A 112481-nucleotide genomic window follows, 5' to 3' on the forward strand; every position below is an offset into this window, starting at 1 on the left:
GCTGTCGGGCAACCAGATGCCGCGCTGCGGCGGCATCACGACGATGATGCGTCTGCCGTATGTGGAGTCCGCGGCGGGACTGGACGCGTGTTTTGTCGGCGTGCCGTTCGATCTGGGCACGTCGAACCGCACGGGCGCGCGCTTCGGGCCGCGCCAGGTGCGCAGCGAGTCCGTGCTGCTGCGTCCGTACAACATGGCGACGCGCGCCGCGCCGTTCGATTCGCTGCGCGTCGCGGATATCGGCGACGTGGCGATCAACCCGTATAACCTGCTGGATTCCATCGACCGGATCGAGCGCGCGTACCGCGAGATTCTCGAGCACGGCTGCAAGCCGATCACGCTCGGCGGCGATCACACCATCGCGCTGCCCATCTTGCGGGCGATGCACGCGAAGCACGGCAAGGTCGGGCTCATCCATGTCGATGCCCACGCGGACGTCAATGACACGATGTTCGGCGAGAAGATCGCGCACGGCACGCCGTTTCGCCGCGCGGTGGAAGAGGGCCTGCTCGATTGCGAGCGCGTCGTACAGATCGGCTTGCGCGGCACGGGCTACGAAGCGGGCGACTTCGACTGGTGCCGCGAGCAGGGCTTTCGCGTCGTGCAGACGGAGGCGTGCTGGCATCGCTCGCTCGTCCCGCTGATGGACGAAGTGCGCGCGCAGATGGGCGACGGCCCGGTGTACATCACGTTCGATATCGACGGCATCGACCCGGCCTTCGCGCCCGGCACCGGCACGCCCGAGATCGCGGGGCTGACGGTGCCGCAGGCGCTGGAGATCGTGCGCGGCGCGTGGGGGCTGAATATCGTCGGAGCGGATCTGGTCGAAGTCGCGCCGCCGTACGATCCGTTCGGGACGACCGCGCTGCTCGGGGCGAATCTGGCGTTCGAGCTGCTGTGCGTGTTGCCAGGGGTGCAGAGGCGAGCGTGAGGCGTGAGGCCCGCGACGTAAGCGGTTGTCCACAACTTCTGTGCAACGCCCTGTGGAAAATCGCCTGACAAGTCGCTTAGGCCGCTGATTCGCAAGCCGAATCGCCGCTCGCTGCGATTGCGCTCACGAAGGCACCGCCGCCCGCCGCGTCGATACCAGCAGCAGATAGCACAGCGCGCCGAGCGCGAGCGCCGGCAGCGTCGCGCCCAGATTCGGCAGCCATTCGTTGATCGCGTGATAGGCCGCGATGCCGACCGCCCACGCGATGAACGCGCTCACGTGCCAGCCGCCCGAGTATCCGTAGCGTCCGTCGAGTCGGCCTACCTCGGCGGCGTCCACACGGCGCTTTCTCACGATGAAGTGGTCCGCCAGCACCACGCCGAAAAGCGGCGCGAAGACCGAGCCGATCAGCAGCAGGAAGTTTTGATACTTGCCCATCGCCACGACGAGCGCGACGAGCGTGCAGAGCGCCCCGTACGCCGCCGACAGCATCGGCACGCTTGCGCGCGCCCAGAGCGTGCCGGTGGAGACGGCCGCCGAGTGGATGTCGGCGAAGGCGTTGTCGATTTCGTCGATGAGAATCAGAAGCAGCGCAACGCCGCCGCCCGCCTGCGCGAGCGCGACGGTGAGCAGCGTGTCGCCGCCGCCCGCCGCGAGTCCGTAGACCGCGCCGAGCGCATAGAACCACAGGTTCGCGATGCCGTAGCCGAGCAGCGTGCCACGAAACGTGCCGCCCGCGCTGCGGCCGAAGCGCGTGTAGTCGGCGATCAGCGGCAGCCACGACAGCGGCATCGCCACCACGAGGTCGATGCCCGCGCCGAACGCCATCTCGCCGGTGCCGGGGCGCGCCATCAGCGCGGCGAGATCGTGCTTCGACAGCAGATTCCACGTCAGCCAGCCGGCCCCGCCGAGCAGCAGCCAGATGCCCCATGTGCGCAAAAAGCGCCGCACGAACGAAAGCGGTCCGCTCACCGCGAGCAGCGTCGCGAGCGCGCCGAAGAGGAGCGTCCAGACGAGCGGCATCGACAGATGGAAGGATTGATTGGCGAGCGCGTCGGCGGAATCGCGCATGACGATGATCTCGAACGAGCCCCAGCCGACCAGTTGCACCGCGTTCAGCACGGCGGGCACCGACACGCCGCGCACGCCGAGCGTCGGGCGCAGCGAGGACATGGCCGCGAGCCCCGTATCCGTGCCGACCACGCCCGCGAGCGCCAGCAGCACGACACCGATCGCCGTGCCGATGGCGATGGCGGCGAACGCGTGCGGCAGCGAAAGCCCCGGCACCAGCAGCGCCCCCGCCTGCGCGACCAGCAAGCCGATGCCGAGCGAGAACCAGAGCGCGAAGGCGTCCCTCGTGCCGAAGGCGCGCCGCTCGGAGGGCACCGGCACGAGCGGCGCGTAAGTGGAGGTGTTCTCTTCTTGCATCGAGGCATTCCTGTAAGGTCGGTTGGAGCGGCGCCATTCGCGCCCGGCGCGTGGCTGTCATAATCACCCGAATCGTGCGCGATTGTGCCTGCCGCCGTGCGGCTTGAGAACCTGGCCGAATGGCCGATGCCGCGCGCACCCCGAAAAGCGCAAGATTATCGCCGCGTGCGCGGCTTGCGCGACAGCCCGCATCCATTTGCTTTATCGCTTCAAATTGCGTCCACAGCACATGTTCGAAGAAAACCGTGGCACCGTTCCGCTCGCGGAGCGCCTGCGCCCCCGCACCATCGACGAAGTCATCGGCCAGAAGCACTTGCTCGGGCCGAGCAAGCCGCTGCGCGTCGCATTCGAGTCGGGCGAAGCGCACTCGATGATTCTGTGGGGCCCGCCCGGCGTCGGCAAGACCACGCTCGCGCGCCTCATGGCGGCGGCCTTCGACGCCGAATTCATCTCGCTGTCGGCGGTGCTCTCGGGCGTGAAGGATATCCGCGAGGCGGTCGAGACCGCGCAGATTCATCGCGCGAACGGGCGGCAGACGCTCGTGTTCGTCGACGAAGTGCATCGCTTCAACAAGAGCCAGCAGGATGCGTTCTTGCCGCACGTCGAGTCGGGACTTTTCGTGTTCGTCGGCGCGACGACCGAGAATCCGTCGTTCGAAGTGAATAGCGCGTTGTTGTCGCGTGCGGCCGTGTATGTGCTGAAAAGTCTCGACGCCGACGAGCTCAAGGAATTGCTCGAACGGGCCACCGCCGAACTCGGCGGGCTCACGTTCACGGACGAAGCGCGGGATGCGCTCGTCGGGTCCGCCGACGGCGATGGCCGCAAGCTGCTGAACAATCTTGAAATCGTCGCGCGGGCGGCGGCGCAGCAAAAGAAGACCGAGGTGGACGGTGCGCTTCTCGGCAGCGCGCTCGCGGAGAATCTGCGCCGTTTCGACAAGGGGGGCGACGCGTTCTACGACCAGATCAGCGCGCTGCACAAGTCGGTGCGCGGCAGCAATCCGGACGCCGCGCTGTACTGGTTCTGCCGCATGCTCGACGGCGGCGCGGACCCGCGTTACCTCGTCCGGCGCATCGTGCGCATGGCGTGGGAGGACATCGGGCTTGCCGATCCGCGCGCCGCGCGCATCGCGCTCGATGCGGCGGAAACGTACGAGCGCCTCGGCACGCCGGAGGGCGAACTGGCGATCGCGCAGGCGCTCATTTATCTCGCCGTCGCGCCGAAGTCGAACGCGGGCTACAACGCGTACAACGAAGCGCGGCGCTTCGTCGGCCGGGACCAGTCGCGCGGCGTGCCGGTGCATCTGCGCAACGCGCGGACCAAGCTGATGAAGGAACTCGGCTACGGTCACGAATATCGCTACGCGCACGACGAGCCGGACGCGTACGCCGCCGGCGAAACCTATCTGCCCGAGGGCATGCGCGATCCGCACTGGTATCAGCCGACGCCGCGCGGACTTGAAGGCAAGATCGGCGAAAAGCTCGCGCGGCTCTCCGAACTGGACGAGGCGTGGCGCCGGGAGCATCGAGAGCCGAAGAAGCGTTGAGCGTCGTTTCGCTGCGGCACTTGGCGCATTTCGCGAAGCGATGACCCGGTGCCCGCGAACGCCGATGCCCGTGCGCTAGAATCGGCGTTTCCGAATACTTAACAAACGCAGCCCCGCCATGCTCGACATTCAACTTCTCCGCAAAGACCTGGACGGCGTCGCGAAGCGCCTCGCCGATCGGGGCTATACGCTCGACGTCGCCGCCTTCGCCGCGCTCGAAGCCGAGCGCCGCGAGATCCAGACCCGCACCGAAGAAATGCAGGCGCGCCGCAACAGCCTGTCGAAGCAGATCGGCGCGATGAAGGGCCGCGGCGAGGACACCTCGGCGGTGATGGCGGAAGTCGGCGGCATCGGCGACACGATGAAGGAGTCGGCGGCGAAGCTCGACGACATCCAGAAGCGCCTGTCGGACCTCATGCTGACCGTGCCGAACCTGCCGCATGAAAGCGTGCCCGTCGGCCAGGACGAGACGCAGAACGTCGAAGTGCGGCGCTGGGGCGCGCCGCGCACGTTCGACTTCGAGGTCAAGGATCACGTGGACGTCGGCGCGCCGCTCGGCCTCGACTTCGAGACCGGCGCGAAGCTCTCGGGCGCACGCTTCACGCTGCTGCGCGGGCCGATTGCGCGGCTGCATCGCGCGCTCGCGCAGTTCATGATCGACACGCACACGGAACAGCACGGTTACACCGAGGCGTACACGCCGTACATCGTGAATCCGGAGATTCTGTACGGCACGGGCCAGTTGCCGAAGTTCGCGGACGACATGTTCCGCGTGGAGAAGGGCGGCGATGAGCACACGGTCACGCAGTACCTCATCTCGACGTCCGAGATTTCGCTGACGAACACGGTCCGCGACAGTATTCTCGAGGCGAGCGCGCTGCCCGTGAAGCTGACCGCGCATTCGCCGTGCTTCCGGTCGGAGGCCGGCTCCTATGGCCGCGATACGCGCGGCCTGATTCGCCAGCATCAGTTCGACAAGGTGGAGATGGTGCAGGTCGTCGCGCCCGAACATTCGTACGCGGCGCTCGACGAGATGGTCGGCCAGGCCGAAGCCATCTTGCAGAAGCTGGAACTGCCGTATCGCGTGATCACGCTCTGCACGGGCGACATGGGTTTCTCCGCCGCGAAGACGTTCGATCTGGAAGTCTGGCTGCCGGCGCAGAACACCTATCGCGAGATTTCGAGCTGCTCGAACACCGAGGCTTTTCAGGCGCGGCGCATGCAGGCGCGCTTTCGCAACGCGCAGAACAAGCCGGAGTTCGTGCACACGCTCAACGGCTCGGGGCTCGCGGTTGGGCGTACGCTCGTCGCGGTGCTGGAGAACTTCCAGAACGCGGACGGCTCGGTGACGATTCCGGCCGCCTTGCGTCCCTATATGCGCGGTGCGGAGCGGATTGAAGCGCCCGCTGCTTGACGTTTATTTGCAAAAAGGTGCTTGGAAACGTTCTTAGAGTTCGGTATACTTCGAGTCTTCGTTGAGCAACGACCCGTTCAGCGAAGGCCGGCAGCAGCACGCTGGTAGACGGAAAGGTGGCAGAGTGGTCGAATGTACCTGACTCGAAATCAGGCGTACGGTTTCCCCGTACCGTGGGTTCGAATCCCACCCTTTCCGCCAAGACATCAAAACCCCGCAAGTCGTCAGGCTTGCGGGGTTTTTCGTTTTGGGACGCGTTCGAGCGCCCTTAAACTGCGCAGCGCGCTACATCGAAGCGCAATTCAGGCTCCGGTACGCCGCCATCGTCCGACGCAGCGTGCTGCACTTTCACGATCGATCCGTAGCCCGACGGCGTCAGGGTGACGAGCCACGCATTCGATCCGACGAGAAGCTCCGTCGAGCCCTGATCGCGCGTCATCTGGGCGGACGGCAGCATGCGCTGCAAGCAGCTCGATATATCCGACGCCGAGCGCGCCGACGAGACATAGATTACGGGCTTCGACGCCCGCAATTCGGGGCCGCTCGTCGATCCGCACGCGGCCAGCGCCGCCGCAGCCGACGCGAAAACACAAGCCAGGGTCAAGCGATACAAGCTCATAACGCTCCGTACAAAAAGTCGATTCGCCGCACTTGAACACACCCGAAGACACATCGCAAGGGCAGCGATCCGGCGCCATACACAGCCCCAAAGCAGCCGGCGACGAAACCGGGAATGCTATCATCGGCCTCATTGTCCTCGTGCGCGGTGCGCGTCGAACGTTCGCGAACGGCGGCTCAGCGCCCGCATGCAGGCCGCACGAATCCATCCGCATCGCTCAATGTCCATCACGCTCAAGACACCCGCCGACATCGAAAAGTTGCGCATCTCAGGCCGCATGGCCGCCGAAGTCCTCGCGATGATCGCCGAACACGTCCGCCCCGGCGTCACCACGGACGAACTCGACGCCCTGTGCAACCGGTTCATCGTCGAGGAGCTCAAGGCCGTGCCGGCGAACGTCGGCTACATGGGCTTTCCGAAGACGGTCTGCACGTCCGTGAATCACGTCGTCTGCCACGGCATTCCCGGGCCGAAAGAGCTGAAGGACGGCGACATCATCAATATCGACGTCGCGATCATCAAGGACGGTTACTTCGGCGACACGAGCCGCATGTACTACGCGGGCACGCCCGGCAAGGAAGCGCGCCGCCTCACCGAAACGACTTACGAAGCCATGCTCGCGGGCATCCGCGAGGTGCGTCCGGGCGCGACGCTCGGCGACATTGGCTTTGCGATTCAGTCGGTCGCGCATCGCGAAGGCTTCTCGGTCGTACGCGAGTATTGCGGTCACGGCATCGGGCGCGTGTATCACGAAGACCCGCAAGTGCTGCACTACGGTCAGAAGGGCGCGGGTCTGCGTCTGAAGCCCGGCCTCGTCTTCACCATCGAGCCGATGATCAACGCGGGCCGCGCGGCCACGCAGCAATCCCGCGACGGCTGGACCGTGACCACCAAGGACCGATCGCTCTCGGCGCAGTGGGAGCACATGATCGCCGTCACCGAAGACGGCTACGAGGTGCTCACGCCGTGGCCGGATGGCACGGGCGCTTATCCAGCGCCTTGAGCCGCGATCCGAGCCGGCCACGCACGGAGCGAGACGTTGCCCTGCGGACGATGTGCGCTGTAAGGCACTTTCCGACGATTTAGGAATTGACGGGTTCGCCCGTTCGGTTGAAGCTACGCGAATGGGCGATGTGCCCGAGTTGCTGCAAAGCGATCGGATCACAGCCAGGAAGCCAGAGAGATAATTGCCCGCATGAGTCCCTCACTGACCGTCAGCCGCATTGCCGCCCAACAGGGTTCGGTTCTGCGCGAGCTTCGCACCGCGTCGCTGCGCGAAGCGCCGTACGCTTTCGGCGAGACGCTCGAAGACGCGCTGCTCGTCGATCCCTCGTGGTTCGATCAGACCGCCGCGCTGCATGCCGGCTCGCCCCGGCTCGCGACGTTTCTGCTTTACACCGAAGGTCATCCCGCAGGGCTCGTGCATGCGTACATCGAAGAGAGCGGCGACAAGCGCGCTTTCGTCAGCGCGCTGTGGGTGGCGCCGGCAGTGCGTCATCTGCGTGGCGGCGAATTGCTCGTGAACGTCGCGTCGCAATGGCTCGCCGAGCAGGGCGCAGCGGAAGTGCACGCGTGGATCGCCGACGAGAACCGCACCGCGATGCGCTTCTATGAACGCCTCGGCTTCGGTCCCACGGGCGATCGCCGCGCCATGCCGCCGAGCGAGCAGGAAGCCGAATCGCTCTATGTGCGTCACATGAATTCCGGGCACGACGCCTGAAGCCTTTCCGGCCCATCTCCTCGCGTGCGCAGGGCACGCGCTCATCGTTTCCGCTGGCTGAAATTCGGTCTTAAAAACTATGGCCGTGAGCGTGTACGCCTGTAAAATACGCAAAATTTTTGGCCGTTCCTATGTCGCTCAACAAAACGCCCTTCTTCGAACTGCGCAGCGGCTCCGTCGACACGCTTCTCTTCGTCGTCAAAACTCCCGACCTCGACGCCCTGCGCACCGAACTCACGCGGCGCTTTGAGGCGACCCCCGAATTCTTCGCTAACGACGTCGTCGCCATCGACGTGCGGCGTCTCGCCGGTTCGGGCAATGGCGGCGAGGGCGAACGCATCTCGCTCGCGGAACTCGAGACGCTGTTGAAGAGCGTGCGGATGCGGCCGGTGGGCGTCGTCGCGCTGCCCGCGCAGACATGGGCCGTGCAATGGGCGAACGCGGGCGGCCTGCCGATTCTCGAAGCACGCGACCGACGCGGCGCGCCCAAGCCTTCGGTGGACGAAGCGAAGCCCAACACCGAAGCCGCCGCCGTCATCGAAGCGGCTGTCGCCAAGGAACCGCCGCCCGCGGCGCCGCAACCGGCGACCATCATCGACCGGCCGCTGCGCTCCGGGCAGCAGGTCTACGCGAAGGGCGATCTCATCGTGCTCGGGCTCGTGTCGTACGGGGCCGAGGTCATCGCGGAAGGCAACATCCACGTCTATGCGCCGCTGCGGGGCCGCGCGCTCGCCGGCGTGCACGGCAATCTCGACGCGCGCATCTTCTGCACGTGTCTCGAACCGGAACTGATCTCCATCGCGGGAATCTACCGGACGACCGAGAACCCGCTGCCCGCCGACGTGGCGAGCAAGCCCGTGCAGATCTGGCTTGACGAAGAAAAACTCATGATCGAACCGCTGCGGCTGACCTGAGGCCGCGCGCCCCGTGCGTTTGGCGCGCGCTCGAGCAGGAAGCGCAGGCGGACCCATTTGACGAACACAAGGTACTTGTATGGCAAAAATCATTGTGGTGACTTCGGGGAAGGGCGGCGTCGGCAAGACGACCACGAGCGCGAGTTTTGCATCGGCGCTCGCGGTTCGCGGCCACAAGACCGCCGTGATCGACTTCGACGTCGGTCTGCGCAACCTCGACCTCATCATGGGCTGCGAACGCCGTGTGGTGTACGACCTCATCAACGTGATCCAGGGCGAGGCGAATCTGCATCAGGCGCTCATCAAGGACAAGAAGTGCGAGAACCTCTTCATCCTTCCGGCGTCTCAGACTCGTGACAAGGACGCGCTCACGCTCGAAGGCGTCGAGAAGGTCATCAACGAACTGATCAAGATGGATTTCGAGTACATCGTGTGCGATTCGCCGGCCGGTATCGAATCGGGCGCGCTGATGGCCATGCACTTCGCCGACGAGGCGCTCATCGTGACGAATCCGGAAGTGTCGTCCGTGCGCGACTCGGACCGCATTCTCGGCATCCTCGCTTCCAAGACGAAGCGCGCGATGGAAGGCAAGGAGCCCGTGAAAGAGCATCTGCTCATCACGCGCTATAACCCGAAGCGGGTGTCCGAGGGCGAGATGCTGTCGCTCAGCGATATTCAGGAGATTCTGCGAATCGAGCTGATCGGCGTGATCCCGGAATCGGAAGCGGTGCTGCATGCATCGAATCAGGGTTTGCCGGCCGTGCATCTGGACGGCACGGATGTCGCGGAAGCCTACAAGGACGTGGTGTCGCGTTTCCTCGGCGAGGACAAGGCGCTGCGTTTCACCGACTATCAGAAGCCTGGTTTGCTGCAACGCATCTTCGGCACCAAGTAAGGGGACGCAATGTCGATTCTTTCGTTTTTGCTGGGCGAGAAGAAAAAGTCCGCTACGGTCGCGAAGGAACGCTTGCAGTTGATCATTGCGCACGAGCGCGCGGGTGGCAAAGCCGCCGCCGATTATCTGCCGGCGTTGCAACGGGAACTGGTTGCCGTGATTTCGAAATACGTGAAGATTTCCGATGACGATATTCGGGTGAGCCTCGAACGTCAGGACGATCTCGAAGTGCTCGAAGTAAAGATCGAGATTCCACAGGCTTAGCGCCGCCATCGGTCCGCGCGGCGCATGTCGCGCGGACATCGAAATAAAAAGCCAAGATCGGGCGATCCTGGCTTTTTGCTTTGGCGCGCTATCGTTTGCGCGCGCTATTTCTGCGGCGCGGCGGCTTCTGTCTCGGTCTCAGTGCCCGTGTCCGGCACTTCGGGCGACGGCGCGGCGGGACTCGGCAGCGGCGTCATGTAGCGTTCGGACAGCGCCTCGTACAGCGGCGGCGCGAACACGCGCGAAACGCGGCTCGAAATGACCGCGGTGGCCATCAGCGAGATAACGAGCGCGTGGCCGTTGATCATCTCCATCACGATGACGAACGCGGTGATCGGCGACTGCGTCACGGCGGCGAGATAGCCGACCATCGCGAGCGCGATCAGCATGGGCAACTGCATGTCGCCGAAGACCATGTGCAGCACGTTGCCGAAGCCCGCGCCGATGGACAGCGACGGCGCGAAGATGCCGCCCGGAATGCCGGGCAGATACGAACCGATCATCGAGATCATCTTTAGGAGCGGATAGAACGCCGACAGATGCTCGCGTCCTTCGAGCAGGCCGCGCGCTTCCGCGTAGCCGCTGCCGAAGGTGTTGCCGCCCGACACGATCCCCACCACCGCGATCACGAGCCCGCACAGCGCCGCGAACGCGACCGGCTGCGACGCGTGCAGCTTGCGCAGCGGCGCGGGAATCCACTTGCTCGTGTTGAGCAGCAGCCAGCAGAACACGCCGCCCGCGATGCCGGTGACGATCGCGGTCACGACGACGGCGACGGCCAGTTCCTTCGGAAAATGCGCGCCGATTTCGATGGTGCCGAAGTAGGTGTAATTGCCGTTGAGCCCGAGCGCGACGATACCCGCGATGATGATGCCCGTGATCAGCACGCCGCTCGCGCGCACTTCGAAGCTGCGCGTGAGTTCCTCGATCGCGAAGACGATACCGGCGAGCGGCGTGTTGAACGCCGCCGACAGGCCGGCAGCCGCGCCGGCCAGCACGAGCTGGCGTTCGATCAGCGAGTTCGAGCGCGGATAGAAGCGCCGCATGTTGAACATCAGCGCCGCGCCGACCTGCACGGTCGGCCCTTCGCGACCGATGGTGAAGCCGCCAAGAATCGCGAGGAACGAAACGGCGATCTTGCTGGCGAGAATCCGGAGCGTGAGCAGACGGCCGCCCGCCGCCGTTGTCGGGCTGTGCAGCACGGCGATTACCTGCGGAATGCCGCTGCCCTCCGACCCGCGAAAGAACGTGCGCGTGACGAGCACGCAGAGCGCCGCGACCGCCGGCGTCACGATGAGCGGCAGCCACGTGTGCTCCGCGCGAAAACCCATGAAGAGACCGTATCCCCAGTCGATGAGCCGCGCGTAATACACCGCGACGAGACCAACGAGAATGGCGCCTAGCCAGAAGATCCCATAGCGGCGCCAGAGACTGCGCGTTCGGCGCGTGGTGATGGTCGAGAGAGAACGAAGCGCGCGGATCATGCGAAGGCCATCGGCAAAGCGCCGATTATAACGACGATCTCAGAAAGGCAATTCGCGCCGCAAGCGTTCGAACGAAAGCCCCAGCAGAAAAAAGAACAGGCGCGAGGCTTTCGCCAGGCGCCCATGAAACGCTCCCGTCCATCAGGAGCGGAGAGGAGAAGGGAGCCGGGCGCGCCGCAATCGACGGCACGCTCGGCATTACAGCTTCGGACCGCGCCGGCTCGCCGGAGTTCAAACGAATCGAAAGTGGTCCGCAAAAAAGTGTCAGGCGGTCAGCATTTCGAAAGCGACGACCGCCGCGATCGCGCCGAGATTGGCGATGAGCGCCTCGCAGACCACGCCGCGCCACGTCGCGGGCCGAAACCTAATCGCGAGCAGCAACGCGACCGAGAGCGCGATGGCGATCATCGCGACAAGATGGGAACTGGCCAGATGAATACGCATGATGGTCTCGATGCAACGGAGTTTTATTGTCCACAATTGGTCGAACCGCTCGCGGCGAATCGGACGGAAAAGCCATTTCGCCGCCAGCTTGCCGACTGTCAGCCGGTGTTACCTTGAATGCGCGTACCTGATTACGTTGCCACGGGAATTTTGTTTCGACGCTAGGTACAAACCCCGCATGCGCGCGATCGCTTCCGACAGGCGCGCCGACCGCAGTCCGAGGAGCATTCGCCAATGACTTCCCCGCCGACACGTTCGCTCGAAGTCGATTTCTTTCGAGGGATCGTGCTGTTGATCATCGCGGTGGACCACATATCGGGAAGCGTGCTCTCGCGTTTCACGCTGCATCAATACGCGTTTTGCGATTCCGCTGAAGTTTTCGTGTTTCTTGGTGGTTACGCGTCGGCGGCGGCTTACACGGCGCTTGCGACTCGCCGGAGTGATTCGGCCGCTCGCCGTCGCTTTTTCCGGCGCAGCTGGGAGATCTACCGCGCGTATCTGTTGACGGCCACGCTCATGCTGGTCGGCGGCGCGCTGCTGATGCTGCTGCGAATCGACTCGCCGATGCTGCCGTACACCGCGTGGCCGGCGCTGCTCGCGCATCCGTTCAGTCTGCTCTTCGATGTCGCGCTGTGGCGTCAGCAGCCGTATCTGTCGTCGGTCCTGCCGATGTATTCGCTCTTCGCGCTCGCTGTGCCGGTCGCGGTGCCGCTCGCCGAGCGCAGGCCGGTCGTCGCGATATTCGGCAGCCTGCTCGTGTGGCTCGCCGCGACGCCGCTTGCGAACGCGCTTCCGCCTTCCTATGCGCAGGCGTGGTCGTTCAATCCGTTCGCGTGGCAACTCATGTTCATGACCGGCGTGCTCTCACGGGTGCAGCCGATCAGCGACGGCTTTCACGCGGGCCGGACCGCTCGCGTGCTGACGTGTTTGGCTGTCGCGCTCGCGCTGACGTTCGCGTTCGCGAAGCTCTTTCTGGAAACGCAGCCGCCGCCGGGGTATATGAAGCAGAACCTGGCGACGCTGCGCATCGTGAGCTTCGGCGCGGTCGCGTGGATCATCGCGCGTGCAGTCTATGCGGGCTGGATCGGCAAGCTCGCACGCAGGCTGCCGGGCATCGTGACGGTCGGGCAGCAGGGACTCGTGTGCTTCATCGCGGGCGCGGCGGTTTCGCTCGTGCTGGATTCGGCGCTGCGCGCGATGGGCGTCGAAAACCTCGGGCGCTATCCGTCGCACTGGTTGGCGGGACTGGTCGCGGATGCGATCGCGGTCGGTTTTCTGCTCTGGCTCGCGCGGTTCTGGGCGGAGCGCAAGGCGGCGCGTGTCTGCCGCGCGAAGGGGCAGCGGCGTGCCGTGATCGATCGACGGCCCGTGCCTGTGCATGCGGGCAGTCAGCGGGATCGGTGAAGGCCGCTACCGCCTTCATTTGAGTGCGACTTCGCGTGAAACAGTGCGTGGGGCAGAAGCGGCCACGCTCGCTGACCCAGCCAACCGCCTCCCTTCGAGCGCCACGCTGAGCGGCTTAGCTCGCCAGCCACGGCCAGCGACGGCCTGCGCATGCCGTCGAGGGCAATCGCTGAATGGTTCCGCCGGTTCGCCGCCGCTTCTTTTCAGCGGGATGTGCGCGGATCAGCGCGCCCGGCACGAGACGGCGACAGCCTATGCATGCCGGCAACCGTGCATCGCTGATCGGTTAGCCGCTGTGCTACGAGCGCCCCGTTGTGCGAATTAGCGCGCCGGTCGCGACACGTCGACGGCCTGCGCATGCCGTCGACGCGCTATGACGGACCGGCCTATTTCATCTCAGCGACGTTGCGCGGCTTGGCGCACCGCCCACAACCCGCGACGGCGTATCCAAAAACCGTCATCCGCCGCGCGGCCGCCTTCATTCCAGCACGATGTCCCGCGTTTCGCGCATGGCAAGCACCGCGAGCAGACTAACCGCCGCCGCCGCCGATACATAGCCGCCGACCCATGCCAGCCCGCCGCGATTCGCAAGCAGTTGCGCGATATACGGCGCGACCGATGCGCCCAGAATCCCGCCGAGGTTGTACGCGACGCCCGCGCCGGTGTAGCGCACGTTCGTCGGAAAGAGTTCGGGCAGGAGCGCGCCCATGGGGGCGAACGTCGCGCCCATCAGGAACAGCTCGATCGTGAGGAAGAGCGCCACGTAAGCCGTGTTGCCGCTGCCGAGCAGCGGCAACATCGCGAAACCGGACAGGATCGCGGCGATGCAGCTCACGGCGAGGACCGGCTTGCGGCCGAAACGGTCGCTCGCGATGGCCGAAATCGGCGTGGCGATCGCCATGAAGAGCACCGCGAAGCAGAGCAGCCCGAGGAACTTTTCGCGCGAGAAATGCAGCGTCGAGACGCCGTACGACAAAGAAAACACCGTCGAGATGTAAAAGAGCGTGTAGCAGACGACCATCGCGAGCGCGCCGAGCAGCGTCGGCGCGAGGTAGCGGCTGAAGAGCGTCGCGATCGGCACCTTCACGCGCTCGTGGCGTTCGAGCGCCGCACGGAACGCGGGCGTCTCGGCAATCTTCAGGCGCACGTAGAGCCCGAGCGCCACCAGCACCGCGCTGACGATGAACGGCACGCGCCAGCCCCAGCTGCGAAACTGCTCGTCCGACAACGACAGCGCGAGACTGAAGAAGAGGCCATTCGACGCCAGAAAGCCGACCGACGGCCCGAGCTGCGGGAACATGCCGAACAGGCCGCGCTTGCCTTGCGGCGCGTATTCCGTGGCGAGCAGCGCCGCGCCGCCCCATTCGCCGCCGAGCCCGATGCCCTGCCCGAAGCGCAGGATGCACAGCAGCACGGGCGCGAGGCCGCCGATCGAGTCGTAGCCGGGAACGAAGCCGATCAGCGTCGTCGAGAGGCCCATGACCAGCAAGGACGCGACGAGCGTCGATTTACGGCCGACGCGATCGCCAAAGTGCCCGAACAGGAACGAGCCGATCGGCCGCGCGAGAAACGCGATGCCGAACGTCACGAACGCCGAAAGCGCCTGCGCGGCGGGCGAGCCGTGCGGGAAGAACACCGGCCCGATGACCAGCGCGGCGGCGGTCGCGTAGACGTAGAAGTCGTAGAACTCGATCGCGGTGCCGATGAAACTCGCGAAAATCACGCGCGAAGTGCTTTGGGCGCCGTCGCCGGGCTTGGCGGCGGAAAGCGAGGGTGATGACATGGTGTCTCCGTGTGGCGTTGTAGTGTGTCGTGCTGTTCGCGCGCATCGGCCGGGCGCGCGAAAAGGGCGCGACGTTGAGCGACTGGGAAAACGGGCGCGATGGCTCGCGCTGCGCGGGACGTGGTGCTTGGGCGCTTCGCACGGCGCGCGGGGTGAGCACGCGGCGAAGGCCAGGCCGGACGGAACCGGCAGGGGGTGCCAAAAATTATAACGATCGTGCCCGACGAGCGCCAATCCGCACTAGTCGATGCTCGTCGCTTGCGGCGAATGCGACGTCTGAAGCTGGAACTGACCGTTGTCGTTGAACATCCATCCCTCGAACAATTCGACTTGACCTTTGCCGTTCAAGAGCCGTGCGGGCGGCGGAGGCAGCGGCGCGGCGCGTCGGAGAGACGCGAGCGCGGTGGCTTCGGCTTCGTCGTCACCATTGGTCCGATACACAGACGACTGCACGAGCCGCCCGCTGCGATCCACCGTGAACGCGACGAGCACGAAAGAGCGCAGCATCGCCTGCGGCGTGCCGTGCAGCACGAGCGAAGAATTGCGCTCGAAGATCCTCTCGGCGATGCGCGTCTTGTATTGATCGAGCGTCAGTCCGGGCGCCGGCGACGGCGCGGCGGCGCGCGCCTGAACGACGCTCGGCGGCGGCGTGAACGTGCAGGCGGCCGTCGCGAGCGCCAGGACGGCGGCGAGCCAGGCGGCGGTGAGCCGAACGGGCGATGCGGGCGTCGCGATCATGATTCGTATGGACGAGGGATGCGCAGGGCGATATCTAAATGGTAGTCGCTGATGGGGCGGCCCGCTGAGAAACGCTTTCCGGGTGCGGGTTTTGCTCACTTGAGCCAGATACTTCGAACGTAAAAGGAGGGAGCCATGACCGGTGAAACGAATCGTCCCGATGACGCGCAGCCTGCCGAGCACAGCGATAACGAGAAAAGCAAGCTGCCGGAGCGTAATGACGAAGGGCGCAAACAGGCGCCGCACGATCATCCGGGCAAGCAGCCCGGTGAGGGCGAGGCGCCCGTGGGTTGAGCACTCGATTGCGGCGTTTTGCGCTGTTTTGCGTCGGCTACTCGGAGTAGGGCTTGACGAGTTCGGCGCAATGCAGCGGTGAGGTCGAGCGCGTCGCGGCCGTTTCGGCGGCGCGCGTCTCGACGCATCGATATACGCTGTTCGTCTTTTGCAGGATGTACGTGTCTTCGGGCAATCCCGAACTGCGCGCCGCGACACTCGTCACCGCGACGATGGCGTAGCCATTCTGGATTAGATCGAAGAGCGTGGTGTCGGTGCGGCGCCATTGGGCGTTGGATACGGTGTCCGCCTGAGCCGACGCTCCGCTGCAGCAGGCGGCGAGCGCCAGAAGAAGTGTCACGCTGCGAATGTGCTTCATCGGCGGGCTCCGCGTTCAGTCATGAGCGCGGTTAGAGGGCGCAGAGGACGCGGCGTTCACTCAATTGCAGCAAAGAGAGACGGCGGCAGCGAAAAAAAGCCTCGCGCGCGGCGAGGCCAAAGCCAACCTACCATTGAAGACTCCCATCACGCGGATACGGGGGAACGCGTGAAGGAGCTTTTCGACGATACGTTGCAGGCGATTGTGTCGCAATGCGGTTTTTCTGAATGTGCGGGGTATTTCTTGGTTCATCGAGCTTTTATGGCGAACGCGGCGGGGGTTTTGACGAAGATGTATTCTTCGTCGCGATACCCGTTGGCGTGTCGTTTATCAAGAGTTCTCTCCTCGTCGCGTCCAGGAAAAGAGCGATACGCGGACGCGTCGCTACGACGCACGGTTTTCGCAGTAGCTTTGGCGATCGAAAGCTCACAGGGTTACGCGCGCGGCCCTTTCGGAGCGAGCGGCGGCCTGAATCGCGGTGGTTAAATTAAGGCTGGGTATCGCCGCACTGACTTCCCAAAAGCGGCGCCGCCGATTGCGCGAACGTAGGCGCTGGCATCTCGTCGGAAGTTGGCAGCCGCGCCGTTCATCGCCTTAATATTGAGACACTCTTAACAACTTAGGAAAACCGCCCGCTAGGATAAGCACTCCTGTTCAAATAGCGGAGGTGACATGTCGTTTCCCGAATGGGGATGCTCCTATAATGCGCTCTACGTGCCTTTGAGCGGCGGATGGCATTGCGCGCTCATGCCGGCCCACGAAGTGCGGGAGATTGAGAGCATGGCGACTTCCCGTCGAAGAACGCGAGCAGAAGCAAAAAGAGCAGAAGAAGCAAATAGAGCAGGATCGGCAAGACTTCGACCGCCTGTTTCGAGTAGACATTCATCGACGCGGCGCGGGCGCATCCTCGGAGTTTCGCGAGTACGCCGAATTCATCAACAAGCGCCTGCGCGTCTCGAACTGGGATAAGCCTATTGACGGGCACGGAATCACGGGCATTCTCCGCCATGCGGTTCGCCACGGTCGACTTGTTCCGGTGATCGCCCGAAATTGGCACGGCGGTCACCGCGTGTTCAGGCACTATGCACCTCAGCATTGGGTGAGCCGATACGGCAGTAGTCATGGCGGCGCGAATGCGCCAGCAGGTCGATTCACAGGCCCATTTGCTGCCTCTATGCACGTGGCGGACACAGTAATGAACAGCCGACTCGCGAGCAGTAGTCGCGCGTTCAGCAGCGCGGAAGTCAGCGGCGGCGGTAGCGGCTTCGATTGGCTTGGCGCTACGGAATCACTCGCCGGGGCCGCATCCGGGGGCGCGACGCCCAACGATGACGGCGATGATTCGATGTTGAAAAGCTTCGGTGATACTGACGATAGCGGCGGCGATAGCCTGGTCAGTGACGCGCAGTCGTTTGATTATCTGCCGAATGCATTGGGCGGCGACGTGGCCGAATTGGCGGCGCGTAGAGTCAGTGAGGCGGAAGAAGCCGATTTGCTTCGGGCAGTACGAAACCGACATGGAAATGTGTTCAGCAGGTGCTGCTGTGTATCAAAGTCCGGCGTACTTCATCGAATGCAAGGCGCGTGCATTTCAACGTTATCAACAATGCAGAGGGTATTAGCATGAACAAGCCACCGAGAGCAGCGATTGTCTTCTACGACGAGGACACGGGCGAATTCAAATCTGTAACGTGCAACGCTCGAAAGTTGAAGCGCAGATTCAGCAAGCGTTGGTCATGCCTGTCCCACTTGAATCAAGCGCCCCTCACTCGGCGATTACGGACGGGGACGCAAGAAGACTCGGCGGTATGGTCATGCTCATGCAAGGTCATACCAACCCAGAACTGCGGCAACGTTTCCAATTCACGATCGCAAACCCGATCAGTTGGGACTCTGCCGATAACGCGGGCCAAAAGTAGACGGCTGGAGAGACTTGAGCAATCTATCGGGGTCGACAGATTGACGACTTCGTAGAATCGCGTTGGCGGGATTCCGTCGTATTGTGTGAAGTCTGGCGTGGGGTCTCGCAGTTGCCGCAACCAGATTCTCAAAATAGCGCGGTCGTCTTCCCATACCTTGCCGATGCGCTCTCCTCCGCAAAGACGTTTTTTCAAGAATCGGGCAACGCTGAACGGTGCTAGCGGAATGGGTGTTGTCTTATAGGTACAGAGGAGAGGCGAAGCGTTGCAGTGAGGTATAGAGGCAGCCCGCCGTTGCATCAACACAGTCACCGGTAGTTGAGCCGAAGCGGAATTGGCTCAGGCCACCGCCTTATGCAAAGTAATCGAAGACCGAAAAAGACAAAGCCTCGCAAGTCTTTAAACTTGCGAGGCTTTCTATACGGGCTGGCGGAGGCGGTGAGATTCTCGCTTAGTATAAAGCCGGGCCTATGAAATCAACAACTTAGCTGCTTCGGTTAGCGTAATACTGGCACACATTCTCGGCACACACAAGTGACCCATAAATTCAAACCAATAAGCATTACGGCGCTTGGTCAGCCCAGCCGTAGAGTTCGAAAAAGCTATCGCGTAGAGTCAAAAAACGTTGAGCCCGGCAACCTGCCAGTCCAGCGTTCGTGCGCCGACGATGGTGTCGAGCGGGGTCGCCTGAAGTTTCGTTTTCAGAAGGCTATCGCAACTGGATTGCTTGTTATCTGCAGCGACCACGGCTCAAGCTCGGTTACACCTTCAGCGGCGAGAGCCAAGTCCTCATAGCGAGCTTGAGCGTCATGTCGCGGGGGGGGGGAAGNACGGAGAGCTTCTTCAACAGCCTGAAGAACGAACGGGTGCATGCTACGCGATACCGCACCCATCAGGAAGCGATGGCGGACCTGTTCGAATACATTGAAGTGTTTTATAACCGCAGTCGTCGTCATTCGTCGCTCGACTTCGTATCACCGGTTCAGTTCCTGCAAGACTGGATGAAGGCTCAGCAGACCAAGGACGCGGCCGCATAACCAGAGGCCTCTGGAAGGCGAAAAACCGAGGGAACCTCACTTCGATATTCAAATCAGGAACGGCGCGCGGAGCGCCACGTTTGTGCGAGACGATGCCCTGATATGTTACTCGTCGATTTCTATCGACACCAGCGATGACGCGGTGGAATTTGTTTGCGAGCTGTTCGCAGGCGGGACTGCCACAAGGAAGAAGCGAGAAGAGACTGACGTGAGCGACATCAAAACCCGAGTCTACGAAGGCATCTGGTTGGATGGAACACCAATGTCGCTGTTGTGCATCCTCGACGCAGGTATTGAAGTGCACGACGCTGCCGCTCTGATGCTTCTCGAAGCATCGCGCATTTGCGCTTTCAATGAGCGTAAAACACTGGCGCCATCCGGCGAGAACGTCATTGTTCAATCAATTCCCGATTACGACACGCCGCCGACACGGCTTGATACCGAAATCACTGAGGGCGCTCGCACCGCTTTTGCTCACATGACTGAGGTTGACGTCGCCCGTTGGGGTATTCCGCGCCACTTGAGCCCGCCGCTGCGCAAATCCTCAAGGCCGTGCTTGATGCGTATGCGGAAGCGAAGCGCCGCGGCTGAGACCGACTTCTTTGCCGCCTTCACAGAACGCGATGGCGCGGTGCGCGTGCGCGTGTACTCTGGCAACTGGTATGCATGAACCGCTCGTCCATGTTTTTGAGCGGGTCGACGTCGCCCGTATAAACGGTGTCTCGGACCTCACGCTGTGGGAGCAGGCGGAGATGCTCTTATCGCGGATGAAAGATTCGAGTGGACCGATTTCGACGACGAATTTGTTTACTGTGTTGCTCGACTATCCGACTGCAACACAACGTGACCGGCGCACTGTTCGAATTGAAGTCGCGCACAACGAATGCGAGGCGTTCGCAAATTTTTTGGGGTCTCACACTATCACCGGCATATTCGTCGTTGTGCCCCACGATTTCAACATGTATCAACAGGAGCGCTCGCACGATAACTAGCCGCTGCCTCCTGCGTGTTTTGTGTCAAGAAACCGTTTTCCGCGTCGTTGACGTACGTGCCGGCTTATTACAACAATTGGACCTGGCTCATGGATGAAAAGTATTTGCAGCGGCGTTGAAAACGCTGCAGGACGAGCCACTCCTCGGACTACCGCGCGACTCCGATTTAGCAGCGCTGGTGGACATGTTTTACCCGGACTACGAAATCGACGCGTCCGGGAAAACGGTTTTTGGACCTGCAGACGCGCAGACCTAAATCGTCTGGTTGAGTGATGCGGGTTGCGACTTCGTGTGGAAGAAAGTGTTGAACCTGTCATCAACGAGGCTTATCAGTTTTGTTCGGTGTATCTCGGGAAATACCTTAATATGGCGATGCGCCGCCCGAGCGACTTTGAGTACATGACTCGCAATTGGCCGGATGACTGAAAACAGTACACGGCCGCGGTCGTGCGCGATGATAAAGATGCGGCAAGGGCCTACGCAACCAAACTGATGCCGCTCGCACCGGACTGCCCCTATCCGCCGCTGCTTCGGCCCTATCGATACGACAACAGGCCCACGCCGCTTGTGACCAAGTCGGCGCTCGATGATGGCACTGAGTGAGCCTCCTTCAGGTAACCATGTGAGCCAAGGCCGTCCTACAGGGCGGCCGTGTTGTTTGCGCGTACCGTACACTCCTGCCGACAACAGGCGGAGGCGGTACGGAAGACGGATGTTTTGATAGTCGCGGCAACAGTTGTGGCTCGCATGAAGTATAAAAGCGCGAAGTCAGCTTTGAGTTCAAGAAAGTGGTCGCGTGCGTCGTGGGAAACGAGCTTGCATGTAGTCTTCGCTCATGAAAGCCGCTCGACCTGTTGTGTGGTCGATGCCTGTTACGACGTTCGACCGAGAATACCAACGAAGCCAAAGGCAATTCAGAAGGGTAGCTATATGTGGTGTGCTGGTTCTGAGCGCAATTTGACTCTGAGCTTACGCATTCCAAGGACACCTTACTCGAGGCTCAAACATGGCTGCTTTACTCGACCAATTTACGACGATAGACCCAGTGGAACGACTCAATCTGCCGTTGAAGCTGTCGACGCGCATTTCACTTGAACAATACGTGCTCTTCTACATCGATGAGTACAAGACTCCGGTCCAACGCAACGCGCTAATAGAAGAGATGCTGGTCAAGTTCCGCAGTCTTGACCCCGGATTTGACAAGTTCGTTAAGAAAATGACGTTAGAGCAAAAAGCGCTCGTCGAGCAAGCTCTCAGGTCACAAAAAGGCTCTCGTCAAACTGATGCGGCCAGCGACGCGCCCGCCCACGGCGACTGACCTACTCTGTTTTATTCGACAAATCCCGCCGTTCGCGGGATTTGGTTCTGGCTAGCGTCCTATGCGCAATCGACGCAAAGCATCTGCCCACCCGAAACCCACTCAGAGCATGCAAAACCAGAGTGCCGCATCAACGCTCCCTCACGCGTGCACAAATGCGTGATGGGCCCTGGCGCCCGGCAAAAAGGCCACCTCGTGACGTGGCCCTCCAATTCACGACGGGTTATCGTCTGGTGAGTAACTCAGCATGATTCAGCGAATCAACCAGCCTGCTTCAACCACTCCTGATATCGCACAGGGAGCTTGAGTTTATCAAACCGCACCTTACCGATGACTTGAAGGAGGTGCTGTGGCGTAAAACCGTTCCCGTAGAGAATGGCGCTGCTGTGCTCGCGGAAGAGCTTCCTATCCGCGTCCCGCGGCAGCTTTCGACCAGAGTAAAATTCGCCCAATCCCGCTGGCCAAACGCCGTCATAGACTTGTACGTCCCGAATGCGGTCTTCAAGCAAGTGCCGAAAGCTGTGATTGCCAAACCCCTTGCCGAATTTAAGCCGGTCTCGGACGTGCCGAAGAAAAGCCTGTTCGTATGAACGTCCCCATATCGGCGTCTTGCTTTCAGGATTCGGAATCGACGACGGGAAGACAGGCGTACCCGGTTGTTGTGTTGCTTTGACCAAGTCGATGAATTCAAGAAATCCAAGTTGTAGCAATATGGGATGGGCGGGAACAGTACGACGGGTTGCTTTATTCTTCAGTCGTCGCGCTGGCAGTTTTCCGTCAATCTTCCCTTTCTTTTCCTTTTTGTCAGACGCTCCTTCGCTAATCTCGGTTTGCAAGGTCATATACAAGATTCCATCAACAACTTCGAAATCATCTCGCATGAGTTGCACGACTTCACGCACACGATATCCGTGACACATCGAGATTAAGGGGCACCAATAGCGGGCAGCCAAGTCTGCCTTCATCTTCCCCGTCCAGTGGGTCGCGGAGGGGTCATACCAGTCAGATGCGAACAACAGATTCAGCTGCGGTTCAGTGAGGGGGTACCGCGGCCGCTTGCGTGCCTCCTGCTCCTCTTCGGAAAGTTCCGGCGTGACTTCCAGCCCGAGCACGGGATTCGCGGCTGTCATAAGTCCCTTGGTCCGAGCCAAAGCGAACATGTCACGAAGGGCTCGTTTGGCGTGCCCGTCGACATAGCTTTGCGACCAGCCGTCCTTAGCGTCGTGTAACCGCGCTTCGAAAAAGTCGTAGATGTCCCCAGACTTCACAGAATCTAACGCGACATCGCCCACAAAATCGACAAATCTTCTCCAAATGGAGATATTTTTAGAAATCGACTTTGCGTCGACCCTGCCTTTACGGTGCTCTCTGAAAACGTCAGCCATAGCGGAGAGCCGCTCACTGGTGATTTCAATCTCAGGGAACTTTGCCCGTTTGCCACCGCTTTTTGCTGCGATGACCTCTTGAGCGATTTGCTCCGTCTCGGCGAATTGCATAACCAGGTCGTTGAATCGTGCGTCGACAGCGTCGATGGCGTATCCCATGTCCGCGGCGTACTCGATGACAGTCTTGGCTACGTCTTTGAAGTGCCGAGAGCCGGTTCCCTGGGATAACACGCTTTCGAGAGTCTCTATAGAATGCGCGGAAAAGCCTTCGACTTCTTCTCTCTCATCGTCGCTGCGCCCGAAGATAACAACTTCCAGTCTGTTTGTGCCTTCCCACGACCTCATCCGATGTCCGCAGATTTGGTCCATCACACGTTGAGAAAGGACGGTCTGAGCCGGGTCAGAGGCCGCTCGTTTGCTACTTTCGAGAAGCGGGAGCCACTCTGCCCGGTAGTCGGCTGCCATTTGCGCTGCTCGGGCTTCGGCGAGACGCTTGACCGATGTGAACAGAGACTTCCGGATGAAGGGCTCTCCGTTGTTGACCAGGCTTTGGAGTTCGGTCGGAACGTGGATACGCAGGTACCAGTTGCGACTGCCTGAGCGGCGATAGACGTTGTGAGGCATGCTGTTTTCGTAGAGAGGTGGCACACATTCCCGGCACACCAAGCCTTCTTAACTCGTTGAAAAAGAAGGATTATACGAAAAATCAACGCCTTAGGACGACGTGGCGGAGGCGGTGAGATTCGAACTCACGGAAGGATCGCTCCTTCGCCGGTTTTCAAGACCGGTGCCTTAAACCGCTCGGCCACACCTCCAGCACGGCGCGTATTGTAGCGCAACTCGCCGGCGTCGAGCGACGTCAGCCTTCGAGCGTGCGCGTCGCCCGAAGCGCGGGAAACAGCCGCATCCACACAATCGCGGCGACGACCGTCCCCAGTCCGCCGATCAGCACCGCTGGCACCGCGCCGAACAGCCCCGCCGTCATGCCCGACTCGAACTCGCCCAGCTGATTCGACGTGCCAATGAACAGCGAATTGATCGCGCCGACGCGGCCGCGCATCTCGTCCGGCGTCTGCAACTGAACGAGCGACATGCGCACGACCACGCTGATCACATCGGACGCGCCCAACGCCGCCAGCGCAACCAGCGAGAGATAGACATTGCGCGACAGCCCGAACACGATCGTCGCGATGCCGAACGCAATCACGCCCGCAAAGAGCGCCGTGCCCGCGCGTTGGCGCAACGGAAAATGCGCGAGCCAGATCGACCCGGCCAGCGCGCCCACCGCCGGCGCCGCGCGCAGAATCCCGAGTCCCCACGGCCCGGTATGCAGAATGTCGCGGGCGAACACGGGCAAGAGCGCGGTCGCGCCGCCGAGCAGCACCGCGAAGAGATCCAGCGACAACGCGCCGAGAATCACCGGCTTGCTGCGAATGAACGCGATGCCCGAGAACAGTGCCTCGAACGACAGCGGCGCGCGCATGCGTACCGCGTTGTCGATTCTGATCGCGCCGACCGCGCAGGCCGCGACGAGAAACGCGACCGTCACCGCGCCGTACACCGTCAGCGCGCCCAGGCCGTAGAGCAGGCCGCCGATCGCGGGGCCGAGAATCTGCGCCGTCTGGTTCGCGGACGTCGACCAGGCGCTCGCGTGCTGCAACTGGTTTCTCGCGACGAGGTTCGGCAAGAGCGCCGCCATCGACGGCGATTCGAACGCGCGCGCCGCGCCCGTGATCGCGGCGATCGCGTAGATCGGGCCGGCGTGGTTCCAGCCGCGCCACGCGGAAAGACACAGCATCAGCGCCGCGATGCTCTCGACGGTCTGACAGACATACGCGATCGTGCGCCGGTCGTAGCGATCCGCGACGTGCCCGACGACGAGCGTCAGCACGAACATCGGCAGGAACTGCGCGAGGCCGACCAGACCGAGCGCGAACGCGCTGTGCGTGATCGAATACACCTGCCAGCCGATCGCGACCGACATCATCTGAAACGCGACGGACGACATCACGCGCGCCGTCCAGAAGAGCGCGAACGGGCGATGCCGCATGACCGAGCCCGGCGCCATCGTCGGGGCGCTCAATGCGTGGAATCCTGCAGAAACAGCTCCTGCAAATCGTTGAGAAAGCGTTGGCCGCGCTCGGTCGGCGCAATGCGCTCGAAATCGCGCGTGATAAGACCGCGCTTTTCCGCCTCGACGAGCGCCGGCTCGATGGCCGAAAGCGCCAGCCCCGTGCGCTCCACGAACGCATGCACCGGAAAGCCTTCGACGAGACGCAGCGTGTTCAGCATGAACTCGAACGGCAGATCGCGCGGGCCGACTTCGCGCTCTTCCTGAATCGCGGTTTCCGTGGGCAACAACGCGTGATCCATATATGTCGCCGGATGCTTGAAGCGCGCCTGCCGCACGATCTTCGACGGAAACGACAGCTTCGTATGCGCGCCCGCGCCGATGCCGAGGTAATCGCCGAAACGCCAGTAATTGAGATTGTGGCGGCTCTGCCGATGCGGCTTCGCGTACGCCGACACTTCGTATCGCGCATAGCCGGCGTCGCGCGCGCGCTCGTGAATCCAGTCCTGCATGTCGGCGGCGGAATCGTCGTCGGGCAGGGCGGGCGGATACTTCGCGAAGAGCGTGTTCGGCTCCATCGTCAGGTGATACAGCGACAGATGCGGCGGCGCGAACGCAATGGCCGTTTCGATATCGCGGCGGCATTCGTCGAGCGACTGCTGCGGCAGCGCGAACATCAGGTCGAGATTGAAGTTGTCGAAGTGCTGCGCGGCGATTTCGACGGCGCGCCGGGCCTGCGTCGCATCGTGGATGCGGCCGAGCGCCTTCAGATGCGCTTCGTTGAAGCTCTGAAGGCCGATCGAGAGCCGGTTCACGCCGCTCGCGCGAAACTGCGCGAACTTCGCCGCTTCGAACGTGCCGGGATTCGCTTCGAGCGTGATTTCCGCGTCGGCGTCGATGGGCAAGAGCGCCCGCGCGTCCGAGAGCAGCCGGTCGAGCCCCTTCGCCGACAACAGCGACGGCGTGCCTCCGCCGATGAAAATGCTATGCACGTGCCGTCCCCAGACGAGCGGCAACGCGCTCTCGAGATCGGCGCGCAACGCGTCGAGATAGCGTTCTTCGGGGAACGTATCGTCCTTCCACTCGTGCGAGTTGAAGTCGCAATACGGGCACTTGCGCACGCACCACGGAAAATGCACGTACAGCGAAAGCGGCGGCAGCGACGTCAGCCGGATGCTGCCGGGCGACGTGAACGCCTGCACGATATTGATCGTCTTCGGTCCGCTGCTCACGCGAGTTCCTTCAGTCGTTGCAGCAGATCACGCAGCGCGAGCGCCCGATGGCTCACCGCGTTCTTGCGCGCGGGATCGAGTTCGGCAGCGGTCATGCCGAGCGTTGGCAGAAAGAAGTGCGGGTCGTAGCCGAAGCCGTGTGCGCCGCGCGGCGTGTCGATGACTTCGCCGTGCCAGCGGCCTTCAGCGATGAGCGGCTCCGGATCGTCGGCGTGCCGCACCAGCACGAGCACGCAGAAGTAATAGGCGCGGCGGTCCGCTTCGTTCGCGAGGTCGGAGACGAGCCGCGCGTTGTTCGCGGCATCGCTTTTGTCGCCGCCATGCTTCATCGCGTAGCGCGCCGAGTGCACGCCGGGCGCGCCGTTCAGCGCGCGCACGCAGAGCCCCGAGTCGTCGGCGAGCGCGGGCAGGCCCGTCAATGCCGACGCGTGACGCGCCTTCGCGAGCGCGTTCTCCACGAACGTCGGATGCGGCTCTTCGGCTTCCGGCACACCGAGTTCGCCCTGCGCGATCAACTCGATGCCCGCCGCGTTCAAGAGCGACGCGAATTCGCGCAGCTTGCCCGCGTTGTTCGACGCCAGCACCACGCGCCCGATGCCATGCGTGTCAGACACCTTCGATCTCCAGCGCGGCCTTTTGCTTCGCGATCAGCGCCTTGATGCCGCTGTCGGCGAGATCGAGCAGCGCGTTCATTTCGTCGCGCGAGAACGGCGCGCCTTCGGCCGTGCCCTGCACTTCGACGAAGCCGCCCGCGCCCGTCATCACGACGTTCATGTCGGTATCGCACTGCGAGTCTTCTTCGTAGTCGAGGTCGAGCACGGGCGAGCCGTCGAAGATGCCGACCGATATCGCCGCGACGAAGTCCTTCACCGGCGATTGCGCGATGCGTCCGCTCGCGAGCAGTTTCGTGACCGCATCGTGCGCGGCGACGAACGCGCCCGTGATGCTCGCGGTGCGCGTGCCGCCGTCGGCCTGGATCACGTCACAGTCGATATGCAGCGTGCGCGGGCCGAGCGCGTTCAGATCGAACACGGAGCGCAGCGCGCGGCCGATCAGGCGTTGAATTTCCTGCGTGCGGCCGGTCTGCTTGCCGCGAGCGGCCTCGCGGTCGCTGCGCGTGTGCGTGGCGCGCGGCAGCATGCCGTATTCGGCGGTGAGCCAGCCTTGATCGCGTCCGGTTAGGAACGCCGGCACGCGTTCGGCGATGCTCGCGGTGCAAATCACCTTGGTATCGCCGAACTCCACGAGCACCGAGCCTTCCGCGTGCTTCGTGTAATGCCGCGTGATCCGCACGTCGCGCAACTGGCTCGCGCGGCGGCCGCTCGGGCGGGCAATGGAAGGCTTCAGCAGGGGAGAGTCGGTCATGGTGTGGAGGAAAGAGAGTGTCGGGCGCGTCTTCGAGCGTTCAGTGCGCCAAGTGGTGCGATTTTATCGTCAATCATGGCGCGGCGTTGCGGGCGGCGGAATGCGCGGCGCGGGCCTGGGCGGACGGGGCGCGCGGTAAAAATGGGATAATGCGGTTTCATCGCCCGGCGGCCAAACGCGTGCCAATCCCAGCGCACCTTCATTCGCGCCGGGCGTTTCGTTGAACCGGCCTTCGCCAGGCGAAGGCTCCCATCGCGAGACGTACCATGATCTACAGCATGACAGGCTATGCCAGCGCGACGCGCGAAGTCGTCGCGGATGGCGCCGGACCCGATGGCGCGCGCGGCGCGGGCGTCGGTGTATCGGTGGAATTGCGCACGGTGAATTCGCGCTTTCTCGACCTGAATTTCCGCATGCCCGAAGACGTGCGCGCCACCGAGCCGCAATTGCGCGAAATGCTGATGACCAAGCTCTCGCGCGGCAAGGTCGATATCCGCATCAACCTGAATCGCGTCGAGCAGACGGCCAATGCGGGCGCGCTCAATCGCGAGGCGCTCACGCAACTCGCCGCCCTCGAGCGCGCCGTGCTCGACACTTTCCCGGATGCCGAACGCATGCGGACCGGCGAAATCCTGCGCTGGCCCGGCGTGCTGGCAGAAAGCTCGGTCTCGCCGGACACGCTGCGCGAAGCGGTGCTCACGTGCGGCAAGCAGGCCATTGCGGATCTCATCGACGTGCGCGCACGCGAAGGCGCGGCGCTCGGCAATGTGCTCATCAACAACGTGACGGAAATGGAAGCGATCGTCGCGCGCATCACGCCGCTCGTGCCCGAACTGATCGCGAAGCATCAGCAGAAGATCGTCGAGCGGCTCCAGGACGCGCTCGGTATCGCGACGTCGGACAACGCGGCGACGACGAGCGTGCCGCGCGATGAAATCGCCGAGCGCATCCGTCAGGAAGTGACGATGTACGGCATTCGCATCGACATCGCGGAAGAGTTGCAGCGCCTGAGCGCGCATCTCACGGAAACGCGCCACGTGCTGCAAAAGGGCGGCAAGGTCGGCAAGCGGCTCGACTTCATGATGCAGGAGCTCAATCGCGAAGCGAACACGCTCGGCTCGAAGGCGGCCGCGAAGGAACTCGCGGATGCGTCGATGACGCTGAAGCTGCTCATCGAACAGATGCGCGAACAAGTACAGAATCTGGAGTAACGCTCGATCATGCCGAACACCACGCATCGCTCGCACAGCACGTACACGGGCATCTATCCCGGCAACCTGTTCATGGTCGTCGCGCCGTCGGGTGCGGGCAAGTCCACGCTCGTGAATGCGCTGCTCGCGCAGGACCCCGCCATCCGCCTGTCCGTTTCGTACACCACGCGCGACCCGCGTCCGGCCGAGACGAACGGCGTCCAGTATCACTTCGTATCCGTCGATGATTTCATGGAACGGCACGACAAGGGCGAGTTCCTGGAAAGCGCGGAAGTGCACGGCAACTACTACGCGACCTCGCGCCTCTGGATCGAAGACCAAATGAAAATGGGCCACGACGTGCTGCTCGAAATCGACTGGCAGGGCGCGCAGCAGGTCAAGAAACGCTTTCGCAACGCGGTGGAGATTTTCATTCTGCCGCCGTCGCTGGATGCGCTCGAAGACCGGCTGAAGAAGCGCGGCCAGGACGCGCCCAACGTGATCGTGCGGCGGCTGCTCGCGGCCGGCAGCGAGATGGCGCATGCGTCGGAAGCGGAGTACGTCGTGATCAACGAGAATTTCGATCGCGCGCTCACCGAACTGCGGTGTCTCGTGGCCGCGACGCGCCTGCGCTTCACGTCGCAATACGCGCGTCACACGCAGCTTTTCGTCGAGCTCGGCATTCATCCCACACACCCGCAATGACGCGAGCGGTGGCCGAGTCGCATCGGTCACATAAGGTAGAATAAAACCCACATCGAGAAGGATACAAACATGGCCCGCATCACTGTCGAAGACTGCCTGAAACAAATTCCGAACCGCTTCGAGCTCGCGCTCGCGGCAACGTATCGCGCGCGTCAACTCGCGCAAGGCCACACCCCGAAGATCGAAAGCCGCGACAAGCCGACCGTCGTCGCGCTGCGCGAAATCGCGGCGGGGCAGGTGGGCGTCGAAATGCTGAAGAAAGTGCCCGTCTGACCGGCGGCTTTTCCGGACCTTTCACCGTTTCATCCGTTTCAATTCTTGCAACCGGCGCAACTGATGGACAAGCGGCGCGTCAGACGAACACGGAGGCGAACATGAGTCAGACACCGCTGCCCGTCTCCGCTTCAGTGGACCCGGACATCGAGATCGATCAAGATTCGCTTCTCGATGCCGACAAGCCGCACGCGGCGCGCAAGTACATCGACGCGGTTCTCGAACAGTCGTTTCGCCATCTGTTCGGGCCGACGGCCACGCCGGAGCAGCCGCGCAAGCACGATGTCGTTTCCATCGCGAATCTGACCAACGCGCTGGCAAGCTACATCTCCGCCGACGAGATCAAGGAAGTCAAGTCGGCTTTCCATTTCAGCGACGAAGCGCACCTCGGGCAGTATCGCCAGAGCGGCGAGCCGTATATCACGCATCCGGTCGCGGTCGCGGAAATTTGCGCGAGCTGGAAGCTGGACGCGCAATCGATCATGGCGGCGCTCCTGCACGACGTGATCGAAGACCAGGGCGTCACCAAGACCGAAATCGCCGAGCGTTTCGGCGCGAAGGTCGCGGAACTGGTCGACGGCTTGTCCAAGCTGGACAAGATGGAATTCCGCAATCGCGAGGAAGCGCAGGCGGAAAACTTCCGCAAGATGCTGCTCGCGATGGCGCGCGACGTGCGCGTCATTCTGGTCAAGCTCGCGGACCGGCTGCACAACATGCGCACGCTGGGCGCGGTGCCGCCGGAGAAGCGCCGGCGCGTGGCGCGCGAGACGCTCGATATTTACGCGCCGATCGCGCATCGGCTCGGCCTCAATAACACCTATCGCGAACTGCAGGATCTGAGCTTCGCGAACTTCAACCCGAACCGCTACGCCACGCTCGAAAAAGCGGTCAAGGCGGCGCGCGGCAACCGGCGTGAAGTCGTCGGCAAGATTCTCGAAGCGGTGCAACGCACGATCGCGGACGCGAAAATCAGCGCGGAAGTGACCGGCCGCGAAAAGACCATCTACAGCATCTACAAGAAGATGCGCGACAAGCAGTTGTCGTTCTCGCAAGTGCTGGATGTATATGGCTTTCGGGTCGTCGTGGAAAGCGCGCTGGAGTGCTATACGTGCATCGGCGCGCTGCACGCGCTCTACAAGCCCGTGCCGGGCAAGTTCAAGGATTACATCGCGATTCCGAAGGTGAACGGCTACCAGTCGTTGCACACCACGCTCGTCGGGCCGTTCGGCGCGCCGATCGAGTTCCAGATTCGCACGCGCAAGATGCACGAAATCGCCGAGGCCGGCGTCGCGGCGCACTGGCTGTACAAGAACGGCGGGGCAGATCTGAACGACGTGCAAAAGCGCGCGCATCAGTGGCTCAAGTCGCTGCTCGACATTCAGAGCGAAGCGGGCGATTCCAGCGAATTCCTCGAACACGTCAAGATCGACCTCTTCCCGGACGCGGTCTATGTGTTCACGCCAAAGTCCAAGATCATGCCGCTGCCGCGCGGCGCGACGGCGCTCGACTTCGCGTATTCCATCCACAGCGACCTCGGCAATCAGTGCGTCGCGGTCAAGATCAACAACGAACTGCTGCCGCTGCGCACGGAGTTGAAGAGCGGCGATATCGTCGAAGTGATCACCGCGCCGTATTCCAAGCCGAATCCCGCGTGGCTCGGCTTCGTGCGTACCGGCAAGGCGCGCTCGGCCATCCGTCACTATCTGAAGACGATGCGCCTGAACGAATCCGTGCAGCTCGGCGAGCGGCTCGTCGATCAAAGTCTGAAGGGCTACGGCCTTGCGCTGTCGGACGTGACGCCGGAAGTGTGGGACAAGCTCGTGCTGTGGACCGGCAACAAGACGCGTCAGGAAATCTTCGCGGACATCGGTCTCGGCCGGCGCGTGGCGGCGGTCATGGCCAAGCGCATCGAAGTGTTGATGAACGGCCGCGACGACGACGACCATTCGCCGCGCGAGCACACGAATACCAACACCGCGCCGCCGGTGGTCATCACGGGCACCGAGGGCATGTCGGTGCAGCTCTCGGCGTGCTGCCGCCCGATTCCCGGCGACGACATCATGGGCTATATCGGCATCGGGCTCGGCATGGCGATTCACACGACCGAATGCCGCGTCGCGCAGCGCATCCACCGCCGCGATCCGGGGCGCTGGATCGACGTCGCGTGGGCGCCGCAGCCGGGGCGTCTGTTCGATGTCGCCGTGAAGGTGCTCGTGAAGAACACGAAGGGCGTGTTCGCGCGCGTGGCGGCGGATATCACGTCGGCGGACGCGAACATCGTTCACATCGCGATGGATGAGGACGTCTCCCAGGAAGCGAAGCTGCTGCGCTTCGTGATTCAGGTGAGCGACCGCATCCACCTCGCGAACGTGATGCGTCGCGTGCGTACGAATCTCGACGTAATGCGTATCGCGCGCGAGCGTCCGAGCGACGAGCCGCATCATCGCAATCAGGACGGCGGCATGCGTATCGACCGGGAACGCGCCGACTACTGATCCGGCGCGGGAACGCGGCGTGCATGCCGGTTGTCGGTTGACCGAAAGCATGGAGAGCGCCGTTATGAATACATCCGACCTCGAAGGCCCCACGCTCGATTACTGGGTGGCGCGCGGCCTTCACGACTTCATCAGAGAAATTCACTTCACCGACAGCGGCGAGACGCTCTCGATCCGCGGCAACGACCGCGGCAAGGCGTGGGACGGGCGTTTTTTGCCGTCGACGTCGTGGGAAGCAGCGTCCGTCGTGCTGGAGCGTGCCTGCCGGCTGGAAATGAGCGACGTCGGGCGCGGCGAAGTGGAATGCACGGCGACGTTCGGCAAGGACGGCGAGCCGGTGCACGCGCGAGGGCCGTCGCTACGCATCGCGCTGCTGCGCGCGTTCGTGCGGCATGCGTTCGGCGAGTGCGTCGAGGATGTCTACTTGCGGCATCCGCAGACCTTGCTCGGCACGCGCGCGGAAGCGATCAGCGAGCCGACGGCGTTTGCATCGGCGGAGGACGTGCCCGCGCCCAACGCGCGCATCGGCGATATTAAATCGCCGCCACGCCCCTGACGACAAGCGCCACGACAAGCCCGGCCAAAACAAAAAGGGCCTTCCGGATGGAAGGCCCTTCGAAGGTGGCGCGGCTGGCAGGATTCGAACCCACGACCCCTTGGTTCGTAGCCAAGTACTCTATCCAACTGAGCTACAGCCGCACGCAAAACGGTACAACAACGATACTGCCAGGTGACTTCAACGCGCTTTTGGTTAAGCGCCTGGTGCTCCGCTTCGAGGCAGAACACCGAAATAAGTGGCGCGGCTGGCAGGATTCGAACCCACGACCCCTTGGTTCGTAGCCAAGTACTCTATCCAACTGAGCTACAGCCGCACGCAGAAGCGGAATTATAGCCAAGCCTGTTTGAAAAAGGAAGAGCCGTTGACCGAAAAATGGCTGCGGCTGGCGCGCGTCATGGTAACTTGACAACTAGAAACGTCTAACACGCGCGACGAGCGTCATTCGCGGAATCTGGAATCGGTTTGCACCATGAACAAGGCATTTGTCAAAGAATCGGACGAGAGCGACGACGATCTCGAACTCGCGCACCCCGACGTACCTGCGGGCGCCAAGAATTACATCACGCCTGCGGGCCATCAGCGGTTGCGTGACGAACTCCTGCAACTGCTCGACAACGAGCGCCCGGAAGTGGTCAAGCTCGTGTCGTGGGCGGCGTCGAATGGCGACCGCTCGGAGAATGGCGACTACATCTACGGGAAGCGGCGCCTGCGAGAGATCGACCGGCGCATTCGCTTCCTGACGAAGCGGCTCGATCTCGCCGAAGTGGTCGATGCGCGCAAGCAGGAGAACGTCGACCAAGTGTTTTTCGGCGCGACGGTGGACTACGCCGGCGACGACGGCATCGTGCATACGGTCACCATCGTCGGCGTCGACGAGGTGGACCTGGACCGCGGGCACGTGAGCTGGGTCTCGCCGGTCGCGCGGGCGCTGCTGAAGGCGAGAATCGGCGATACCGTGCCGCTCCATACGCCGGCGGGCGTGCAGCAAATCGATATTCTCGACGTGCGGTATCCGCGCTGAAGGGCGCGTCGCGCTGGCCGATAGACGAAAAAAAGCCGCTCCGAAGAGCGGCTTTTTGACAAGCAGAACTGCCGTTGCGGCTTAGAAGCGGTGACGAACGCCAACCGTTGCCGAAACCTGGTTCTCCGTCGACGACAGGCCAACGCCGTTGATCGTCGCGCCGATGTTCAGGCCGCCCGTGCTGGTCACGTGCTGGTACTCGCCCTGCAGGTAGACGTCGGTACGCTTCGACAGCGCGTATGCCGTTTGCAAGTCGAACTGGTGGAACTTCGGCTTTTCGCCGCCGATGTGGCTGTCCGTGAACGTGTAGTTGCCCGCGATCGACAGAGCCGGCGTCAGGTTGTAGCGGCCGTTCACTTCGTAGTTCTGGAAGCGCGCGCTGTTGCCCAGGCCGACAGCGCCCAGACCTTGCGTGCCGACGTTCGTCAGACCGACGCCGTTGTCGAACATCGTCTGCGTGAACACGAACCCAACCGTCGCCGGGCCGAACGCATAGTTCAAGCCGCCGCCGAAGATACGCTGACGGCCCGACGCGAACGGCGTCTGGTCAGCCGTGATCGCGCCAGCCGTCTGAACGCCCGTGAGTGCGTTGACCGTGCCGGCGTTGTTCGCCTGGAAGTACGCGCCAGCGACGTTCAACGGACCGTAGTTATACGACACGCCTGCGCTGTACGCGCGGTTGTTGGCGAAACCGCCAGCCTGGTTCGAGAAGCCGTACATCGCGCCGAACTTGAAGCCAGCGTAGTTCGCGCTTGTGTACTTGACCGAGTTGTCGACGCGGAACGTGTTGTCGAGGTTGTCGTTATCGAACGGGTGGGCGAACTGCGTGCCGCCGTACTGCGTGCCCGTCAGAGCGAGAGGCCCGAGGAAGTCGACCACGGAGTCATATTGACGGCCGAGGGTAACGGCGCCGAACTGGTTGCTCGACAGACCGACGAACGCCTGACGGCCGAACTCGCGACCACCTTGGCTGTTCGTGCCGTTCATGATGTTGAAGCCGTTTTCCAAGGTGAAGATTGCCTTCAGGCCGCCACCCAGGTCTTCCGAACCACGCAGGCCCCAACGGCTGCCGTTGACCGAGCCGCTCGTCGCCTTCCAGTTGCTGTGGCCTTGGCCGCCGCTGCCCGGAACGATGTTGTTGTTCGTGTAGGTGATGCCCGCATCGATCAGGCCGTACAGCGTGACGCTGCTTTGCGCGTGAGCTGCGGTAGCGAAGACGCCCGTGAGGGCTGCGACCATGAGAGTCTTTTTCATCTTTGTAACTCCGAGAGCTGATTGGGCCTAAGGAACCCAGGCTTTGAGGAAACCCCGCTGCGACCGGCTGCGAGAGGCGCGATCGGACGAGCAACGTATCGCAGACAGCGACACATTTGTTTCCGGACCAGACGAAGTGTAAAGACGGTGTTACAGGAGGGACGTTCCAGTTTCCGCAATAAATCATTCTCCGATCAGCAATGATCGGCGGGGAGCCCTTTTTCTTTTTGTTTTCAGAGGTTTATGCGGGAATAAAATGGTGAGTGGATAAGTGTCAACACGACTGCGTTGCGCATGTGCGACAGGATTTGGGCGAACGCGCAATGAGAAAAGTCTAGAAAATCGATTGTTGAGAAATCGGCAAGAGAAGATTGCGCGCAGTAAAGGTAATAGTTGCGAAGGCCATCGCTATACTGTCATTTCTGCTTTTCGAAGCAGACTTTTTCGTTGACGGAAAAGATCTCCAAACTTTGTCAGCGCGGCCTTCCGGTCGCGCTTTTTTTTGTCGGTCGGATGCTGCGGTCAGGGCGTGGGGAGCTCGGCGGCTTCTTGCGGCTTCGCTACCACGTCGTTGTCGAGCGGCGTCGCCCAGTCTTCGACGACGTAGCGGCGGGCATCCATCGGCGATGACAACAAGTTCTGCCAGTGATCGCCATGCCATGAAGGCTCGAATGCAAGAGGCGATACCGACGACGCGTCCGCTTCAATCGACGAACTGGCGAACGATTTTAGCCATTGCGCAAGACGCATTAAGTGATTCATCGATAGCCCTCCGACTCTTTGCATTACAGTCTGATTCGATCATGCGCTCGCATAGAGAATCGGGTAAGTCGAGTTAACACTTACGGCTTCGTGGCGCGATTTACATTGCTGACGACGGTTGTATTTTCGAATGTGAAGAATCGGTATTAAGTCCGAGACGGAGCGAGAAGCAGTCGCGAATCTTGCTGCCTGACCGCAGATTAATTCGAAAGGGCAAACGAACGGAAACCGCGTTAATTTTATACGCCGGTTAATACCCGAATTGAACATGAAATAATTCAGCGCCGGTCCCGCGCGGGGCCGAGGGGGTCCGCTCCGAGGCCCTGCTGCCTGCCATGCATGCGGCCATGCCCTAACACAACAAATGTCCGAGCAGTAAAGGAGTCGCGGTCTTGTGAGTCGGGGTTTGTCCGAGATTGCAAACGCGAGAACGTGAGCTAAATAAAGCGCGCGAAGCATAAGTCTGCGTCGCGGCGGCTTCATAATATCGCGGTAAATCGGTGAAAATACTTACGGCCGACGCCCTCAAGTTGATCAATGAATTGCCGATACACGCGCGTTCGGCGTTGCCGCGTTTTCAAGTACGCGTGCGTTAGAATGGGCAATTCGCAACCATATTGCACGGCCTGAATCCGCCGCACCGCTCCTCCACGATGCACCTTCATCCGCCTCCCGACTTCGCGTTACCCTCTGAACCGCTGGTTTTCGTCGACCTCGAAACGACAGGCGGTACGTTCGGCGTCGATCGCATCACCGAGATCGGAATCGTGGAGGCTGGGCCGCACGGCGTGTCGCAGTGGACGTCGCTCGTCAATCCGGAGCGGCCGATTCCCGCGTTCGTTCAGCAGTTGACCGGCATCGACGACGCGATGGTCCGCCATGCGCCCACCTTCGCCGAACTCGCGGCCGGCTTGCTCGACCGGATGCACGGGCGGCTGTTCGTCGCGCACAACGCGCACTTCGACCACAGCTTTCTGAAAGGCGAGTTCAAGCGAATCGGCATGCGCTTCGTGCCGGACGTGTTATGCACGGTTCAGCTTTCGCGAGCCGTTTATCCGGCCGAAACGCGGCATGGCCTCGATGCTCTCGTCGAGCGTCACGCGCTCGTGCCCACGGCACGCCATCGCGCGCTCGCGGATGCCGATCTCCTGTGGCAGTTCTGGCAGCATCTGCATCGGGCGCACGCGCCGGAATTGCTCAGCGCGCACGTGGAACGCGTGACGCGCCGGTTCCGGCTCGCGGCGCAGATTGACGAGGACACCATTGAGCGCATTCCGGCGGGCTGCGGCGTGTATGTGTTTTTCGGCGACGACGACGCACCGATCCATGTAGGCCGGAGCGTGCGGCTGCGACAGCGCGTGCGCTCGCATCTGACAGGACCGCGCCGCTCGGCGAAGGACTTGCGCTTGGCCGCGCTCGTGCGGCGCGTCGAATGGCGGGCGACAGGCGGCGAAATCGGCGCGATGCTTGCCGAAGCGCAGATGATCGCGACGCTTCGTCCGTCGCTCAATCGCGCGCCGAAGTCGCGCGCGGGCGATGCGCGCAGCATGCCGTGGCCGCACGCGGGCGCCATCGCGATCGAGGAGCGCGATGCGGCGACCGGTCAGCGCGCCTGGCATGTGATCGACAACTGGCAGTATTTCGGCACCGCCGAGACGCTGCCGCAAGCGCGAGAGCTCCGCGCGAATAGCCAACCCGCGTCGTTCGATCTCGCGATCTACCGCATCCTCGGCGAGCGCCTGGCGCGCGGCCTCGCGTTCACGGCGCTGCGGCAGGACGCGTTCGCCACCGCAACCTCCTAGCGTCAGCCAACCGCGCCGACGCCCCCGCCCGCGCAGACATGCGACAGCGCATGAGAAAGCGGCGCGTTCATCGACGAATCATAGCGCGTGACATGCTTCCAGCGCGCGACGCTTTCCGCGAGGCGCAGCGGGCAGTCGTCGGCGTGACGCATCGGCTCGACGCGCGAAAGCGCGCCCAGAAGCGCGCCGGTCAGGCGATCCAGCTTCGGGCGCGTGTCATTGGCGAGATCGGGCGGCGAACTTTCGGGCGCGGCCTTCAATGCGCGCCAGTTCGCGAACAACGCGTTCTGCACGTCCTTGCTCGCATCGATCTGATCGCGAAAAAACTGTTGCGCGAATTCCGGATCGAGGTCTGCAGCGCGCGCTCTTTCGTCGACTTGCTTGAGCAACGCGGCTTCGCGCGGCGCGTCGGTGATCGGCTCGTGGCGCGCCCATTTCCAACGTGCGACCGGTTCGGCCAGCGCGAGGCGTTGCGAAACCAGCGCGACGAGGTTGGTGAAGGCAGTGTCATCGCCGTCTGCGTGCGCGGGCGCGCCGGCCGCGAGCAGCAGCGCCAAGGCGATAGTCAGGTGCGAGAGAGAAGAGAGGGGCGATCGATGGCGCATCGTCTGGGCGGCTCGCGCAAAAGCGCCAGCATAGCGCAGGCGCGATAGAGGGCGGGCTGAGAATCGGACGAACAGACAAACGGAGCGAGGCGTGCGCCCGCTGCCGTTCAGAAGAAGAGGGCGTGAAGCATCCTGGCGTCTGCCATATGCGGACGGCGAAGTCCGGGCGCGCCGCGCGCACCGGGCGTCGTGTTCACGACGGCGGCGTGATGGCTCAGTGCGGCCGCCTACTTGACCGAAGCCAGCTTGCGCTGCTCGTCGAAGAACGCGCGCACGTGCTCCGGCAGTTCGGTCGCGAGAAACTCGACCGCTACCGGCTCCGGGTCCGGACAATGCACCTTGTCGGGCGTCGGGATTTTCGTCGGTTTGGCGTCCATGATTCTCTCCTTGGTGTCATCTACATTCGATTGCTGGCGATTGCGCCTGCCGCGTTTCTTGCAGGCGGCGCAAAGACCGATAACGTGTTCCTTGTATATGCGTTATCGGATCGGCGTTGCTTCAGCTTGAACGGCAAACGCGGGCTTTCAATCCCGCGAATGATCGTTCGTGCGGCGGTCGGTAAATTCCGCTGTCGGCTGATTTCATCCACTTTAGTTTTAGCAAAAACTACGCAGCGGACCAAGCTGCCAACCTAGTGGAAAGCCCCGTCCTGCCAGGGGCGCGCGGGCGCACGGCGCCGCTCCTCGCTCGCTGAACTTTAGCCTTTCCTCTATGGATATAACGATACCGGGAAACCATCGTTGACGCTGCATGGTGCGGAGCGGAAAATGGTTCGTTGTGGTACGAAACCGCACATAAGGCGCGAATTAGCGAAGCCGGTTGTCCGAATGCGAAACGCTTTTGCGTAATCGCGCCGCGCAACGCAAAAGAGCGCACACGGAAAGCGCAGTGAATGCGCGATGCACAAAAGCGCACTCGCGGCGAGAGGGCGATCTGGAGACAGGCGTTCCGGAAGACCAATAGCAAAACCCCGCGTCATTTGCATGAACGCGGGGTTTTGATTGCTGCTGAATCTTGTGGTGCCGGAAAGAGGAATCGAACCCCCGACCTTCGCATTACGAATGCGCTGCTCTACCGTCTGAGCTATTCCGGCATCAGAGAAACAAGATTATAGCGAGCTCATTCTCGATTTGGCAATACCCTGAATCAAACTTTCTTTTCGAGATGGTAGCGGGTCACGCGATCCACTTCGTTCTTCGAGCCGAGGAACACCGGCACGCGCTCGTGCAGGCTCGTCGGGACGATATCGAGAATGCGCCGCTCGCCGTTCGTCGCGGCGCCGCCCGCCTGTTCGACGATAAACGCCATCGGGTTCGCCTCGTACATGAGGCGCAGCTTGCCGGGACGATCCGGCGTGCGCTTGTCGGCGGGGTACATGAAGATGCCGCCGCGAGTCAGGATGCGATGCACATCCGCGACCATCGACGCAATCCAGCGCATGTTGAAGTCTTCCTTGCGCGGGCCGTCCTTGCCCTCGTTCAGCTCGTTGACGTAACGCTGCACCGGCTCGTACCAGTGGCGGCTGTTCGATGCGTTGATCGCGTATTCGCGCGTTTCGGTCGGCACCTGCATGTCGCGCTGAGTCAGCACCCACGAGCCAAGCTCGCGGTCGAGCGTGAAGCAGTTGACGCCGTGGCCCACGGTGAGCACGAGCACGGTCTGCGGCCCGTACACGGCATACCCCGCAGCCACCTGAGCGGTTCCCGGCTGCATGAACGCCGCTTCCGACGGCTCGGCGCCGTCCGGGCAGCGCAGCACCGAAAAGATCGTGCCGATCGACACGTTGACGTCGATATTGGACGAGCCGTCGAGCGGGTCGAACGTCAGCAGATAGTTGCCCTTCGGATAGCGGTTCGGAATCGGGAAAATCTTTTCCATTTCTTCCGATGCCATCGCGGCCAGATTGCCGCCCCATTCGTTGGCTTCGAGCAGAATTTCATTCGAGAGCACGTCGAGCTTCTTCTGCACTTCACCCTGAACGTTTTCGCTGCCGGCGGAGCCGAGCGCATCGCCGAGCGCGCCTTTGCTCACCTGATAGCCGATTTGCTTGCAGGCACGCGCGACGACTTCGATCAGAAGACGCAAGTCGGCCGGCAGGTTCTGGTGTTCGCGCTGCTGCTCGATGAGGTACTTGGTGAGCGTGGTGCGGCTTGAAATGGAGGACATACTGGGCTCCGGTGAGCGTTAGACGAATATTCACGATTCTAACCGCTCGATCCTGCTCGCCCATGTGACAGCACCGGCCGTCGCCGCCATAAACAAGAATGGCCGTCGCGCGAAACATCGCGCGACGGCCATCGGATGCAACGCCTGCCGCTGAACAGCGATTACGCCGCCAGCGCCTTTTCCACCACCTCACGCACGTCGCGCGACTTCGCCTTCGACGCGACTTCGTTCAGCGCCGCGTGCATCTTTTCGCGCAAGGCCGGGGTGAAGCGCCGCCACATCTCGAGGCCGCGCGCCAGCCGGGCGGCGACCTGCGGATTCAGCGCGTCGAGCGCGATGACCTGTTCGGCCCAGAATGCGTAGCCCGAGCCGTCGACAGCATGGAACTGCGCCGGATTGCCGCTACAGAAGCTGAAAATGAGCGAGCGCGCGCGGTTCGGGTTCTTGAGCGTGAACGCGGGATGCTGCATCAACTGGCGCACGACCTCGATCACCTTGCGCTGCTCGCCGCCGCGCTGCGTCGCCTGAAGCGCGAACCACTTGTCGACGACGAGCGCCTCCTTCTCGAAGCGGCGATAGAAGTCGGCCAGCGCGGCGTCCGCGACGCTCGCGTCCGCCCCTGCGGTCGCGCTCGCGAGCAGCAGCGCCGAAAGCGCGGCGGAGCGGTCGGTCATGTTGTTCGCGTCGTCATATTGCTTTTGCGCGAGACGCACGGCGTCGCTCGGATCGTCGAGCTGGCTGAGATAAGCGAGCGCGAGATTCTTGAGCGCGCGCTTGCCGGCGTCTTCCGGCGTCGGACGATATTCGCCCGGCGTGCGGTTCGCCTCGTAGACGGCGAGCCACTTGTCGCGCAACTGCGAGGCAAGCCGGCGGCTCAGGAACACGCGCGCCGCGTGGACGGCGGCGGGGTCCGACACGTTCATCTGCTCGGCGAGGTAGCTCTCCGACGGCAGCATCAGCGCGAGTTCGCGGAAGGCGGGCGTGAGCGAAGTGTCGTCGAGCACCTGCGCGAACGCCGCGATGACTTCGTTGCCGATGGAAAGCGTCTCGCCCTTCGCCGCGCGCCCGGCGAGGGCGAGAAGCTCGCGCGTGGCGAGGCGCTGGCCGGCTTCCCAGCGGTTGAACGGATCGCTGTCGTGCGCGAGCAGGAACGCGAGCTGTTCGTTCGTGTAGTCGAATTCGACGATCACCGGCGCGGAGAAATTGCGCAACAGCGACGGTAAGGGCGCTTCTTCGACATCGACGAAGGTGAACGACTGCTCGCGCTCGGTGAATTCGAGCACGCGCGTCGTGCCGCTCGGCTCTTTCTCGCCTTCGAGACGCAGCGGCAAATCCGCGCCGTTCGCGCCGATCAGACCGACCGAGAACGGAATCAAGAGCGGTCCCTTTTGCGTCGCGCGGGCGGCTTCGGAGGTCTCGCCGTAGCCTTGCGCGAGTGTCAGCGTGTACGTCTTCTTGGCGGCGTCGTACGACGCGCGGACGCTGACGCGCGGCGTGCCCGCCTGGCTGTACCAGCGTTCGTATTGCGCAAGATCGCGATGATTCGCGTCGGCCATCGCCTGACGGAAGTCGTCGCAGGTTACGGCCTGGCCGTCGTGGCGCTGGAAGTAGAGGTCCATGCCGCGCCGGAAGCCGTCGCGTCCGAAGAGCGTCTGATACATCCGCACGACTTCCGAGCCTTTCTCATAGACGGTCATCGTGTAGAAATTGTTGATCTCGACGTAGCTCTCCGGGCGCACGGGATGCGCCATCGGGCCGGCGTCCTCGGCGAACTGCATCTGCCGCAGCACGCGCACGTCTTCGATGCGCTTCGTCGCGCGCGCGGCGGCGCTCGCCGCGCCATCGGCGTCGCCGGCGGCCATGTCGGCCGAGAACTCCTGATCGCGGAACACGGTCAGCCCTTCCTTCAGGCTCAACTGGAACCAGTCGCGGCACGTCACGCGGTTGCCGGTCCAGTTGTGAAAATACTCGTGGCCGACCACCGCCTCGATATTCGAGAAATCCGTGTCCGTCGCCGTTTCCGGGTTGGCGAGCACGTACTTCGTGTTAAAGATATTGAGACCCTTGTTCTCCATCGCGCCCATGTTGAAGTCGCTCACCGCGACGATCATGAAGCGGTCCAGATCCAGTTCCAGCCCGAAGCGCCTTTCATCCCAGCGGATCGAGTGGATGAGCGAGTCCATCGCGTGACGCGTCTTGTCGAGATCGTGTTTCTCGACCCACACCTGCAACAGCTTTTCCTTGCCGGAGCCGCTCTTGATGCGCTCTTCCAGCGCCACGAGCTTGCCCGCGACGAGCGCGAACAGATAGCTCGGCTTCTTGAACGGGTCTTCCCACTTGGCGAAGTGGCGGCCATCGGGCAGATCGCCTTCGTCGATCAGATTGCCGTTCGACAGCAGCACCGGATACGCCGCTTTGTCGGCGCGCAGCGTGACGGTGTAGGTGGCCATCACGTCGGGACGGTCGAGGAAGTACGTGATGCGCCGGAACCCTTCCGCCTCGCATTGCGTGAAGAAGTTGCCGCTCGACACATAGAGTCCCGAGAGCGTCGTGTTCTGCTCCGGATTGCAGATGCTCTCGATGCTCAGTTCGAACGTGTCGCCGGGAAGGCCGCCGATCGACAGGCCGTTCGCGCTAGTCTGCACAACCGCGTGCGCGGCGCCGTTTATCGCGGCACGCACGAATTCGAGCTGCTCGCCGATCAGTTCCAGGCGCGGCGCATCGCCGGGCGCGTCGGGGTTGCGGCGCAGGCGCATGGTGTTCTTCACGACCGTGCGCGACGGCACGAGGTCGAACTCCAGCGCGACCGAATCGATCAGGAAAGCGGGCGGCGTATAGTCCTCGCGGCGGATCACAGCGGATGCGGTCGGTGCGGGCGTGTTGGACATGGCAAGATCTTCTCGGTGAGAGTGGCGGCCCGCGGCACGGCGTGCGGCACGAATGCGGGCTCGGCAGGTCGAACCATTGTACAAAACGCTAGGCGGTCGTGAATCGGGCGGCGGGGAGTATCGCGATGAACGGCCGCCGTTCCCCGCCGGGAAGCGCAGTCCACGAAACGAGGATGACCATGAATCTTTCGATACATCGGCTGATGCGCGCCCCCTGCCTGCTCGGCGCGCTGTGGCTCGCGGGCTGCACGACCTACGTGCAAACGCAGGTGACCGCGTTCTCCGACTGGACCGGCAGCGACAGCACGCGCACTTATGCCTTCGCGCGCCAGGACGAGCAGCAGAACAGCATCGAGCAGAGGACGTACGAAACGCTCGTCGCGAGCGAGCTGGCGAAATACGCGTTCAAACAGGCGCCGGAAGCAGGCGCGCGCTATCAGGTGGCGCTCGCGTACTCGGTGCGCGGCGACCTCGTGACCGTGCGACAGCCCGTCTATTACGATCCCTGGCCGATGTACGGCTACTACGGCCGTCCGTTCTGGGGTCCGTGGGGCGGCTTCGGCCCTTACGGGCCGTGGGGCCCGACGGGCTACGTGGACCAGAGCTACCCGGTCTATATCCACGCGCTGCAGATCCGCATGACCGACCGCTCGACGGGACGCGAGGTCTACAAGGTGACGGCGGTCAATTCGACCGACGACGCCTCGCTTTATCGCGCGATGCCGTATCTTGCCCGTAGCGCGCTCGCCGGCTTCCCGCTCGGCAATGGCACGGTGCGCACGGTGACGCTGCCGGTGGACAAGAACGGCGGCATCGGCAACGAGACGGCGGCATCGGTCGATACGAATCCGAACGGGGCCGCGCCCGCACCCAAAACGGTGGAATGACACGGCGCGGCAAACGCGCTCGCGGCACGCCGGAACGCGGCCGGACAGGGCATTGCGCCGCGCCGCGAACGCGCCGCAATATATGCAGCGGCGGTCAATAAGCGATATATTCGCGGTCATGACAAAACCGTGTCCGCCCCGTCCGAAAGCCGTTCCCGAGCCCGCCACATGGGACGCCCGGCTCGCCCGCCGCCTCGTCACGCCGCTCGTCGGCACGCCCGTCACGCCGAACCATCTGACGACCGTTCGCCTCGCCATCGGGCTTGGCGGCGCGTATTGCCTTTCGCTCGGCGACTTCTGGTTGTGCTCGCTCGGCGCGCTCCTGATCGCGCTGTCGAATTTCGTCGATCACACAGACGGCGAGCTTGCGCGCATCAGCGGTCAGTCAAGCAAGATCGGACACTTTTACGACCTTGCGTGCGACGCGCTCGTGACCGTGCTCCTATTCGCGGGCATCGGCGGATACGTCGCGGTGCATCATCCTTCGTTCGCGACGGCCGCGCAGTGGCTCGGCGGCGTGGCGGGCCTCGCGGTCGCGCTCATTTTCTTCCTGCGCATGCGTATCGAGTCGATGGTCGGCAAGTCCGGCACCAAGCAGGCTTCGATGGGCGGCTTCGAAACCGAGGACGTGCTGTATCTGCTGCCGCTCGTGACGGTGCTCAACGGCATGACGCCGTTTCTGGTCGCGGCGGCCATCGGCGCGCCGTTGTTCGCCGTGTACGTCGCGCTCGATTATCGGAGGGTGACGCGGCGCGTGCGCGCCGAAGCGACGGTACACGCAGCCACCCAGACGGCGCACGCTGCGCGCAAGGACGGCAACGATTTTCAGGCGGTGAGATGAGCGATACGGCAACCCCGGTCAACCAGCATCCTCGGCACGCGCAGGCGCACGCTGCGAGCCGCCCGTCACCGCGCGACATCGACGCGACGCTCAACGCGCGTCTCGCGTCGCTGCCCGCGTCCAGGCTGCACGCCGATTACGAGAAGCAGGGCTCCTTCCTCTATCTCGACGATTTCCTTCCGCGCGACTACACCGAGCGCCTGATTGCCGCCGTGCACGACGTGATGCCGGCCGTGAACCGCAACTACCTGCCGGGCCACAAGGCGGGCGGCAGCGTGAGCCGTCACACGCTCGACAAGTTGGCGCCCTTCATCGCGGACCTGTACCGCTCCGAGGCGCTCATCAAGTGGCTTGAGACGGTGAGCGGCGACAAGCTGCAACTCTCGCCCGAAGACGATCCGCACGCCTACGCGCTGTATTTCTACACGCGCCCCGGCGATCACATCGGCTGGCATTACGACACGTCCTACTACAACGGCCGGCGCTACACCATGCTGCTCGGCGTGATCGACGATTCGTCCTGCCGTCTCGACTACGAACTGCACACGCGCACGCCGAACGTGGCGCCGGAACCGGGTTCCGTGCAGTATCCGCCGGGCGCGCTGGTGTTTTTCGACGGCGACAAACTCAGGCATCGCGTCACGCCGCTCGGCGAAAACGAGATGCGCGTGTCGCTCACGTTCGAGTACGTGACCAACCCGGAAATGCGGCCGTTCCAGCGTTTCATCTCGAACATGAAGGACTCGATCGCGTACTTCGGGTTCAGGCAGGTCTTTCGCCGCAAAGGCGGCAAGAACGGACAGGCATGAGTCGCGCGGGCACGTTTCTGCTGTCGATCGGCGCGGTGTTGTTCATCGCGCTGCTCGGCTGGCAAGGCTTCGGCTCGGTGGCGTCGACGCTCGCCGCCGCAGGCTGGGGACTGCTCGCGGTGGCCGCGTTCCACTTCGCGCCGCTCGTGCTCGACGCCGGCGCGATCAGCGTGCTCTTCTCGCGCGACGAACGCGATGTCACGCTGCGCGACGCCCTGCTCGCGCGCTGGGTAGGCGAATCGGTCAATAGCCTGATGCCCGCCGGGCAGATCGGCGGGCCGATGCTGATGGTGCGCCATCTCTCGCAGCGCGGCATGCGCGCCCGCGACGCCGCCGCCGTCATCACCATCAGCACGACGATGCAAACCGTCGCGCAACTCATCTTCGCGCTAGTGGGCGTCGTCCTCTTGACGGGCTACGCGGCGGGCGGTTCGTCCACGGTCGTGTCGGTGGTCGTTCTCGCGGTCGTCGGCGTGATCGGCGCGATGATCTTCGGCTTCTACATCGCGCAGCGGCGCGGTCTCTTCGGCCGCGCGATGCGCTTCGCGTCCGGCATCGCCGCGCGTTTCTCGAAGAAGCGCGACTGGTCGTCGCTCGTCACGCGCGCCGAAGCCGTCGATACCGCCGTTCACGCGCTGTATCGCGAGCGCGGAAAGGTGGCGGGGAGCTTCGGCCTGAGCCTCTTGGGCTGGATCGTCGGCACGGGAGAAGTGTGGCTCGTGCTCGATCTGCTCGGGCATCCGGTCGGCTGGACCGAGGCGCTTTTGCTCGAAAGCCTCGGCCAGGCCATCCGCGGCGCGGCCTTCGCCATTCCGGGTTCGCTCGGCGTGCAGGAGGGCGGTTATCTGCTGCTCGCGCGCCTCGTCGGCCTGCCGCCGGAAACGGCGCTCGCGCTTTCGCTCGCCAAACGCGCCCGCGAGCTGCTGCTCGGCGTGCCGGGCATCGTCTATCTGCATTTCGTTGAAAAAGGCTGGCAGCGCCGTCGTCTTGCGCGCGTGCCGGATATCGACTGATTCACCCTCGAAGGGAACAATAAGCATGCGCGCAATCATTCTTGCGGCCGGGATGGGACTGCGTCTCGTTCAGCCGGAAGGCCAGCAAAGGCCGAAATGCCTGCTGCGCTTTGGCGACGCGTCGCTCCTCGAACGCCATCTTCATTATCTGAAGGGCGCGGGCGTCGATGAAATCGTCTTCGTCACCGGCTTCAAGCACGAACAGATCGAGGCGGAACTCGCGTCGATCGACTGGAAGCCGAAGACGGAAATCGTCGTGAACGACGAATTCACGCTCGGCAGCGTGCTGTCCGTGCACACCGCGCGCGAGGCGATGACGCGCGGCGGCGACGTGCTGCTGATGGACGCCGACGTCCTCTACGACGAGCGCATCATCGAACCGCTGGTCGCGGGCGGCACCGTGAACCGCCTCTTGATCGACCGCGACTTCGAAGCGGGCGACGAGCCGGTGAAGCTGTGCATCGAGAACGGCGTGCCGGTGGAGCTGCGCAAGCAGGTCGCGGCGGGCTTGAAGTACGACACCATCGGCGAATCGGTCGGCTTTTTCCGTTTCGACGAAAAGACGGCCACGCGTCTTGCCGATATCGTCGCGCATTACATCGAGACGGGCCGCGCGAAGATGCCGCATGAAGAAGCGGTGCGCGACCTGCTGCTGGAGAAAGCCCACGTGTTCGATATCGCCGATGTCACCGGCGCGCCGTGGATCGAAATCGACTTTCAGAACGACGTGACGCGCGCAGCCGGCGAAGTGCTGCCGCAACTGCAACCGCTGCGTCAGTTCGCCGGAGCAACAGGAGCACTACAACGATGAACGCACCCGGAACCATTCCCGTCGGCTATTCGCGCACCCTGCGTCTGCGCGAGATGCTGCAAAGCAACCGCCTCGAATTCCTGATGGAAGCGCACAACGGCATTTCCGCGCGCATTGCGCGGGAAGCGGGCTTCAAGGCGATCTGGGGCTCGGGCCTCTCCATCTCCGCGCAGTTCGGCGTGCGCGACAACAATGAAGCAAGCTGGACGCAGGTCGTCGATAACCTCGAATTCATGGCCGACGCGAGCGATCTTCCCATTCTGCTCGACGGCGACACGGGCTACGGCAACTTCAACAACGTTCGCCGGCTCGTGAAGAAGCTGGAGCAGCGCGGCATCGCGGGCGTGTGCATCGAGGACAAGCAGTTCCCGAAAACCAATAGCTTCATCAACGGTGAAGCGCAGCCGCTCGCCGACATGGACGAGTTCTGCGGCAAGATCAAGGCCGGCAAGGATTCGCAGAGCGATCCGAACTTCTCCATCGTCGCGCGCGTCGAGGCGCTGATCGCAGGCTGGGGCATGGACGAGGCGCTCAAGCGCGCCGAGGCGTATCGCCAGGCGGGCGCGGACGCCATCCTCATTCACAGCAAGCTCTCGAAGCCCGACGAAATCCTGACCTTCGCGCGCGAATGGGCGGGGCGCGGTCCGCTCGTGATCGTGCCGACCAAGTACTACAGCACGCCGACCGACGTGTTCCGTCAGGCGGGCATCAGCTGCGTGATCTGGGCGAACCATCTGATTCGCGGCTCGGTCTCGGCGATGCAGGCCATCGCGAAGGAAATCCACGACAGCGAAACGCTCGTGAACGTGGAAGACCGCATCGCGTCGGTGAACGAGATCTTCCGCCTGCAAGACGCCGACGAATACTCGGCCGCCGAGAACCTCTATCTGACGGCGGCCAACGAGAAGCGCAGCGCGGTCGTGCTGGCGGCAAGCCGCGGCGCGGGCCTCGAAGCCGTGACGGCGGATCGTCCGAAAGTGATGCTGCCGGTCGCGGGCAAGCCGCTTTTGCGCCATCTCGTCGAGGCGTTCAAGAAGGAAGGCATCAACGACATCACCGTGGTCGGCGGCTACCGCGCCGACGCGATCGATACCTCGGGCGTTCGCCTCGTCGTCAACGACAAGCACGCGTCGACGGGCGAGCTGGCATCCCTCGCGTGCGCCGCGAAGCACATCACCGGCGATACGGTGCTCTCCTACGGCGATTTGCTGTTCCGCAGCTATATCCTGCGCGATCTGGTCGAATCGCCGAGCGACTTCTGCGTCGTCGTCGATTCGTCGCAGACGCCGCAGCCGGGCGCGTCCGCGACCGACTTCGCTTACTGCTCGCAACCGGATGACCGCGCGCTCTTCGGCCAGAAAGTGTGGCTCGAAAGCGTGGTCGGCGCGGGACACGCCCTGACCGACGGCCGCGCGCCGCAGGGCCGCTGGATGGGTCTCATCAATGTGCGCGGCGGCGCGCGCGACCGCCTGCTGGCGGTCCTCGCGCAGCTTCAGACGCGTCCAGACTTCGATACGCTCGACATGGCGGCGCTCCTGAATGCGCTCGTCGCGGCGGGCGAAAAGATCGAAGTGCAATACGTGCACGGCCACTGGCGCGGCGTGAACGACCTCGACGACTTCCGCCGCGCGGGCGACTTCGCGCACGGACAAACGCCGATCGGCTCGGAAGGCATGGAGAACGCGCGTGATTGAGGCCGCCCAGTTCGTCGAAGCGGCGCGCGCACGCGGCTTCGACTGGTATGCGGGCGTGCCGTGCTCGTTTCTCACGCCGTTCATCAACTACGTGCTGCAGGACGAATCGCTGCATTACGTGTCGGCGGCGAACGAAGGCGATGCGGTCGCGCTGATCGCGGGCGTCGCGCTTGGGGCAGGAAACGGCGCCGGAAGCGGCGAGCGCAAACGTCGCGGCATCGCGATGATGCAGAACTCCGGGCTCGGCAACGCGGTGAGTCCGCTGACTTCGCTCACGTGGACGTTTCGCCTGCCGCAGCTTTTGATCGTGACGTGGCGCGGCCAGCCGGGCGTCGCCGACGAGCCGCAGCACGCGCTGATGGGCCCGGTCACGCCGCAGATGCTCGACACGATGGAGATTCCGTGGGAGCTTTTCCCGACGGAAGCGGACGCCATCGGTCCGGCGCTCGACCGCGCGACGGAATACATGGACCGCACCGGCCGTCCCTACGCGCTCGTGATGCAGAAGGGCAGCGTCGCGCCCTACGAGTTGAAGAAGACCGGTCTGTCGGGCGTTCGCGCTGTCGCAGAAAGGGCGCCGGTCGCGCGTTTCGAAGGCGAGCGCGTGACGCGCCACGACGCCCTCGAACGCGTGATCGCACGCACGCCGCAGGATTCGACCGTGGTGCTCGCATCGACCGGCTTCTGCGGCCGCGAACTCTACGCCATCGACGACCGCGAGAACCAGTTGTACCTCGTCGGCTCGATGGGCTGCGTGACGCCGATGGCGCTCGGGCTCGCGTTGTCGCGTCCTGATCTGACCGTCGTCGCGCTCGACGGCGACGGCGCCGCACTCATGCGCATGGGCGCGTTCTCGACGCTCGGCGCGTACGGCCCGTCCAACCTCGTTCATCTGTTGCTCGACAACGGCGCGCACGAATCGACTGGCGGACAGGCGACCGTCTCGCGCGGCGTCGATTTCGCGTCGATCGCGTCGGCGTGCGGCTACGCGATGGCGCTCGACGGCGAGGACATCGGCGTGATCGACCGCCTCTTCGACGCGCAAGCACCCGAAGGCGCACGCTTCGCGCGTCTGTCGATCCGCACCGGCACGCCCGCCGACCTGCCGCGCCCGAAGATCACGCCGGAAGACGTGCGCGCGCGCCTGCAACGACACATCGGAGAACGCTGATGCTGCTGCTCAATCCCGGTCCCGTCACGCTGACCGAACGCGTGCGCAACAGCCTGTTGCAGACCGACCTGTGCCACCGCGAGCCGGAGTTCTTCGACCTGCAGGACGAAGCGAGAACGCGGCTCGTCGCGGCGTACGAGCTCCATCCCGCGAAGTGGACGGCGGTGCTGATGACCGGCTCCGGCACGGCGGCGGTCGAAAGCATGATCGCGGGCCTCGTGCCGCAAGGCGGGCGGCTGCTCGTCGTGGAAAACGGCGTGTATGGCGACCGCATCGCGCAGATCGCGGCGCAGTACGGCATCGAGCACGAAGTCCTCAAGTACGAATGGATGCAGGCGCCGGACACCGATGCCATCGTCGCGATGATCGACGAGAAGGCGTTCTCGCATGTCGCGATTATCCATCACGAAACGACGACGGGCCGTCTGAATCCGCTCGACGCGCTCTCGCGGGCGTGCGCCGAGCGCGGCGTCGGCCTTTTGGTCGATGGCGTGAGCAGCTTCGGCGCGGAAGCGATCGACTTCGACGGCGGCGGCATCGTCGCCGTGGCGGCGACCGCGAACAAGTGCCTGCACGGCGTGCCGGGCGCGGCGTTCGTGATCGCGCGGCGCGACGCGCTGGAAAAGGCCGCGAGCCGCACGTACTACCTCGGCATCGCGCGGCTCGCGAAGTTGCAGGACGCGCGCAACACGCCGTTCACGCCGTCGGTGCATGCGTACTACGCGCTCGTCGAAGCGTTGCGCGAATTCGAGGACGAAGGCGGCTGGCGAGCGCGCCACGCGCGTTATGCGGCGCTCGCGGAGCAGGTGCGCGCGGGATTCGCGGCGCTCGGCATCGAGAGCGCGTTGCCGGCGGACGAGTCGTCGGTCGTGCTGCGCGCGTACCGGCTGCCGGCGGGCGTCAGCTATGAAACGCTGCACGACGCGCTGAAGGCCAGGGGCTTCGTGATCTACGCGGGGCAGGGCGGCTTGTCGAAGACGCTGTTCCGCATCTCGACGATGGGCGCGCTCGATGCCAGCGACATGGATCGGCTGGTTGCGTCCGTCGCGGAACTGCTTCGTTAAGCGTCTTTGCAGCCGCGTCAGGGGCCTTTGCAGAAGATCGCCGTGATGAAGGGCGCGACGTGGTGCACGTCCGCGTCGCTGCCCGCCGCGTGAACCTTCTCCTGCACGGCGTCGTCGCTGGCCCAGACGACCACGCCGTAAGCCGAATCCGCAATCGGCTCACCGTTGCCCTGTTTGAAGATCGGGTCGTCCTTCTGGTAGCCCACGACCGCGTACACCTTGAAGCCGTAGGCCGTCAGCACGGCGCCCTTGACCGCCCGAAACGCGTTGACTGAGTTCGGCTCGACGCGCATCGGCTTTTTCTCGATCAACCCGTCCTGCTGAAGCGGCGCGATGAAATCGTGCGCGGTCGAGCGGCAGTCGAGCTGCGCTTCGATTGCGCGAGCATGCGACGGCGCGCCCAGCATGGCGAGCGCGAGGGATGCGGCGAGGCGAAAGAGAAGCGCGGCGGCCTTCATGACGAATCTTCACGGTGACGGACGAAAGCTTGCACTTTAACGAGCGTGCAAGGATTGTGCTCGGATCACCAGGTTGAGTCGGCCTCGCGAAAAAAACGCCCTTCGTCGGAAGGGCGCTTCTTGAACGCTCACGCCGCGAGTTCCAGCGCCGCCGTTCTGCGCCGCTCGCGCGCGTGCACGCGCTTGCCGGCCGCGTAGGTTTCGAACACCGCGCGGTCATCGCCGAGCAAGGCGAACGCGAACAGCAGTTCTTCGAGCGACTCCACGCGCGCCGTGCGGCGGGCGAGCAGCGGCGTCGCCGACGGATCGAGCACGACGAAATCCGCTTCGCTGCCGGGCGCGAGCGTGCCGATCGTGTCGTCGAGTTCGAGGACTTGCGCGGCGCCCGTCGTCGCGAGCCAGAACATGCGCGTCGCGCTCAGGTGATGCCCCGTCAGACGCGCGACCTTGTGCGCTTCGTTCATCGTTTGCAGCATGGAAAACGACGTGCCGCCGCCGACGTCCGTCGCGAGCGCCACGGGCATCTTCGACGCGCCCGCTTTCTCGAGATCGAACAAACCGCTGCCGAGAAACAGGTTCGACGTCGGGCAATGCGACGCCACCGCGCCGGTTTCCGCCATGCGCTGCCGGTCGGTATCGTCGAGATAGATGCAGTGGCCGTACACCGCGCGCCGCCGCAACAGGCCGTAGTGGTCGTAGACGTCCAGATAGCTGCGGTGCCCCGGAAACAGGCTCTCGACCCACTTGATCTCGTCGGTATTCTCCGCGACGTGGGTCTGGATAAACACGTCGCGGTGCTGCTGCGCGAGCGCGCCGCAGGCTTCCAGTTGCGCTTCGGTCGATGTCGGCGCGAAGCGCGGCGTCAGCGCGTAATGCTGACGGCCGCGGCCGTGCCAGCGCGCGATGAGTTCCGCGCTGTCGTCGTAGCCGGACTGCGCCGTGTCGCGCAGAAACTCGGGGCAGTTGCGGTCCATCAGCACCTTGCCCGCCACCATGCGCAGATTGCGCGCCTCGCTTTCGGCGAAGAACGCATCCGCCGATTGCTTGTGCACCGTGCAGTAGACGAGCGCGGTCGTCGTGCCGCACGCGAGCAGTTCATCGAGGAAAAAGCTCGCCGTCTCGCGGGCGACGGCGGGATTCTCGAAGCCGCGCTCGGTGGGAAACGTGTACGTGTTGAGCCACGGCAGAAGACCCGGCGCGGGCGACGCGATCATGTCCGTCTGCGGGAAGTGGATATGCGAGTCGATGAAGCCCGGCACGATCAGCTTGTCGCGCATGGTGTGGACGGTTGCGTCCGCGCCGAGCGTGTCGCGCAGGGACGCATACGCGCCCGCCGCGGCCACTTTGCCGTCCTCGACGATCAGGAGGCCATCGGCTTCATACACCGCGCCGTCGGCGGCGAGCGCCGGGTCTTCCCGGAAGGTGAGCAGTTGGGCGCGGTAGGCGGTCTGAGTCATGGTGCAACGTCTCCGATTTCTGTGATGTCTACAACTGCGAAAGCAATACGAGCGAGAAGGCCGCGATGATCCACATCGCCGGCTTGATTTCCTTCGCGCGCCCGGTCGCGGACTTGAGCACGACGAACGCGAGAAAGCCATACGCGACGCCGTCGGTGATCGAGTAGGTCAGCGGAATCAGGATCATCGCGAGGAACGCGGGAATGGCCTCGTCGAAGCGATGCCATTCGATCTGCGTGATCGCTTCCATCATGAACACGCCGACGAGCACGAGCGCGGGCGCCGTGGCGATCGCCGGAACGAGCGACAGAAGCGGCGAGAGAAAGAGGAACGGCAGGAAGCACAGACCCGCCACCACGGCGACGAGCCCCGTGCGCCCGCCCGCCGAAATGCCCGCCGCCGATTCGATATACGCGTTCGCCGGACTTGTGCCGAGCGGCGCGGAAACGAGCGCGGAGAACGCGTCCACCATCATCGACTGGCGGATGTTGCGCGGGTTGCCGTTCTCGTCGAAGAGCTTGCCGGCTTCCGAAATTGCCATGAAGGTGGAGAGCGCGTCGAAGAACGACGTGAAGAGCATCACGAAGATGAACGGCCAGTAGACCACCTTCAGCGCGCCGGTCAGGTCCAGTTTCCCGATGCCCGAAAAGTCCGGCGCGGCGAAGAGGCCGTTCCAGTTGACGAGCGTTTTCGTGGCGATGGCGGCGGGCCAGTACGCGCTGCCGTCGCCCCACACGCGGCCGATGGGAATGGCGATGATCGTCGTGAACACGATGCCGAGCATCAGCGCGCCGGTGACTTTGCGCGCGACGAGAATCGTGGTCACGGCGAGGCCGATGAGAAACGTGATGACGACCGGATTGAGCGAGGCCGAATGCACGATCGTCACCGGATCGCCGACGACGAACTTCGCGTTCACGAGTCCGATCAGGCTGATGAACAAGCCGATGCCGCACGACACCGCGTGCCGCAGATTCGCGGGAATCGCATCCACGACGAGCTTGCGAGCGTTGAAGACGGCGAGCACCGTGAAGATCACGCCGGCCCAGAACACGCAGCCGAGCGCGGTTTGCCACGGCATCTTGCCGCCGTGGACCATCACGAAGGCGAAGAGCGCGTTCATGCCCATGCCGGGCGCGACGAGCACGGGATTGCGCGCGTAGAGGCCCATCGCGCAGCTGCCGAGAAAGCTGACGATGACGGTCGCCGTGAGCGCCGCCGGAAACGGCACGCCGGCCTGCGAGAGAATGCCCGGATTGACGACGATAATGTACATCGCCGTGAGAAAGGTCGTGATGCCAGCGACGATTTCCGTCTTCGTGCGCGAGCCCGCCGCGCGAATGCCGAAGAACCGTTCGAGGGTCGTGGTGTCGCGTTGAGTTGTTGCCGTGGTGTCCATCTTTATTGCGTTCAGTACGGTTAGTGCTTGGATTTATTGCTTCCAGTACGCGTCGAGGCGCGCGACCATCGCGGCGCGTTCCTCGTCGGTGACGAACGAGGCTTCCAGACTGTTCTTCAACAGCGTGTAGACCTCCTTGTCCGACAGCTTCAGCGCATCCACGATAGCGAAGTAATTCGCGTTGACGTAGCCGCCGAAGTAGGCGGGATCATCGGAATTGATCATCACCGCGACGCCCTGATCGAGCAGGTCTTTCAGCGTGTGCTTGGTCATGTCGTCGAACACGCAGAGCTTGATGTTCGAGAGCGGACACACGGTCAGCGCGACGCGCGAATCGGCGAGACGCGCGACGAGCGCCGCGTCCTCGATGCTGCGCACGCCGTGATCGACGCGATCCACCTTGAGCAGATCGAGCGCCTCGTAGACGTACGCGGGCGGACCTTCCTCGCCCGCATGCGCGACGAGCTTCAGCCCGCGTTCCCGCGCCTTCGCGAAGACGCGCGCGAATTTCGACGGCGGATGCCCGCGTTCCGACGAATCCAGCCCGACGCCGATCAGCCGGTGCGCGTACTGGTCGAAAAGCGGCAGCGCGCTTTCATACGTGGCGAGCGCGTCGTCTTCGGAAAGATGGCGCAGGAAGCACAGGATCAGCTTCGACGTGAGGCCGCGTTTTTCGCCTTCGGCGAGCGCGCTTTCGATGCCCGCGACGACCGTTTCAATGGCGACGCCGCGCTCCGTATGCGTTTGCGGATCGAAGAAGATTTCCGCGTGCGTGACGTGATCGGCGAGCGCGCGCTCGACGTAGGCCATCGTCATGTCGTGGAAGTCGGCTTCGGTGAGCAGGACGCTCGCGCCCGCGTAGTAGATGTCGAGAAACGATTGCAGGTCGGAGAACGCGTACGCGGCGCGCAGCGCGTCGATCGACTCGTACGCGAGCTTCACGCCGTTGCGTTCGGCCAGCGCGAAGATGAGCTCCGGCTCCAGCGAGCCTTCAATGTGAATGTGCAGTTCCGCCTTCGGTGCGCGCGCAATCTTGTCGGCGAGTGTGGGATTCATGGGCTTAGAGGTTCTTATGTCGATGCTAGGGGCTTCCGCTCGGGGTCAAGCGGTCTGTTGCGACGACGCGGAGAGCTCGGCACGCGCTTCCACCGCCTGCAGCAGCTGGGCGGCCGCTGCGACGGCGATCACTTCCGGCGCTTTATCGACGATGCCGTCGATGCCGATCGGACACACCATTCTCGCGATGCGCGCGGGGTCGATGCCGCGCGCCGCGAGCCGGTGTTCGAACTGCCGGCGCTTCGTGTGGGAGCCGATCATGCCGAAGAACGCGAAGTCGCCGCGCGCGAGAATGCGCTCGGCGAGCACGAGATCCACCGCATGGTTGTGCGTCATGACGATGAAATACGTGCCCGCCGGCGCGTGGTCGACGGCTTCGTCGGGTGCGTCGTTCGGCTCGATCGTCACGTTGTCCGGCACGAACTGCGCGGCCGGAAAAGCGGCGTCGCGCTCGTCGACCCATCGCACGTGACAGGGCAGCGTAGCGAGCACGCGCACGAGCGCGGCGCCCACGTGACCCGCCCCGAACAGGACGACCTGGAAGTCGCGCGGCGCGATGGTTTCGGTGAGCAGCGCGCCGCTCTCGTCGAAGCCCGCGCCGTCCCACAACAGGCAGTCGGCGGTGTCGGCGCCCGGCTCGGGATCGGACAGCATCACGGCGTCGGGCATCGGCGCGAACGAAACGCTGCGCACCGTCGACAGCCCGGCCGCCGTGCGTTTGGCGAGCGAAGTGACCCAGTTCAGGTCCGATACGTCGAGCCGCTCGAACGCGAGCACGACCGCGCCGCCGCAGCACTGGCCGAGGCTCGGGCCGAGCGCGAAACGCTCGAGCCGCCTCATGCGCGGGCTGCGCATGCCGTCCTTCAGCACTTGCCGGGCGGTTTCGATCGCCTTCCATTCGAGATGGCCGCCGCCGATGGTGTAGCGGGCGTCCTCGCGCGTGACGATCATCTTCGTGCCCGGCTCGCGCGGCGCGGAGCCTTCGACACGCGCGACCGTCACGAGCACGACGGCGTCGCCGTGCGCGAGCAGGTGTTGCAGGTCGTGCAGCCAAACTTGCATGGATGAGGCTCCGGGAGAGGATCGGGATTTGCGTCGTCGCAGGCGCTAGTTTACCGGGGCGGCGGCGTCGGCCTCCGCGCAGACAAAGGCGAGCGCGTCGAGAATCGCTTCGGGCGTGGCGGGCGCGCGCAGTTTGGGCGCGTCCGGCGCGTCGGGCGCAGCGCCCGCGATGGCCGCGCGAATGGCGAGCAGCACCGAGAACGCCAGCAACAGCGGCGGCTCGCCGACCGCTTTCGAGCGGAAGACGGTCGGCTCGGCGTTGTCGTTGCCCGCGCCGCGAAAGAGCGCGACGTTAAACGCGGCGGGCGTGTCGTTGACGGCGGGAATCTTGTACGTGGAAGGCGCGTGCGTCATCAGCCGCCCGTCGCGGTTCCACCACAGTTCCTCGGTCGTGAGCCAGCCCATGCCCTGTATGAAGCCGCCTTCCACCTGCCCGATATCGATGGCCGGATTGATCGAACGCCCCGCGTCGTGCAGCAGGTCCGCGCGCAGCGGCTTCCATTCGCCGGTCAGCGTATCGACGACGACTTCGGACACCGCCGCGCCATACGCGAAGTAGTAGAACGGATGGCCGGTCAGCGTCTTCGCGTCCCAGTGGACCTTGGGCGTCGCGTAGAAGCCGTCGGACCACAACTGCACGCGCGCCAGATACGCCGCCGCGACGAGTTGATCGAAGGGCATCTGCCCGCCGTTCGCCTCCACGACGCCGCCGTGAAAGCGCACGTCCGCGCTCGCGCCGCCGAGCTGCTTCGCGGCGAGTTCCGCGAGACGCTCGCGAATGGTCAACGCCGCCGCTTCCGCCGCCTTGCCGTTCAGATCGCTTCCGGTCGATGCCGCCGTCGCCGACGTATTCGCGACCTTCGATGTATCGGTGGCCGTCACCCGCACGCGCGCGAGTCCGATGCCGAGCACGCTCGCCACCACTTGCGCGACCTTCGTATTGAGCCCCTGGCCCATTTCGGTGCCGCCGTGATTGACGAGCACCGAGCCGTCCTTGTAGACGTGCACGAGCGCGCCGGCCTGATTCAGAAACGGCACGTTGAAGGAGATGCCGAACTTGACCGGCGTGAACGCGATGCCGCGCTTGAGCACATCGTTGGTCGCGTTGAACGCGGCGATCGCTTCGCGGCGTGCGTGGTAGCCGCTGGAGGCGATCAATTCGTCGGTGAGCGGCGCGAGCACGTTGTCCGCGACCGTCTGGCCGTACGGCGTCACGTTGCGCTCGTCGATGCCGTAATAGTTCGCGCGCCGCACGTCCAGCGGATCGCGCTTCAGCCGATGCGCGATTTCATCGAGCATCACTTCCATCACGAGCGCGCCTTGCGGGCCGCCGAAGCCGCGAAACGCCGTGTTCGACTGCGTGTTGGTCTTGCAGCAGAACGCGCGGATATCGACATCGCTTAAGTAATAGGCGTTGTCGAAGTGGCACACGGCGCGCGTCGCGACCGCGCCCGACAGGTCCGCCGAATAGCCCGCCCGCAGCGCGATCTCGACGCGCGCCCCGACGATGCGGCCGTCGTCGTCGAAGCCTGCTTCGTATTCGTAGACCGCGTCGTGGCGCTTGCCGGTAATCATGAAGTCGTCGTCGCGATCGGCGCGCAGCTTCACGGGGCGCTTGAGCACGTGCGCCGCGAGCGCCGCGACGCACGCGAAGACCGCCGATTGCGATTCCTTGCCGCCGAAGCCGCCGCCCATGCGCCGGCATTCGCAGACGACCGCGTGCGTCGGCCAGTCGAGCATGTGCGCGACGACCTGCTGCATCTCGCTCGGATGCTGCGTCGAGCTGTAGACGAGCATGCCGTCCGATTCCTTCGGCACCGCGTAGGCCACCTGGCCTTCGAGATAGAACTGCTCCTGCCCGCCGACCTCGAATTCCCCGGCGAGGCGATGCTTCGCGCCCGCGATGCGCGCGTCCGGATCGCCGCGTTTCAGATGCAGCGGCGGCAGCACGAACTGCTTGCGCGCCTTCGCTTCGCGCGGCGTGAGCACGGCTTCGAGCGGCTCGTAGCGCACGACATCGTCGCTTTTGGCGAGCGCGGCGGCGCGGCGCGCCAGATCGTGCGTCTCGGCGATGACCGCGAACACCGGCTGCCCGAGATACTGCACTTCGTCGGCGGCGAGGATCGGGTCGTCGTGCAGCACGGGGCCGCAGTTGTTTTCGCCGCGAATGTCAGCGGCGGTCAGCACCGCGATGACGCCGGGCGCGGCGCGCACGGTATCGAGATTCATCGAGACGATGCGTGCATGTGCATGGCGCGACAGCCCGAGCGCCGCGTGCAGCGTGCCGCGCAGCTCGCGGATGTCGTCGGTATAGACGGCTTCGCCGCTCACGTGCAGTGCCGCCGATTCGTGCGGCAGCGCGGCGCCGGCGGCATCGGCGGCATCGAGTGCAATCGGTTCGCTGGCCTTGTTCATGGCTGCTCCTCGGAGATCGACGCATGCGCCGCATACGCGAACGCGTTCACCTGGGCGAGCGCGAGCGGCGCGTCTGCGCGCGTCTCGAGATGGAAACGCCGCAGCAGGTTGCGCGCCACGTTCGCCCGGTACGCGCTCGACGCGCGCATGTCGGTGAGCGGCTGAAAGTCGGCGTCGAGCGCGTTCATGGCCGCGCGCACGGTGTCATCCGTCCATTCGGAGCCGATGAGAGCCGCTTCCGTGTGGCTCGCGCGCTTGGGCGTCGCCGCCATGCCGCCGAACGCAATGCGCGCGCTCGTCACGCGATGCGTGTCGTCCAGCCGGATCGCGAAGGCGGCGCAGACGGCGGAGATGTCCTGATCGTAACGCTTCGCGACCTTGTAGGTCCGGAACCGCAGGTCCGCGCCCGGGCGCGGCACGCGAATAGCCGCGACGAATTCGCCCGCTTCCAGCGCGGTCTTCTGATAAGCGAGATAGAAGGCGTCGAGCGGCATCGTGCGGGTCTGGCCGCCGTGTTGCAGCACGAGTTCCGCGTTCAGCGCGATGAGCGCGGGCATGGAATCGCCGATCGGCGAACCGTTCGCGATGTTGCCGCCAAGCGTGCCCGCGTTGCGGATCGGGCGCGACGCGAAACGCGTCCATAGTTCGGCGAATTCGGGGTAATCGGCGGTGAGCGCGGCGTACGCATCTTCCAGCGATGCCGCCGCGCCGATCGTCACCGTCTGCGCGTCGCGCTCGATGCGCTTCAGTTCCTCGACATTGCCGATGAACAGGATGTCGCCGAGATCGCGAAACTGCTTGGTGATCCACAGACCGATGTCCGTGCTGCCCGCGAGCAGCCGCGCGTTCGGGTTCGCTGCCCGCAGGCGCGCGAATTCGGCGCGCGTGACGGGCGCATGAAAGGCCGGCGTGCCGAAGGCTTCGCCGCGCGCGTCCGGTGCGCGGTACTCGAAAGTCTGCGCGCGGCGCAGGCGGCCAAGCGTCTCGCGGATCGCATCGCGGTCGAAAGCCGGCGGCGGATAGTCGAACATGCGCTCCGCGGCGTCGACGATTGGCCGATAGCCCGTGCAGCGGCACAGGTTGCCGGAAATGGCAGCGGCGATTTCATCGCGGGAAGGCGGCCCGGCAACGCGCGGATGCGCGTGATACAGCGCCCACAGCGACATGACGAAGCCCGGCGTGCAAAAGCCGCATTGCGAGCCGTGGCAATCGACGAGCGCCTGTTGCACCGGATGCAGCGCGCCGTCTGCGCCCCGCAGGTCTTCGACGGTGAAAAGCGCGCGTGAATCGAGCGTCGGCAGAAGCTGGATGCACGCGTTGACGGCTTTCAGCGCGAGTTCGCCGGCTGAATCGAGTTCGCCGACGACGACGGTGCAGGCGCCGCAGTCGCCTTCGGCGCAGCCTTCTTTCGTGCCGGTGCAGTCGTTCGCGCGCAGATGCTGAAGCACCGTGCGGGTGGCGGGCGCGTCGCCGATTTCGCGGACGGCGCCGTGGTGCAGGAAGCGGATGGTGTGCGTTGTCATGAGCCGGGCAGGGACATTGCGGACCAGGCGCGCGTTACGCGGTGTCCGCCTGCATCCCGAAAATCGGGCATGTTACGCGGACTGCGCGCACGTAGATCGCCATCCAGCCTCGACCATAGCACCGCAATATCCCAAAATTATTTTCGGGATCGTATTCAGATTATGCGGAAGCGGTAATGCGGGGAAGGGAAATGCGAGAGAAAGCTAACACGCGCGGGCCGTGAATGCCCGCGCCGAAGGCAGTTAAAGCGCCGCCGCGCGCGTTTTGCGCCGCGACCGAATGCTGAACGCGACCAGCAGGAAAATGATCGCGAAGGCGACCAGCGACCACTGCGGCAGCGAGAGCCCGAAAATGGGCGGATAAGCCGTTTCGCACAGCCCCGCGACCTTGAAGACCTGCGGCAGCCAGCGCGCGGGCGGCAGGCTGTCCACAACCGGCTGCAATGCGTCGAAGCCGCAACTGAAACCGGGATTCGCCTGAATGTAGACGTGCCGCACGGCGGTGGCGAGGCCGCCGAGCGCCGCGAGCGCGACGAGCGTCTCCAGCAGCGCGACGCCGCGCCAGCCGTTGAAGCCCGCGCCGAGAAACGCGAACACGGCGATCAGCACGAAGAAATAGCGTTGGATGATGCAGAGCGGACACGGGTCTTCGCCGTGGAAAAACTGCAGATAGAGCGCCCCGGCGACGAGCGCGAGACACACGAGACCCAGCAGCGTCAGCAGCCGCCGCTCGCGGCGCAGCGCGCGGTCGTCCTCGTGCATCGTGAAGTGATGTAGATGGTTGTTCATTATTTCGCAACGATTCGAGAAGGAAGCACCTGACCGGGCGGGCATCGCGCAGGAATTCTAGCGCGATCGCCCGGCGGGAAAAACAGCCGCGTTTTCTGGACGATGCGGCGCTTCAGCGCGTCGTCTCCAGCACGGCTTCGACCGCGCGGCCGATGGACAGCAGCGTGTCGTCGGCATTCGGCGCGCCCGCGAGCATCAGCCCGACCGGCGCCTCGCCGCGCCGATGACACGGCAGCGACAGCGCGCAGGCATCGAGAAAATTGAAGGTGGTCGGGTTGCGCAGCACGAGCGCGTTGGTGCGCGCGAAGTGATCGTCGTCGCTCTGAAGCTCGGCTAAGCGCGGCGGCAGCAGAGGCACCGTCGGGCAAAGAATCGCGTCGAAGCGTTGCCAGAGCGTCGTGCGCGCGGCGTCGATCATCGCGGCGCGGGCCTCGCACAGTTCGATGTAATCCGCCGCGCTCGCGGTTTCGGCGCGCATCAGACGCGCGAGCACACGCGGATCGTATTCGGCGGCGTGCTCGGCCATCAGCTTGCGATGCCACGCATACGCTTCGATCGACACCAGCCCGAAACGGTTGATTTCCGGCAGACGGTCGAGCGGCGCGAAGCGCACGTCCTCGACGAGCGCGCCCGCCGCCGCGAGATGATCGACCGCCGCCTGCACGGCTTGCGCGACGGGCGCTTCCACGCCGTCCGTCACGTAATTCGTGAGCACGCCGAGGCGCACGCCGTCGAGCGGGCGCGTGGCGGGCACGTCCGGCTCGCGCCCCGCGAAAATGCGGTCGACGAGCGCGCAACATGCGACCGTTGTGCCGATCGGCCCGAATGAATCGAGCGTCTTGGAAAGCGGCACGCCGCCTTGTTTCGGAATGCGGCTCGCGGTCGGCTTGAAGCCGGTGAGGCCGCAGAACGCAGCGGGAATGCGCAGCGACCCGCCCGTATCGGTGCCGAGCGCGACGGCGGCCATGCCGTCGGCCACCGACGCCGCCGCGCCCGACGACGATCCGCCTGCAATGCGCGCGTCGTCCGGCACACTCGCGCGGTACGGCGAGCGCGGCGTGCCGTAGTGCGGATTGAGGCCGAGGCCCGAAAACGCGAACTCGCTCATGTTCGTGCGCCCGACGATCACCGCGCCCGCGCGGCGCAGGCGCGCGACGGTGACGGCGTCGGCTCGGGCGGGGGCCGCATTCGCCAGCACGCGCGATCCGGCGCGCGTCACCTGGCCTTCGACATCGAACAGATCTTTCACCGACACCGGAATGCCGGCGAGCGGCGAGAGCACCGTGCCCGCGCGGCGCAGCGCGTCGTGGGCGTCGGCGGCGGCGCGGGCGTGTTCCGCATCGACCTGAAGGAAAACGGTCGCGCCTTGTCCGTTGGGATCGGCGATACGTTCCAGCGCGGTCTCGACGAGCGCGCGGCTCGTCGTGCGGCCGCACTTCAATTCGGCGGCGAGGAGGGCTAGCGGGGCGAACTGCGGCGAAGTGGTTGGCATGGCATCGAGCAGTGGCGTTGCCGGCGGCGGCGCAGGCGAAGCGTGCGGCGGGCTTCGTTCAACGCGTGCCGGCGGCGGTCCGATGCGGGCGGTAGCGCGGCGCATCGCGGTGAAGGGGCGGGCGGTCGTGGCGGACTGAAGCCGGACGCCCAGGGTGGCTGTCATTCTAAGCCAGCCCAGTAAGAAATACGCGGCCACCGCGTGGCCGCCGCGATGAATCGTGCGCTCAGATGGTCCGCGAGAAGCGCCGGAGGCCCGCCTGTCCCAGATAGCGGTCGAATACCGACGCGACGTTGCGCACGAGCATGCGTCCGGCGGGCAGCACGCGGATGGCCTCGGGCGTGATGTCGATCAGGCCGTCGCCGGCCATCGGCGCGAGGCGCGCGAGTTCAGCCGCGAAAGCGTCGGCGAAGTCGATGCCGTGCGCGCGCTCGATGTCGGCCACGCGCAGCACGCCGCCGCACATGAGCCGCATGATGATGTCGCGGCGCAGAAGATCGTCGGCGCTAAGGCGCACGCCGCGCTGAATCGCGAAGCGCCCCGCGTCGATGGCCGCCGCGTAGTCGGCCAGATCGCGTGCGTTCTGTGCGTAGACGTCGCCGAGCTTGCCGATCGACGACGCGCCGATGCCGATCAGATCGCAGTCCGCATGCGTGCTGTAGCCCTGGAAATTGCGCTGCAGCGTGCCCGCTTCGTGGGCGCGGGCGAGTTCGTCGCCGGGCAGCGCGAAATGATCCATGCCGATGTAGACGTAGCCTGCATCGCTCATTCGCTCGATCACACGCTCCAGAATGGCGAGGCGCACGGCGGGCGAGGGCAGCGCGGCTTCGTCGATCTGGCGCTGCATCTTGAAGAGCGCGGGCATGTGGGCATAGCCGAACACGGACACGCGGTCGGGCGCGAGCGCGATGATCGCGTCGAGCGTGCGCGTGAAGCTCTCGACGCTCTGATGCGGCAAGCCGTAGATCAGATCGACGCTCACCGACTTGAAGCCGTGTTCGCGCGCCGCACGCATCACGTCTTCGGTCATGGCGCGCGGCTGAATGCGGTTGACCGCCTGCTGCACGCGCTCGTCGAAATCCTGCACGCCGAGACTCAGCCGGTTGAAGCCGAGCTCGCGCAGCAACGCGACGGTTTGCGCGGACGCTTCGCGCGGATCGACTTCGATCGAATATTCGGCGCGCGCGTCGTCCACGAGGTTAAAGTGCGCAGCGGTGGCGGCCATGAGTTCGGCCATTTCCTCGTGCGAGAGGAAAGTGGGCGTGCCGCCGCCCCAGTGAAGCTGCGTGACGGGGCGGCGCGTATCGAAGCACGCGGCCTGCATCGCGAGTTCGCGTTTCATGCGATCAAGATATGGGCGGGCGTGCGTGCGGTTTTTCGTCGCGACCTTGTTGCAGCCGCAATAGAAGCAGACGGTGTCGCAGAACGGAATGTGAAAGTACAGCGACAGATCCGCCGATGCGCCGCCTCGGCTGGCGGCATCGAAGTAATGCGCGGGATCGAACGATTCCGTGAACTGGACGGCGGTGGGGTACGACGTGTAGCGCGGGCCGTGCGCGTCGTAGCGGGCGAGCAGGTCCGGGCGGAAGAGTGAGTCGGCGGGAGTCATGGGCAGCCTTTGGGTTGCGCCGATCTTACGTGTGCGCGTGCGTGCGCGCGTTGCGTGATAACGCCGCAGTCCCCTTCGGCTGGCATGGGACAATGGCGCATTAGCCGCTGTCTCGTCCGCTTTCGTCATGTCCATTCCGTCTTCGTCCCCTCATGCCTGCCGCGAAGGATGCGGCGCGTGCTGCATCGCGCCGTCCATCACGAGCCCGATTCCGGGCATGCCGCACGGCAAGCGCGCGGGCGAGCCGTGCGTCCAGCTTGACGAGAATCTGCGCTGCAAGATCTTCGGCGATCCGCGCCGGCCGGCGTGCTGCGGCGGCCTGCAGCCGTCCGCCGAGATGTGCGGAGAATCGCGCGACTACGCCGTTCGATGGCTGACCCGGCTCGAAATCGACACGCAACCGCAATGAAGTTCGTCTGTCCAAGCACCGTTACGACGTTCAGTAGAGGAGATTCCCGCATGTCACGACCCGCCGCGCCGCACAGGCGCCGGTTGCTGCTGGGCGCGCTCGCCGCGTTGCCGGCACTCGCGCTTGCCTCGACGGCGCACGCCGCGTCCATCTTTCCGTTTATTCCGGACCACTACACATTCTCGCAAAAGCAGGTACAGGAAGCCGTCGCGCGCAAGTTTCCGCTGGAACGCACGGCGCGGCAAATCTTCGATGTCCTGCTGAGCAATCCTGTCGTCGGCATGGCGGCGGACCGCAATCGCGTGACGGTGCGCGTGGATGCGCGGCTTTCCACGCCTTTCATGCCGAATCCGGTGAACGGCGCGTTCACGCTGTCGACGCAACTGGCCTACGATGCGCCGACCCACTCGGTCGTGCTCGTCTCGCCGACGGTTGACGATTCGCAACTGACCGGCGACGCTGCGCAGTACAACCAACAAATCGCCGCGGCTGGCGCGCTGCTCGCTGCTCAATTGCTCGACCGCTATCCGATCTACGCGTTCAAACCGGAAGAATTGCAGTTCGCGGGCGTGTCTTACGAACCCGGTACAATCACAGTCCTTACAAACGGCATACGCGTTCAGATCGTCGAGAAGTAAATGGAAATCTTCGCGCGCGGTGCTCCACACCCACAGCAAAAAAGCGAACAAGGGCTGACGGATGGACTGGATTCTGATGGTAAAGGCGCTCGTTTTGGGCGTCGTGGAAGGCTTGACGGAGTTTCTGCCGGTTTCGAGCACGGGACACCTGATCGTCGCGGGCAGTCTGCTCAATTTCACCGACGCGCAAGCGAAGACGTTCGACGTCGTCATCCAGTTCGGCGCGATTCTCGCCATTTGCTGGGAATTTCGCGCGAAGATCGGCTCGGTCGTGGGCGGTCTCGCGAGCCGTCCGGACGCGCGGCGTTTCACCATCAACGTCGTCATCGCGACGATTCCGGCCGTCGTGCTGGGCCTGCTGCTCGAAAAGAAGATCAAGTCGGTGCTGTTTTCGCCGGTGCCGGTGTCGGTGGCGCTGATCGTCGGCGGCATCGTGATTCTGTGGGCGGAGGCGCGTCAGCGCGATCGCGCCACGCCGCCGCGCGTGCATTCGGTCGATGATCTTTCCTATGCCGATGCGTTTAAGGTCGGTCTCGCGCAATGCCTCGCGCTGATTCCCGGCACATCGCGCTCGGGCGCGACGATCATCGGCGGGATGCTGTTCGGGCTGGAGCGCCGCGCGGCCACCGAGTTCTCGTTCTTCCTCGCCATCCCGATCATCTTCGGCGCGACGCTCTACGAAATGGCCAAGTATTGGCGCACGCTCACCGTGAACGACCTCGGGCTCTTCGCCGTCGGGCTCGTGTCCGCGTTCGTGAGCGCCTTCATCTGCGTGCGATGGCTGCTCCGTTACGTGGCCTCGCACGATTTCACGGCATTCGCGTGGTATCGCATCGGCTTCGGGCTGCTGATTCTGATCGTCGGTTATAGCGGCGGCCTGAGCTGGGCCGATTGATTCGACACCGCTGCCGCAAAAACGCAAACGCCACGGCTTGCCGTGGCGTTTCGCTATTCATCGCGCAATCACTTGCGGCGAAACAGCAGATCCCAGACGCCGTGTCCGAGCCGCAAGCCGCGACGCTCGAACTTCGTCACCGGCCGATACGCCGGACGCGGCGCGTAGCCGTCCGCCGTGTTTTCGAGCATCGGTTCGGCTGAAAGCACATCGAGCATCTGTTCCGCGTAGTTCTGCCAGTCGGTTGCGAGATGCAGATAGCCGCCCGGCTTCACGCGCGACCTTAAGAGCGACACGAATTTCGGCTGAATGAGCCGGCGCTTGTGGTGGCGCGCCTTGTGCCACGGATCGGGGAAATAAACGTGCACGCCGTCCAGACTCGCGGGCGCGATCATCTGTTCGAGCACTTCGACCGCGTCGTGCTGAAGAATGCGGATATTGCCGAGCTGCTGCTCACCGATCAGCTTCAGCAGCGCGCCGACGCCCGGTTCGTGCACTTCCACGCCGATGAAGTCGTCGTCGGGACGCGCCGCAGCGATCTCCGCCGTGGTTGCGCCCATGCCGAAGCCGATTTCGAGGATGCGCGGCGCCTGCCGGCCGAAGAGCGCGTCCCAGTCCGCGACGTGCGGCGCGTACGGCACGATAAAGCGCGGACCCAGTTCATCTATCGCGCGCTGCTGTCCCGGCGAAACGCGTCCCGCGCGCGTCACGAAGCTGCGGATACGGCGATGATGCAGCGGCTGCGACGCCTCGCTCTCGGAACGCTGACCTGCGGCAAGCGCGTCGTCGTCGTGGGAATCGTGGGATTGGTCGTTCATGGCGGGATCGGAAGGCAAAGAAGCGTCGCGCGAAAACTAAAAAGCCGCCTCGCAGGTTGGAAGGCGGCTTTCGCTTATCTGTTGCTCGTGAAACTGGAGCGGGCGATGGGAATCGACCGTACGCACTAGACAAACCCCAAGTAGCTGATTTTGGAAAAGAAAGAAGCAAGCAGGCGACGCCCACTCCACGCAATGCCTGTGAGAGACGATTGTAGCAGAAGCCGCCGGTCGGAATTAGACACCAGTGACAACGATTTCAATCATGCATTGGGCAGAATCCGATGAGTAAGCGATGGTGCAACCCGTTGATGTGAGGCCAATGAACCGCGCCGAGACGTCGCCGATGACCTGTACCGCGGTGGCCTCGTTGGGAAACGCGATCGGGAAGATTAACTTTGAAGTCTTACCCGGCAGCGAGGTCGCTGAAATTCGCTGCACGAATGTTCCGTTCGCATACAACGTGTAGTGCTCATTCTTCGAGATGATCTGATCGCGTTGTATTTGAGCCTTTTCCGCAGGCGTTAGCTCGCCAGCGAGCTTCCGTTTGCTCTGCCTGGCGAACGTCAATTCGGTCTCGCCATGCTTGATCGACTTCACCCGCGCCAGCATATCGAGAAGAGTTCTATAGAACAACAAAGCCAAAATCAAAATCAACGTCGGCCATGCAAGATGGCCAATCACTGCGGAAATGAAGTCTAGTGTTTCCTTGCGCAAGCTAGGTCCCCGTTGAACGTGTAGTCCGCAAACGATGGCCTCATCGTTCGCAGCAATCGTAATGCGCGCGCCCCGAAGCGTCATTGGCGTCATGGCCGATCGGGTCCGAATCGGGGACCGTCCAGCGGTAGAGCCCCTGCGCGTGCTCAAATACCTGTGCCCGATCGTTGAGAAGCCCGCCAGCAAGTGCGCCGGGCGAGAGACCGGTAGCGCCCGCCGCCTCCGAAACTTGAATCAGTCAGTCGCCAGTCAGTAGCGGGCTTTCATCTCTGAGTTTTTTCCGCGTCCATCGCCAGAAAGCGATTGCACGAGTGAAGTTGAATCCTGAACGCCGCCGCATTTTCGATTTCAAGGCTTCGCAGATCTGTCGAAGGTTGATTCTTTGTGCGACAAACGAACTCACCCGAGCGTTCTGGGACGACAAGACGCACTGCGGAGATGCCGCTAGGGCGGCGGTATTGAGGCACGATGTCCCGTCGCAGTGACCACCACTGTAGAAGCCTTGTGGAGACTCACACCATCAGGTCCGGCGTTGACGTGAAATTGACGACTTAGGAAGGTGTTGGAGCGGGCGATGGGAATCGAACCCACGTCAGTAGCTTGGGAAGCTACGGTAATGGCCATTATACGACGCCCGCGTGAGCCGACTATTGTAAGCGCAACGCGCGCCGCCGCGCAATCGTGGCGGGCGGCGCGGCCCGCGTCAGATGCCGAAGAGCGTCATGGAAACCGCGACGCGCGTCACGACCATCAGCAGCACCTGCACGATCACGAAGAGCAGGATCGGCGACAGGTCGATGCCGCCGAGGCGCGGCAGGATGCGGCGCAGCGGATCGAGAAACGGCGCGGTGATCTGAAACAAGAGCGGCATGGCCGGCGACTGCGGATTGAGCCACGAAAGCAGCGCCATCAGTATCGTCATCCAGATGATGAGGTTCAGCGCCCACTTCACGACCGTCAGCACCGCGACGAGCAGCAGCATCGGCAGCATGACCGTCGGATCGACGCCGGCGAGATAGACCATCAACGTCACATAGACGAGCGCCGCGATATAGGCGGCCAGAATGCTGGCCCAGTCGATCTTGCCGCCCGGCAAGATCTTGCGCAGCGGCAGCACGATAAAGTTGGTCGCCTGCATGACGGCATTCGACACCGGGTTGTACGGCGGCATGCGTACGACCTGCATCCACGCGCGCAGGAGCAGCGCCGCGCCGAACAGGGTAAAGACAGTATTGAGCAGAAAGCGGGCGATATCGCCGAACATCTCGGTCCTCTTGGAAAACGTGGCGGCGGAATGGCCGCGCCGGGGTCGGGAAAAGCGAAGGGAACGGGCGGTGACGCTAGCGGCCGCTGCCCGGCTGCCGGGACTGACGGTGCGGTGGCGCGGCGAACGCGCATGCTGCGTCGCGCGAGCCGTAATGAGTGACTTTGATCATTATTCGTTCTCTGGCCTGAATGTCATCTGTAGTCGTCGCGCCGAGACCGAGGCCGGCGAGCGCCAACTCCTTTCTCCTGGAGCGGATGGCGCCGAGCATTCCCCGCCCACCGTCAATGCCGGTGGGGCGCCGGACGTCACCTTAACATGGCTTCGGGGCGGCTTGGGCGCGTTGTCGAACAACCACGAGCGATTGTCGCCGCGGCTCAATGAAAGGCGGCTGCAAGCATAGCGCATGCTGAGACACATCGCCGAAAACCCTGATGTTGCCGACCTGCGACGCTTCCCGCGAGCGCGTTTCACGCAAAGATGGCAGGATAGGATCACAGAAAACGATTGAATCAGACGCCGCGACGAGTCTGTCGGCATTGCGCCGTTTAATTCGTGGCATGTTTTCTGCTCTAAGTGTGGTGCAACGCACGCGGCTTGCGTGTTTTGGTTCCTTTGCGAACATTGATGAACGAACCGGGCGCGAATACTAAAGACAAGAGTGATTAACGGAAACGCATTGCTGGCTTTTAACGGCTGCTTTCCTCGACGTTTTCAAAACGCTACGTTCGGAGGTCGCATGAGCATTTTCTCTTATCGAAAGCATCTGCGTTTCTTGAGCCAGGCCCAAAGGCGTCGCTGGTGGGATCAAAAGAAGCGATTGACGCCGCGTGTCGTCATAGGGGCGGCGTATGTTCCGCCTAATGTCACACGCGAATTCGCTTATGTGAAAGTAGGCTGAAGCCGCCCCGAAGGAGTCGTCATCTCATGCGAAGCCCCGCCGGACGGCGCGTCCGGCGGGGCTTTTGATTTCATTTGTAAAGATACGTTACTTCGCGCGTGCGTTCGTCGAGGACGCGCCGATAAGCAAGCGGCTCTGCCCCTTGCCGTCCGGCGCGTTCCACCGGCCATGCCGCAGCCAGTACGGGAATCGCCGAATCGTAACCTTGCAATTTGCAACAACTGGCCCGTGCGATCATGCGGCTTTTTCGCTAAATTCAGACTACGCAGCCGCGCGACCGGATTGGACCGGTCGGCCCGAAGCGGCGAGGAGAAACAAAGTGAAAAAGCTCGGTCATGTGTTGATCGGTGGCGCTCTCGGCCTGGGTGCCGTCGGCGCGGCGCAAGCTCATGTTTCGATCGGGGTTGGCATCGGAGTGCCGGCTTATCCGGTGTATCAGGCGCCGCCCGCGCCGGTTTATATCGCTCCGCCGCAGCCGGTTTATGTCGCGCCGCCTCCGCCTGTCGTCTATGCGCCGCCGCCGGCAGTCGTCGTGGGCGGATATGGCTATGGATACTATGGCCGTCCTTATTGGAGGCACGGGTATTATGGCCACCCGTATGGTCATGGCTACGGGTACGGTCGCGGCCACTGGCACTGACAATCGCTTTCCTCGCGATTTGACCGCACGGGGCCCGAAAGGGGCTCGTTTTTTTCGTGTCGATGAAACTGGCTATTCCGATTCGCTGCGGAACTGGCGAGAATGGCATTTTCCCTGATGCCCTTTCCATCCGATGCTTCCACTTCCTGCCCCGACTTTCGAAGACGTCGCCGATGCCGCCCGCCGCATAGAGGGTGTCGCGCATCGCACGCCGGTTCTCACGTCCCGCACGGCGGACGAAATTGCAGGCGCGTCGCTCTATTTCAAATGCGAGAACTTCCAGCGTATGGGCGCTTTCAAGTTTCGCGGCGCCTATAACGCGCTCTCGCATTTCGACGACACGCAGCGCGCCGCCGGCGTCATCACGTATTCGTCCGGCAATCACGCGCAGGCCATCGCGCTGTCGGCGAAGCTGGCCGGTATCCGCGCGACGATCATCATGCCGGAAGACGCACCGGCCGCGAAAATCGCAGCGACACGCGGCTATGGCGGCGAAGTCATCACGTATGACCGCTACACGCAGAATCGCGAGGAGATTGGCCGCGTGCTGGCCGAAGAGCGCGGCATGACGCTGATTCCGCCGTATGACCATCCGCACGTGATCGCGGGGCAGGGCACGGCGGCGAAGGAGTTGATCGAGGAAACCGGACCGCTCGACTATCTTTTCGTGTGTCTCGGCGGCGGCGGGCTGATCGCGGGCTCTGCGCTCGCGGCGGCGGCGCTTTCGCCGTCGTGCAAGGTGATCGGCGTCGAGCCGGAAGCGGGCAACGACGCGCAGCAGTCGCTCGCACGCGGCGAGATCGTGCATATCGAGGTGCCGCGCACCATCGCGGATGGCGCGGCGTCCACGCACGTCGGCGAATACAACTTCCCGGTCATTCAAAAGCACGTGGACCGCATCGTCACGGTGAGCGACGCGCAGCTCGTCGATACGCTGCGCTTCTTTGCCGAGCGCATGAAGATGGTCGTCGAGCCGACCGGCTGCCTCGCGGCGGCGGCGGTGCTTCAGAAGGTGGTGCCGGTCGAGGGCAAGCGCGTGGGCGTGATCGTGAGCGGCGGCAACGTCGACTTGGCGCGGCTCGCGCAGTTCATCGCGTGAAGCGGGCCGTCACGACACCGCGTGAACGATCAGATCGCGGTAGCCGTTGACGATCACGCTGTACGCGAAATAGGCGAAGAGCACGGCCGACATCACATGGCACGCGCGCAAGAGGCGCGTGCCGGCGCGCTTGCGGCCGTGGCTCGCGAGCGTGCAGACGAAGAGCGTCCAGCCGAGGCCGCCGCAAAAGAAGCCGAGCAGGAATACCGACGCGCTCATCGGGCCGGTCGCGCCGGCCTTCGCGATCAGTGCGCCACCGACGGCCGCGAACCACAGAATCGCGCTCGGCGATGACACCGCGAGCAGGCATCCGCGCAAGAAGCTCTTCAGATGACTCTGACGCGGCGTGCGTAGATCGGCTTCGCCTTCGACGGGCGGCGCGGAGGCAGGGTTCAGCGCCTCGCGCGCCATCTTCCATGTGAGAAACAGCAGGACGATTGCACCGCCAATCCACACGACCCAGCGCACAGCGGGGAATTGCAGCAGCGCGGACATGCCGGCGAGCGCGAGCGCAGCGTATATCAAGTCGCCGAAACACGTGCCGAGGCCGAGCACGAGTCCGGGCTTGAAGCCGTGCGACAGCGCGAGCGAAATGATCGCGACGTTGGCGATCCCGATATCCAGACACAGCGACAGCGACAGAAAGAAGCCGTCCGACATCAACGACCACGAATGCGTCATGCGTGCCTCGTGAGCGCGAGCGTCACGTCGAGATGGCCGGTCGGCACGCCCATCGTGTTTACCATCGGCGAATGACGGAAGTCATCGAGCGCGGCGCGTTGCTCGCGCGTGCCGATGTCGAGCCGCTCCAGCACGTGCGCGACGACCGCGTGCAGCACGTTCGTGTTCCCGTCCTCGACTTTCACCGCGATGCCGAGCGCGCCTTGCGGACGCTTCACGCCGATCGCATAGCTCGCGTCCGCGCCGGTCTTGCCGACGAGCGCGCCGTCGAACGCGCGCATCAGACGCGTGCAGAAGCGTCCTTCGCCCGCGACGAGTTCGGGATGCGACGTCATCGCGCGATGAATGCGGCCGAGCGGCGAGCCGTCCGGCGCGTCGGCGATTTTCATGTAGAGCCGCGCGAGACGGTCGAGCGGGAAAGCGGGCGTCGGCAGATTGCATCCGTCGATGGCCCACAGCACGTCGTCGAAAGGCAGATCGACCGCGTCGGCCATCGTGCGTTTCACGCGCGCCTGCAGCGGATGCTCCGGCAGGTGATAGCCGTCAAGCGTCGCGTTCATCGCCCGCGCGCCCGCGAGCATACCGGCGTGCTTGCCCGAACAGTTGCTGCAAACGGGCGTCGGCGTGAAGTCGCGCCGGATCCAGTCCTTGTAGACGGCATCCGAAATCGGCGGATGCCTGCCGCAGCGCAGATCGCTCTCGCTCGCGCCGGACTTCGCCAGCATCGCGCGGGCGCGTTCCATGTGACGCGGCTCGCTGCTGTGCGAGCCGCACATGAGCGCGAGATCGGCCTCGTCGAAACCGAAGCGTTCGAGCGCGCCCGTTTCGATGACGGCGAGCGCCTGCGCCGGTTTCGCGGCCGAGCGCGGCAGCGTCACGCGGTGCGGATCGCCGAACGAATGAAGCAGACGGCCCTGCGCATCGACCACGGCCACATGCGCCGCGTGCGTGTTCTCGACGGCGTTTCCCCGATACAGCGTCGCTGCGATCATGCGTTTTTCCCCGCGTCGTCCAGTCCGATTTCGCTCCACAGCGCATCGACGCGCCGCTTGACGGCCGCATCCATCGTAATGGGGCGGCCCCATTCGCGATGCGTCTCGCCCGGCCACTTGTTGGTCGCGTCGAGTCCCATCTTCGAGCCGAGACCCGCCACCGGCGACGCGAAGTCGAGATAGTCGATCGGCGTGCTGTCGATCATGACGGTGTCGCGCGTGGGATCGACGCGCGTTGTGATCGCCCAGATCACTTCCTTCCAGTCGCGCACGTTGACGTCTTCGTCGACCACCACGATGAACTTCGTATACATGAACTGCCGCAGGAAGCTCCAGACGCCGAGCATCACGCGCTTGGCGTGGCCGGCGTAGCTCTTCTTCATCTGCACGATGGCCATGCGATAGCTGCATCCTTCCGGCGGCAGATAGAAGTCCGTGATTTCGGGGAACTGCTTCTGCAGCAGCGGCACGAAGACTTCGTTCAGCGCGACGCCGAGCACGGCCGGTTCGTCGGGCGGCTTGCCGGTGTACGTCGAGTGGAAGAGGGCGTCGCGGCGCAGCGTGATTTTCTCGACCGTGAAGACCGGAAACCACTCCTGCTCGTTGTAGTAGCCGGTGTGATCGCCATACGGGCCTTCGAGCGCGTGTTCGTAACGCGCGGCGGCGCCTGCCGACGGACGCGGCGGCGCGCCTGCCGGTGCGGGCGGCACAGCGCCTTCCTGCGGATAGATGAAGCCTTCGAGCACGATTTCGGCGCGTGCCGGAACCTGCAAGGTATCGACGCCCGGCGTCAGGCATTTCGCGAGTTCGGTGCGGGAACCGCGCAGGAGGCCCGCGAACTGATATTCGGAGAGCGTGTCGGGAACCGGCGTGACCGCACCGAGGATGGTGGCCGGGTCCGCGCCCAGCACGACCGCCACCGGATACGGCTTGCCCGGATTGGCGAGCGCGAATTCGCGGAAATCGAGCGCGCCGCCCCGATGCGCGAGCCAGCGCATGATGAGCTTGTTGCGCCCGATCAACTGCTGCCGATAGATGCCGAGATTCTGGCGCGTCTTGTTAGGCCCGCGCGTGACGGTGAGGCCCCACGTGAGCAGCGGTCCGGCATCGCCGGGCCAGCACGTCTGGATCGGCAGGCGGGCGAGATCGACGTCGTTGCCATCCCACACGACTTCCTGGCAAGGCGGCGCGTTCACCGACTTGGGCGCCATGTCCCAGACCGCCTTGGCGAGCGAAAGCAGCTTGCCGGCGTCCTTCAGCCCGCGCGGCGGTTCGGGTTCCTTGAGCGCGGATAGCAGCCGGCCGATAGTGCGCAGCGAATCGAGCGCAGCGGTGTCGCCGCCGAGCGTCGCATCGGCGCTGGCCGGCGACTCGGTTTCGATTCCCATGCCGAGCGCCACGCGCCGCGTCGTGCCGAACAGGTTGGCGAGCACCGGCATGGTGTGTCCGGTGGGCGCTTCGAAAAGCAGCGCCGGGCCGCCCGCGCGCAACACGCGGTCGGAGAGTTCGGTCATTTCGAGAACGGGTGAGACAGGCTGCCGGATGCGGCGCAGTTCACCGAGCGCCTCCAGGCGGGCGGTGAAGTCGCGCAGATCTTTATATTTCATCGATGGTCGGACGAGGACTCGAGGCCGCTCAGGGAACCGGAGGAGCGGGACGGCTGCGCGCTAGGCGATTGTCGATTTTACCTGCGTGGTAGTCCGTGCGCTGGGTGACATTCAGGAAATTCCGCTGGAAACAGGTCTGCGGACGTGCGTTGGCGCTCCTAAACGGTGTTCATTATAACTGTAAGTAATTGAAACAGAAAGGTATAGCATTGACGGATCATTAAACCCTGCTAGAATCGCTTCGCATCCATTGCAGGTTTTGAAACTTTTTACCTCTGCCTCAGGTTTTTCTCAGACGTTATGCGTCGCCTGCGCCGCACCTGCCCGGCGATTCATGGCTGTTGGTTGTCACTGCCGGCGTTATACAGCGCCGGTTTTTCGCGTGGAAAGCCATCTGCGCACCAAGGGCATGTTGTTCGTGCCGCGCACGCCGGCGTTTTGCCGGATCGGCTTTCCAGACGGCACATGCCGTTTCCCCGATGCCGCTTACGCCTTGCCAAGAGCGAGCGGTGTCTGATTTGCGCTTTCGAAAGCCGGTTTATTGGTATTCATCAGCCTGAATCATGCAACATTGGGAGCATCGATGAACGCTTGGTTATTGTGGCGTCCTGACACTCGCGTCGCGCAAGGTTTGCGCACCGCGCTGCGTCGTGGAAGCCGTATGAGTCACTATATCTTCAGCCTGGTCGGTTGCGCGGCCATCGTCACGGCGCTCGCGCTGTGGCTCTTGCCTTCCTGGCGCACCACCTTTGCCGCACGGATCATGCCATTCGTGTCTGCGGCGGTTCAGGCCGGTCCGGCGCGGCTTCTGGCGGGCCAGCCGCTTCCGCCGTTCTCGGCCGTGCATCGCCAGCCGGCGGATGCCGCGCCGATCAGCCTCACGGCGAACCCCACCGTGTCGGCGGCACCGCCGGAACAGGTGCCGTCGCTCGGCGCCGCCGCCACCGACGACGCGAGCACGCGCCAACTGACCGGCGGCATCAGCCTCGCTGTGTCGCCCAACGGCCTCGATCCTCGCACGATGCCTTCTGTCGGCTTGCTGGCGAGCGCGATCCCGGCGCAGCGCATCGTCGCCGATGCGCGCGACGACCGCGTGCTCGTCTCGGCGCGCGAGCAAAAGCTCGTCGCGAACTTCATCGCGCGGCGCTACCGCGTGGCGGAAGAGCCGGTCAGCGACCTCGTGCGCGCCGCGTTCGACACGGGTCGCCAGGTCGGTCTCGATCCGCTGCTGCTGCTGTCCGTCATGGCCATCGAGTCGGGCTTCAATCCGTATGCGGAAAGCGGCGTCGGCGCGAAGGGGCTGATGCAGGTGATGTCGAAAGTACATTCCGACAAGTTCGAGTACTTCGGCGGCTCGCACGCGGCGCTCGATCCGCTCGCGAACATCAAGGTCGGCGCGCTGGTGCTGAAGGACTGCATCGCGCGCGGCGGTTCGGTGGCGGGCGGTCTGCGCTACTACGTGGGTTCCACGTCGCAGGACGACGGCGGTTACGGCGCGAAGGTGCTCGCCGAGCGGGCGCGTCTGCGCGATGTCGCTCGTGGCCGCAACGTGCCGATCAACGCGCCGCAGGCGCCGGTTCAGGCCGCGCCGAAGCAGGTGCTGGCCTCCGCCTCGGCGGATACGCCTAAGCGCGTGCATGCGACGATCGACGGAGCGAAGAAGACCGACGCGCAGGACGACGGCGATTCGGGCGATTCGAAGCACGCCGCATCGGCTGAACTGGGCGCCTGATCGTCAGTTTTACCGTCGGACAAAAGAGAAGGGCACCTCATGCGGGTGCCCTTTTTGTTGGCCGGCCGAACCGTGCTCAGCGGCTGAAAAGGTCGCCGAGCCGCGAGACGGCTTCTTCCAGCTTCGAATAAGCCGTGGCATACGAGAGCCGGATGTAACGGTCCGGCGCATGAAAGCCGAAGTCCGCGCCCGGCACGAGCACCACGCCGGCGTCGTGCAGCATGGACCGCGTGAGCCGTTCGCTATCGCCGGCGGCGGCGTGCGGCACGCTCGTCGTATCGGCATAGACGTAGAACGCGCCGTCCGGCACGACCGGCACGCCGAAGCCCAGCGAACGCAGCGCCGGCACGATGTAGTCGCGCCGCCGCTTGAACTCCAGCCGGCGCGCTTCGTAGATCGCGAGCGTCTCCGGCTCGAAACACGCGAGCGCCGCGTGCTGCGCCAGCGCCGACGCGCAGATGAACAGATTCTGCGAAAGCTTCTCGACTGCCCCGATCATCGCGTGCGGCACGACGAGCCAGCCGAGCCGCCAGCCGGTCATGTTGAAATACTTCGAGAAGCTGTTGACCGTCACGACGTCGTCGCCGAAGGAAAGCGCGGAGACGGGCTTCGCGTCGTAGCTCAGGCCCTGATAGATCTCATCGACGATGGTAAAGCCGCCGCGCTCCCGCACCTTGCCGACGATGCGCCGCAATTCGTCCGGCTCGATGGACGTGCCCGTCGGATTCGAGGGCGACGCGAGCAGCACGCCGCGCGTCGCGGGCGTCCAGTGCGCCTCGACCTGTTCGGCGGTGAGCTGGAAGCGTTCGGCGGGGCCGCTCGCGATCAGCACCGGCTTGCCGTCCGCCGCCGACACGAAGTGCCGGTTGCACGGATAGCACGGGTCGGGCATCAACACTTCGTCGCCGTTGTCGACGAGCGCCATGCACGCGAGCAGGAGCGCCGCCGAGGCGCCCGCCGTCACCACGATGCGCGCGGGATCGACGGTCAGGCCGAACGCGTCGCGGTAATGCGCGGCGATTGCCTCGCGCAGCGCCGTGACGCCCAGCGCGTTCGTGTACTGCGTGACGCCGCGCGTCAGCGCGTCGGCGGCGGCGCGGGTCACGGGCGCGGGCGCGGTGAAGTCCGGCTCGCCGATTCCCATGTGGATGATGTCGCGTCCCGCGCGTTCGAGCGCCTGGGCGTCCTTCATCAGTTCCATCACATAGAACGGCTCGATGGCGTCGACGCGGGCGGCGAGCCGCATGAGCGGCTCAGAGGCGGTATTCATGCCGTCGGTCCCGTTAGCCGCGTCCACGCGCCTGCGCTTCGGCAGGGCGCATCGCGACGGCGAGCTTGTCCAGCACGCCGTTCACATACTTGTAGCCGTCCGAGCCGCCGAACGTCTTCGTCAGTTCGACTGCCTCGTTGATGACCACGCGATACGGAATGTCGATGTGATGCTTGAATTCGAACGCGGCAACGAGCAGTACCGCGCGCTCGACCGGCGACAACTGCTCGATCGGGCGGTCGAGGCAGGGTTGCAGCTCGGTGGAAAGCGCATCGGCTTCCTTGATGACGCCGTGCAGGATCGCGTCCAGATGTTCGTGGTCGGCCTTGTCGAAGCCCTGCGCGTTGCGCAACTGCGCGTCGATCTCGCCGCCGGGCGCGCCCGACAGCAGCCATTGGTAAAGCCCTTGCGTCGCGAGTTCACGCGAGCGGCGTCGTGCGCTCTTCATGCGCGGTCCTCGTCTTCGTCTTCGTCATCTTCTTCGTCGTCGCCGCCGAGCTGCTCCAGCGCCACCGACAGGTTCGCCATTTCGACGGCCACGCGGGCGGCGTCGCGGCCTTTTTCGGTCATGCGCGCGACGGCTTGTTCATCGTTTTCCGTCGTCAGCACGGCGTTCGCGACCGGCACGCCGAAATCGAGCGCGATGCGGGAAATGCCCGAGCCGCTTTCGTTCGACACGAGCTCGAAGTGGTACGTCTCGCCGCGCACGACCGCGCCGAGCGCGATCAGGGCGTCGAACTGGCCGGATTCGGCGAGTTTTTGCAGCGCGAGCGGAATTTCGAGCGCGCCCGGCACCGTCACGAGCAGCACGTCCTCGCCGATCACGCCGAGGCGCTCCAGCTCCTCGATGCATGCATCCGCGAGGCCGTTGCACACCGGTTCGTTGAAGCGCGACTGCACGATGCCGATGCGCAGGCCGTCACCGTCGAGGTTCGGCTGGTATTGTCCGATTTCCATGTAGAGGTCCGTTGGTTTGGAATAGGGTGAATGCGTTCAGGCCGAACGCAGGTGCGCGACGGCGCCGTCCGTTGCGCTCGCCGCCGTCGCGGGGCAGCCGGGCATCGGAATGAAACCGGTCACTTCGAGCCCGTAGCCCGACATGCTGCCCAGGCGCCGCGGATTGGCGAGCACCTGCATCTTGCCGACGCCGAGATCGCGAAGAATCTGCGCGCCGATGCCGTAGGTCTTGAAGTCGATCGGGCGGCGTTGCGGCTTGGCCGCTTTGTCCGTTTCGTCGAGCGCGCGGAACGTGTCGACGAGATGATCGCGGCTGTCGCCGCAATTGAGCATGACGATGGCGCCGAGATCGCGCGCGGCGATTTCTTTCATGGCGGCGTCGATGGTCCACGAGTGCGTGGACGCGTCGATTTCGAGCAGATCCAGCACCGACAGCGGTTCGTGCACGCGCACCGGCGTTTCGCGATCCGGCGACGGCGTGCCGCGCACGAGCGCGATATGCGGCGAGCCGCTCGGTTCGTCGCGATACAGCACCGCGCGGAACGTGCCGTGCGCGGTCTGCATGGTGCGCTCGCTGACTTTTTCGATGATGGATTCGGTGCGGCTGCGATAGTGGATCAGATCCGCGATCGTGCCGATCTTGATGCCGTGCTGCTCGCCGAATTCGATGAGATCGGGCAGGCGCGCCATTTCGCCGTCGTCGCGGATCACTTCGCAGATGACGGCGGCGGGCGTGAGTCCCGCGAGCGCGGTCAGATCGCAGCCGGCTTCGGTGTGGCCCGCGCGCACGAGCACGCCGCCCGGCTGCGCCATGATCGGGAACACGTGGCCCGGCTGGACGATGTCCTCGGCGCGCGCACTCGCGGCGACCGCCGTGGCGATGGTGCGCGAGCGGTCGGCGGCGGAAATGCCGGTGGTCACGCCCTCGGCGGCTTCGATGCTGACGGTGAATGCCGTGCCGTACTGCGTGCCGTTGCGCTGGGTCATGAGCGGCAGGTTGAGCAGCTTGCAGCGTTCCTGCGTGAGCGTGAGGCAGATGAGGCCGCGGCCGTAGCGCGCCATGAAGTTGATCGCTTCGGGCGTGATGAAGTCGGCGGCGACGATCAGGTCGCCTTCGTTCTCGCGATCTTCTTCGTCGACGAGGATCACCATGCGGCCGGCCTTGAGCTCGGCGATGATTTCTGGAGTGGAAGCGATCGACATGGTGGCGTCCCGGCAGGTCCGTTTGGGAAAGGCCTGTATTTTACGCCACGGCCGATGGACAGTCGCCGGGAATCGCGCAAGGCGGGGTGGTGCGTTATGTTGCTTGCAACGCCAGCAAGTGTGGCTTCCGTCAGGACTTAAAGCACGGCGCCGAAGCGCGATGCCCGCAACGCGTGCGACGCGCAGACAGATGCCAGCGCCGAGACGCTCACCATCCGCCAAACAATCGGTCGAGCGCCGACATGATTTCGTCCTGTCGATGTACGAGGGAACTGACTGGCTTGGTCAGCGCACTGCGCGGAATGGCGGCGAGCGTCGGCGTATCGAGCATGCATTCGATACCCTCGATGACGAACACCGGAATCAGATCGGGCGGAAGCGGTACCCGAGCGAGCCGGTCCAATCGGCGCAGCGGAACGACCACGCGCGTTGCCAGCCCCGATAAATGATTTCCCTGGACCTCGACAACGTAAGGCGTGCCGGCGTGCCCGCTGGGGTTGGAAAAAACGTCGAAACGGGGCATCAGAACGTCCGGTACTGTCCAAGCGGCAAGCCATCACGCTCGATCATGTCGTTGTACGCCTGAATGAAATCTGCATATTTGATCGCCCACTGGCGATCCTTCTCCACCTGTACTGCCTGTCGAATCGCTCGCTCGCATGTCTGCGAGAAGTTGATGCCGAGCTCCTTCGCGTCCTTGTAGACGTCTTCGGGCAGGCTGATGTTCGTCGCCCGGCGCGCAATAGCGTCCGTCACGGTATGCCGCATGATCGCCCCTTGTGATGTGGGAGTTTATGCGCATTATAAGCCCACATACAGGCGCCGGTTTCCTATCGGACTTCACCAGTGCGACGCATGGCGGAGGCCGGCGGTAGTAGCGGGATGATCAAGGTTCGAAATGCGTGATTGCGCAGCGCGTCTGGCTCGACGGATTATCAGCCCTTCGTCGGCGACGCCGCCGACATCATCCGCTCCACATACCGCGCAATCAAATCGATCTCCAGATTCACCTTAGCGGCCGCACGAAGCGCCTTGAGCGTCGTCACTTCCACCGTGTGCGGAATCAGGTTGATGGAGAACTCGCAGCCGTCCGCGCGATCCTCCACGGCGTTCACCGTGAGACTCACGCCGTTCACCGTCACCGAGCCCTTGTACGCCAGATACTTGCCGATGTCCTTCGGCGCGACGATGCGCAATTCGTGCGATTCGCCCACGCGCTCGAAGCGCGACACCGTGCCGAGACCATCGACGTGGCCGGACACCAGATGCCCGCCCAGCCGGTCGTGCGCGCGCAGCGCCTTCTCCAGATTCACCTCCGCGCCCGCGTCGCCCAGGCCGGCCGTCTTGTTCAGGCTTTCGCGCGAGACGTCGACATCGAAGGCGTCCTGCGACTTTTCGATCACCGTCATGCACGCGCCCTGAATCGCGATGCTGTCGCCGAGTTCGACATCCGCGAGATCGAGACCGCCGGCGGCCACTCGCAGACGCACGCCCGCTTGCGGCTCGGCGCCGAGCGGCGTGACTTTTTCGATGCGGCCTACCGCCGTGACGATTCCTGTAAACATGAAGCGCGTTCCTTTGTATCGAGGCGTGTTCAGAGCACCGGAGCGGCGACGTGCGCATCGGCGAAGCGCGCCAGAATGCGTAGATCGTCGCCGAGCCGGTCGATGCGATGAAACTTGAGATGCGGGCGCGCATCGAGCGTGGCGGGCGGCGCGAAATCGAACATGCCGGGCGCGCTGCCGAGCAGGCTCGGCGCGAGATAGATCAGCAGTTCGTCCACGCAGCCTTCGCGCAAAAGCGAGCCGTTCAGCTTGTGGCCCGCTTCGACGTGCAATTCGTTGATGCCGCGATCGGCGAGCGCCGTCAGCATGGCGGGAAGATCCACCTTGCCGTGCTCGTTCGACAGTTCGATGAGCTCCGCGCCTTTCTCGCGCAGCGTGTCGGCGCGCTGCGCGTCGGCATCGGCGGAATGGAAGATCCACGGCGGCGCGCCGTCGAGAATGCGCGCGTCCAGCGGCACGTCGAGCCGGCTGTCGATCAAGACGCGCTGCGGCTGGCGCGGCGTGTCAACCGCGCGCACGGTGAGTTGCGGGTCGTCCTCGCGCACCGTGCCGATGCCTGTCAGGATCGCGCAGGCGCGGGCGCGCCACGCGTGGCCGTCGGCGCGCGCGTCCTCGCCGGTGATCCACTGGCTTTCGCCCGAGGGCAGGCCCGTGCGCCCGTCGAGCGTCGCCGCCACTTTCAGGCGCACCCACGGGCGACGGCGCGTCATGCGCGAGACGAAGCCGATGTTCATTTCGTGCGCCTCGGTCGCGAGCAGCCCGCAGCGCACGTCGATGCCCGCGTCGCGCAACATGGCGAGGCCGCGGCCCGAGACGGTCGGGTTCGGGTCTTCCATCGCGGCGATCACCTTTTCGACGCGCGCGTCGATCAGCGCGTGCGCGCACGGCGGCGTGCGCCCGAAATGGCTGCACGGTTCGAGCGTCACGTACGCGGTGGCGCCGCGCGGGTCCTTGCCGCGCGAGCGGGCGTCTTTCAGCGCGCGCACTTCGGCGTGATCCTGGCCGGCCGGCTGCGTGAAGCCCATGCCGATCACTTCGCCATTCTTGACGAGCACGCAGCCGACGCGCGGATTCGGCGTCGTCGTGTACATGCCGCGCGAGGCGAGCGCGAGCGCGCGCTCCATGTAGGTGAAATCCGATTGCGAGAACATCGCGGCGGCCCGTTGCGCGACGCGGCCTTAAACCGCGAGCGACGCGAACGCGCCGCGCGCGGCGTCGAGGGTCGCGTCGATCACGGCGTCGTCGTGGGCGCTCGACACGAAGCCCGCCTCGAACGCGGACGGCGCGAAGTAGACGCCCGCATCGAGCATCGCGTGGAAGAACGCGTTGAAGCGTTTCGTGTCGCCGTGCGCGATCTGCGCGAAGCTGCCCGGCACCTGATCCATGAAGTACAAGCCGAACATGCCGCCGACCGAATCCGCGCAGAAGGGCACTTTCGCTTCGCGGGCGACCGAGGCGAGGCCGTCGACGAGCTTGCGCGTCTGGTTCGCGAGGTCGTCGTAGAAGCCTTCGCGCTGGATGATCTGCAGCGTCTTCAGGCCCGCCGCGACCGCGATCGGATTGCCCGACAACGTGCCCGCCTGATAGACGCCGCCGAGCGGCGCGAGATGCGCCATGATGTCGCGCCGTCCGCCGAACGCCGCAGCCGGCATGCCGCCGCCGATGACCTTACCGAGACACGTGAGGTCCGGCTTGATGCCGTACACCTGCTGCGCGCCGCCGAGCGCGACGCGAAAACCGCACATCACTTCGTCGAAAATCAGCACCGAGCCGTACTCGTCGCAGCGTTCGCGCAGCGCGTTCAGAAACTCCGGCGTGGCGCGCACGAGGTTCATGTTGCCCGCGACCGGCTCCACGATCACCGACGCGATTTCCGCGCCGAACGCCGCGAAGGCTTCGTTGAGCTGCTCGACGTTGTTGTATTCGAGCACCGTCGTGTGCTTGGCGATATCGGCGGGCACGCCGGCCGATGTCGGATTGCCGAACGTCAGCAGGCCCGAGCCCGCCTTCACGAGCAGGCTGTCCGCGTGGCCGTGATAGCAGCCCTCGAACTTCACGATGCGGCTGCGGTTCGTGAAGCCGCGCGCAAGCCGCAGCGCGCTCATCGTCGCTTCCGTGCCGGACGACACCATGCGTACCTGTTCGATCGACGGCACCAGCTTGCAGATTTCCTCCGCGATCTCGATCTCCGCTTCGGTCGGCGCGCCGAACGAGAAACCGTCGGCGAGCACGCGCTGAACCGCTTCGAGCACTTCGGGATGCACGTGGCCGACGATCATCGGCCCCCACGAGCCGATGTAGTCGATATAGCGTTTGCCTTCCGCATCCCAGAAGTACGGGCCTTGCGCGCGCTCGATGAAGCGCGGCGTGCCGCCGACCGAGCGGAACGCCCGCACCGGCGAATTCACGCCGCCGGGGATGGTTCGCTGAGCACGTTCGAAAAGGGCTTGATTCTTGGACATGGAGATGGCCTGCGCTGAAAGTGAATGCGAGAACGCGCGACCGGCGTGGCCGGCTCGCCCGCGGGCGAAAGACCCGGCGCGGCGCGATGACAGCACGCGGCCCATGCGCGTCCGGTGCGACACATGTTGCTGAAATTGTACCGGAGTCGTTAGCGGCGAGCCGCTTACGGCTGACGTGCTCGCGCGGGCTTGGCAGGCGGCGGGTCCTCGGTTACGCCGGGTTCGCGCGCCGCGAGGGCGCTCGCCTCGCTGGGCGTCGCGGGAACAGGAAGCGTGGTCGAAGCGGGCGGACGTCCGCGCCGGCCGGTGCGCTCGGTCCAGAGCTTTTCGAGCGCGCCTTCGGCGATCGGCTTGATGAGCGTGCCGGAACTTTGCGCATCCCACGTCTGCACGGAGAGCGGATGCACGCGCAGTTCGTCACGCGCCACGACGACGCGCTCGTGCGAATCGACGAGCCAGTCATACACGAAGTCGATGCACAGCCGGTAGCCGCGCTTCGACTGCGTGTCCGGCACTTCGTACGGTGCGCGCGTCACGTAGCCCGAGCCGAAAATGCCTTTCGGCTCCTGCGCCACGCGATGCACGAACACGCGGTCGCCCGGCACGAGGCCGCGCGCCGTGCCGCAGCCCCAGACATCGGCGACGGCTTCGCCAGCGGCCACGCGGCGCGCGATATCGGGCAATTCGGGCCACGGCCACTTCTTCGGGCTCCAGATCAGCAGGAAGGCGGTCATGGCGTCGGACGAGGCGCGAAGGAGAGAAGCGGTGAGCTTAGCGCACCGGGATGAGTCGGAGTGTCGCGTACAATGGCCGCTCGCTTCGAGACGTTCACCGCCGATCGCTGCCACCATCACGACGGGCTTCTGAGCGCCGTCCTCTTCCTTGCACACCCGATGCCAGACACTACCCGCCGCCGGCCCGACGCCCGGCTGATCCTGTTGCTCGGCGCGCTCGCCGCATGCGGTCCGCTGTCCATCGACATGTATCTGCCGAGCCTGCCGTCGCTCGCGGCGGCATTCGGCACGAGCCCCGCCGCCGCGCAGGGGACGCTCACGAGCTTCATGTTCGGCTTCTCGTTCGGCATGCTGCTGTACGGCCCACTGTCCGACGCCTACGGCAGACGGCCGATTCTCCTGGGCGGCATCGCGCTGTACGTGCTCGCGAGCATCGCCTGCGCGACGGCGTTCTCCATCGACGCGCTCGTCTTCGTGCGCTTCCTGCAGGCGCTCGGCGCGGGCGCGGCGTCGGTGCTGGCGCGCGCCATCGCCCGCGACGCCCACGAGCCGACCGATGCCGCCCGCGTCCTGTCGATGCTGTCTATTGTCACGTCCATCGGCCCGCTGCTCGCGCCGCTGATCGGCGGGCAATTGCTGCTGCTCGGCGGCTGGCGTGTCGTCTTCGTCGTGCTCACGCTCTTCGGCGCGCTCTGCGCGGTCGCCGCGTTCCTGCGCGTGCCGGAGACATGGCCGAAGGAAAAGCGCGCGGGCGCGGCGCTCGGCACGTCGTTCGCGGCGTACGGGCATCTGTTGACCGATTCCGTCACCTGGGGCCACGTGCTCTGCGGCGGCATGGCGTTCGCGTCGATGTTCGCGTATATCACCGCGACGCCTTTCGTCTACATCGATTATTTCCACGTCAAGCCGCAGCATTACGGGCTGCTGTTCGGGCTCAACATCGTCGGGATCATCGGCGGAAACGTGCTGAACACGAAGCTCGTCGGGCGTGTCGGCGCAATGAAGATGATCTCGGGCGCGGCGTTCGTGAGCGTCGTGGCGGCCATCGCGGTCGCGCTCGTTTCGCTGACGGGATGGGGCGGCTTGTGGTCGATCGTGGCGAGCCTGTTCTTCGTGGTCGGCGTCGTCGGGTTGTTGTCCGCCAACTGCACGACCGAACTCATGCACCGTTATCCGCGCAACGCGGGCGCGGCGGCCGCCGTCTTCGGCGCGATGCAGCTTGCGCTCGGCGCGCTGGCGAGTCTCGCCATCGGCCTTTTTCATGATGTCTCGCCGCACGGCATGGGCATCGTGATCGGCGTGTGCGGCGTCCTGACATTCGCCGGCCGCACGCTGGTGATGCGCTCGCACGCCGCGCCCGTGCGGGTCTGAGACTGAGTAATCGGCGGCGCGCAGGCGAAAAAAAACCTCGCGTTGTGGCGAGGTCGATAGGGGGCAAAGCTGTTTCCAGCGCGACTCGCGCTTGCCCTGGGTCAGAAGGCAGTGCGGCCGGGCCGTTTTTCGTGGGCAGTATCCGTCCGGGTCAAAGGTGAATACTCGCTCGATTCGGTTTGGGTGTTGAAGCGATAGGCGTCTTCTCCTGTCGAGAATCGGGTGCCTGGGTCAAAGGTGTTCCCGATCGATTCGTTTCGGTCAAAAGCTCAGTCAAACCATTCCCCGTTGGCGGAACCGTGCTCTCCACGTGCCGGTTCGTCTTCGGCGGGGCCGCTTCTGTCCAGGAAGGCGACTCGCCGAATCAACAAGGAATGGTTGAACTATAGAGACGCCGTAAGCCCGGCTATATCGAACGAATTCGAATCGTAAGAGAGCGACGCTTTTTCACCGAAACGCGCCGTTTCGCTGCAATCAGATTATTCCTAATGCGGCGGCAGCGGCCCGACGACCGACGCGAGGAACGCGAACGCCGCCGCTTCCGCCTGCGCGACCGCTTCCGGCTCGACGCCCGCGCCGTGGCCGCCTTCGCCCGTTTCCTGATACCAGATCTTCGCGTGGCCTTGCGCCTGCATCTTCGCGACCATCTTGCGCGCGTGGCCGGGATGCACGCGGTCGTCGCTCGTCGAAGACGTGAAGAGCGCCGGCGGATAGACGGCATCCGCCTTCACGTTCTGATACGGCGAGTAAGCCATCAGATGAGGAAGATCGGCGGCGTCGTCCGGATCGCCGTATTCGTCGATCCACGAAGCGCCTTGCAAGAGCGTACGAAACCGCGCCATGTCGACGAGCGGCACTTCCGACAACACCGCGCCGAAGCACTCGGGCCGCTGCACCATGCACACGGCAGCGAGCAATCCGCCGTTGCTCGCCCCGCGAATCGCGAGCTGCTTCGCCGTCGTGACGCCGCTTTCGACGAGCGCCTGCGCGACCGCGACGAAATCGTCGAACGACACCTGGCGGTGCTCGCGCAACGCAGCCTGATGCCATTGCGGACCGAACTCGCCGCCGCCGCGAATGTTCGCCACCGCGTAGAGCCCGCCGCGTTCCAACCACGCGATGCCGGTCGTCGCGTCGTAGTGCGGATCGAGCGCGACTTCGAAGCCGCCGTAGCCGTACAGCAGGCAAGGGCGCGCGTGCTGCGGGCGTTGCGCATCGACATCGCGGCCGATCACCCAGTACGGAATGCGCTCGCCGTCGGGCGCGATTGCGTGGCGGCGCACGGCAGCGAGTCCGGTCGCGTCGAAGCGCGCCGGCAGACGCGCGAGCAGGGTCCACGGGGCGTCGCTGGCGAGATCGGCGTGATAGAGCGACGGCGGCGTCAGAAAATGCTCGACGTGAATCAGCACGGTGTCGTCGCGCTCGCTGTCGATGGAATCGACATACGACTGGCTCGCGTCCGGCAACGCAAATTCGCGCGATTCCCATGCGCCGTCGTCATCGGCGGGCGGACGCCAGAGCGCGACGCGCGGCGTGCCGTCGTCCATTTGCGAGACGATCAGCCATTGCTTCGTGAAGTCGATGCCCGCCAGCACGCGCCGCTCCGCCGGCGCGAAGAGCGCGGTGAAATGGCGCGAGCCGCCGAGAAACGCATCGCGCCGGATGACGGTCAGCGAACCTGCCGCGTGACGCCGGCCGCCGACGTTCCATTGCTTGCGCGGCGTGACGAAGAGCCAGCCGTTCCAGTGCTCGATTTCGACGTGTTGAGGCAGGTCGTACTGACGCCATTCGTTTGCGGCTTCGTCGAGCCAGAAGTGCAGCGTGTCGTAGAACGTGACGGCGCGCGACGCGAGATGCAGCTTTTCCAGCGGATCGTAGTCCGCGCCTGCCGACACGTCGCGGCGCACGCCTTCGAACACGACGGGTGCATCGGCGAGCGGCGTGCCGCGCTTCCAGCGCCGCGCCTGACGCGGAAAACCGGAAGTCGTCAGCGCGGGCCGCGCGCTCGTCTTGCTGTCGTCCCAGCCGACGTACACCGTGTCGCGGTCGATCCACGAGATGTCGTGCTTGCCCACGTCCGGCAGCACGAAGCCATCCTCGATGAAGCGGCGTTGCTCGATATCGAACTCGCGCACGATGCACGCGTCCGAGCCGCCCGGCGACAGCGAGACGAGCGCGCGGTCGTAGCCGGGGTAGAGCATGTCGAAGTCGGCGAGCGCCCAGCGCGTGTCGCCGTGCTCGTTGGTGTTCAGATCGAGCGCGTCGACGTCGAGCACGATGTCCCACTCGGGCGTGCCGGCGAGCCACGCGCTCCACGGCGTGCGGCGCACGATGCCAAGCGGATGCGCGTCGTCTTGCCACGTGTTGTACGCCCAGTCGCCATAGCGCGAGCACGTGACGATGCGATCCTGCGACGTGTACGCCTTTTCGAGCCGCGCGGCGAGCGCGCGCGCGTCGGACGTGTCGCCGAACGCGGCTTCGGTGCGGCGATTCTGCGCATCGACCCAGGCTTGCACGCGCTCGTCGTCGAGGGCTTCGAGGCCGATGAAGGGATCGGGATTGTCGGCTTGCGGCCAGAGGAGCGACGGGTGATCGGAGAGAAAAGACATGGTGCGGCCAATTCGAAAGCGGAACGCTGATTGTGCCGTATCGGCGTGACCGCGCCAGAAAAGAAAAAGCCGCGCACGGGGCGCGGCTTCGTGGCAGAACAGCGATGGCGCTTACGCGAGCCGCTCTTCCGTTTGCGGATCGAACAGCACGGCCTTCGAGACATCGAACAGCAACGTCATGTTCGACAACGGCTGCGGGTTGCTCGCCGGGTGCACGCGCGACACGATGCGCTTGCCGTTGACCTGCGCGAACACGAGCGTGTCCGGGCCGGTCGGCTCGATCACGTCGACGCGCACTTCCATCGGCTGCAGGCTCGCGTCAGCGACGTTGTGCGCGCTGCGGGCATCGGTGATGCGCTCCGGGCGCAGGCCGAGCACCACGTCCTGACCGATCTTCCCGCGCAGCTTCGCGGCATCGAACGGCAGCTTCAGCACATTGCGCGCGACGCCCGTGTCCAGTTGCAGGCCCACGCCCGCGCCGGCCTCGACGAGCTTGCCGCTGATGAAGTTCATCGGCGGCGCGCCGATGAAGCCCGCGACGAACAGGTTCGACGGCGAATCGTAGATGTCCTGCGGCGCGCCGAATTGCTGCACGATGCCATCCTTCATCACGGCGATGCGGTCGCCGAGCGTCATCGCTTCGATCTGATCGTGCGTCACATAGACAATGGTCGTCCCGAGGCGCTGATGCAGCAGCTTGATTTCCGAGCGCATCTCGATACGCAGCTTGGCGTCGAGGTTCGAGAGCGGCTCGTCGAAGAGGAACATCACCGGATCACGCGCGAGCGCGCGGCCCATCGCGACGCGCTGACGCTGACCGCCTGACAGCTGCCCCGGCTTGCGGTCGAGCAGATGGCCGATCTGCAGCGTCTCCGACACGCGATCGACGATCTTCTTCTGCTCGTCCTTCGGCACCTTGCGGATGTTGAGACCGAAGGAGATGTTGTCGCGCACGCTCATGGAAGGGTAGAGCGCGTAGGACTGGAACACCATCGCGATATCGCGGTCCTTCGGCGAGAGATTGTTGACCGTCTTGCCGTCGATCATGATGTCGCCGCGCGTCACGGTTTCCAGCCCCGCGATCATGTTGAGCAGCGTGGACTTGCCGCAGCCCGAGCCGCCGACGAGGATCAGGAACTGTCCGTCCTCGATGTCGATGTTGACGCCCTTGAGAACCGGCACCCCGTTCGGGTAGGTCTTGTACACGTCACGGATGGAAAGGCTTGCCATGCTTGAATCCTCTATGTTGTCTCTTCAGCGGGAAGCGCGTTCGTTGCGCTCAACCCTTCACCGCGCCCGCCGTCAGGCCGCGCACGAAGTAACGTCCTGCGATCATGTAGACGAGAATCGTCGGCAAGGCCGCGATGATCGCGCCCGCCATGTCCACGTTGTATTCCTTCACGCCCGTCGACGTATTCACGAGATTGTTCAGCGCAACCGTGATCGGCATGGAATCCACGCCCGAGAACACGATGCCGAACAGGAAGTCGTTCCAGATTTGCGTGAACTGCCAGATCAGGCAGACCATGAAGATCGGCAGCGACACCGGCAAGAGAATCTTCGTGAAGATCATGAAGAAGCCTGCGCCGTCGATGCGCGCCGCCTTCACCAGTTCAGCCGGAATGCTCACGTAGAAGTTGCGGAAGAACATGGTCGTGAACGCGATGCCGTAGATCACGTGCACGAGCACGAGGCCGCTCGTCGTGTTCGACAGTCCGAGGAAGCCTTGCAGCCGCGCCATCGGCAGGAGAATCGCCTGGAACGGGATGAAGCAGCCGACGAGCAGCATCGTGAAGAACGCATCCGCGCCGCGGAAGCGCCAGTGCGTGAGCACATAGCCGTTGAACGCGCCGACGATCGACGAGATCAGCACGGCCGGAATCACCATGCGCACCGAGTTCATGAAGAACGGCTCCATGCCGTCGCAGCGCACGCCGGTGCACGCTTCATGCCACGCCTTGACCCACGGCGCGAAGGTGACGTGCGTCGGCGGCGTCAGCAGGTTGCCGGTGCGAAGCTGGTCGAGATCCTTGAACGACGTGGACAGCATCACGTAGATCGGGAACAGGAAGTAGAGCGCGAAAAGGATCAGCACCGCGTAAATGACGGCGCGGCTGATCGTCATCTTAGGCTGCATTGCGAGTGCTCCTCGATTCCAGATACATGAGCGGCACGAGAACCGCGACGACGGTGGCGAGCATCATCATCGACGAAGCGGCGCCGACGCCCAGTTGTCCCCGGTTGAACGAGAACGTGTACATGAAGATGGCCGGCAGCGACGACGACGTGCCCGGGCCGCCCGCCGTCAGCGCGACGACGAGGTCGAAGGTCTTGATCGTGATGTGGCAGAGAATCAGCAGCACGGAGAAGAACACCGGGCGCATGCTCGGAATCACGATCTTGCGGTAGATGGTCGGCAGCGTCGCGCCGTCCACTTGCGCCGCCTTGAAGATTTCGCTGTCCACGCCGCGCAGTCCCGCGAGGAAAAGCGCCATCACGAAGCCGCTCGATTGCCAGACCGCCGCGATCACGACACAGAAAATGGCCTTGTCCGGGTCGCCGAGCCAGTTGAACGAGAAGCTCGTCCAGCCCCAGTCGTGAAACACTTTTTCGAGGCCGAGGCCCGGGTTCAAAATCCACTGCCACGCGGTGCCCGTCACGATGAACGAAAGCGCCATCGGGTAGAGAAAGACCGCGCGCAACGCGCCTTCGTTGCGGATCTTCTGGTCGAGCAGGATCGCGAGAAAGAGGCCCAGCCCGACGCAAATGGCGATGAACGGAATGCCGAACCAGCCGAGGTTGGCGGCGGAGGTCCACCAGACGTCGTTGGCGAAGAGCTGGCGGTATCGGTCGAAGCCGGCGAACTCGTAGCGCGGCATCAGTCGCGATTCCGACAGCGACAGATAGCCTGTGACGGCGATGAAGCCATAGACGAACACGAGCGCGATCAGGATGCTGGGAGCAAGCACCAGCTTGGGAATCCAGCGATCGGCAAGCGCCGCCGTGGGCGAGGCGCGGCGAGGCTGGTGCGGACTTTTTTCCGCGGTACCGCTGAGGGAGGCAGTCACAACTCGACTCCTGGAAGATGCGCCGGCGCTTTGATGCGCCTTGACGCGCTTGAATGACGCTGACTTGCGCGCGCGGTGCGAAGGTGTGCTCTCGGATCGGCTGACTTCGGCACGACCGGCGCTTGATACGACTTATAGGCGACGCTTTTGTGGCTCGGGCGGCGGGCGGCCGTATTGAAGCCGCCTGCCGCCCGTCACGGTGCTACGTCCTTACTTCGTCTTGGCAGCGTTCGCGAGCGCCTGAACCGCGCTCTTCGAATCTTCCGACGAGTTCATGAACTTCGTCACGACGTCGGTCATGGCGCCCGCGACGGCGTCGCCCTGAGCCATGCCGTGCGCGAGCGACGGAACATAGCCGCCCGATTTAATGGCCGTCTGTTCATCAGCGTAGGACTTCTTCGCGCAGTCGTCGAACTTATCCATCTTTACACCGAGGCGCACCGGAATCGAGCCCTTGTTCAGGCTGAACTGCTCCTGGAAATCCGGCGACATGATGGTCTTCGCGAGCGCGAGCTGGCCCGGCGTGGCCGTCTTCTGGCCCTTCTGCTGGAAGAACACGAACGAGTCGACGTTGAAGGTGTAAGCCTTCTCCGTGCCCGGCACCGCGGCGCAGATGTAGTCCGTGCCCGCCTTCTTGTTCGCGCCGGCGAACTCGCCCTTCGCCCAGTCGCCCATGAACTGCATGCCGGCCTTGCCGTTGATGACCATGGCCGTGGCGAGGTTCCAGTCGCGGCCGGTGCGGCCGCTATCGAAGTAACCCTGAATCTTGCGGACCGTGTCGAACACCTGAACCATCTTGTCGGAAGTCAGCGTCTTCTGGTCCAGATCGACGATGGCCTTCTTATAGAAGTCCGCGCCCTGCGACAGCACGACGTCTTCCCACAGCGTCAGGTCTTGCCACGGCTGGCCGCCCATCGCGATCGGCATGATGCCGGCGGCCTTCATCTTGTCGGCCACCTGGAAGAACTCGGCCCACGTCGTCGGCACCTTGCCGCCTGCCTTGTCGAGCGCCGCCTTGTTGATATACAGCCAGTTCACGCGATGCACCGAGAAGGGCGCCGCGACGTAGTGGCCGTCAGCGTGGATGATCTTGTCGATTTCGGGCGGCAGGTTCTTCTTCCAGTCGCCGGCGACGGAGTCGATCGGCACGAGCACGCCTTGCTCCGACCATTCCTGGATCAGCGGACCCTTGATCTGGGCCGCCGACGGCGCGTTGCCCGAGATCACCTGGGTCTTCAGCGCGGTCATCGCGGCCGCGCCTGCGCCGCCGGCGACCGCGAAGTCCTTCCACTGATAGCCCTGCTTGGTCATGTCGTCCTTGAGCACGCCGACCGCTTTCGATTCGCCGCCCGAGGTCCACCAGTGCAGCACGGAAACAGCCTCGGCAGCCTGCACCGCCGACGCCGTCGCGCCGCACAGAAGACCTGCGGCGCACAGCGCGCCCATGAGCTTACGGACTTTCATTGTTTATCTCCTCCAGCACCTGAACAAGTAACGAGTGGCCCCTGATGTCGCCAGGAAGCGTTGAAAAAAACGGTGGTTACACAACGGCAATGCTTGGGTGACCGGGAATCGGGAAATCGGGGTGTCGGCGCAGAAGCGTGTTGCACGCGGGTGATGCATGCGTGCGAAGCCGGCAGTCCGATATCCGATGGTCGGCCGCACGGCTCTCAAGAGATGAGTAGGTCAGATCGCAACGACTGTCTCCTCTGTGAGCCGATGGCTGAACGCCTGTGCCGGCCCATGCTAGTGATTGCTTTTGATTTTTACCCGCGCACACGAGCCGCAGTTGCAATGCGGCCGGGGCGGCGCAGGCGCGAGGCCGTACCCATGAGATGCGAAGCCCGTGCATGAAGCGGCGATGACCGGACTTCGTTAACATGAGTACGGGAGCGCCGCCTTAGGGAAAACACTCAGCTTCTGATTGACAAGCCATTTTTTTCCCGGGTGACATTTCCTCTTGATTTGGATTGTAGTTAAACTACAATTCAGTGTCAAAAAAAATTTTGTCGAACTACGATAGCCTTTCGTTCGACGTCCCACCGACTTCACAGGCGGCCTCAAAGACCCATGCAAAGCGACTCGAATTTCATTTTCGTGCTCTTCGGCGGGACCGGCGACTTGTCGATGCGCAAGATTCTTCCGGCGCTCTTTGAAGCGCACCGCGCGGGCATGCTCGCGCCCTCGGGCAAGATCGTCGCGGTGGCGCGCGGCGCGCAGGCGCCCGGTGAATATCTTGCGTGGGTCGAGGAACACGTGAAGCCGCATGTCTCGAAGAAGGGCGTCGACGAGACCGCGTGGCGCAGCTTTCTCGACCGCATGGAATATGTGCAGCTCGATCTGGGCCGCGCCGAAGACTTCGTGGTGCTGCGTGACGCGCTCGCGAAATACGACGGCACGCGCGTCTTCTATCTGGCGACGGGGCCGTCGCTCTTCGTGCCCATCTGCCGCGCGCTGTCGGAGGTCGGCCTGAACCAGAACGCGCGCATCGTGCTGGAAAAGCCGCTCGGCTACGACCTCGAGTCGTCGAATGCCATCAACGACGCGGTCGGCGAGATCTTCCAGGAAGAGCAGATCTATCGGATCGACCACTACCTCGGCAAGGAGCCGGTGCAGAACCTTCTGGCGCTGCGCTTCGGCAACGCGCTCTTCGAGCCGCTGTGGCGGCGCGAGTGGGTCGAAAGCATTCAGATCACCATTGCCGAGGAACTCGGCGTGGAAGCGCGCGGCGACTTCTACGACAACACCGGCGCGTTGCGCGACATGGTCCAGAACCACTTGCTGCAACTGCTTTCCATCGTGACGATGGAACCGCCGCATTCCATGGATTCCGACTCCGTGCGCGACGAGAAGCTGCGCGTGCTGCGCGCGCTGAAGCCGATCGACGAGCGCGACATCAGCCGCGTCGCGGTGCGCGGGCAGTATCACGCGGGCGTGATTCGCGGCGCATCGGTGCCGGCCTACGCGACCGAGCCGGGCGTGCGCCCCGACAGCAACACCGAAACCTTCGTCGCGCTGAAGGTCGAAATCGAAAACTGGCGCTGGGCGGGCGTGCCGTTCTTCCTGCGCACCGGCAAGCGGCTCGCGGACCGCGTCGCTGAGATCGTCGTGAACTTCCGGCCCGTGCCGCATTCGGCGCTCGGCGCGAATGCGCTGCGCGCGGGCGCGAACCGGCTCGTCATCCGCCTGCAGCCGAACGAAACCATTCGTCTATATTGCCTCGCGAAGCAGCCGGGCGAGGGCATGAACCTCGCAAGCGTGCATCTGGATCTCGCGTTCGACCAGTTCTTCAAGGAAGGGCAGATGGAGGCTTACCAGCGGCTCTTGCTGGATGTGATTCACGGGCGGCTCGCGCTCTTCGTGCGCCGCGACGAACAGGAAGCCGCGTGGCGCTGGGTCGAGCCGATCCTGAACGCGTGGGCTGCGTCCACGAACAAACCCAAGCCGTATGCGGCGGGCACGTGGGGCCCGGCGGCGTCGAGCGCGATGCTCGCGCAGCATGGCACGTGCTGGCTGGAAGAAGAGAATTGAGGGCGTCGCGCTGACGGGTTCCTGGAGAGAGACGAGAGCGCGCGCCAGCACACAAGACCGCTTCGCGGGCCGTTCGCGGCCTCGCGAGATAAGGCGGGTCGATAAACCAAGACAAGCAGGATGGAGGAGCAGTGATCGAGCTTCGCACTTTCGACGACCCGCGCGCCCACTCGGACGCGCTGGCGAAGGCCGTCAGCGACGCGCTCGCAGCGTCGCTCGCGGCCAGAGGCGCCGCATCGGCCGATGCCAGCGCAGCGGCATCAGGACAATCCGCTCATGCCACGCTCGCCGTGTCCGGCGGCACGAGCCCGCGTCCGTTCTTGCAAACGCTCTCGCACGAGCCGCTCGCGTGGGCGCATATCGACGTGACGCTCGTCGACGACCGCTGGGTGCCTGAAACCGATTCCGCGAGCAACGCGCGCCTCGTGCGCGAGACGCTTCTGCAGGACGCGGGCGCGGCGGCGTACTTCCTGCCGCTCGTCGATACGTCGGCCACGCTGGACGCGCACGTCGCCTCCCTGAATGCCGACGCGCGCCGCCGCCTGCCGGACGTCGCCGTGCTCGGCATGGGCGAGGACGGTCACACCGCCTCCATCTTCGCGGACGCACCCGAATGGGACTTCGCCATTTCCACGCAGGACCGCTTCGTCGCCGTGCATCCGGGCAGCGCGCCACATGCACGCGTGAGCCTCTCGATGTCCGCGTTGAAGCAGGTGAAGCAGCTTTTCCTCTTCATCTCCGGCCAGAAGAAACTCGACGTACTGAACGCGGCGCTTGCCGCGCGCCAGAAGAATGCCATCTCGACCTTGGCCAACGACGAAGGAGTGAAGCTCGATGTCTACTGGTGTGCATAAGGCCGCGCCGGCGGCGAGCCACGCCGATGGACCGAGGCTGCTCGCCGACATCGGCGGCACCAACGCGCGCTTCGCGCTGGAGACGGCGCCCGGCGAAATCGGGCAAATCCGCGTCTATCCGGGGTCCGATTACCCTGGCATCGCGGAAGTCATGCAGCAGTATCTGAAGGACACGAAAGTCGGCCGCGTGAACCATGCGGCGATTGCGATCGCCAATCCGGTGGACGGCGATCACGTGAAAATGACCAATCACGACTGGAGCTTTTCGATCGAAGCGACGCGCCGCGCGCTCGGTTTCGATACGCTGCTGGTCGTCAATGACTTTACCGCGCTCGCGATGGCGCTGCCCGGCCTCACCGATGCGCAGCGCGTGCAGATCGGCGGCGGCGCGCGGCGGCAGAACAGCGTGATCGGCCTGCTCGGTCCGGGCACGGGCCTGGGCGTGTCGGGGCTGATTCCCGCCGATGATCGCTGGATCGCGCTCGGCAGTGAAGGCGGTCACGCGACGTTCTCGCCTTTCGACGAAAGCGAAGACCTCGTCACGCGCTATGCGCGCCGCAAGTTTCCGCACGTGTCGTTCGAACGCGTGTGCGCGGGGCAAGGGCTGGAGCTGATCTACCGGGCGTTCGCGGAGCGCGACAACGTGGCGGTCGCCGACACCTTCACCGCCGCCGACGTCACCACGCGCGCGCTGGAAGGCGAGGCGCTCGCGCTCGAAACCGTGAACTGCTTCTGCGCGATCTTGGGCACGTTCGCCGGCAATATCGCGGTGACGCTCGGCGCGCTGGGCGGCATCTATATCGGCGGCGGCATCGTGCTGAAGCTCGGCGAACTGTTCCACAAGTCGCCGTTTCGCGAGCGATTCGAGTCGAAAGGGCGCTTCCAGCAGTATTTGTCCGGCATTCCGACTTACGTCATCACGGCGGAATATCCCGCGTTCCTTGGCGTGTCCGCGATTCTGGCCGAGCAGTTGTCGAATCGCGCGAACAGCGGATCGTCGGCGGTGTTCGAGCGCATCCGGCAGATGCGCGACGCGCTCACGCCCGCCGAACGGCGCGTGGCCGATCTCGCGCTGAACCATCCGCGCTCGATCATCAACGACCCGATCATCGACATTGCGCGCAAGGCCGACGTGAGCCAGCCGACGGTGATCCGCTTTTGCCGCTCGCTCGGCTGTCAGGGCCTGTCCGACTTCAAGCTGAAGCTCGCGACCGGGCTGACGGGCACGATTCCGGTCAGCCACAGTCAGGTGCATCTGGGCGATACGGCCACGGACTTCGGCGCGAAAGTGCTGGACAACACCGTGTCCGCCATTCTGCAGTTGCGCGAGCATCTGAACTTCGACAACGTCGAGCGGGCGATCGACATTCTGAACGGCGCGCGGCGCATCGAGTTCTACGGGCTCGGCAATTCGAACATCGTCGCCCAGGACGCGCATTACAAGTTCTTCCGCTTCGGCATCCCGACGATTGCCTACGGCGATCTCTACATGCAGGCGGCGTCCGCGGCGCTCCTCGGCAAGGGCGACGTGATCGTGGCGGTCTCGAAGTCCGGACGCGCGCCGGAACTGCTGCGCGTGCTCGAAGTGGCGATGCAGCAGGGCGCGACCGTCATCGCGATCACGTCGAGCAACACGCCGCTCGCCAAGCGCGCGACCGTGGCGCTCGAGACGGATCACATCGAGATTCGCGAGTCGCAGTTGTCGATGATCTCGCGCATTTTGCATCTCGTGATCATCGACATTCTGGCGGTCGGCGTGGCGATCCGCCGTGCTGCGCCGCAGCCTGGCGCGAAGATCAGCGAGACCGTCGCGCAAGCGCGCGAAGCCAGCGACGACGAGGCCGCCGCCGTGCTTGACTGGCTGAGTCACGGCGCGTCGGGCGTGGCGAAGGAATAACGCCTGAGCAGTCCAAACGAAAGGGGCCGCCGATGCGAATCGGCGGCCCCTTTGTCTTGTCATCCGCGAAAAAAAAACGGCGCGGCTCCTTTCGGAAGCCGCGCCGCTAGCGAAGCAGACGCGTTGCTTAGAACGAGTGCTGAATGCCCGCGTACACGCCCGTTTGGCTGCGGCCAGGGAACGGATTGTCCGTCGAAGCGGCCGAACCGAAGCTGTTCGCGTTGAGGCCGTAGTTCGCCGTCTTGCTGTTCTGCACGGTCGCCACTTGCAGGTCGAACAACGTGCGCTTCGACAAGTTGTACGAACCGCCGACCGTGTACATGGTCGCGTTGCCCGCGCCGTTGTTGCCGTTCACGTGATAGACGGCAGCGGTCAGCGCCGCAGCCGGCGAGGCTTGCCACGTCACGCCGCCCCATTCGTGATCGAGCGTGGTGGACTCGCCGGGCAACTGGCCCGTCATGCCGGACGAACGGATGGCCTGATAACCCGCCTGAACCTTGAATTGGCCGAGAAACACGTTGGCCATGGCCGAGTATTCGCGGGAGTACGCATAGACGCCCTGCGTCGTGCCATAGCTGCCCCCGAGCTGACCGTTGGCGGGATTGCGGATCTCGTCGTACATGCCGCGCACCTGTAGATACGGCGACGTGTACGTGACGTACGCGCCTGCTTCACGGCCTTGCGGCGTCGTGCCATTACCGTTCCAGTTGGTCGCATTGGAGAGCGCGTATTGGCCGTAGAAGTCGAAGCCCGCGAACTTCGGCGATTGATACGAGATGTTATTGCTCGATTGCGGCCAGTTGCGGCCACGCACCAGCGAAGCGGACGACCAGTTCGACTGTCCGAACGGATCAAAGTCCCATACGCCGTTCGACACGAACAGTTCGCGGCCCAGCAGCACCGTACCGAAGCTGTTGTTGGCGATACCCACCGTCGCCCAGCGATTGAAGAGACCGTTGCTCGGACCCGCGCCCGTCATGGTATTGAAACTGCCTTCGAGCTGGAACACGGCGCGATTGCCGCCGCCCAGGTCTTCAGTGCCCTTTAAGCCCCAGAGGCTGGTGCCCCAGTCGCCGCTTTCGGCGCGGATGCGACTCGCGGTCACGTTCGACGCCGCGCCGGTCGGCACGCCATTCATGTATTCAAGTCCTGCGTCCAGGCGTCCGTATAGCGTCACGCTGCTTTGAGCATGCGCCGCCGCGCCGAACGTGAGCAGCGCAGCCGCTGCGAGCAAAGCCTTTTTCATATCTCCTCCAACTCCGTGTCAAAAGTGAAACAAGTGGCGCTGGAATTTTGAAGGAGAACTACATTTTTGGAGAGCTGCGTCTGTACTTTTGATTCAATTTGACAAGTGAGGCAACATTCCCCGGCCGCGATGCGAATGCTCGGGCCAATAAAAAACGGTGCGACACCCTTACGGGTACCGCACCGATACGCGCCTCTCGCAGCAGCGTGAAAACCTTATAGAACTGTTCTTGCCTCAGACTCGCCGATTAGAACGAGTGCTGAATGCCGGCGTACACGCCCGTCTGGCTGTGGCCAGCGAACGGGTTGTCCGTCGCGGCGGCCGTGCCGAAGTTGTTGGCGTTCAGGCCGTAGTTGGCGGTCTTGCTGTTCTGCACCGTGGCGACCTGCAGATCGAACAGCGTGCGCTTGGACAGGTTGTACGAGCCGCCGACCGTGTAGATGGTCGCGTTACCCGCGCCGTTGTTGCCGTTCACGTGGTAGACCGCGCCGATCAGGGCCGCCGCCGGCGTTGCTTGCCACGTCACGCCGCCCCATTCGTGGTCGAGCGTGGTCGGCTGGCCGGGCAACTGGCCCGTCATGCCCGAAGAACGGATCGCCTGGTAAGCGCCCTGAACCTTGAACTGGCCGAGGAACAGGTTGAACATCGCCGTGTACTCGCGCGAGTACGCGTAGACGCCGTTGCCGTTCGCGTTGTTCGTGCCGGTCGTGCCGCCGTTGAGCGCGTTGTACGCGCCGCCGAGCAGACCGTTGGCCGGGTTGCGGATTTCGTCGTACATGCCGCGAATCTGGAAGAGCGGCGTGGTGTACGTGATGTACGCGCCGCCTTCGCGGCCTTGCGCCGTCGTGCCGTTACCGTTCCAGTTCGTCGCGTTCGAGAGCGAGTACTGACCGTAGAAGTCGAAGCCCGCGAACTTCGGCGACTGGTACGAAATGTTGTTGCTCGATTGCGGCCAGTTGCGGCCACGCACCAGCGAAGCGGACGACCAGTTCGACTGACCGAACGGATCGAAGTCCCACACGCCGTTCGCGATGAAGAGTTCGCGGCCCAAGAGCAGCGTACCGAACTGGTTGTTGGCGACACCGACGGTCGCCCAACGATTGAAGATGCCGTTGTTGCCCGGGCCTTGACCCGTCATGGTGTTGAAGCTGCCTTCCAACTGGAACACGGCGCGATAGCCGCCGCCCAGATCTTCGACGCCCTTCATGCCCCAAAGGCTCGTACCCCAGTCGCCGCTTTCCGCACGGAAGCGGTGCGACGAGCCGGTGGCCGCGCCATTGGCGCCGACGCCGGTCGGCACGCCGTTCATGTACTCCAGACCGGCGTCCAGGCGGCCATAGAGCGTCACGCTGCTTTGAGCCTGAGCCACCGCGCTGAACGTCAGCAGTGCTGCTGCCGCGAGCAAAGCTTTCTTCATCATCTCCTCCAACCCTGTCAAGAAATAGAACCAAGTGCTGCCGTGTGCGGCTGGATGCGAGCGCATCCGACCGGAAATTGTTTTTCGAGGAACGACACACGCGTAACGACAGTGCTCGTGACAATCCGCGCGTCATGGGCGCGAATCTGACGCCGATCCGTCGATCGGTGTCTCCTCACTTTGTTTTGAAGTAAAACTACTTTTTGTGCACTTCGTTTTGGTACTTTAGTTACCAATTTAACAAATTACGTCACACTCGCCAAAGAAATTTGACGCTCCCAGAGGCGGTGTGTCAAAAACGCAAAGCCGGTGTGGTATGCGCGCGACCCACAGCATGGGAAACGGCCTGCAAAGCCTTATGCGGCAAGGCGCTGCGGGCGGGCAAGTTTCGGGGTCAGGTTTCTCGCCTATTGACGCGCGGGCGTCTCGGCGCTAGACGGCCGGATCGGGCTCAAAACGGCGTCCAGCGGAGCGCGGGCATGAAAAAAGCGCCTCGAGGGCGCTTTCTTGGTCGGACGGCTTTTCGGCTATTTCAGGCTGCCGGAAAGAAACTGCTTGAGCCGCTCGCTCTTCGGATTGGCAAAGACGTCGTTCGGACGACCCTCCTCTTCGATGCGTCCCTGATGCAGGAACACGACGTGGTTCGACACGTTGCGCGCGAACGCCATTTCGTGCGTGACGACGATCATCGTGCGGCCTTCCTCGGCGAGCGTCTGCATCACCTTCAGCACTTCGCCGACGAGTTCGGGATCGAGCGCGGACGTCGGTTCGTCGAAGAGCATCACGTCGGGGTGCATCGCGAGCGCGCGCGCGATGGCGACGCGCTGCTGCTGACCGCCCGACAAATGCGACGGGTACTGCTTCTCGAGGCGTGGCGCGAGCCCGACCTTCTCCAGATAGGTGCGGGCGCGGTCCTCCGCTTCCTTCTTCGGCAGGCCGAGCACGTTCACGGGTGCTTCGGTCACGTTCTCCAGCACGTTCATGTGCGACCAGAGGTTGAAGTGCTGAAACACCATCGACAGTTTCAAGCGAACCTGCCGCAACTGCTTCGCGTCGGCGACCTTCAGCGCGCCGGTCTTGTCCATCATCGTGCGGACTTCGGCGCCGTCGACAAAAATGCGCCCGCGGTTCGGCTGCTCGAGGAAGTTGATACAGCGCAGCATCGTGCTCTTGCCGGAGCCCGACGACCCGATGATGCTGATCACATCGCCGGCGTTCGCCTTCAGCGATACGCCTTTCAGCACTTCGTTGCTGCCGTACTGCTTGTGAATGTCGTCGACGAAAAGCGTGTGCTTCTGGGAATTCATGTGCGGTCCTGTAGCCCGATTGCCTGCTTATTTGCCTTGAGGCCGCAGGTACGCGAGCCAGCGATGCTCGGCGCGGCGGAACATCCACACGAGCGCGAACGAAATGACGAGGTAGAGCAGCGCGGCGATGCCGAACGCCTGGAACGACTGATACGTCGCGGAGTTCACGTCACGCGCGATCTTCAGGATGTCCGGCACCGTCGCAGTGAACGCGACGGTCGTCGCGTGCAGCATGAGGATGACTTCGTTGCTGTAGTACGGCAACGCGCGGCGCAGCGCCGAGGGCAGAATCACACGGCGATACAGCGTGAAGCTCGACATGCCGTACGCGCGCGCCGCTTCGATCTCGCCATAGGGCGTCGCCTTGATCGCGCCGGCGAAGATTTCCGTCGTATAGGCGCAGGTGTTGAGCGTGAACGCGAGCAGCGTGCAGTTCATGCCGCTGCGAAAGAACTCGGCGAGCAGCATGTGATCGCGCACGACCTGCAGGCTGTAGAGGCCCGTGTAGCAGAGGAGCAACTGAACGTAGAGCGGCGTGCCGCGAAACACGTACGTGTAGAGCCACACGCCGCGCGAAAGCAGCTTGTTCTTCGAGACGCGCGCCACGGCGAGCGGCACCGACAGACAAAACCCGAGGCCGATGGAAACGACGAGCAGCCACATCGTGATGGCGAGACCGGTAATCCGGTAGCCGTCGGTGAAAAGGTAGTTCTTCCAGAATTCCTGGATGATTTCGATCATGAAGTCCGCCGCTCTTGAATGCTAATAAGGCTGGATGGCTGAATGCCGCAGGTTACAGGTCCGCCTTGCGCACGCCGATGGAGTAGCGCCGCTCCAGCCAGATCAGCACGAAGTTCGACACCGTGGTGATGACGAGATACACGACGCCGGCGAGCAGCGTGAAGAAGAAGAAACGCTGCGTGCCCTTGCCGGCGTCCTGCGCGGCCTTCACCACGTCGGCCAAGCCGATGATCGACACCAGCGCCGTCGCCTTCACCATCACCTGCCAGTTATTGCCGATGCCCGGCAGCGCGAAGCGCATCATCTGCGGAAACATGATGCGCGAGAAGGTTTGCCACGGCGTCATGCCGTAGGCCGCGCCGGCTTCGAGCTGGCCGCGCGGCACGGACAGAAACGCGCCCCGGAACGTTTCCGTGAAGTACGCGCCGTAGATGAAGCCGAGCACGAGAATGCCCGCGAGAAACGGATCGATGTCGATCTGGTCCCAGCCGAGCTGGTCGGTGAGCAGGTTCAGCCAGATCTGGATGCTGTAGAAGAGCAAAAGCATCAGCACGAGGTCCGGTACGCCGCGAATCAGCGTGGTGTAGACCGTGCCGATGCCCGACGCGATGCGGCTCTTCGAGAGCTTCGCCGCCGCCCCGATGAGGCCGATCACGAAGGCGAACGCCAGCGACAGCACCGCGAGCTTGACGGTCTGCCAGGTGCCCGCGAGGATCAGCGGACCGTAGCCTTGCAACATGGTGATTCCTTGATAAGGTGCGCCATTTCCATTCGCGCACGAAGCGGCTCGCCGCCGTCGCTCGCCACCGCGCCGCGCAATTCGGCGCGGCCCGCGTTGCGGATCGTCTCGTTTCTTTCCGGCGCCGCTTGCGGCCTGCGTGCCGGCGGTCCGTATTCTAGGTGGCCAAAATTGGCGAGCATGCACGAAACCGTGAACGCCGCGAATCTCGCGGATGCCGCGCGCCGGCGTTTCCGAAGGCGTTGCAGCGACGCCGCCACCCGAAAAGCGCGGTATTTTACCCGAACCCGGCTCGCGCGCGGCGATAGCCGGACAAGTCCGATTACATCCATCGGCGGGACGGTGTAGTGCCGTTGCGCTCGTTGTTCCGTCGAGCGGCCGCCCTTACATTGTCTCCATCGCAGTTCAACGTCTACACCGGGAGCACAACATGTTCGAGATTCGCCGCAGCAACGAACGCGGTCACGCCAACCACGGCTGGCTGGACTCGTATCACAGCTTCTCGTTCGCCGATTATCACGATCCGCAGCACGTCCACTTCGGCGCGCTGCGCGTGATCAACGAAGACCGCGTCGCGGGCGGGCAGGGCTTCGGCACGCACGGTCATCGCGACATGGAAATCGTGAGCTACGTGCTGGAAGGCGCGCTCGCGCATCGCGACAGCATGGGCAACGGATCGACGATCCGCCCTGGCGACGTGCAGCGCATGAGCGCCGGCACCGGCGTGCGGCACAGCGAGTTCAACGGCTCGCCGACCGAGACGGCGCATTTCCTGCAAATCTGGATCATCCCCGATGCGCCGGGCGGCGCGCCTGGCTACGAGGAAAAGCGTTTCCCTGACGATGAAAAGCGCGGCCGCCTGCGCGTGATCGCTTCGCCGGAAGGCGTGGAGGGTTCGGTCAAGATCGGCGCCGACGCGCGGATTTTCGCAGGCCTGTTCGATGGCGGTGAACGCGCCGAGTTCGACGTGCCGGCGGGCCGCCGCGTGTACGTTCACGTGGCGCGCGGCACGGTGTCGGTGAACGGCGAGGCGCTTGCCGCCGGCGATGCCGCGAAGATCGAGGACATCGCCAAAGTCACGATCGACGGCGGCGAGCAGGCGGAAGTGCTGTTGTTCGATCTGGCGTGATCGGCCGTTGATATGAAACCGCGGGCTCGCGCCCGCGGTTTTTTTTTTGCGCCTGAAAGAACCGCTTACGGCTTCGGGGTCGCCGACGCGCCAAGTGCGCCCTGAGCGCCCGGTGCCGCATCCGGCCCGCCGCGATGCTTGCCCCAGCGTTCGTGCATCTTCTGCTCGTGCTCGTGCATGCGGGCGAAGTGCTTCTTGAGCGCCGTGCTCACCGTCGTCTTCTGCTGATCGTTCAGCGAGTTATAGAAATTGAGCCAGGCGGTCGCCGTCTGCTCATGCAATTGCATTTGCTGCTGCTCGAGCTTCTGATGCGCGGCGTGCATCGCGTTCAGGTCGAGAATCGGCTGATTCTGCATCGACTCGAACTGCTCGTGCATCTGGCGATGACTTTCCCGCATGGCGTTGTGGTTCTGCTTCATCGTGTCGATGGCCGTCTGCCAGAGCTTTTCCTGATCCGCGTTCAGCTTCAACTCGCCGTGCAACTGGTCGAGCTGCTTCTGCATGCGCATTTCCATGTGGTGACCACCGGGGCCGCCAGGACCGCCCATCATGCCCGGAGTGCCGGGCGGCGGCGCGTTCGGCGCGTCGCTGGTGGCGGCGTGGGCCGCGCCGAAGGTCAGCGCGAGCGCGGTAGCCGTGGCAGCAAGAATGCGATATTGCTTGTTCATCGTGAGACTCCCTGAATGTTGACGGAGCCGAATGCGCGGGGTTCATCGAGGACCGCGCCGGGTCGGTGAGACACAGCGTAGAGGTTCGTCCCGGCGCGCGTGTTACCGGCCGGCCATTTCGTATTACGCTGGTTTACGCGCTGCTTTCGCGGTAACACCCCGTAACCCTTTGGCGCGCGCAGGCCGCCGACCGGCCGGGACTCACGCGCTAAACTTCTTTCCATGACTACACAAATTCTTGTCGTCGACGACGACGCCGAACTGCGCGACCTCTTGCGCGACTATCTCGTCCGGCAGGGCATCGAAGTATCGGTGCTGCACGACGCCGGTTCGCTCGAACGCCGGCTCGAGCGCGAGCGCCCCGATCTGATCGTCCTCGATCTCATGATGCCGGGCGTCGACGGCCTGACCGCGTTGCGCAAGCTGCGCGCATCGGGCGACGACATCCCCGTCATCATGCTGACCGCGCGCGCGGACGACGTGGACCGCATCGTCGGTCTGGAACTGGGCGCGGACGATTACCTCGGCAAGCCGTTCAACCCGCGCGAATTGCTGGCGCGCGTGCAAGCCGTGCTGCGCCGCCGCCGCACCATTCCGTCCGCCGCGCCCGAGCAGCGCGAGCCGTACTCGTTTGGCCGCTTCCGGCTGGATTTCCAGTCGCGCACGCTGCAACACGACGGAAAGCCGATCACCTTGTCCGGCAGCGAATTCGCGCTGCTCAAGATCTTCGTGAATCACCCGATGCGCACGCTCACGCGCGAGCGCCTGCTCGAACTGCTGCACGGCCCGGAATACGACGGCACGGACCGCGGCATCGACGTGCAGGTGTGGCGCCTGAGGCGCATTCTGGAGAGCGATCCGTCCGCCCCGCGCTTCATCCAGACGGTGCGGGGACGCGGCTACGTGTTCGTGCCGGACGGCGAGCAAAATGCGCCGGCCCATTGATTCGCTGTTCGGCCGGCTGGTCATTCTGGTGATCGGCGTGCTGGTGCTGTCGCATCTCGCGTGGTTCGCCGTGATCCGCATGGAGCGCGACAACTCGCAAACGCGCTATGCCGTCGAGGAAGCGGCCTTTCTCGTCGAGGCGGTGCGGCAGCACATCGCCAATAGTCCCGACCAGCCGTTGCCCTCGCGCGTGCGTATCGTGCCGCTTCAGGCCGCGGACGTTCCGCAGCCCGCGAGCGGCGACGAGCTTCCGCGTCCGCTCTCGCGCTTCATCGAGGACATGAAGGACCGCCTTCCCGATGGCACCGAGGTGCGCCCCGGTCCGCCCGGCGCGCCGCCTAGCGTCTGGGTTCACGGCGCGAAGGACGCCGGCTGGATCGTCGTGCCGGTGCAGCCGCTACGGCCGCCGCGTTCGCGCGACCGCATGCTCGTGTGGCTCGCCATCATCTTTTCGGCGGCCGTGCTCGCCGCGCTTTTTGCCGCGTGGCAATTGCAATCGCCGCTGCGCTCGCTCGCGCAGGCGGTCGCGCGTTTCGGACGCGGCCAGCCTACGCCGCCCGTGCCGGAGCGCGGCCCGCGCGAACTGCGTCAGCTCACGCACGGCTTCAATCAGATGGTGCGCGAAGTCTCGCAAAGCGAGAACGATCGCGCCGTGATGCTCGCGGGCGTCGCGCACGATCTGAAGACGCCGCTTGCGCGGCTGCGCCTGCGCGCCGAAATGATGGACGACGACAAGACGCGCGACGGCGTGGTGCGCGACGTCGATTCCATGGCGCATATCGTCGATCAATTTCTGGTCTTCGCGCACGACCGCCCGGACGGCAGCGAGCCCGTCACGGTGGATCATCAGTGCGAGCGCATCGCGCGGGCGTATCGCGCGGTCGCGCCGGGTGCGGACACCGTGCGCCTGAAGCTCGAAGCGGGGCCGGCGTTCGTGCTGCCGGCCGCGACGCTCGATCGCCTGCTCTCGAATCTGCTCGATAACGCCCACGCGTATGGCGCGCCGCCCATCGACATCGAAACGCGGCGCGAGGCGAAGGGCTGGGTGCTGTGCGTGTCGGATCAGGGCAAGGGGATCGCGCCGGACGATCTCATCAAGGCGAGCCGCCCGTTCGTGCGGCTCGATCCGGCGCGCGGCGGCAGCGGGCATAGCGGACTGGGGCTCGCCATCGTCGAGCGGCTCGCGCGGCGCGCGGGCGGAGAGTGCGAGATCGGCAATCAGGTGGACGGCGGCTTGCAGGTCGTGATGACCTTTCCGTTCGACGTCGCCACGCGCACGGTCATGGAACGCCGCGCCGGACCGCAGCACGAGGAGCGCGCGCTCTGACGACGCGCGCTTTTTTCATGAGGCTTAGTCGAACAGCGTCTCCAGTGCCGACGCCGCCTCGCTGTCCACCGTGTTGTATGTCACCGTCGATGCCTCGAAGATGTAATGCGTCGTGTACTTGCCGAGGCGCGACAGGATCTCCTCCTGAATGACTTCCGGCGCCAAGTCGATCTTCAGATACCACGCGGTGGACGACAGCCGCGTCTGGTACGAGCCGTACTCCGCGAGCAATTGATCGAACGTTTCAGCGTCCTGATCGCGGCACACGATGACCAGATTTCCCTTCATGCAATCCTCCCGATAACGGCAACGCAGTCGATACCCAGGATCGATGATACCTGCGCGGACATGTCCGTGTGGCGACGAGGGGAATGGCGGCGGCGCTACTTGCCCGCGAGCGAATCTTCGGTGTGACGCGCGGGCGGCGGGTCGGCGGGGCGCACCTCGCTGCGGTCGCGCCCGCGCGATTTCGCCTCGTAGAGCGCGAGATCGGCGCGCGAGAGAATCCATTCGAGCGCGTCGTCGCTGGCCTGTTCGGTGATGCCGATGCTGACCGAAAGCACGGCTTCGTCCGGCAGATGCGCGCAGTGCTCGAGATGAAACCGCTTGCGCAGCCGCTCCAGCACGGCTTGCGCATCGGCAAGCGTGGTCTGCGGCAGGAGGATGCCGAATTCCTCGCCGCCGAGCCGCCCGATCGCATCGCTCGGACGGAGCTGCTCGCGGCAGACCTGCGCGAAGTGCTCGAGCGCGCGGTCGCCGGACGCGTGTCCATAGCGGTCGTTGATCTGCTTGAAGTGGTCGAGATCCGCGATGGCGACCGACAGCGGCGTGCCGGTCGAGCGCGCCAGTTCCACTTCGTGCCGCAGCGTGTCGAGGAAGTAGCGGCGCGACAGCGCGCCCGTGAGCGCATCGTGCCGCGCCTCCGCCGACAGCAGCGTGTTGGCCGATTGCAACTGCTCCGCGAGATCGCGCGTCGCGCGGTGCAGCCGGCGCTCGCGCGAATACGACGTCGCGATCACGACAGCGAGCGTCACGACGCCCAGCATCGTCAGAAAGACGAGCAGGCGGTCGCGGCTATGGTTGCGCGTGATTTCCGTCCAGCTCGTGAGCGGGTGAACGATATGCGCCGACAAGCCCGAATTGAGGCCCGTGCGTTCGTCGTAGAGCGAGGGCACGGCGCCGCCGTTGGCGGCATAGAAGCCCTGCGCGAGCGCGGGCGCGAGCCAGGGCGCCGACTGCAGCATGTGGTCGCCGACATGCTCGATGCGCAGCGGCGCGAACGCGTCGCGGCGATAGTGCTCGAGGCGCTCGCGCGCCGTCATGCGACCGACGGGCGCATCCGGCATCGCCTGATATTCGAGCCGGCCGTCGTGCGCCATCACCACGACGCCGTTTTCGTCCGTGACGAACGTGCCCGGGCGCGACACCCAATGCCGCAGCCGGTCGATGCTCACCTTCGCGATCACCGCGCCGACCAGGAGCCCGTCCTCGTAGACCGGCGCGGCGATGAAGATGCCCGGTTCGCCCGACAGCCTGCCGACGCCGTACACCTCCACGAAGCCGCCGAGTAGCGCGCGCACGACGTAGCCGCGCCCGCTCATGTCGTAGCCGATGAAGCTGTCGTCGTCGCTGGCGTTGCTCGATGCAATGCAGTAGCCCTGCTCGTTCACGAGCCAGATGGAGTCGAGTCCCGAGAAGCCCTGCGCGTCGTGCAGGAAGCGGTTCACCTTGTCCAGCCCGGGCCGCGCGATCCATTGCGCGCGCCGCACGGGTTCGGTGATCTTCGCGTTCGACGCATAGCGCCGCGACTCGGCGAGCGCGCGCTGCGTGAGATCCATCTGCGCGAGCGTCGCGGGAATCGCGCGGGACATGGCGAGGTCGCTCGCGATGATCTGCGCCATGTTGTCGACGATGGACGCCGCCATCTGGCGCTCGGTACGCACGGTGGCCGTCATCTCCTGCTGTACCATCCGGTCCGACAGCAGCCCGGCGGCGACCCAGCAGCCGAGCGCGAGCAGCGCGAGGCAAAGCGTCGCGATGGCACGGTGCAGGAGGAGCTTGTTCATCGGTGTGGCCTGTCGCGGCGTCACGCCGCGGCGAGCGGGCGTTCGGCGTGCGCGCGCCGCGCGGCCGGCAGCATGCGCGGGCCGCGCAGGGCCGGCTCGTGCGGGGACTCGCCGCCGCCGCCCAAAAACGCGATAATCGCCGCCCTGGGACGGACGCTCAGCCGGTCCGCCCGGGCGCGTTCATTGCGTCGCAGGGTCGCGGCAGCGGCGCCCTTTGCATGCGCGCGAGGCTCGGGTGTGCGGCCGGAGGCGTGTCTCGCGTCTGTCGGACGGCCTGCCGACTCGTTCTTGGCGTCTCGCATTGCATCGGCGCTCATTTATTGTTTGTGACAAGCCCAGATTGGACGATGTTTTTCGTCGTCTATCAAGCGCCTTATTGCGGCGAACGGCGTTCGCCCAACACATTGCCTCGCGACGCCGCGGTTCGCTTGCGGCGGCGGCACGCTTGTGCGTGCATCGGCCCGGTATCGACGCAATAGCGACGCAATAGCGACCGAAAGCGCCATGCAAGGGAAAAGCGCGGCGCGCGGGGGCGCGCCGGCCCTTCAGTTCGGCCTTGCCGTGCCGTTGTGCAACAGAAGCCGCGCGCCGCGCCGAAGTTCGGCAGGAAAGGTTGTGCCTGTCATCGTGAGTGGTGTAGTGTCGCTCGGTTCAGCGTGAGCGCGGCCGTGCGAGTCGTCCGCCAGGCGGCCGCACGCGTTGAACCCGTCACGGTGGCGACGGTGAGGGGGCTCGCCCGGACGACGGCGTTCGCCGTCTCGAGCATCATCCGCGCCTTGCGCGGTCGTAACACAGCCTTACGGGGAGGGCTCTGAATGGAATTTGGTTTCAATCTGAATCGCACGGCGAACGCGTCCGCCTGGCGACTCCTGCCCAACCGCTGGGACTTCGTGGCGTTCCCGATGATCATCTGCATCATCGCGCTCGCCGCCGTCGGCTTTCACGAGACGCTCGCGCCCATCTCGACACTGCAAACGCAGGCGATCTCGCTCGACCCCGCGAATCTTCCCGAATACGCGTTGCGCACGACCTTGCGCATGCTGGCCGCGATGGTCGCGTCGCTCATCTTCACGCTCGCCTACGGCACGCTCGCGGCGAAGAGCCGGCGCGCGTCCGTCGTGCTGGTGCCGATTCTCGACATCCTCCAGTCGGTGCCGGTGCTCGGCTACATCTCCTTCACTGTCACGTTCTTTCTTGCGCTCTTTCCGGGGCGCGTGATCGGCGCGGAGTGCGCTGCGATCTTCGCGATCTTCACGAGCCAGGCGTGGAACATGACGTTCAGCTTCTACCAGTCGCTGCGCACGGTGCCACGCGACCTGGACGAAGTCTCGCGCGGCTTTCACCTGACCAACTGGCAACGGTTCTGGAAACTCGAAGTGCCGTTCTCGATGCCCGGCCTCATCTGGAACATGATGATGTCGATGTCGGGCGGCTGGTTCTTCGTCGTGGCCTCGGAAGCGATCACGGTCGGCAATCGCAGTATCGTCCTGCCGGGCATCGGCGCGTATCTCGCTGCCGCGATCGGCGAGCGCAACCTCGGCGCGATCGGCTGGGTGATTCTCGCGATGACCGTCGTGATTCTCGCCTACGACCAGCTGATGTTCCGCCCGCTCGTCGCCTGGGCGGACAAGTTCCGCATGGAGAACACGAGTTCGGGCAATGCGCCGGAATCGTGGCTGCTCGACCTGATTCGCCGCACGCGCCTGATTCACCGCCTGCTCGTGCCGGCCGGATGGATTCTCGCGAAGGCGGCGCGCGTGCCGATCAAACTGCCGTCGCTGCAAGGCGTGCGGCTGCCGTTGCGCGCGCCGGTGTCATCGACGCGCGCGGGCGATATCACGTGGGGCGCGGTCGTGCTCGTCGTCACGGCGTTCGTCGTCTGGAAGGTGGTGTCGTTCGTCGCGACGGGCGTCACCTGGGGCGAAGTGGGCCACGTCTTCGTTCTCGGCTTCATCACGCTCATCCGCGTGGTGGTGCTCATTGCGATCGCGTCGGTGATCTGGGTGCCGATAGGCGTGCTGATCGGCCTGCGCCCGGCGCTCGCCGAGAAGTTCCAGCCACTCGCGCAGTTCCTCGCGGCGTTCCCGGCGAATCTGCTGTTTCCGGTGTTCGTCGTGGTGATCGTGCGCTGGCATCTGAATCCGGATATCTGGCTGTCGC

102 protein-coding genes, 6 tRNA genes and 1 pseudogene (2 of these 109 cut by a window edge) are annotated in these 112481 nt (G+C 64.3%); 46 read left to right on the plus strand and 63 right to left on the minus strand.

Features of this window, described 5'->3' with window-relative positions:
* Positions 1-931, plus strand: partial view of an agmatinase gene (gene speB, locus GV035_RS13230; protein WP_236572598.1) — the 3' portion only. Its footprint begins 80 nt before the window's first position; the window shows 931 of its 1011 coding nt (coding positions 81-1011); the start codon falls outside the window, past its left edge; its stop codon occupies positions 929-931.
* Between the two features lie 123 nt (positions 932-1054).
* Here the strand turns inward: speB and cytX are convergent, their stop codons facing one another.
* Positions 1055-2359 (minus strand): putative hydroxymethylpyrimidine transporter CytX, encoded by a 1305-nt coding sequence (cytX, locus tag GV035_RS13235; RefSeq protein ID WP_159835531.1) that lies wholly within the window; start codon positions 2357-2359, stop codon positions 1055-1057.
* A 229-nt stretch (positions 2360-2588) separates the two neighbouring features.
* Between cytX and GV035_RS13240 the strand changes: the two genes are divergently transcribed.
* From GV035_RS13240 to GV035_RS13250, 3 genes are all read left to right on the plus strand, one after another.
* Positions 2589-3905 (plus strand): replication-associated recombination protein A, encoded by a 1317-nt coding sequence (locus tag GV035_RS13240; protein WP_159835532.1) that lies wholly within the window; start codon positions 2589-2591, stop codon positions 3903-3905.
* Between the two features lie 118 nt (positions 3906-4023).
* Complete coding sequence (gene serS, locus GV035_RS13245; protein WP_159835533.1) at positions 4024-5319, plus strand: serine--tRNA ligase; 1296 nt, start codon at positions 4024-4026, stop codon at positions 5317-5319.
* 110 nt (positions 5320-5429) lie between these two features.
* A tRNA-Ser gene (locus tag GV035_RS13250) sits at positions 5430-5520 on the plus strand.
* Positions 5521-5587: 67 nt separating this feature from the next.
* Here the strand turns inward: GV035_RS13250 and GV035_RS13255 are convergent.
* Complete coding sequence (locus GV035_RS13255) at positions 5588-5938, minus strand: hypothetical protein (RefSeq protein ID WP_159835534.1); 351 nt, start codon at positions 5936-5938, stop codon at positions 5588-5590.
* 220 nt (positions 5939-6158) lie between these two features.
* On the opposite strand from GV035_RS13255, the gene map reads away from it, so the two are divergent.
* The 5 genes from map (at position 6159) to minE (ending at position 9731) form a co-directional block, all read left to right on the plus strand.
* Positions 6159-6941, plus strand: a complete 783-nt coding sequence (gene map, locus GV035_RS13260; protein WP_159835535.1) for a type I methionyl aminopeptidase — start codon at positions 6159-6161, stop codon at positions 6939-6941.
* Between the two features lie 192 nt (positions 6942-7133).
* On the plus strand, positions 7134-7658 hold the full coding sequence (locus tag GV035_RS13265) for a GNAT family N-acetyltransferase (protein WP_159835536.1): 525 nt from the start codon (positions 7134-7136) through the stop codon (positions 7656-7658).
* A gap of 131 nt (positions 7659-7789) precedes the next feature.
* Positions 7790-8572 (plus strand): septum site-determining protein MinC, encoded by a 783-nt coding sequence (gene minC, locus GV035_RS13270; protein WP_159835537.1) that lies wholly within the window; start codon positions 7790-7792, stop codon positions 8570-8572.
* A gap of 79 nt (positions 8573-8651) precedes the next feature.
* Entirely contained in the window at positions 8652-9467 is an 816-nt protein-coding gene (gene minD / locus GV035_RS13275) for a septum site-determining protein MinD (protein ID WP_159835538.1), read from the plus strand.
* Positions 9468-9476: 9 nt separating this feature from the next.
* Positions 9477-9731: a cell division topological specificity factor MinE gene (gene minE / locus GV035_RS13280; protein ID WP_008350955.1), complete on the plus strand. Its 255-nt coding sequence runs from the start codon at positions 9477-9479 to the stop codon at positions 9729-9731.
* A 104-nt stretch (positions 9732-9835) separates the two neighbouring features.
* Here minE and GV035_RS13285 read toward each other — a convergent pair whose 3' ends face one another.
* Together GV035_RS13285 and GV035_RS13290 are read right to left on the minus strand one after the other, a co-directional pair.
* Positions 9836-11215 (minus strand): chloride channel protein, encoded by a 1380-nt coding sequence (locus tag GV035_RS13285; protein ID WP_159835539.1) that lies wholly within the window; start codon positions 11213-11215, stop codon positions 9836-9838.
* 264 nt (positions 11216-11479) lie between these two features.
* A complete protein-coding gene (locus GV035_RS13290; RefSeq protein ID WP_159835540.1) occupies positions 11480-11659 on the minus strand; it encodes a hypothetical protein in 180 nt (59 codons plus the stop codon).
* 234 nt (positions 11660-11893) lie between these two features.
* Here GV035_RS13290 and opgC point away from each other — a divergent pair, with 234 nt between their 5' ends.
* Positions 11894-13063 carry an OpgC domain-containing protein gene (gene opgC, locus GV035_RS13295; RefSeq protein WP_159835541.1) on the plus strand — a complete coding sequence of 390 codons (1170 nt, stop codon included), beginning with the start codon at positions 11894-11896 and terminating at the stop codon, positions 13061-13063.
* A gap of 478 nt (positions 13064-13541) precedes the next feature.
* On the opposite strand, the gene GV035_RS13300 is transcribed toward opgC, so the two are convergent.
* Together GV035_RS13300 and GV035_RS13305 are read right to left on the minus strand one after the other, a co-directional pair.
* Entirely contained in the window at positions 13542-14846 is a 1305-nt protein-coding gene (locus GV035_RS13300) for an MFS transporter (RefSeq protein WP_159835542.1), read from the minus strand.
* A gap of 240 nt (positions 14847-15086) precedes the next feature.
* Positions 15087-15584: a TonB family protein gene (locus GV035_RS13305; RefSeq protein WP_159835543.1), complete on the minus strand. Its 498-nt coding sequence runs from the start codon at positions 15582-15584 to the stop codon at positions 15087-15089.
* Positions 15585-15719: 135 nt separating this feature from the next.
* On the opposite strand from GV035_RS13305, the gene GV035_RS29110 reads away from it, so the two are divergent.
* Complete coding sequence (locus GV035_RS29110) at positions 15720-15878, plus strand: hypothetical protein (RefSeq protein WP_201303973.1); 159 nt, start codon at positions 15720-15722, stop codon at positions 15876-15878.
* Positions 15879-15915: 37 nt separating this feature from the next.
* Here GV035_RS29110 and GV035_RS13310 read toward each other — a convergent pair whose 3' ends face one another.
* Positions 15916-16236, minus strand: a complete 321-nt coding sequence (locus GV035_RS13310) for a hypothetical protein (protein WP_159835544.1) — start codon at positions 16234-16236, stop codon at positions 15916-15918.
* 772 nt (positions 16237-17008) lie between these two features.
* Between GV035_RS13310 and GV035_RS13315 the strand changes: the two genes are divergently transcribed.
* On the plus strand, positions 17009-17863 hold the full coding sequence (locus GV035_RS13315) for a hypothetical protein (RefSeq protein ID WP_159835545.1): 855 nt from the start codon (positions 17009-17011) through the stop codon (positions 17861-17863).
* A gap of 907 nt (positions 17864-18770) precedes the next feature.
* Here the strand turns inward: GV035_RS13315 and GV035_RS29740 are convergent.
* The gene (locus GV035_RS29740; protein ID WP_268892259.1) at positions 18771-18902 is read right to left on the minus strand and encodes a hypothetical protein; all 132 of its coding nucleotides are present in this window, start codon (positions 18900-18902) and stop codon (positions 18771-18773) included.
* Positions 18903-18985: 83 nt separating this feature from the next.
* Between GV035_RS29740 and GV035_RS13320 the strand changes: the two are divergent.
* The 4 genes and pseudogenes from GV035_RS13320 to GV035_RS13335 all read left to right on the plus strand — a co-directional run.
* Positions 18986-19192 (plus strand): annotated as a pseudogene (locus tag GV035_RS13320) (IS3 family transposase); the annotation flags it as partial.
* Positions 19193-19400: 208 nt separating this feature from the next.
* The gene (locus GV035_RS13325) at positions 19401-19862 is read left to right on the plus strand and encodes a hypothetical protein (RefSeq protein ID WP_159835546.1); all 462 of its coding nucleotides are present in this window, start codon (positions 19401-19403) and stop codon (positions 19860-19862) included.
* On the plus strand, positions 19855-20184 hold the full coding sequence (locus GV035_RS13330) for a hypothetical protein (RefSeq protein ID WP_159835547.1): 330 nt from the start codon (positions 19855-19857) through the stop codon (positions 20182-20184). Before GV035_RS13325 ends, GV035_RS13330 begins: the two co-directional genes overlap by 8 nt.
* Before the next feature lie 1006 nt (positions 20185-21190).
* Positions 21191-21502, plus strand: coding sequence for a hypothetical protein (locus GV035_RS13335; RefSeq protein ID WP_159835548.1), 312 nt, complete (start codon positions 21191-21193; stop codon positions 21500-21502).
* 260 nt (positions 21503-21762) lie between these two features.
* On the opposite strand, the gene GV035_RS13340 is transcribed toward GV035_RS13335, so the two are convergent.
* The 6 genes from GV035_RS13340 to rph all read right to left on the minus strand — a co-directional run bounded on the left by GV035_RS13340 (position 21763) and on the right by rph (position 27555).
* On the minus strand, positions 21763-23511 hold the full coding sequence (locus GV035_RS13340; protein WP_159835549.1) for a DUF6538 domain-containing protein: 1749 nt from the start codon (positions 23509-23511) through the stop codon (positions 21763-21765).
* Positions 23512-23612: 101 nt separating this feature from the next.
* Positions 23613-23702, minus strand: a tRNA-Ser gene (locus GV035_RS13345).
* Positions 23703-23746: 44 nt separating this feature from the next.
* The gene (locus GV035_RS13350; RefSeq protein ID WP_201304033.1) at positions 23747-24955 is read right to left on the minus strand and encodes an MFS transporter; all 1209 of its coding nucleotides are present in this window, start codon (positions 24953-24955) and stop codon (positions 23747-23749) included.
* A gap of 11 nt (positions 24956-24966) precedes the next feature.
* Positions 24967-26190 (minus strand): radical SAM family heme chaperone HemW, encoded by a 1224-nt coding sequence (gene hemW, locus GV035_RS13355; RefSeq protein WP_159835551.1) that lies wholly within the window; start codon positions 26188-26190, stop codon positions 24967-24969.
* Positions 26187-26804 (minus strand): RdgB/HAM1 family non-canonical purine NTP pyrophosphatase, encoded by a 618-nt coding sequence (gene rdgB / locus GV035_RS13360; RefSeq protein ID WP_159835552.1) that lies wholly within the window; start codon positions 26802-26804, stop codon positions 26187-26189. Before rdgB ends, hemW begins: the two co-directional genes overlap by 4 nt.
* On the minus strand, positions 26797-27555 hold the full coding sequence (gene rph, locus GV035_RS13365; RefSeq protein WP_159835553.1) for a ribonuclease PH: 759 nt from the start codon (positions 27553-27555) through the stop codon (positions 26797-26799). The genes rdgB and rph overlap by 8 nt, the downstream gene beginning before the upstream one ends.
* A 266-nt stretch (positions 27556-27821) precedes the next feature.
* Here rph and GV035_RS13370 point away from each other — a divergent pair, with 266 nt between their 5' ends.
* The 5 genes from GV035_RS13370 to GV035_RS13390 all read left to right on the plus strand — a co-directional run bounded on the left by GV035_RS13370 (position 27822) and on the right by GV035_RS13390 (position 32774).
* On the plus strand, positions 27822-28766 hold the full coding sequence (locus tag GV035_RS13370; RefSeq protein ID WP_159835554.1) for a YicC/YloC family endoribonuclease: 945 nt from the start codon (positions 27822-27824) through the stop codon (positions 28764-28766).
* A 9-nt stretch (positions 28767-28775) separates the two neighbouring features.
* Positions 28776-29450 (plus strand): guanylate kinase, encoded by a 675-nt coding sequence (gene gmk / locus GV035_RS13375; protein ID WP_159835555.1) that lies wholly within the window; start codon positions 28776-28778, stop codon positions 29448-29450.
* Between the two features lie 69 nt (positions 29451-29519).
* Positions 29520-29723 (plus strand): DNA-directed RNA polymerase subunit omega, encoded by a 204-nt coding sequence (rpoZ, locus tag GV035_RS13380; protein WP_006025620.1) that lies wholly within the window; start codon positions 29520-29522, stop codon positions 29721-29723.
* 101 nt (positions 29724-29824) lie between these two features.
* The gene (locus GV035_RS13385; RefSeq protein WP_159835556.1) at positions 29825-32218 is read left to right on the plus strand and encodes a RelA/SpoT family protein; all 2394 of its coding nucleotides are present in this window, start codon (positions 29825-29827) and stop codon (positions 32216-32218) included.
* A gap of 64 nt (positions 32219-32282) precedes the next feature.
* Positions 32283-32774: a phage protein NinX family protein gene (locus GV035_RS13390; RefSeq protein ID WP_159835557.1), complete on the plus strand. Its 492-nt coding sequence runs from the start codon at positions 32283-32285 to the stop codon at positions 32772-32774.
* 66 nt (positions 32775-32840) lie between these two features.
* Here the strand turns inward: GV035_RS13390 and GV035_RS13395 are convergent.
* Both GV035_RS13395 and GV035_RS13400 read right to left on the minus strand, forming a co-directional pair.
* Positions 32841-32917, minus strand: a tRNA-Arg gene (locus GV035_RS13395).
* A 96-nt stretch (positions 32918-33013) separates the two neighbouring features.
* Positions 33014-33090: transfer RNA gene (locus GV035_RS13400), tRNA-Arg, on the minus strand.
* A 156-nt stretch (positions 33091-33246) separates the two neighbouring features.
* On the opposite strand from GV035_RS13400, the gene greB reads away from it, so the two are divergent.
* Positions 33247-33798 (plus strand): transcription elongation factor GreB, encoded by a 552-nt coding sequence (greB, locus tag GV035_RS13405; protein WP_159835558.1) that lies wholly within the window; start codon positions 33247-33249, stop codon positions 33796-33798.
* An 81-nt stretch (positions 33799-33879) separates the two neighbouring features.
* Here greB and GV035_RS13410 read toward each other — a convergent pair whose 3' ends face one another.
* Positions 33880-35052 (minus strand): porin, encoded by a 1173-nt coding sequence (locus GV035_RS13410; protein ID WP_159835559.1) that lies wholly within the window; start codon positions 35050-35052, stop codon positions 33880-33882.
* Between the two features lie 522 nt (positions 35053-35574).
* Positions 35575-35814, minus strand: coding sequence for a hypothetical protein (locus GV035_RS13415; RefSeq protein WP_159835560.1), 240 nt, complete (start codon positions 35812-35814; stop codon positions 35575-35577).
* A 653-nt stretch (positions 35815-36467) separates the two neighbouring features.
* Here GV035_RS13415 and GV035_RS13420 point away from each other — a divergent pair.
* Entirely contained in the window at positions 36468-37616 is a 1149-nt protein-coding gene (locus GV035_RS13420; RefSeq protein WP_159835561.1) for an exonuclease domain-containing protein, read from the plus strand.
* 2 nt (positions 37617-37618) lie between these two features.
* Here the strand turns inward: GV035_RS13420 and GV035_RS13425 are convergent, their stop codons facing one another.
* The 5 genes from GV035_RS13425 to pepN all read right to left on the minus strand — a co-directional run bounded on the left by GV035_RS13425 (position 37619) and on the right by pepN (position 43275).
* On the minus strand, positions 37619-38221 hold the full coding sequence (locus tag GV035_RS13425) for a chorismate mutase (protein ID WP_159835562.1): 603 nt from the start codon (positions 38219-38221) through the stop codon (positions 37619-37621).
* 227 nt (positions 38222-38448) lie between these two features.
* The gene (locus tag GV035_RS29115) at positions 38449-38598 is read right to left on the minus strand and encodes a hypothetical protein (protein ID WP_175939762.1); all 150 of its coding nucleotides are present in this window, start codon (positions 38596-38598) and stop codon (positions 38449-38451) included.
* Positions 38599-39238: 640 nt separating this feature from the next.
* Positions 39239-39314: transfer RNA gene (locus tag GV035_RS13430), tRNA-Thr, on the minus strand.
* Positions 39315-39367: 53 nt separating this feature from the next.
* A complete protein-coding gene (locus GV035_RS13435; protein WP_159835563.1) occupies positions 39368-40387 on the minus strand; it encodes a class 1 fructose-bisphosphatase in 1020 nt (339 codons plus the stop codon).
* A gap of 161 nt (positions 40388-40548) precedes the next feature.
* Entirely contained in the window at positions 40549-43275 is a 2727-nt protein-coding gene (gene pepN / locus GV035_RS13440) for an aminopeptidase N (protein ID WP_159835564.1), read from the minus strand.
* A 179-nt stretch (positions 43276-43454) separates the two neighbouring features.
* Here pepN and GV035_RS13445 point away from each other — a divergent pair, with 179 nt between their 5' ends.
* The 8 genes from GV035_RS13445 (at position 43455) to GV035_RS13480 (ending at position 51565) form a co-directional block, all read left to right on the plus strand.
* Positions 43455-44162, plus strand: a complete 708-nt coding sequence (locus tag GV035_RS13445; RefSeq protein ID WP_159835565.1) for a DUF4136 domain-containing protein — start codon at positions 43455-43457, stop codon at positions 44160-44162.
* Between the two features lie 118 nt (positions 44163-44280).
* Complete coding sequence (locus GV035_RS13450; RefSeq protein WP_159835566.1) at positions 44281-45003, plus strand: CDP-alcohol phosphatidyltransferase family protein; 723 nt, start codon at positions 44281-44283, stop codon at positions 45001-45003.
* Complete coding sequence (locus tag GV035_RS13455) at positions 45000-45812, plus strand: HalD/BesD family halogenase (protein WP_159835567.1); 813 nt, start codon at positions 45000-45002, stop codon at positions 45810-45812. The genes GV035_RS13450 and GV035_RS13455 overlap by 4 nt, the downstream gene beginning before the upstream one ends.
* Positions 45809-46825: a flippase-like domain-containing protein gene (locus GV035_RS13460; RefSeq protein ID WP_159835568.1), complete on the plus strand. Its 1017-nt coding sequence runs from the start codon at positions 45809-45811 to the stop codon at positions 46823-46825. Before GV035_RS13455 ends, GV035_RS13460 begins: the two co-directional genes overlap by 4 nt.
* Positions 46826-46850: 25 nt before the next feature.
* On the plus strand, positions 46851-47636 hold the full coding sequence (locus GV035_RS13465; RefSeq protein WP_159835569.1) for a phosphocholine cytidylyltransferase family protein: 786 nt from the start codon (positions 46851-46853) through the stop codon (positions 47634-47636).
* Positions 47633-49330 carry a phosphoenolpyruvate mutase gene (gene aepX / locus GV035_RS13470; RefSeq protein ID WP_159835570.1) on the plus strand — a complete coding sequence of 566 codons (1698 nt, stop codon included), beginning with the start codon at positions 47633-47635 and terminating at the stop codon, positions 49328-49330. Before GV035_RS13465 ends, aepX begins: the two co-directional genes overlap by 4 nt.
* The gene (aepY, locus tag GV035_RS13475; protein ID WP_159835571.1) at positions 49323-50501 is read left to right on the plus strand and encodes a phosphonopyruvate decarboxylase; all 1179 of its coding nucleotides are present in this window, start codon (positions 49323-49325) and stop codon (positions 50499-50501) included. Before aepX ends, aepY begins: the two co-directional genes overlap by 8 nt.
* Positions 50501-51565, plus strand: a complete 1065-nt coding sequence (locus GV035_RS13480) for a 2-aminoethylphosphonate aminotransferase (protein ID WP_159835572.1) — start codon at positions 50501-50503, stop codon at positions 51563-51565. The genes aepY and GV035_RS13480 overlap by 1 nt, the downstream gene beginning before the upstream one ends.
* A gap of 17 nt (positions 51566-51582) precedes the next feature.
* Here the strand turns inward: GV035_RS13480 and GV035_RS13485 are convergent, their stop codons facing one another.
* From GV035_RS13485 to hemN, 10 genes are all read right to left on the minus strand, one after another.
* The gene (locus GV035_RS13485) at positions 51583-52023 is read right to left on the minus strand and encodes a hypothetical protein (RefSeq protein ID WP_159835573.1); all 441 of its coding nucleotides are present in this window, start codon (positions 52021-52023) and stop codon (positions 51583-51585) included.
* Between the two features lie 128 nt (positions 52024-52151).
* Positions 52152-53480, minus strand: coding sequence for a guanine deaminase (guaD, locus tag GV035_RS13490; RefSeq protein WP_159835574.1), 1329 nt, complete (start codon positions 53478-53480; stop codon positions 52152-52154).
* Positions 53481-53508: 28 nt separating this feature from the next.
* Entirely contained in the window at positions 53509-54879 is a 1371-nt protein-coding gene (locus tag GV035_RS13495; protein ID WP_159835575.1) for an NCS2 family permease, read from the minus strand.
* 33 nt (positions 54880-54912) lie between these two features.
* Positions 54913-55935, minus strand: coding sequence for an adenosine deaminase (locus GV035_RS13500; protein WP_159835576.1), 1023 nt, complete (start codon positions 55933-55935; stop codon positions 54913-54915).
* Between the two features lie 45 nt (positions 55936-55980).
* The gene (gene xdhC, locus GV035_RS13505; protein ID WP_159835577.1) at positions 55981-56997 is read right to left on the minus strand and encodes a xanthine dehydrogenase accessory protein XdhC; all 1017 of its coding nucleotides are present in this window, start codon (positions 56995-56997) and stop codon (positions 55981-55983) included.
* A 45-nt stretch (positions 56998-57042) separates the two neighbouring features.
* On the minus strand, positions 57043-59412 hold the full coding sequence (gene xdhB, locus GV035_RS13510) for a xanthine dehydrogenase molybdopterin binding subunit (protein WP_159835578.1): 2370 nt from the start codon (positions 59410-59412) through the stop codon (positions 57043-57045).
* Positions 59409-60935, minus strand: coding sequence for a xanthine dehydrogenase small subunit (gene xdhA, locus GV035_RS13515; protein WP_159835579.1), 1527 nt, complete (start codon positions 60933-60935; stop codon positions 59409-59411). The genes xdhB and xdhA overlap by 4 nt, the downstream gene beginning before the upstream one ends.
* A 243-nt stretch (positions 60936-61178) precedes the next feature.
* Positions 61179-61697, minus strand: coding sequence for a disulfide bond formation protein B (locus GV035_RS13520; protein WP_159837888.1), 519 nt, complete (start codon positions 61695-61697; stop codon positions 61179-61181).
* 139 nt (positions 61698-61836) lie between these two features.
* A complete protein-coding gene (locus GV035_RS13525) occupies positions 61837-63216 on the minus strand; it encodes an amidase (protein ID WP_159835580.1) in 1380 nt (459 codons plus the stop codon).
* Positions 63217-63442: 226 nt separating this feature from the next.
* The gene (gene hemN / locus GV035_RS13530; protein WP_159835581.1) at positions 63443-64825 is read right to left on the minus strand and encodes an oxygen-independent coproporphyrinogen III oxidase; all 1383 of its coding nucleotides are present in this window, start codon (positions 64823-64825) and stop codon (positions 63443-63445) included.
* A 127-nt stretch (positions 64826-64952) separates the two neighbouring features.
* Between hemN and GV035_RS13535 the strand changes: the two genes are divergently transcribed.
* From GV035_RS13535 to GV035_RS13545, 3 genes are all read left to right on the plus strand, one after another.
* Positions 64953-65234 (plus strand): YkgJ family cysteine cluster protein, encoded by a 282-nt coding sequence (locus GV035_RS13535; RefSeq protein WP_159835582.1) that lies wholly within the window; start codon positions 64953-64955, stop codon positions 65232-65234.
* 50 nt (positions 65235-65284) lie between these two features.
* Positions 65285-65872: a DUF1439 domain-containing protein gene (locus tag GV035_RS13540; RefSeq protein WP_159835583.1), complete on the plus strand. Its 588-nt coding sequence runs from the start codon at positions 65285-65287 to the stop codon at positions 65870-65872.
* 61 nt (positions 65873-65933) lie between these two features.
* A complete protein-coding gene (locus GV035_RS13545; protein WP_159835584.1) occupies positions 65934-66767 on the plus strand; it encodes an undecaprenyl-diphosphate phosphatase in 834 nt (277 codons plus the stop codon).
* 68 nt (positions 66768-66835) lie between these two features.
* Here GV035_RS13545 and trmB read toward each other — a convergent pair whose 3' ends face one another.
* The 4 genes from trmB to GV035_RS13565 form a co-directional block, all read right to left on the minus strand.
* A complete protein-coding gene (gene trmB / locus GV035_RS13550) occupies positions 66836-67585 on the minus strand; it encodes a tRNA (guanosine(46)-N7)-methyltransferase TrmB (RefSeq protein WP_159835585.1) in 750 nt (249 codons plus the stop codon).
* 234 nt (positions 67586-67819) lie between these two features.
* A complete protein-coding gene (locus GV035_RS13555) occupies positions 67820-68392 on the minus strand; it encodes a hypothetical protein (RefSeq protein ID WP_159835586.1) in 573 nt (190 codons plus the stop codon).
* Between the two features lie 470 nt (positions 68393-68862).
* A tRNA-Gly gene (locus GV035_RS13560) sits at positions 68863-68937 on the minus strand.
* A 65-nt stretch (positions 68938-69002) separates the two neighbouring features.
* Positions 69003-69563: a YggT family protein gene (locus GV035_RS13565; RefSeq protein WP_159835587.1), complete on the minus strand. Its 561-nt coding sequence runs from the start codon at positions 69561-69563 to the stop codon at positions 69003-69005.
* Positions 69564-69717: 154 nt separating this feature from the next.
* Between GV035_RS13565 and GV035_RS13570 the strand changes: the two genes are divergently transcribed.
* The 3 genes from GV035_RS13570 (at position 69718) to GV035_RS13580 (ending at position 72203) form a co-directional block, all read left to right on the plus strand.
* The gene (locus tag GV035_RS13570) at positions 69718-69966 is read left to right on the plus strand and encodes a hypothetical protein (RefSeq protein ID WP_159835588.1); all 249 of its coding nucleotides are present in this window, start codon (positions 69718-69720) and stop codon (positions 69964-69966) included.
* A gap of 817 nt (positions 69967-70783) precedes the next feature.
* Positions 70784-71104 (plus strand): hypothetical protein, encoded by a 321-nt coding sequence (locus tag GV035_RS13575; RefSeq protein WP_159835589.1) that lies wholly within the window; start codon positions 70784-70786, stop codon positions 71102-71104.
* 133 nt (positions 71105-71237) lie between these two features.
* A complete protein-coding gene (locus GV035_RS13580; protein ID WP_159835590.1) occupies positions 71238-72203 on the plus strand; it encodes a threo-3-hydroxy-L-aspartate ammonia-lyase in 966 nt (321 codons plus the stop codon).
* A 9-nt stretch (positions 72204-72212) separates the two neighbouring features.
* Here the strand turns inward: GV035_RS13580 and GV035_RS13585 are convergent, their stop codons facing one another.
* The 3 genes from GV035_RS13585 to GV035_RS13595 are packed head-to-tail and all read right to left on the minus strand — an operon-like array spanning position 72213 to position 75483.
* Positions 72213-72884, minus strand: a complete 672-nt coding sequence (locus GV035_RS13585) for a LysE family translocator (RefSeq protein ID WP_159835591.1) — start codon at positions 72882-72884, stop codon at positions 72213-72215.
* On the minus strand, positions 72881-73876 hold the full coding sequence (locus GV035_RS13590; RefSeq protein WP_159835592.1) for an asparaginase: 996 nt from the start codon (positions 73874-73876) through the stop codon (positions 72881-72883). Before GV035_RS13590 ends, GV035_RS13585 begins: the two co-directional genes overlap by 4 nt.
* Positions 73873-75483 (minus strand): UbiD family decarboxylase, encoded by a 1611-nt coding sequence (locus GV035_RS13595; protein ID WP_159835593.1) that lies wholly within the window; start codon positions 75481-75483, stop codon positions 73873-73875. Before GV035_RS13595 ends, GV035_RS13590 begins: the two co-directional genes overlap by 4 nt.
* 583 nt (positions 75484-76066) lie before the next feature.
* Between GV035_RS13595 and GV035_RS13600 the strand changes: the two genes are divergently transcribed.
* Positions 76067-77215, plus strand: a complete 1149-nt coding sequence (locus tag GV035_RS13600) for a lytic transglycosylase domain-containing protein (RefSeq protein ID WP_159835594.1) — start codon at positions 76067-76069, stop codon at positions 77213-77215.
* A 76-nt stretch (positions 77216-77291) separates the two neighbouring features.
* On the opposite strand, the gene GV035_RS13605 is transcribed toward GV035_RS13600, so the two are convergent.
* The 10 genes from GV035_RS13605 to GV035_RS13650 form a co-directional block, all read right to left on the minus strand.
* Positions 77292-78485: a pyridoxal phosphate-dependent aminotransferase gene (locus tag GV035_RS13605; protein WP_159835595.1), complete on the minus strand. Its 1194-nt coding sequence runs from the start codon at positions 78483-78485 to the stop codon at positions 77292-77294.
* A 13-nt stretch (positions 78486-78498) separates the two neighbouring features.
* Positions 78499-78933 carry a transcription antitermination factor NusB gene (gene nusB / locus GV035_RS13610; RefSeq protein WP_159835596.1) on the minus strand — a complete coding sequence of 145 codons (435 nt, stop codon included), beginning with the start codon at positions 78931-78933 and terminating at the stop codon, positions 78499-78501.
* Positions 78930-79442 (minus strand): 6,7-dimethyl-8-ribityllumazine synthase, encoded by a 513-nt coding sequence (gene ribH / locus GV035_RS13615; protein WP_159835597.1) that lies wholly within the window; start codon positions 79440-79442, stop codon positions 78930-78932. The genes nusB and ribH overlap by 4 nt, the downstream gene beginning before the upstream one ends.
* Positions 79443-79478: 36 nt before the next feature.
* Entirely contained in the window at positions 79479-80645 is a 1167-nt protein-coding gene (gene ribBA / locus GV035_RS13620; RefSeq protein ID WP_159835598.1) for a bifunctional 3,4-dihydroxy-2-butanone-4-phosphate synthase/GTP cyclohydrolase II, read from the minus strand.
* 208 nt (positions 80646-80853) lie between these two features.
* The gene (locus GV035_RS13625) at positions 80854-81168 is read right to left on the minus strand and encodes a CcdB family protein (RefSeq protein ID WP_159835599.1); all 315 of its coding nucleotides are present in this window, start codon (positions 81166-81168) and stop codon (positions 80854-80856) included.
* Positions 81168-81413: a type II toxin-antitoxin system CcdA family antitoxin gene (locus GV035_RS13630; protein WP_159835600.1), complete on the minus strand. Its 246-nt coding sequence runs from the start codon at positions 81411-81413 to the stop codon at positions 81168-81170. Before GV035_RS13630 ends, GV035_RS13625 begins: the two co-directional genes overlap by 1 nt.
* Before the next feature lie 167 nt (positions 81414-81580).
* Positions 81581-82210: a riboflavin synthase gene (locus tag GV035_RS13635; RefSeq protein ID WP_159835601.1), complete on the minus strand. Its 630-nt coding sequence runs from the start codon at positions 82208-82210 to the stop codon at positions 81581-81583.
* Between the two features lie 29 nt (positions 82211-82239).
* Positions 82240-83361: a bifunctional diaminohydroxyphosphoribosylaminopyrimidine deaminase/5-amino-6-(5-phosphoribosylamino)uracil reductase RibD gene (ribD, locus tag GV035_RS13640; RefSeq protein WP_159835602.1), complete on the minus strand. Its 1122-nt coding sequence runs from the start codon at positions 83359-83361 to the stop codon at positions 82240-82242.
* Positions 83362-83388: 27 nt separating this feature from the next.
* Positions 83389-84672, minus strand: coding sequence for a glutamate-1-semialdehyde 2,1-aminomutase (hemL, locus tag GV035_RS13645; RefSeq protein ID WP_159835603.1), 1284 nt, complete (start codon positions 84670-84672; stop codon positions 83389-83391).
* 164 nt (positions 84673-84836) lie between these two features.
* The gene (locus GV035_RS13650) at positions 84837-85406 is read right to left on the minus strand and encodes a hypothetical protein (protein ID WP_159835604.1); all 570 of its coding nucleotides are present in this window, start codon (positions 85404-85406) and stop codon (positions 84837-84839) included.
* A gap of 159 nt (positions 85407-85565) precedes the next feature.
* On the opposite strand from GV035_RS13650, the gene GV035_RS13655 reads away from it, so the two are divergent.
* Entirely contained in the window at positions 85566-86777 is a 1212-nt protein-coding gene (locus GV035_RS13655; protein WP_159835605.1) for a Bcr/CflA family multidrug efflux MFS transporter, read from the plus strand.
* 485 nt (positions 86778-87262) lie between these two features.
* Here GV035_RS13655 and GV035_RS13660 read toward each other — a convergent pair whose 3' ends face one another.
* The 5 genes from GV035_RS13660 to GV035_RS13680 all read right to left on the minus strand — a co-directional run bounded on the left by GV035_RS13660 (position 87263) and on the right by GV035_RS13680 (position 93918).
* Positions 87263-89386, minus strand: a complete 2124-nt coding sequence (locus GV035_RS13660; protein ID WP_159835606.1) for a prolyl oligopeptidase family serine peptidase — start codon at positions 89384-89386, stop codon at positions 87263-87265.
* A 111-nt stretch (positions 89387-89497) separates the two neighbouring features.
* Complete coding sequence (locus tag GV035_RS13665) at positions 89498-90616, minus strand: ABC transporter ATP-binding protein (RefSeq protein ID WP_159835607.1); 1119 nt, start codon at positions 90614-90616, stop codon at positions 89498-89500.
* 49 nt (positions 90617-90665) lie between these two features.
* A complete protein-coding gene (locus tag GV035_RS13670) occupies positions 90666-91523 on the minus strand; it encodes a carbohydrate ABC transporter permease (protein ID WP_159835608.1) in 858 nt (285 codons plus the stop codon).
* Complete coding sequence (locus tag GV035_RS13675) at positions 91513-92454, minus strand: carbohydrate ABC transporter permease (protein WP_159835609.1); 942 nt, start codon at positions 92452-92454, stop codon at positions 91513-91515. The genes GV035_RS13670 and GV035_RS13675 overlap by 11 nt, the downstream gene beginning before the upstream one ends.
* A 210-nt stretch (positions 92455-92664) precedes the next feature.
* Entirely contained in the window at positions 92665-93918 is a 1254-nt protein-coding gene (locus tag GV035_RS13680) for an ABC transporter substrate-binding protein (protein ID WP_159835610.1), read from the minus strand.
* Positions 93919-94524: 606 nt separating this feature from the next.
* Here GV035_RS13680 and zwf point away from each other — a divergent pair.
* The 3 genes from zwf to GV035_RS13695 all read left to right on the plus strand — a co-directional run bounded on the left by zwf (position 94525) and on the right by GV035_RS13695 (position 98736).
* Positions 94525-95985, plus strand: coding sequence for a glucose-6-phosphate dehydrogenase (gene zwf, locus GV035_RS13685; protein ID WP_159835611.1), 1461 nt, complete (start codon positions 94525-94527; stop codon positions 95983-95985).
* Between the two features lie 131 nt (positions 95986-96116).
* The gene (gene pgl / locus GV035_RS13690) at positions 96117-96839 is read left to right on the plus strand and encodes a 6-phosphogluconolactonase (RefSeq protein ID WP_159835612.1); all 723 of its coding nucleotides are present in this window, start codon (positions 96117-96119) and stop codon (positions 96837-96839) included.
* Entirely contained in the window at positions 96820-98736 is a 1917-nt protein-coding gene (locus tag GV035_RS13695; protein ID WP_159835613.1) for a bifunctional transcriptional regulator/glucokinase, read from the plus strand. The genes pgl and GV035_RS13695 overlap by 20 nt, the downstream gene beginning before the upstream one ends.
* Positions 98737-98863: 127 nt before the next feature.
* Here GV035_RS13695 and GV035_RS13700 read toward each other — a convergent pair whose 3' ends face one another.
* The 5 genes from GV035_RS13700 to GV035_RS13720 all read right to left on the minus strand — a co-directional run bounded on the left by GV035_RS13700 (position 98864) and on the right by GV035_RS13720 (position 104186).
* Positions 98864-99982, minus strand: a complete 1119-nt coding sequence (locus tag GV035_RS13700; RefSeq protein ID WP_159835614.1) for a porin — start codon at positions 99980-99982, stop codon at positions 98864-98866.
* Positions 99983-100229: 247 nt separating this feature from the next.
* On the minus strand, positions 100230-101399 hold the full coding sequence (locus tag GV035_RS13705) for a porin (RefSeq protein WP_159835615.1): 1170 nt from the start codon (positions 101397-101399) through the stop codon (positions 100230-100232).
* Between the two features lie 527 nt (positions 101400-101926).
* Positions 101927-102706 carry an ABC transporter ATP-binding protein gene (locus GV035_RS13710; RefSeq protein WP_159835616.1) on the minus strand — a complete coding sequence of 260 codons (780 nt, stop codon included), beginning with the start codon at positions 102704-102706 and terminating at the stop codon, positions 101927-101929.
* A gap of 27 nt (positions 102707-102733) precedes the next feature.
* Positions 102734-103447, minus strand: coding sequence for an ABC transporter permease (locus tag GV035_RS13715; protein WP_159835617.1), 714 nt, complete (start codon positions 103445-103447; stop codon positions 102734-102736).
* A 52-nt stretch (positions 103448-103499) separates the two neighbouring features.
* Positions 103500-104186 (minus strand): ABC transporter permease, encoded by a 687-nt coding sequence (locus GV035_RS13720; protein ID WP_159835618.1) that lies wholly within the window; start codon positions 104184-104186, stop codon positions 103500-103502.
* Positions 104187-104616: 430 nt separating this feature from the next.
* Between GV035_RS13720 and GV035_RS13725 the strand changes: the two genes are divergently transcribed.
* Positions 104617-105315, plus strand: a complete 699-nt coding sequence (locus tag GV035_RS13725) for a pirin family protein (protein WP_159835619.1) — start codon at positions 104617-104619, stop codon at positions 105313-105315.
* 65 nt (positions 105316-105380) lie between these two features.
* Here GV035_RS13725 and GV035_RS13730 read toward each other — a convergent pair whose 3' ends face one another.
* Positions 105381-105983, minus strand: a complete 603-nt coding sequence (locus GV035_RS13730) for a periplasmic heavy metal sensor (protein ID WP_159835620.1) — start codon at positions 105981-105983, stop codon at positions 105381-105383.
* 222 nt (positions 105984-106205) lie between these two features.
* On the opposite strand from GV035_RS13730, the gene GV035_RS13735 reads away from it, so the two are divergent.
* Together GV035_RS13735 and GV035_RS13740 are read left to right on the plus strand one after the other, a co-directional pair.
* Complete coding sequence (locus GV035_RS13735) at positions 106206-106928, plus strand: response regulator (RefSeq protein WP_159835621.1); 723 nt, start codon at positions 106206-106208, stop codon at positions 106926-106928.
* Positions 106912-108255, plus strand: coding sequence for an ATP-binding protein (locus GV035_RS13740; protein ID WP_159835622.1), 1344 nt, complete (start codon positions 106912-106914; stop codon positions 108253-108255). The genes GV035_RS13735 and GV035_RS13740 overlap by 17 nt, the downstream gene beginning before the upstream one ends.
* 24 nt (positions 108256-108279) lie before the next feature.
* Here the strand turns inward: GV035_RS13740 and GV035_RS13745 are convergent, their stop codons facing one another.
* A complete protein-coding gene (locus GV035_RS13745; RefSeq protein WP_159835623.1) occupies positions 108280-108543 on the minus strand; it encodes a double-stranded DNA-specific endonuclease in 264 nt (87 codons plus the stop codon).
* A 95-nt stretch (positions 108544-108638) separates the two neighbouring features.
* Entirely contained in the window at positions 108639-110321 is a 1683-nt protein-coding gene (locus GV035_RS13750; RefSeq protein ID WP_159835624.1) for a sensor domain-containing diguanylate cyclase, read from the minus strand.
* An 815-nt stretch (positions 110322-111136) separates the two neighbouring features.
* Here GV035_RS13750 and GV035_RS13755 point away from each other — a divergent pair.
* Positions 111137-112481, plus strand: partial view of an ABC transporter permease gene (locus GV035_RS13755; RefSeq protein WP_159835625.1) — the 5' portion only. Its footprint extends 407 nt past the window's final position; the window shows 1345 of its 1752 coding nt (coding positions 1-1345); the start codon lies at positions 111137-111139; its stop codon lies off the right edge, out of view.

It is taken from the genome of Burkholderia sp. 8Y, assembly GCF_902506145.1.
In the GTDB taxonomy this organism is placed as follows: Bacteria; Pseudomonadota; Gammaproteobacteria; order Burkholderiales; family Burkholderiaceae; genus Caballeronia.

What these genes read in the sequence shown, in the direction of transcription:
- cytX (WP_159835531.1), bottom strand. Translation starts at nt 2,359, where the DNA reads ATGCAAGAAGAGAACACCTCCACTTACGCGCCGCTCGTGCCGGTGCCC.
- GV035_RS13240 (WP_159835532.1), top strand. Translation starts at nt 2,589, where the DNA reads ATGTTCGAAGAAAACCGTGGCACCGTTCCGCTCGCGGAGCGCCTGCGC.
- serS (WP_159835533.1), top strand. Translation starts at nt 4,024, where the DNA reads ATGCTCGACATTCAACTTCTCCGCAAAGACCTGGACGGCGTCGCGAAG.
- GV035_RS13255 (WP_159835534.1), bottom strand. Translation starts at nt 5,938, where the DNA reads ATGAGCTTGTATCGCTTGACCCTGGCTTGTGTTTTCGCGTCGGCTGCG.
- map (WP_159835535.1), top strand. Translation starts at nt 6,159, where the DNA reads ATGTCCATCACGCTCAAGACACCCGCCGACATCGAAAAGTTGCGCATC.
- GV035_RS13265 (WP_159835536.1), top strand. Translation starts at nt 7,134, where the DNA reads ATGAGTCCCTCACTGACCGTCAGCCGCATTGCCGCCCAACAGGGTTCG.
- minC (WP_159835537.1), top strand. Translation starts at nt 7,790, where the DNA reads ATGTCGCTCAACAAAACGCCCTTCTTCGAACTGCGCAGCGGCTCCGTC.
- minD (WP_159835538.1), top strand. Translation starts at nt 8,652, where the DNA reads ATGGCAAAAATCATTGTGGTGACTTCGGGGAAGGGCGGCGTCGGCAAG.
- minE (WP_008350955.1), top strand. Translation starts at nt 9,477, where the DNA reads ATGTCGATTCTTTCGTTTTTGCTGGGCGAGAAGAAAAAGTCCGCTACG.
- GV035_RS13285 (WP_159835539.1), bottom strand. Translation starts at nt 11,215, where the DNA reads ATGATCCGCGCGCTTCGTTCTCTCTCGACCATCACCACGCGCCGAACG.
- GV035_RS13290 (WP_159835540.1), bottom strand. Translation starts at nt 11,659, where the DNA reads ATGCGTATTCATCTGGCCAGTTCCCATCTTGTCGCGATGATCGCCATC.
- opgC (WP_159835541.1), top strand. Translation starts at nt 11,894, where the DNA reads ATGACTTCCCCGCCGACACGTTCGCTCGAAGTCGATTTCTTTCGAGGG.
- GV035_RS13300 (WP_159835542.1), bottom strand. Translation starts at nt 14,846, where the DNA reads ATGTCATCACCCTCGCTTTCCGCCGCCAAGCCCGGCGACGGCGCCCAA.
- GV035_RS13305 (WP_159835543.1), bottom strand. Translation starts at nt 15,584, where the DNA reads ATGATCGCGACGCCCGCATCGCCCGTTCGGCTCACCGCCGCCTGGCTC.
- GV035_RS29110 (WP_201303973.1), top strand. Translation starts at nt 15,720, where the DNA reads ATGACCGGTGAAACGAATCGTCCCGATGACGCGCAGCCTGCCGAGCAC.
- GV035_RS13310 (WP_159835544.1), bottom strand. Translation starts at nt 16,236, where the DNA reads ATGAAGCACATTCGCAGCGTGACACTTCTTCTGGCGCTCGCCGCCTGC.
- GV035_RS13330 (WP_159835547.1), top strand. Translation starts at nt 19,855, where the DNA reads ATGCATGAACCGCTCGTCCATGTTTTTGAGCGGGTCGACGTCGCCCGT.
- GV035_RS13335 (WP_159835548.1), top strand. Translation starts at nt 21,191, where the DNA reads ATGGCTGCTTTACTCGACCAATTTACGACGATAGACCCAGTGGAACGA.
- GV035_RS13340 (WP_159835549.1), bottom strand. Translation starts at nt 23,511, where the DNA reads ATGCCTCACAACGTCTATCGCCGCTCAGGCAGTCGCAACTGGTACCTG.
- GV035_RS13350 (WP_201304033.1), bottom strand. Translation starts at nt 24,955, where the DNA reads ATGGCGCCGGGCTCGGTCATGCGGCATCGCCCGTTCGCGCTCTTCTGG.
- rph (WP_159835553.1), bottom strand. Translation starts at nt 27,555, where the DNA reads ATGACCGACTCTCCCCTGCTGAAGCCTTCCATTGCCCGCCCGAGCGGC.
- GV035_RS13370 (WP_159835554.1), top strand. Translation starts at nt 27,822, where the DNA reads ATGATCTACAGCATGACAGGCTATGCCAGCGCGACGCGCGAAGTCGTC.
- gmk (WP_159835555.1), top strand. Translation starts at nt 28,776, where the DNA reads ATGCCGAACACCACGCATCGCTCGCACAGCACGTACACGGGCATCTAT.
- rpoZ (WP_006025620.1), top strand. Translation starts at nt 29,520, where the DNA reads ATGGCCCGCATCACTGTCGAAGACTGCCTGAAACAAATTCCGAACCGC.
- GV035_RS13385 (WP_159835556.1), top strand. Translation starts at nt 29,825, where the DNA reads ATGAGTCAGACACCGCTGCCCGTCTCCGCTTCAGTGGACCCGGACATC.
- GV035_RS13390 (WP_159835557.1), top strand. Translation starts at nt 32,283, where the DNA reads ATGAATACATCCGACCTCGAAGGCCCCACGCTCGATTACTGGGTGGCG.
- greB (WP_159835558.1), top strand. Translation starts at nt 33,247, where the DNA reads ATGAACAAGGCATTTGTCAAAGAATCGGACGAGAGCGACGACGATCTC.
- GV035_RS13410 (WP_159835559.1), bottom strand. Translation starts at nt 35,052, where the DNA reads ATGAAAAAGACTCTCATGGTCGCAGCCCTCACGGGCGTCTTCGCTACC.
- GV035_RS13415 (WP_159835560.1), bottom strand. Translation starts at nt 35,814, where the DNA reads ATGAATCACTTAATGCGTCTTGCGCAATGGCTAAAATCGTTCGCCAGT.
- GV035_RS13420 (WP_159835561.1), top strand. Translation starts at nt 36,468, where the DNA reads ATGCACCTTCATCCGCCTCCCGACTTCGCGTTACCCTCTGAACCGCTG.
- GV035_RS13425 (WP_159835562.1), bottom strand. Translation starts at nt 38,221, where the DNA reads ATGCGCCATCGATCGCCCCTCTCTTCTCTCTCGCACCTGACTATCGCC.
- GV035_RS29115 (WP_175939762.1), bottom strand. Translation starts at nt 38,598, where the DNA reads ATGGACGCCAAACCGACGAAAATCCCGACGCCCGACAAGGTGCATTGT.
- GV035_RS13435 (WP_159835563.1), bottom strand. Translation starts at nt 40,387, where the DNA reads ATGTCCTCCATTTCAAGCCGCACCACGCTCACCAAGTACCTCATCGAG.
- pepN (WP_159835564.1), bottom strand. Translation starts at nt 43,275, where the DNA reads ATGTCCAACACGCCCGCACCGACCGCATCCGCTGTGATCCGCCGCGAG.
- GV035_RS13445 (WP_159835565.1), top strand. Translation starts at nt 43,455, where the DNA reads ATGAATCTTTCGATACATCGGCTGATGCGCGCCCCCTGCCTGCTCGGC.
- GV035_RS13450 (WP_159835566.1), top strand. Translation starts at nt 44,281, where the DNA reads ATGACAAAACCGTGTCCGCCCCGTCCGAAAGCCGTTCCCGAGCCCGCC.
- GV035_RS13455 (WP_159835567.1), top strand. Translation starts at nt 45,000, where the DNA reads ATGAGCGATACGGCAACCCCGGTCAACCAGCATCCTCGGCACGCGCAG.
- GV035_RS13460 (WP_159835568.1), top strand. Translation starts at nt 45,809, where the DNA reads ATGAGTCGCGCGGGCACGTTTCTGCTGTCGATCGGCGCGGTGTTGTTC.
- GV035_RS13465 (WP_159835569.1), top strand. Translation starts at nt 46,851, where the DNA reads ATGCGCGCAATCATTCTTGCGGCCGGGATGGGACTGCGTCTCGTTCAG.
- aepX (WP_159835570.1), top strand. Translation starts at nt 47,633, where the DNA reads ATGAACGCACCCGGAACCATTCCCGTCGGCTATTCGCGCACCCTGCGT.
- GV035_RS13480 (WP_159835572.1), top strand. Translation starts at nt 50,501, where the DNA reads ATGCTGCTGCTCAATCCCGGTCCCGTCACGCTGACCGAACGCGTGCGC.
- GV035_RS13485 (WP_159835573.1), bottom strand. Translation starts at nt 52,023, where the DNA reads ATGAAGGCCGCCGCGCTTCTCTTTCGCCTCGCCGCATCCCTCGCGCTC.
- guaD (WP_159835574.1), bottom strand. Translation starts at nt 53,480, where the DNA reads ATGACTCAGACCGCCTACCGCGCCCAACTGCTCACCTTCCGGGAAGAC.
- GV035_RS13495 (WP_159835575.1), bottom strand. Translation starts at nt 54,879, where the DNA reads ATGGACACCACGGCAACAACTCAACGCGACACCACGACCCTCGAACGG.
- GV035_RS13500 (WP_159835576.1), bottom strand. Translation starts at nt 55,935, where the DNA reads ATGAATCCCACACTCGCCGACAAGATTGCGCGCGCACCGAAGGCGGAA.
- xdhC (WP_159835577.1), bottom strand. Translation starts at nt 56,997, where the DNA reads ATGCAAGTTTGGCTGCACGACCTGCAACACCTGCTCGCGCACGGCGAC.
- xdhB (WP_159835578.1), bottom strand. Translation starts at nt 59,412, where the DNA reads ATGAACAAGGCCAGCGAACCGATTGCACTCGATGCCGCCGATGCCGCC.
- xdhA (WP_159835579.1), bottom strand. Translation starts at nt 60,935, where the DNA reads ATGACAACGCACACCATCCGCTTCCTGCACCACGGCGCCGTCCGCGAA.
- GV035_RS13520 (WP_159837888.1), bottom strand. Translation starts at nt 61,697, where the DNA reads ATGCACGAGGACGACCGCGCGCTGCGCCGCGAGCGGCGGCTGCTGACG.
- GV035_RS13525 (WP_159835580.1), bottom strand. Translation starts at nt 63,216, where the DNA reads ATGCCAACCACTTCGCCGCAGTTCGCCCCGCTAGCCCTCCTCGCCGCC.
- hemN (WP_159835581.1), bottom strand. Translation starts at nt 64,825, where the DNA reads ATGACTCCCGCCGACTCACTCTTCCGCCCGGACCTGCTCGCCCGCTAC.
- GV035_RS13535 (WP_159835582.1), top strand. Translation starts at nt 64,953, where the DNA reads ATGTCCATTCCGTCTTCGTCCCCTCATGCCTGCCGCGAAGGATGCGGC.
- GV035_RS13540 (WP_159835583.1), top strand. Translation starts at nt 65,285, where the DNA reads ATGTCACGACCCGCCGCGCCGCACAGGCGCCGGTTGCTGCTGGGCGCG.
- GV035_RS13545 (WP_159835584.1), top strand. Translation starts at nt 65,934, where the DNA reads ATGGACTGGATTCTGATGGTAAAGGCGCTCGTTTTGGGCGTCGTGGAA.
- trmB (WP_159835585.1), bottom strand. Translation starts at nt 67,585, where the DNA reads ATGAACGACCAATCCCACGATTCCCACGACGACGACGCGCTTGCCGCA.
- GV035_RS13555 (WP_159835586.1), bottom strand. Translation starts at nt 68,392, where the DNA reads ATGACGCCAATGACGCTTCGGGGCGCGCGCATTACGATTGCTGCGAAC.
- GV035_RS13565 (WP_159835587.1), bottom strand. Translation starts at nt 69,563, where the DNA reads ATGTTCGGCGATATCGCCCGCTTTCTGCTCAATACTGTCTTTACCCTG.
- GV035_RS13570 (WP_159835588.1), top strand. Translation starts at nt 69,718, where the DNA reads ATGAGTGACTTTGATCATTATTCGTTCTCTGGCCTGAATGTCATCTGT.
- GV035_RS13580 (WP_159835590.1), top strand. Translation starts at nt 71,238, where the DNA reads ATGCTTCCACTTCCTGCCCCGACTTTCGAAGACGTCGCCGATGCCGCC.
- GV035_RS13585 (WP_159835591.1), bottom strand. Translation starts at nt 72,884, where the DNA reads ATGACGCATTCGTGGTCGTTGATGTCGGACGGCTTCTTTCTGTCGCTG.
- GV035_RS13590 (WP_159835592.1), bottom strand. Translation starts at nt 73,876, where the DNA reads ATGATCGCAGCGACGCTGTATCGGGGAAACGCCGTCGAGAACACGCAC.
- GV035_RS13595 (WP_159835593.1), bottom strand. Translation starts at nt 75,483, where the DNA reads ATGAAATATAAAGATCTGCGCGACTTCACCGCCCGCCTGGAGGCGCTC.
- GV035_RS13600 (WP_159835594.1), top strand. Translation starts at nt 76,067, where the DNA reads ATGAACGCTTGGTTATTGTGGCGTCCTGACACTCGCGTCGCGCAAGGT.
- GV035_RS13605 (WP_159835595.1), bottom strand. Translation starts at nt 78,485, where the DNA reads ATGAATACCGCCTCTGAGCCGCTCATGCGGCTCGCCGCCCGCGTCGAC.
- nusB (WP_159835596.1), bottom strand. Translation starts at nt 78,933, where the DNA reads ATGAAGAGCGCACGACGCCGCTCGCGTGAACTCGCGACGCAAGGGCTT.
- ribH (WP_159835597.1), bottom strand. Translation starts at nt 79,442, where the DNA reads ATGGAAATCGGACAATACCAGCCGAACCTCGACGGTGACGGCCTGCGC.
- ribBA (WP_159835598.1), bottom strand. Translation starts at nt 80,645, where the DNA reads ATGTCGATCGCTTCCACTCCAGAAATCATCGCCGAGCTCAAGGCCGGC.
- GV035_RS13625 (WP_159835599.1), bottom strand. Translation starts at nt 81,168, where the DNA reads ATGCCCCGTTTCGACGTTTTTTCCAACCCCAGCGGGCACGCCGGCACG.
- GV035_RS13630 (WP_159835600.1), bottom strand. Translation starts at nt 81,413, where the DNA reads ATGCGGCATACCGTGACGGACGCTATTGCGCGCCGGGCGACGAACATC.
- GV035_RS13635 (WP_159835601.1), bottom strand. Translation starts at nt 82,210, where the DNA reads ATGTTTACAGGAATCGTCACGGCGGTAGGCCGCATCGAAAAAGTCACG.
- ribD (WP_159835602.1), bottom strand. Translation starts at nt 83,361, where the DNA reads ATGTTCTCGCAATCGGATTTCACCTACATGGAGCGCGCGCTCGCGCTC.
- hemL (WP_159835603.1), bottom strand. Translation starts at nt 84,672, where the DNA reads ATGTCCAAGAATCAAGCCCTTTTCGAACGTGCTCAGCGAACCATCCCC.
- GV035_RS13650 (WP_159835604.1), bottom strand. Translation starts at nt 85,406, where the DNA reads ATGACCGCCTTCCTGCTGATCTGGAGCCCGAAGAAGTGGCCGTGGCCC.
- GV035_RS13655 (WP_159835605.1), top strand. Translation starts at nt 85,566, where the DNA reads ATGCCAGACACTACCCGCCGCCGGCCCGACGCCCGGCTGATCCTGTTG.
- GV035_RS13660 (WP_159835606.1), bottom strand. Translation starts at nt 89,386, where the DNA reads ATGTCTTTTCTCTCCGATCACCCGTCGCTCCTCTGGCCGCAAGCCGAC.
- GV035_RS13665 (WP_159835607.1), bottom strand. Translation starts at nt 90,616, where the DNA reads ATGGCAAGCCTTTCCATCCGTGACGTGTACAAGACCTACCCGAACGGG.
- GV035_RS13670 (WP_159835608.1), bottom strand. Translation starts at nt 91,523, where the DNA reads ATGCAGCCTAAGATGACGATCAGCCGCGCCGTCATTTACGCGGTGCTG.
- GV035_RS13680 (WP_159835610.1), bottom strand. Translation starts at nt 93,918, where the DNA reads ATGAAAGTCCGTAAGCTCATGGGCGCGCTGTGCGCCGCAGGTCTTCTG.
- zwf (WP_159835611.1), top strand. Translation starts at nt 94,525, where the DNA reads ATGCAAAGCGACTCGAATTTCATTTTCGTGCTCTTCGGCGGGACCGGC.
- GV035_RS13695 (WP_159835613.1), top strand. Translation starts at nt 96,820, where the DNA reads ATGTCTACTGGTGTGCATAAGGCCGCGCCGGCGGCGAGCCACGCCGAT.
- GV035_RS13700 (WP_159835614.1), bottom strand. Translation starts at nt 99,982, where the DNA reads ATGAAAAAGGCTTTGCTCGCAGCGGCTGCGCTGCTCACGTTCGGCGCG.
- GV035_RS13705 (WP_159835615.1), bottom strand. Translation starts at nt 101,399, where the DNA reads ATGAAGAAAGCTTTGCTCGCGGCAGCAGCACTGCTGACGTTCAGCGCG.
- GV035_RS13710 (WP_159835616.1), bottom strand. Translation starts at nt 102,706, where the DNA reads ATGAATTCCCAGAAGCACACGCTTTTCGTCGACGACATTCACAAGCAG.
- GV035_RS13715 (WP_159835617.1), bottom strand. Translation starts at nt 103,447, where the DNA reads ATGATCGAAATCATCCAGGAATTCTGGAAGAACTACCTTTTCACCGAC.
- GV035_RS13720 (WP_159835618.1), bottom strand. Translation starts at nt 104,186, where the DNA reads ATGTTGCAAGGCTACGGTCCGCTGATCCTCGCGGGCACCTGGCAGACC.
- GV035_RS13725 (WP_159835619.1), top strand. Translation starts at nt 104,617, where the DNA reads ATGTTCGAGATTCGCCGCAGCAACGAACGCGGTCACGCCAACCACGGC.
- GV035_RS13730 (WP_159835620.1), bottom strand. Translation starts at nt 105,983, where the DNA reads ATGAACAAGCAATATCGCATTCTTGCTGCCACGGCTACCGCGCTCGCG.
- GV035_RS13735 (WP_159835621.1), top strand. Translation starts at nt 106,206, where the DNA reads ATGACTACACAAATTCTTGTCGTCGACGACGACGCCGAACTGCGCGAC.
- GV035_RS13740 (WP_159835622.1), top strand. Translation starts at nt 106,912, where the DNA reads ATGCGCCGGCCCATTGATTCGCTGTTCGGCCGGCTGGTCATTCTGGTG.
- GV035_RS13745 (WP_159835623.1), bottom strand. Translation starts at nt 108,543, where the DNA reads ATGAAGGGAAATCTGGTCATCGTGTGCCGCGATCAGGACGCTGAAACG.
- GV035_RS13750 (WP_159835624.1), bottom strand. Translation starts at nt 110,321, where the DNA reads ATGAACAAGCTCCTCCTGCACCGTGCCATCGCGACGCTTTGCCTCGCG.